The organism is Brevundimonas sp. SORGH_AS_0993 (assembly GCF_030818545.1).
Classification (GTDB): Bacteria; Pseudomonadota; Alphaproteobacteria; order Caulobacterales; family Caulobacteraceae; genus Brevundimonas.
This window is the reverse complement of the sequence record NZ_JAUTAH010000001.1, coordinates 2,361,534-2,472,651: the sequence shown is the minus strand read 5'-3', so window position 1 is coordinate 2,472,651 and position 111,118 is coordinate 2,361,534. Positions and strand designations below refer to the sequence as shown.

The window sequence follows — 111,118 nt, the reverse complement described above, 5'->3', positions numbered from 1 at the left end:
ATAGGTGCGCGGCTCGTTGACGAAGGCCGTCAGGTTGTTGAAGTCGATGGCCCCGATCACGTTCGCCTCGTCGGTGAGGTTGCGGACATAGGCCGCCGCTTCCAGACCGCGGCTCTGGTCGCGCCAGCCGGCCCGCAGCCCGCCCTCGAAGTGCGTGCCCTGCATGAACTCGACCGATTCGTAGAGGAACAGGTTGAAGGTCTTCTGCATGACCCAGTCAGTCGAGGCGAACAGCTCGGTGTCGGCGCCCAGCGGCCGGACGTAGTTCAGCGTCAGGTTGGCGGTGTATTCCGGCGCCTGCGGGAAGGGGTTGCCGTCGACGGCGGCGCGACGGGTCGTCCCCACCATGACGATCGGATCGGTGACGGTGCAGTTGGAGCCGCAGACTGCGACCAGCAGATCCTTGTCCTTGATCTCGGTGTGGTTCCACGCGCCCCCGGCCGCCAGGCTGAAGCCCGCGCCCAGATAGACGTCGCCGTCCAGCTCCAGTCCGTAACCCTCGCCCTTCTTGGCGTTGATCAGGCGGTTGGTGTTGTCGGCGCCGCCGATGGCGGTGAACTGCATGTCGCTGACTTCATAGGCGTAGGCGGTGGCGTTGAAGCGCGCGCGACCGCCCATCATCCGCGCCTTCAGCCCGGTTTCGTAGGACATGACGGTCTCGGAGTTCGCCGTGGTCAGGACCGGCAGATTGCGCCCCTGGATCGACGGGCCGCGATACCCCTTGGCCACCCGCGCGAACAGATTGAGGTCGTCGTTGACGGTGTAGAGGGCGCTGACGTCCCAGCTGACCTGCTGGTCGCCCACCGACACGGCGCCCGTGTCGCCGGCGCCGTTCCCCAGCAGGATCTGACCGTTGTAGCGGCGGCTGTCGTCGGTGTAGCGGACGCCCGCCGTCAGCTTCAGGGCCTCGGTCAGCTTGTAGCTGCCCTGGCCGAACACCGACCACGACTCCGACTTCTGCACGATGTCGGTCGCCCGCGTCGGCCTCGGATCGCCCACGCCGTTGAACGTGCCGCTGACCAGGTTGAACCGTTCGTCCCAGTAGAAGGCGCCGACCTGCCAACCGACGCGGCCTTCGCCGTTCGAGGCCAGCCGCAGTTCATAGGTGTTTTGCAGCAGGTCGCTGGACAGGGTGCCGGTCTCGGAGTTGAAGGGCGTCTTGTAGGAGGCGGTCGCCGGCGCCGAGGCCACGCCGCCGTCGATGTCGCCGTCGCCCTGTGACCAGCCCTGATAGGAACCGACGATGCCGGTCAGGGTTGCGGGTCCGAAATCATAGGCGACCTTCAGCGACTGGGACGTGGTCTTCTGCTTCTGGAAGTTGTTGCGGCCGCCGTCGTAATAGACGGTGTCGCGGTCGAAGTTGTCGTTCAGCTTGTTGGAGCCCTTGGTCAGGGCGTTGGCGCGGTTCATCGTGCCCGTGCCGTCATAGTCGCGCGCCTGCAGCGTCAACAGGGTCGACAGGCGATCGGTCGGGGTCCAGGCGACATGGACGCGCGCGGCCAGGTCGTCGAAACCGCCCAGATCGTCCTTGTCCGGATTGGCGAAGGCGGGATTGTAAGCGTTGTTCACCCAGTCGTCGCGGTGGTTCCACAGAAGGGCGGCGCGCACCTGAAGCGTGTCCGACGCCGGCAGGGTGACGGCCGCCTCGGCCCGCGTCGAACCCAGGTTGCCATAGGTCAAAGAGCCGAAGCCGGTGAAATCGTCCGACGGCTTGACGGTGTCGATCTTGACCACGCCGGCCGGGGTGTTGCGACCGAACAGGGTGCCTTGCGGTCCGCGCAGCACTTCCAGTTGCTGGACGTCGAACAGGGGGAAGCCCTTCAGATAGACACTTTCCAGAACCACGTCGTCCAGCACCACCGACACCGGCTGAGAGGCGGTGAAGTCGAAGTCCACATTGCCCAGGCCGCGAATGTAGAAACGCGGGGCGTAGCGGCCGTTCGAGCTTTCGACCTGAAGGCTGGGCACGCGGCCCGACAGCGACAGAACGTCGGCGCCGCCGGCCGCGATGTCCTTCAGGGTTTCGGTGTTCAGGGCGGTGACGGCGAAGGGCACGTCGCGGATGTTCTCGCTGCGGCGCTGGGCGGTGACGACGATATCGTCCACGCCGGCCGGTTCGGCGGCGGCGTCCGTCGTCTGGGCGAGAACCGAGCCGGCGCTCAGCAGAGCGATGCCGCTGACGGTGGCGGCCAGGAGGGCGTGGCGAAGCATGGCGGGATGTCCTTTGACGAAAAGGGGGAGGCGTTGTGGCGCGACGCCGTAAAGCCTTGCGACCAAGGCCGCCAGCAAAGAGCGCGCACGTTTCTTGAAGGTTTGAAGACGCGGCCACAGCGGCGTGACAATCGGCCCTCGGGCGGCCTGGGAAGAGGGCGCCGGCGTTGCGCCGAAAGGGCCGAAATGCGAGATTGGACAGTCGCGTGCGTCTTCTCCGCCCTACCTCCGCCCAGTGTCTGGATCGCGTATGCCTGTCGTCCCGCTGTCACGTCGCCGGCTTCTTCAGTTCGCCGGGGCGATGGCGCTGACGCCAGGGCTGACCAGCCTGCGACGGACGAATGTGGTCGGCCGCGTGCTGGCCGTGTCGGACATGCATTCCGCCTATGAGCGCACCGCCCAGCTTCTGGCCGCCTTCGAGACCGAGGTGCGCGCCAACCGCGTCCCCCATGTCATCGCCGTCAACGGCGACATCTTCGAACAGGGCAATGTCGTCGCCCTGCGGTCGGGCGGCGTGGTGGACTGGGCCTTCCTGGCGGCCCTGCCGAAGATTGCGCCGACGGTGTTCAATCTGGGCAATCACGACAACGACCTGACCCCGGATCTGGCCGAGGTCGTCGCCCGGCTGAAGGCCCTTGGCGTTCACGTCGTCACCACCATCGGCGACACCCGCACGGGCGCCGGCTACGCCGCACCCCACGCCGCCTTGCCGTTCGGCCGAGGGTCGCTGCGGGTCGTGGGCATGGCGACCAATTCGCTGAACACCTATCCCAAGGCGTCGCGCGCGCAGTTGGCCGTTCCCCCCGCCGCCGACTGGGCCGCGGCCCATCTGGCCGATCATCTGGCCGACCACCTGGCCAGCGCCGATCGGATCATGGTCATGAGCCACGCCGGCGTCGCCGCCGACCGGGACATCCTGCCCCTGCTGCCCGACGGCGGCCTGATGATCGGCGGCCACAATCATCTGCTGTTCCAGCATCGCCAGGGGCGCAGCGTCTATGTTCACACCGGGTCCTGGACCCGCGCCTATACGGTGGCGGAGTTTCTTTCGGACGGCTCGGTCCAGGCCCAGTCCCGCGCCATCGACCTCGACGCCCCCGCCACGCCGGCCCTGGCCGAATTGGTCGCCGCGACCCTGGCGGCCAATCTGACCGCAGAGGAACGCACCCGCCTGGGGATCAGCCCGCGCGCCCTGTCGCTGGGCGACACCGGACGGCGGATCGCGGCCGGCTTGGCCCAGGCGGCCGGGGCCGACGCCGGTTTCATGGGCCACACCACCCTGGGCACGGGCGTCCCCGCCGGGCCGGTCAGTCGTTACGTCTTCGATTCCATCGTTCGCTTCGACGGCAAGCTGATGGTCGCCACGGTCTCGCGCACCCAGTTCGACGGCTTCATGGCTCGCGCCAATCAGGATCGCCCGATGCCCCTGGCCGACCGCAGCGGCGACTTCCTCTACGCCTCCGCCGCCTCGCCGACTGCCGATCCGGTCCGGATCGCCACCACGGACTGGTGCGCGACCAATCAGCGGGAATATTTCGGAACCACGGACCTGGCTTTCGAGCCCGCTTCGGATCTGAGGGTGAAAGCCGTCGCCGCCCAAGCCCTTTGGAACGCCTAGTGTCCTGAAGGGGAGGTTCGACCGCACAGGCGGCTTGACAGGCGGCATGGAGAATGGCGACCCCGGCAGGACTCCAACCTGCGACCTCGGCTTTAGGAAAGCCTTGCTCTATGCAGCTGAGCTACGGGGCCACGCAGGGGTGCAGTAGCGGTTCGCGGGCGAGGACGGAAGATGTCGCCGCGCAGTTCGTGAAAAACCTCGTCCTGCAGCATCGCGCAAGACCGCTCTTGTGGTTAAGAGATGTTAAGATACAATATTTTGCGGTGAACAAATCACGAATTGGTCCATGTCGATGATTCGGTCCCGATTCGTTTCGCCGATGTTCCGCGCCGCCGCCCTTGCCGTTAACGGTTCAGCTTGCTGCGGCCGCGCTTGCCCTGGCCGGGTTTCGACGCCACCTTGAAGGCGTCATGAGCGACCGGTCCGCAGGCCTGCCCCCATCGCGCGTCACGGCGGTTCTGGGGCCCACCAACACCGGCAAGACCCATCTGGCGGTCGAGCGGATGCTGGGTCATGCGTCCGGCATGATCGGCCTGCCGCTGCGGCTCCTGGCGCGCGAGATCTACGAGCGGATCGTCAAACGGCGCGGGGCCGCCGCCGTCGCCCTGATCACCGGCGAGGAGAAGATCGTCCCGCCGCGCGCCCACTATTTCGTCTGCACGGTCGAGGCCATGCCGATGGAGCGGTCGGTCGAGTTCCTGGCCGTGGACGAAATCCAGCTGGTCGCCGACCCCGAGCGCGGCCACGTCTTCACCCAGCGGCTGCTGCACGCGCGCGGCCGGTTCGAGACCATGTTCCTTGGCGCGGGGACCATGGAGCCGCTGATCCGCCGCCTGATCCCGGACGTGGAGATCGTGACGCGGGATCGGCTGTCCACCCTGTCCTACGCAGGGTCCAAGAAGCTGACCCGCCTGCCGCGACGCAGCGCCATCGTCGCCTTCTCGACCGAGCGGGTCTATGCGATCGCCGAACTGATCCGCCGTCAGAGGGGCGGGGCGGCGGTGGTCATGGGCTCGCTCAGTCCGCGCACCCGCAACGCCCAGGTCGCCCTGTATCAGTCGGGCGAGGTCGATTTCCTGGTCGCCACCGACGCCATCGGCATGGGGCTGAACATGGATGTGGACCATGTCGCCTTCGCGGGCCTTCGGAAGTTCGACGGGCGCCGGACCCGCTGGCTGCACGCCCATGAGATCGGCCAGATCGCCGGGCGGGCGGGCCGGCATCTGCGCGACGGCACCTTCGGCGTCACGGCCGAGGCCGAGGACCTGGACCCCGATCTGGTCGAGCAGGTGGTCGAGCATCGGTTCGATCCGATCGAGGCGGCGGAATGGAGAAACGCACGGCTGGATTTCGACACCCTGCCCGATCTGTTGCGCTCGCTGACGGTGACGCCCCAGCGGTCGGGCCTCAGCCTGACGGCGGAGGCGCTGGACGAGACCCTGCTGCGGCGTCTGATCAAGGACGAGGAGATCGCGCGCGTGGGGCGCTCGCGCGGGGCGGTCATGCGCCTGTGGGAGGCCTGCCAGCTGCCGGACTTCCAGAAGACGACGCTGGATGAACACGCCCGCCTGGCCAAGGACGTCTTCCACGCCCTGACCGGCAAACGGGGTCGGCTGACCGACGATTGGATGGCGCCGCGCTTCGCCTTCGTGGACCGCGACGACGGCCAGATCGACCAGCTGTCGGCGCGGTTGTCGGCGGTGCGGACCCTGTCCTACATCGCCAACCGGCCCGACTGGGTCCATGACGCCAAGGGCTGGCGCGACAAGACCCGCGCGCTGGAGGACCGGCTGTCCGACGTGCTGCACGACCGGCTGACCGCCCGCTTCGTGGACCGACGCACCACCGCCCTGATGCGGGCCCTGAACGTGCGCGAGGATACGTTTGCCGGCGTCGCCGAAGACGGCGAGGTGACGGTCGAGGGCCAGGTGGTCGGCCAGTTGGAGGGGGTGCGCTTCCAGATGGAGAAGGGATCGTCCGCGCTGGAGGACCGGACCCTGCGTCAGGCCGCGGTGCGGGCCGTGACGCCCGAAATCAACCGCCGCCTGGGTCGGCTGGCGGCCGAGAGCGACGAGGGATTCGCCGTCCTGCCCGACGGCGCGGTGCTGTGGCGCGGCGTCCTGACGGCCCAGGTCCAGGCCACGCCCCAGGGCGCCGACCCCTTCGCCCCCGCCGTGCGGCTTCTGGGCGATCTGGGTCCGACGCCGGCGCGTGAACGGGCGCAGCGGCGGATCGAGGCCTGGCTGGCGGCCGAGGCCGGGCGAGCGCTGCGCGATCTGCGCCGCCTGCGTCAGGCGGTGGAGTCAGGGACGTTGAAGGGCCTGCCGCGCGGCGTCGCCTTCCGCCTGATCGAGGCGGGCGGCCTGATCGACCGGCGCGACGTGGAACGCGATCTAGCGGCCCTCAGCCAGGCCGAACGCCGCACCTTGAGACGCTTCGCTATCCGCGTCGGCGTCCATTCCGTCTGGCTGCCCGGCCTGCAAAAGCCCCGCGCGCGCCAGTTCGCCCAGGCCTTCGTCGGCGCGCCCCTGATCGCGGCGACGCCCGACCTGATCCCCGCGCCGCCCGCACCGCCCTCGCCGCGCCTGCTGTCGGCGCTGGGCCTGCGTCTTGCGGGGCGGTGGCTGGCGCCGGTCGAGACGCTGGAGAAAATGGCCGAACGGCGCGCCGCCAACCACGGCCGGCTGTCCGACGAGGCTCTGGCCGATCTGGGCTGGCGCGCCGATCAGGCCAAACAGATCATCGCCGCCCTGAAGACCGAACGCGCCCGCCAGCCGGACAAGCCGGGCGCCGCGCCCAAGATCGTCAAGGATTCACCTTTCGCGGCGCTGGCGGCCCTGACCGAGGCGCCTGCGGCCCGCGCCAAACGCCGCCGCCCGCGCAGAAAGGCGAAGGCTTGAGCGAAGACGCCTGCCGCATCGACATCTGGCTGTGGCGCGCGCGGTTCGTGAAGACGCGGGGGCTGGCGGCCGGTCTGGTCGAACGCGGCGCGGTGCGGCTGACCCGTCACGGGCGCGAGACGCGGCTGGACAAGCCCAGCCGCTGCGTCCACGTCGGCGACGCGCTGACCTTCGTGCTGAACGCTCAGGTCACGACCTTGCGGGTCGAGGCGATGGGCGAAAGGCGCGGGCCCGCCGAAGAGGCCCGCGCGCTCTATTCGCTCATTTCTGGATGACGAACTCGCCTTCGATGTGCAGCTTCACCTCGTCCGAGACGGCCGGCAGGGCGTAGTCGATGCCGAAGTCCGAGCGTTTGATCGTCGCTTCCCCGTCGAAGCCGGCCTTGTAGGCGCCCATGACGGTTCCGGCGGCGTTGAACTCGACCTCGATCGTCACCGGCTTGGTCACGCCCTTCAGCGTCAGATCGCCCACCACGGTCGCCTCGTTGGCGTCATCGGCATCGACCGTGACCGAACGCGAGACGAAGGTCGCAGTCGGATATTTGGCGGTGTCGAAGAAGTCGGCCGTCTGCAGGTGCGCCTTCAGCTGGTCGTCGTTCGGCGCCACGTCGGTCAGCGGGATGGTGGCGGTCAGGGTCGAGGCGGAGGGGTTGGCCGGGTCCAGCTTCAGCTGCGCCTTCACGTTCACGAACTGGCCCGTGTAGGTCGATAGGCCGAAGTGATTGACCGACCAGGTGATCTTGCCGTGGCCGGAATCCAGGTCGTAGTTCCCGGCGGTGACTTCGGCCGGGTTCTTGGTCAGGGCGGCCTGGGCGACCACGGCGCCGCCGGCGGCGAGGCTGAGGGCCAGGGCGCCGACGAGGGCGTATTTGGCGACGGCGTATTTCATGAAGGGAGAGCGCATGGGGAAAGTCCTGTCGAAGGGATGATATGCAATCAATACAGTTGCGATTGGGCCCGACCTTTGTCAAGGCGACGCTCAGGGCGACCGTCACGGCGATCGGGCCGGCTTGAGAACCGCTCTCGCCTTAAGCCCCGCTGTTGACAGTTGGTTGCGCGGCCGCCATGTCGCAGGCCTCCCGCCCACAGACCGACGCCCGCTCTTCGCCCCATGACCTACATCGTCACCGACGCCTGCGTGAAATGTAAGTTCATGGACTGCGTCGAGGTCTGTCCGGTGGACTGCTTCTACGAGGGCGAGAACTTCCTGGTCATCGCCCCGGACGAATGCATCGACTGCGGCGTGTGCGAGCCGGAATGTCCCGTCGACGCCATCGTGCCCGACACCGAGGACGAGCCCGACGGCAAATGGCTGCAGATCAACGCCGAATACGCCAAGGTCTGGCCCAACATCACCGTCAAGGGCACGCCACCCGCCGACCGCGAACAGTACGAGCGCGAAACCGGCAAGTACGAGAAATACTTCAGCCCCAAGCCGGGCAAGGGGGCCTAGCCTCCACGCCCGCTTTGCGCGGGCCTTGTCGTATTTCCTTCATCGGCCTGTGGACGTTTTGAAATTCCGCAGATTTGTGATAGGTTCCGTTTCATTGGATCGGGCGGTCCGCGAAATCTTCGCGCCGCCCGTGTTTGCGACAGACTCCCGCCCATAGACGGGATCGGCCAGAGGTTTGGTGATCCGTTTCCGCATTTGACGCCTGACATCATCGCATCCGACGGCTCAATCCGGCGGTGGTGATCCTGTTTGCGTTCGACGCGCCTTCGCTTCGCCGATCCCCAGCCGGGAAAGGACGAATATGACGAGCAAGACTGGTCTGGAGTTCAAGGTTGGCGACGCGGTCGTCTATCCGGCGCACGGCGTCGGCAAGGTGGCGGCGATCGAGACCCAGGAAGTCGCGGGCATGTCGCTGGAGGTCTATGTCGTGACCTTCGATCACGAGAAGATGACCCTGCGCGTCCCGACCAAGAAGGCCGTGACGGCCGGCCTGCGCTCGCTGGCCGCCGACGACGTCGTGACCAAGGCCCTGACCACCCTGAAGGGCCGCGCCCGCATCAAGCGCACCATGTGGTCGCGTCGCGCCCAGGAATATGAAGCCAAGATCAACTCGGGCGACCTGATCTCCATCGCCGAAGTGGTCCGCGACCTGCACCGCGCCGACACCCAGCCGGAACAGTCCTATTCCGAGCGTCAGCTCTATGAATCGGCCCTGGACCGCATGGCCCGCGAAGTCGCCGCCGCCAACAAGATCGACAAGGACGCGGCCGTCGAACTGCTCGCCAAGTCGCTCAGCGCCAAGAAGCCGGTCCCGACCGCCGAAGCCGCCTAAGGCTTTCGACATCGGACAAAGAAAAGGCCCCGGAGTGATCCGGGGCCTTTTTGTTTGCGGCTTCAGATCTGGGCCAGGCCGCCGTCGACGAACAGTTCGACCCCGTTGACGTAACCTGCGGCGTCCGAGGCCAGAAAGCTCACGACGGCGGCGATGTCCTGGGGCTCGCCGATCCGGCCGGCCGGCGCGGCTTCCGCCGCCCAGGCCTCGAAACCTGTGATCGACCCGTCCGCCTGTCCTTGCAGCCGCTGCACGAGTGGGGTGCGGACCGGCCCCGGGCTCAGGGTGTTCACACGAATGCGGCGCGCCCTGAGATCATTGGCCCAGGACCGCGCGAACGACCGAACCGCCGCCTTGGAGGCGTTATAGACGGACAGGTCGGCCATGCCCTTGATGCTGACGATCGAGCCGATGAGGATGACCGAGGCGCCGTCCGCCAGCAGGGGCGCCAGCGTCTGAACCGTAAAGAAGACCCCGCGCACATTCAGATCGAAGGTCCGATCAAAGGCGGCGACGTCCGTCTGGCCGAAGACCGTCGTTTCAGCCGTGCCTGCGTTGGCGACCAGAACGTCCAGCGTCACGCCCTCGGCTTTCAGCCTGGCCGAAAGCGCCTCGATGGCCGCCGGATCGGACACATCCGTCGCTATGGCCTCAAGGCGCGGGTCCTGCTCGACCGCCGCCGCCAGTCTTTGCGCGGATCGCCCGGTCACGAAGACCCTATAGCCCTGGTCCGCCAGGGCCGTGGCCGAAGCCAGTCCGATGCCCGTCGTGCCGCCCGTCACCAGGGCCGCCTTGTTCAGATCGCTCATTCTCGATTTCCATTCCTGATGTTCGGTTGTTCAATAATACCGAACATTGGAAGACTGTCGAGAGACGTGCTAGACGAAGGCATGGTCAATTTCGTCCACCCGCCGGCCGAGAGCCTGCAACTGCACCACGTCCTGTCGGCCCTGGCCGATCCGGTGCGTCTGAACATTGTCCAGGTCCTGCATGCGACACAGGGCGGGCTCAACTGCACCGCCGCCACCGCCCCATTCGGCCAGGTGCCCAAGTCGACCCTGAGCCACCATTTCCGCGTCCTGCGCGAAAGCGGCCTTGTGCAGACGACCAAGCGCGGCGTGGAGAACATCAACACCTTGCGCTGGGACGATCTGGAGCGCCGCTTCCCCGGCCTGCTGTCGCAGATCCTGCAGCTTGCGCCGCGTTAGAGCGACGGCCGCCCTCAGAAATACTCGGCGTTGGCCGGGCACTGGGCGGCGAGGCGACGTGCGGTGATGCTGGCGGGGATATAAGGGGTGCCGCGCACCAGCTGGGCGCCGCCGCGGAAGCTGAAGCTGGTTGGCGTATAGGTTCCGTTCAGCCGCACGGCGATGCGCCGGCCCTTGCGGTCCTGACAGGTCCCTTCGAAGCGCGCATTGCCGTTCCCGACCACGCGCGTGGGATAGGTGCAGCGCCATTTGTTGGTCGACAGGCCGCCGAAGAAGCGGTTGATCTCGCTGGGGCGCACGCATTTCTGCTCGGTGTCGCGCTGGCCCGCCGCGCTGGTGGCGTATTCCCAATAGCCGGGCAGGACCTCGCTCTGGGCCGCCGTCTGGGCCGGCGTCTGGGCGGGGGCCAGAGCCGGAGCGGCCAGCAGCAGCCCCCCGGCGAGGACGGGCGCAAGGCCAGCCAAACTGCGTCGGGGCAGGCGGTCGATCAGGGGCGGACGGGACATGGCGGACTTCTGTTCAGCTGGGATGGTCATCATATGGTCCATAGGGCGCGTCATTTGAATGACGCCTGAACGGGCCGGTTCCCCGCCGGCCAGAGCGGCCCGAGTCGCGGCGGCGCCAAGACTCGGCTTGACGCCTGCGTCGCTGATCCCTTATACGGCCCCCTCTCGCGCGGGACACCCTCCCGCGCGCACTCGTTTCATGCGTTCGCGCCTCGTATCGGGTCGAACGCCGCACCTTAAGGATCTGACGATGTCGCGTCGTTGCGAACTCACCGGTATCGGCCCGATGGTCGGCCACAGCGTGAGCCACTCGAACATCAAGACCAAGCGCCGCTTCCTGCCGTCGCTGAAGACGGTCAAGGTCACGTCCGACGCCCTGGGCCAGACCTTCAGCCTGCGGATCTCGAACGCCGCCCTGCGCACCCTGGACTACAAGGGCGGCCTGGACGCCTTCATCGTCAAGGCCCGCGACGAGCAGCTGTCGATCGCCGCCCAGCGCATCAAGCGTCAGGTCCGCGCCAAGCTGGCCGAACAGGCCGCCGCCTAAGTCCGGCGACGAAAACCGATCTGGAAGGGGCCGGCGGCGACGCCGGCCTTTTTCTTTGCCCGAACGCCGACCCGAAACGCCGAAAATCCCCATCGCGGCGAACGCGGGGGCAACGGCCTGGGACGGCGGCGCAAAAGAAAACGGGCGTGGATCGCATCCACGCCCGTTTCCCGTTTCTTGACCTAGAGGAGCTTGAGGTCCACCGCCGAGGTCTTGCCGCGCTGGCTTTCCAGCTCGTATTCGACCTTGGCGTTCTCATCCAGGCCCTGAAGGCCGGCCTTCTGAACGGCGGTGACGTGAACGAACACGTCGGAACCGCCGCTGTCGGGCTGGATGAAACCATAGCCCTTGGTGGGGTTGAACCACTTGACCGTACCGGTCGCCATGTCTGCGTCTCCGTAAACGCGCTTTTCCAGGCGGATCTCCCTTGGGAGGACCCGACAATCCATCTGGACAGCTCGTTCAGTGAAGGAGCGAGACGCGGGTTTGGACCCCACGCAAAATCCGGATTGCGCCGATGTTGTCACCCGCCTTTTCCGGTCGGTCAACAGCAAAGCGAATCGCGCCCGGCTCCAACACCGTTAACGACAGACCCCGCCAGAGGCCGCGTCCAGGTGCAGATGGTCCTTGTGCGCGGCATTGTATTCCGGGCTCAGCACGTTGGCGAACAGGCCGCACGCGCCTGTCTTCAGCGCCCTCAGAAAGCCCGCGCCCTGAGCCCCCGCCGGCCCCTGTCCGTCCCAGTCCTGCAGCACCCGCACGCGCCGGCCGTCCGCCAGCGTCACGCCCGCAACGTCCAGCGCATTGGCCCGCGCGTGTTCGCTGGGCCGCGCCGTCCGGTCCTGAGAGCCATAGATCCGGCGGCAGGCATAGGTCCCATAGCTGTCGACCCGCGCCGGCGCCGATCCCAGGGCTTGCGCCGCCGGGCGCAGCACCTGACGGTCCCACACCGCATAGCGCAGGGCCATCGGACACTGCATCGTCAGGCCGGCGGGACGGAGCGGCGTCACATCGCCCCCGGCGATCCGCACCGCGCCGCGCACCACGCAAAAGCCCCCGTCGTTCCGATCAGTCGCCCGCGCGACCTGGACGCCGGCCTTCTCCAGCACGGCCATGCAGGCCAGGGTTCGCTCGGCGACCGCCTGGGGGGAGGCGTTCCGCTCCAGGTCGAAGGCGGCGATCTTCAAGCCCGTCGCCCGCCCCACCGGCTGGTCCAGATTCAGCGGCTTCCACGGCAGGTCCTGCGGCGGGGCCAGGGCGTTCAGCAGACCGAACAGGGCGCAGGCCATCAGCCCCGCCTCCGACAGCACAGTCCAGACCTCGGCCAGTTCGCGCTTCATGAGCCCTCGGCGCGGGACCAGGTGCGGCCCCGCTGGCGAACGCTGCACGGGGCCGCTTGTTCAAATCGGGCGGCGGCCGTGTTCCGGTTCGGCGGTCGCAGACCCAGAACGATCCGCCCCTCGGGCGCCGCCCGGCGATAGGATGGTCGCCGGCACGGCGCCGCTTGTCCACGCGCCCTTCACCCGTCACCATGGGCCCCATGGGAAAGAAATCCGACGCCTACGAAGCCGAGCTTGCCGACCTGCAGCTGGCCATGGTCCAGACCCAGGCCTGGATGATCGAACACGGGTCGCGCGTCGTCGTCGTGCTGGAAGGGCGCGACACGGCGGGCAAGGACGGCGCCATCAAGCGGCTGACCGAATACATGTCCCCGCGCCAGACCCGCGTGGTCGCCCTGCCCAAGCCCAGCGACCGGGAAACCAGCCAATGGTATTTCCAGCGTTACGTCCCCCACCTGCCGGCGGCGGGCGAGACGGTCATCTTCAACCGCTCCTGGTACAACCGCGCGGGGGTGGAGCCGGTGATGGGCTATTGCACGCCCGAACAGTACGCCCAGTTCATGACCGACGCCCCCCGGTTCGAGCGGATGCTGACCGACGACGGGATCTTTCTGATCAAGATCTGGCTGGACATCTCGCGCCCGGAACAGGCCCGGCGGCTGAAGGAACGCCGCGTCGATCCGCTGAAAAAGTTCAAGCTGTCGTCCCTGGACGCCGAGGCGGAGGCCCGCTTCGACGCCTATTCCGACGCCCGCGACCGGATGCTGGACGAAACCGACCGCGCCTTCGCCCCCTGGACCGTCATCGCCACCGACGACAAGAAGACCGCGCGCCTCAACCTGTTGCGCCACATCCTGCGCACCCTGGACCACACCGACGCCAGGATCGAAAAGCCGGATTCCGACGTCGTCCTGACCGCCGAGAAGGCCAGGGGCCGGCTGGCGCGGTAGGTTTCCGTCTCGCTGTCGCCCCCCCCGCCGTCGCCTGCCGGTCCCGACGCCCTGATCGCGCCTCTTCGGGCCCTGCCCCGCATCTGCGCGATTGACAATGCGGGCGAGCGTGCCGACACTTCAGGCCGTCGAAATGGCTGGCTTGGTCTGGGTAGGCCCAAGCCCTTCCTTCTGGAAGCTCTGTTCTCGGTCGATCACCGAGTGTCCCGACAGTCCCGCGCCCCTGGGCGCTTCATGGGTCTGTTCGGGAGCCTGACATGTCTCGCTCCTTCTGCTGATCCGATCGAAGGAACGACCATGTCTATCACCGGCCCCATTCTCGTTTTCCTCGCCAACGGCGTCCAGGGCGGCGCCGTCGTCCAGGCGGCTTTGCGGCGCGGCCATCCTGTCCGCCGTCTCGTGCGCAGGCCGCAAGGCTCAGACCCTGTCGGAACAGAGACAGTCCTCGGGGATCTCGACGATCCTCGAAGCCTTGCCGTGGCCTGCGCCGGGGTCGCCCACCTGGTCCTGCAGGTCCCGACGGGAGACGCTGCGGAAATGGCCCGGCGCGCCCAGTCGGTCGTCGATGCGGCCAGACAGGCGGGTGTGCGAAGCCTCGTCCTGAAACTGGCCAGCGCCAGCCGACCCGCACCCTGCGCCGAGCCCAGCTTCATCGCCAACGCGGCCGTGGAGGCCGTGGTTCGGGCGGCGGGCCTTCCGTGCGCCGTCCTGCGACCGACGATGTATCTGGACAATCTGCTCAAGCCCTCCGTGACGGCCGACATTGTGCGGCACGGCGTCTTTTCGCCTCCGATCGCGGCCGAACAGCGGATCGCCTGGACCTGCGCCGACGACTGCGCCGAAGCGGCGATACGCCTGCTGGAACGGGGGGCCTACGGCGGCGACCATTGCATCGCCGGGCCGGTGTCGGCGACAGGACCCGAGTTGGCGGCGACCGTCGCCAAGGCGATCGGAAAGCCGGTCGCCTATCACGCCCAGCTCATCGAGCGGTTCGAAGCCGAAGTGGACGCTGCGATGGGCCAGGGCGCGGGACGTCGGATCGCGTCGAAGTTCAGATATTTCGCAGAACGCCCCCAGGAGGCCGACGACATCCTGGCCCGCCCCTTCCAGCCGACGTCCGCATTGGCCGGCTTCACGCCTACGCCGATCGAAGACTGGATCGGCCGACACGCCGCTAGGTTTCGTTGATCGTCGCCCGCCGACGACACCGCTTCATCCTGCGCCCCTGGGCCGCGTCGCCCCCGTCATTCCGAGACGCCCCGGAACGACGGGGCCCGTCTGCTATGCCGACCGGGCGGATGTCGCACGGCCGGGCGCCGACACCTGTTTGGTTTCAATCGCTTAGGACGATCGCAGATGTTTCCGGTCGCCTGGGTGCGTCGGCGTGCCATCCTTCGGAGACGGCTTCTCCTCCCCCACCAGCCCCGGACAACCGGACTCTTCGGACTCTTTGGACTCATCGGACTCTGTTTTTACGCCGGCCGGTCCGAATCCGACGCGGCAGGTGACGAACGGCCCCGGAGGCCCTACCTAGCGACCATGACCGTTCACGCCGCACCGCCCCCCATCCTCGACGCCGCCGGCGTCGATGCCGACGAAGCCCTGTCCATCCTGAAGGCGGCCCTGACCGGCGCCGACGACGGCGAACTGTTCCTGGAACGGTCGGAGAGCGAAAGCCTGGTGTTCGACGACGGGCGGCTGAAGTCCGCCGCCTATGACGCGACCGAAGGCTTCGGCCTGCGGGTCGTGGCGGGCGAGACCGCCGGTTACGCCCACGCCAATGAAATCTCCGCCGGCGCCCTGCGCCGCGCCGGCGACAGCGCGGCCCTGGCCAAGCAGGGCCACGCCGCCGTCGTCGCCGAGGGGCCGCGCGCCACCAATCAGAAGCTTTACGACGAGGTCGATCCCCTGGCCGCCCCGGCCTTCTCCGACAAGATCGCCCTGCTGGCCGAGATCGACGCCTGGGCGCGGGCGCGCGATCCGCGCGTGGTCCAGGTGTCCGCCTCCCTGATCGGGGAACGCCGCGCCATCGAGATCCTGCGCGCCGACGAGCGGGCGGTGCGCGACATCCGCCGCCCCCTGGTCCGGCTGAACGTCTCCATCACCGTCGAGCAGAACGGCAAGCGCGAGAGCGCCTCTTCCGGCGCCGGCGGACGTGCGGGTTTCGAAGCCTGGGTCGCCCCCGACCGCTGGCAGGCCCAGGTGGACGAGGCCCTGCGCCAGGCCCTGGTCAATCTGGACGCCGTCGACTGCCCGGCCGGAGAGATGGACGTGGTCCTGGGCGCCGGCTGGCCCGGCGTTCTGCTGCACGAGGCCATCGGTCACGGCTTCGAGGGCGACTTTCACCGCAAGGGCTCGTCGGTCTTCAACGGCATGATGGGCCAGCGGGTGGCGGCGCCCGGCGTCACCGTGGTCGACGACGGCTCCATCGCCGGCCGTCGCGGCTCTCTGTCCGTCGATGATGAGGGCACCCCGACCTCGCGCACCGTGCTGATCGAGGACGGGATCATGGTCGGCTTGATGCACGACCGGCTGTCGGCGCGTCAGATGGGCGTGGCCGCCACCGGCAACGGCCGGCGCCAGTCCTTCGCCCATATGCCCATGCCGCGCATGACCAACACCTTCATGGAGGGCGGCAAGGACAGCCGCGCCGACATGATCGCCAATACCAAGCGCGGCCTCTACGCGGCCAATTTCTCGGGCGGCCAGGTGGACATCACCAACGGCAAGTTCGTCTTCCAGTGCAACGAGGCCTATCTGATCGAGGACGGGGTCATCACCGCCCCCGTGCGCGGCGCCACATTGATCGGCGACGGCGCCACGGCCCTGACCAAGATTCAGATGATCGGCGACGACTTCGCCTTCGATCCCGGCGTCGGCGTCTGCGGCAAGGCCGGACAGGGCGTTCCCGTCGGCATCGGCCAGCCCAGCCTCAAGATCGGCGGCCTGACGGTCGGCGGCACGGCGGTCTGAGAGGTGCGGAACCGGATCGCGCGACCGTGAGTTTCCCCGCCACACTGGAGAGGAGACACCCCATGTCCACCGAACGCACGGTCGAACATCCCGACGGCCGCATCGAGCGCATCACCGAAAACGCCAACCCCACCGTGGTCGAGCGCCGCGGCGGCGGCGGCATGGGCGCCGTCGTCGCCCTGATCATCGGGGTCCTGGCCATCGTGGTGGTCGGCTACTTCCTGATGAACATGAACCGCAGCGAAGCCGTCGAATCCAACGCCATCGCCGGTGCGGCCGAAAGCGTCGGCGCCGCCGCCGACAATATCGGCCAGGCCGCCCGCGACGCCGTCCCCCCGGCTCAGTCGGCCCCCGCCAACTAAGGCTGAGGGCGCGGGCGGATCCCTCGTGGCCGCCCGCGCCGACGCCAATACAAAATCACATATTAAAGTATAGAAATATTCATTACACGACCGTAATAATATCTACTGAATATGATGTCATGAAATTCCTGTAATGATGTCGTCGATTTAATCCACCTTGCCGCCTTGTAACTGGAGATCAAGACTGCGGGGCGGCACTTCTCCTCTCGACAACTCGAGGGGAAATCGATGACCAAGACCTTTCTTATGGCCGGCACGGCCCTGTTCCTGACCGCAGGCGCGGCCCTTGCGGGCGAGGCGCCGCAGGTCGCCCAGGCGCCGGTTCCGACCGGCCCCGCAGGCCAGGCGCCCCTGGCCGATGCGGCCCAGCGCGGCGTACTCGTCTTCACGCCCGACTTCTTCACGGCCCAGCGCCCCAGCACCGCCCTGGACATGGTCAACCGCGTCCCCGGCTTCTCGGTCGACGACGGGTCCGGGGCGCGCGGGTTCGAGGGCGCGGTCGGCAATGTGCTGATCAACAACAACCGCCCCGCCTCCAAGAACGACCCGGGCTCCAACGTCCTGAACCGCACCCCGGCCAGCCAGGTCGAGCGCATCGAACTGATCCGCGGCGGCGCGCCCGGCATCGACATGCAGGGCTTCTCGGTGGTGGTGAACGTCATCCTGAAGAAGGAGACCACCCGCCAGTCGGTCCTGACCTGGAGCACGATCCAGTTCGAAGGCGTGGGGCACGACCTGTACGGCGGCAGCTATCAGTTCACGTCCCGCAATGGCGACCGGAGCTGGGGTGTGACCCTGTCCGACGGCACAAGCATGAGCGATTCCAACGGGCCGGGCCGCACCGTTCGCCGCAACGCCGCCGGCGCCGTCATCCGCGACGAGCGGACCGCGCAGGACGGCTATGGCGGCGGCAATGCGATCCGGGGGACCTACGCCGGCCCGCTGGCGGGCGGCAAGATCGACCTGACGGCCCGCTATGGGATCAACGACTGGAACGGCTCCAACACCAGCCGCTCGGCCGTCGCCTTCCGCGACAGCCGCGACAATCAGGATTCCAAGGGCGGCGAGTTCGGCGCCGCCTGGACCCGCGCCCTCGGCCCGCGCTTCAACCTGGAGACCCGGCTGATGCACGAGTTCGGCAGCTGGGACGGCCTGTCGCTGTACAATGTCCGCCTCGACGGCGTCGCCGCGCCCGAGCAGCGGTTCGCCTATTCCGGCGACAACTCCGAGACCATCCTGCGCGCCCTGGTCCGTCAGGAATGGTCGCCCAAGCTGACGGTCGAGACGGGCGCCGAGATCGCCTACAACATGCGCCAGACCGACCAGGCCTATAGCGAGGGCGGCGTCGCCATCCCCCTGCCCAGCGCCTCGGTCAAGGTCGAGGAAACGCGCGGCGAGGCCTTTTCCAAGGGCACCTGGCGGCTGCGCCCCGAACTGACGCTGGAGGCCGGCCTGCGGCTGGAGACCTCCACCATCGGCCAGTCGGGCGACGCCAATCAGGAGAAGAGCTTCTTCTTCGCCAAGCCCCGCTTCCTGGCCACCTGGACGCCGCGCCCCAACAACCAGCTTCGCCTGCGGTTCGAGCGCGAGGTCGGCCAGCTCGACTTCTCCGACTTCGCCGCCTCGGCCGACCTCAGCTCGGAGAACGTCTATGGCGGCAACGTCAATCTGGTGCCCGAGCAGCGCTGGATCTCGGAACTGGCCTATGAGCGGCGCTTCTGGGGCGAGGGCGTCGTCTCCATCGGCTATCGCCACGATCAGATCGTGGACGCCATCGACCGCATCCCCCTGGCCGCCGGCCTATCGGCGGTGGGCAACATCGGCGATGGCACTCTGGACCAGCTGTCATTGAACGTCACCGTGCCCCTGACCAGGCTGGGCGTGCCGGGCGCGCGCTTCTCCTTCAAGAACGACTGGAACAAGACCTCGGTCACGGACCCGACGACCGGCCAGGCGCGTCCCATCTCGGGCGTGCGGCCGACCCAGGCCAATGTCGGCTTCGAACAGGACATCGCCAGCTGGAAGCTGCAGTGGGGAGTCAACTGGATACCGCATCTGGGCCAGGGCAACTATTCGCCGGACCAGGTGTCCAGGTGGCGGGGCGCGAACTATTTCGAGACCTTCGTTGAGTACAAGCCCAGCGCGACCCTGTCGCTGCGCGCCCAGGTGAATGTCTGGAACGACTTCACCCAGACCCGCACCGTCTTCGCCGACCGTCAGACCCGCGCCGTCGCCTTCACCGAGGACAGCGAGGTCGATCCGCGCACCTTCGTCTCGGTCCGGGTCCGCAAGACCTTCTGATCGCGATCTCGGGCCAAGAAAAAGGGCGGCGTCCGCATGGACGCCGCCCTTCTGTCTGGTCGATCCGTCTTCTGGATCAGCCGACGGTGGAGGTGCGCGGGGCGGCGACGTTGCCGTCTTCCTGACCGCGATCGCTCAGCGCCGGACCGGGATGGTCGCCGCCGCTGTTGGCCCCATGCGACCAGCCCTTGATGACGAAGCTGATCGCGATGAAGGCCACGCCGATGCCCATGCCCCACAGGCCCAGAAGCTTGAACACCTCCAGCGAGGTCTGAAGCGCCAGACCGGGGTTCAGCACCTGGCCGCCCACTGTTTCCGTCCCCGCCAGGCCGGCGATCCAGCCGCCGACATATTGGGCGATGGAGCTGGCCAGGAACCAGACGGCCATCATGAAGCTGACCACCTTGGCCATCGACAGTTTGGTGATCTCCGACAGGCCCACCGGCGACAGGAACAGCTCGCCCGTCGTGTGGAACAGATAGAGCAGACCCAGCAACAGAAGCGGCATCTGGAAGGCTGAGTTGGCCATTCCGGCGCCCCACACCACCACCATGAAGCCCAGCCCGACCTGCAGCAGGCCCAGTCCGAACTTCATCGTCGGATTGGGGTCCAGGTTGCGTTTGGCCAGGAAGGCCCACAGCGCCGCCATGATCGGCGCGAAGATCAGGATGAAGCCGGCGTTGAACGACTGGGTCTGGGCGGCCGTGATGGTCGCGTCGACCCACAGGCCGCTGGGCGTGATGCCCGCCGCCGCCAGCTGCGCCGGCGTCCCGACCGTAACGCCCAGGAACTGGAAGGCGTGCGGCGTGATGGAGAGGTCCACGTTCCGGTCGGCGAACAGGTTCAGCGAGGTGCCGGCCTGTTCGAACAGGGTGAAGAAGACCACCGAGCCGAAGATCAGCACCAGGGCCAGCATCATCCGTTCCCGCTGGGCCTTGCTCTCGCACACCTTGACGATGACGTAGAGGATGAACAGCAGCGACGCCACGGTCGCGGCGCCCAGCACCCAGCCTACCAGGGCGTTGCGCTGAACCATGAACCAGACCACGCCGACGCCCAGGATGCTGGCCAGATAGATCGACCATTCGCGGTTGATCGGGCCCAGCACCGGCTTCTTCAGATCGGCCTCGGCCGGAGGTTCGCCCTTGCCCTGCAACAGGGGCTTGCCCAGCACGAACACGACCCAGCCCAGGGCCATGCCGACGCCGGCCAGGCCGAAGCCCGCCCACCAGCCGACCGTCTGGCCCAGAAGGCCGCAAAGCACCGCCGCCCAGAAGGCCCCCAGATTGATGCCGTAATAATAGAGGGTGAAGCCGGAATCCCGGCGCGGATCGCCCTGCGGATACAGTTGGCCGACGATGGTGGAGATGTTCGGCTTCAGGAAGCCGACCCCCATGATGATCAGCGACACCGCCAGGTAGAAGACGTTCACGCCCGCCATGTCGCGGGTCGTCTCGATCTTGTATTCGGCGGTCGGGATCACGGCCGGCAGGGCCGAGGTCGCCGGCAAGCCCTGGATGGCCAGGCCGTTCTCGGCGGGTTCGAACTTGTATTTGTGGCCGTCGATGACGATGGCGACGTCACGCGCCGCGCCGCGCCCTTCGGCGTCGATCTGATAGGTCTGGCCCGCATAGGTCAGAGTTTCCGTCGCGGGACGTCCCTCGAAGGCCATCATGCCGTGACCGGCCACCAGCAGCAGGGCGCCGAAGGCCACGGCCTTGCGCGTGCCGATGAAACGGTCGGCCATGATGCCGCCCAGCAGCGGCAGCAGATAGACCAGCGAGGTGTAGGAGCCATAGGTCGAGCCCGCCATGGCGTCGTCGAACAGGAAATGCTGCGTCAGAAAGAAGATCAGGATGCCGCGCATGCCATAGTAGGAGAACCGCTCCCACATCTCGGCGAAGAACAGAATTATGAGCCCTTTCGGGTGGTTCTTCAGAATCTGAAGCAGCACGGGAACGCCCGTGGCGAGGGTGATGACCACCCCCAGAAGAATGACGATATTCATGCCTACCCTTTGTCATCGGGACCGTTCCGGTCCTCGGTCGCATTGAGAGGAGGCGAACGCGCGCCTCCCCGCCCCCGTGGCGAAGGAGTGAAAAGACCACCGGGTCCGTAGGTTTACAAGCGCTAACGGAGCGTGACCGACGGTCGCGGGCGGGCACACGATCAATTTACCACCCAGGGATGTATCGATTGGCGCAATGCCTGCAATAGAGAGGGCCGCCCTCGCAGGGCGTGTTCATTATGGGATTTCGACCCTTGCCCTTGCGACCGATCCGCCGATCCGACCACGAAGGGCTGAACCGGCTCCACCGCGCGGTGGGCTGGCCCGAGCGTTCGCCGGCGGGGTGGCGCTGGCTGGAGGACAATCCCGCACGCCAGGATCTGGACGCGCCGATGGGCTGGGTCGTCGCGGACGAGCAGGATCGGCCGGCCGCCATGCTGGGCAATTTCGTGCAGCGGTTCCGCCTGGGATCGCGCCGCCTGCACGCAGCCACCGGCTTCTCCATCATCGTGCCGCCCGAACGCAAGGGCGCCAGCCGGGGCCTGATCCGCGCCCTCATGGCCCAGCCGAGGCTGTTCGCCCGCTACACCTTCAACGCCAACCCCCGTTCGGCGCCGCTTTACAAGCTGTTCGGCCTGAGCCCCTGGCCCGACAAGACCCACCATCTGAAACTGTCGTGGATCGTCGATCCCATGGCCTGCGCCCAGGGCCGGGCCCTGCGTCATCTGCTGGGGCGCATCTCGGCCGAGACGGCCGCCCGCCTGGGCGAGCGGCTGATGAACCGGCGCCTGTTCCACCCGGAACCGATGCGTCTGCCCGCCGACATCACGCCCCTGCGGGATTTTTCGGACAGCTCTCCTTACGACGCCTTCTGGCGCGCCCTGACCCAGGAAGACCGGCTGCTGGCGGACCGCAGCCCGGAGGTTCTGCGCTGGCGTCTGGCCGATCCGGACCTGACGATCCCGCCCCTCCTTCTGGCGTGCGTTCAGGGCGGGCGGATCGTCGGCGTGGCCCAGGCCCTGATGACCAAGACCAGCCTGATCGAGCCGCCCTGCCTGGACATCCTGGACCTGGTCGCCCTGAAAGACGCGCCCGACGCCGTGGCTCGGCTGACGCGCGGCCTGATCGACAATGCGCGAAGCCTGGGCGCGGCCAAGGTGCGGTTGCAGACGGTGACGCCGGACCTGCTCGACGCCCTGGGCGAACTGGGCGTGCAGGCGCGACGCGAGGGCGGCTGGGGGCACTGTCACGCCCTCATCGACGATCCGGCCCTGGCCGCCGCCTGGGCCCCGACGCCGTTCGACGGCGACTACGGCGTCTGCGCTCGCACCCCGCCGCTGCCGCGCGTCCTGCGCGCCCGACTTCGGGCCGCGACGCCCGCCGGCCAGGTCTCCAAGGCTTAGAAAAAGCTTGGAAAGAGCCTCAGCCCTTGGGGCGGGTCTTCAGTTCGTCGCGGATTTCGATCAGCAACTGTTCGGTCGCGGTCGGGGCCGCGGGCGCCGGATCGGGCTGGGCCGCCTGCTGACGGCGCAGCTTGTTGATCAGCTTCACCATCACGAAGATGACGAAGGCCACGATCACGAATTGGATCAGCACATTGATGAAGGCGCCGTATTCGATCACGGCGGGCGCTCCGGTCGGGTTGGTCGGATTGACCGGCAGAGTGATCTTCAGGTCCGAGAAGTTGATCCCGCCGATCAGCCAGCCGATGGGCGGCATGACGACCTGATCGACCAGGCTGGTGACGATCTTGCCGAACGCCCCGCCGATGATGACGCCGACGGCTAGGTCGACGACATTGCCCTTGACCGCGAATTCACGAAATTCGGACAGCAAACTCATGACGGGCCTCGGTCTTTGAATCGAAAAATCGGGAAGCTCAGGCGTCGCCCGAGGCGTTCAGCCGCTCGCGCAGCTCCTTGCCGCTCTTGAAGAAGGGCACGGCCTTGGCCGGCACCTCGACGGTCTCGCCCGTGCGCGGATTGCGGCCCGCGCGGGCCGGGCGCGACCGCACCGAAAAGGCGCCGAACCCGCGCAGCTCGACCCGGCCGCCCTCGGCCAGGGCGCCGGTCATCTTGCCCAGGATGGCGTTCACCAGCCGCTCGACCTCGGCATGGGTCAGGTGCGTGTTCTCGGCCGCCAGTTTCTCGATCAGTTCGGACTTGATCATCGGGCCCCTCTTGTTCCGCGTCCGACCGGCGAAGCCTCGCGCCGCCGTCGTCGGAAGGCGGCACCCTAACGCCCGGCGCACGCATGAAAAAGCCCCCATCGACGCGCGAAAGCCCCCTTGCGGCGCATTTTCGGGCGCAGGAAGCAAGAAAAAGGGCGGCGGGATGACCCGCCGCCCTTCAACAGCCTGCCCTTGCGGGCGCAGCCTTTACTCCTTGGAACCGGCGTTCTTCAGCGCGGCGCCCAGGATGTCGCCCAGCGAAGCGCCCGAGTCGGACGATCCGAACTGTTCGATGGCTTCCTGTTCGTCCTTCATTTCCAGCGCCTTGATCGACACCGAGACGCGGCGCGAGGCCTTGTCCACGGCGGTGATCATGGCGTCGACGCGATCGCCGACGGCGAAGCGTTCCGGACGTTGCTCGTTACGATCGCGCGACAGGTCCGACTTGCGGATGAAGGCCGTGACCGGCGCGTCGTCCTCGCCGAACTTGACCTCGATGCCGCCCGACTCGATCGAGGAGACGGTGACGGTGATCTGCTGGCCGCGACGGTAGGTGTCGCCCTCGCCGATCGGATCGCCGCCCAGTTGCTTGATGCCCAGCGATACGCGCTCCTTCTCGACATCGACGTCCAGGACCTTGGCCTTGACCATCTCGCCCTTGCGGTAGCGCTGGATGGCTTCCTCGCCCGAGACCGACCAGTCCAGGTCGGACAGGTGGACCATGCCGTCGATGTCGTTGTCCAGGCCGATGAACAGACCGAACTCGGTGGCGTTCTTGACCTCGCCCTCGACCGTCGAGCCGATCGGGTGGTTGGCGACGAAGGCGTCCCACGGATTGTCCTGCGCCTGCTTCAGGCCCAGCGAGATACGACGCTTGGAGGCGTCGACGTCCAGGACGACCACGTCCACTTCCTGCGAGGTGGAGACGATCTTGCCCGGATGGACGTTCTTCTTGGTCCAGGACATTTCCGAGACGTGCACCAGACCCTCGACACCGGCTTCCAGCTCCACGAAGGCGCCGTAGTCGGTGATGTTGGTGATGCGGCCCGTGTATTTGGCGCCGACCGGGTACTTGGCTTCCACGCCGTCCCACGGGTCCGACTGCAGTTGCTTCATGCCCAGCGAGATACGCTGGGTGTCCGGGTTGATCTTGACGATCTGGACCTTGACGGTGTCGCCGACGGCCAGAACCTGCGACGGGTGCGAGACGCGCTTCCACGACATGTCGGTGACGTGCAGCAGGCCGTCGATGCCGCCCAGATCGACGAAGGCGCCGTAGTCGGTGATGTTCTTGACGACGCCTTCGCGGATTTCGCCCTCTTGCAGCTGGCCGACCAGCTCGGTGCGCTGTTCGGCGCGAGCTTCTTCCAGGATGGCGCGACGCGAGACGACGATGTTGCCGCGCGGACGGTCCATCTTCAGGATGGCGAAGGGCTGTTCCTTGCCCATCAGGGGGCCGACGTCGCGGACCGGACGGATATCGACTTGCGAGCCGGGCAGGAAGGCCGAGGCGCCGCCCAGATCGACGGTGAAGCCGCCCTTGACGCGGCCGACGATGGCGCCGTTGACCGGCTGGCCTTCGGCGAACACGACTTCCAGACGGGTCCAGGCTTCTTCGCGGCGCGCCTTGTCGCGGCTGATGACGGCTTCGCCCAGGGCGTTTTCGACGCGCTCCAGGTAAACCTCGACGTTGTCGCCGACCTTGGGCAGCTTGGCGTCTTCGCCTTGGCCGAACTCGCGCATGGCGATGCGGCCTTCGGTCTTCAGACCGACATCGATGATGACGATGTCTTTTTCGATGCCGACGACGCGGCCGTGAACGACCTGGCCTTCGCCGAAGTCGCGGCCCGACAGTTGTTCGTCGAGCAGGGCGGCGAAATCGTCGCGGGTAGGATTGAGGGTGTCAGTCATGGAGCTGAGAAGCGTCCTGTAGGGGCTAAGGGCGCGCGACCGTAGGGCCCCGCGCGCGGTGGATGTCAGGAAGGGTAGTCGGTCGTCAGATGCGAGGCCGGATCGACCAGAACGCCCGCGGAAGCCGAGGGTGGGCGCGTTGGATTTGCGAGGACCAGCCTAAAGGCCGTGTTTCGCGCGCGCCGCCTCGACGATACGGCGGGCCGCATCGAAGGCGGCCTCTATACCCATGTCGGTCGTGTCCAGCAAGACCGCGTCTTGCGCCTGGACCATGGGCGCCGATCCGCGGCCGGCGTCCCGCTCGTCGCGCCGCTGGATGTCGGCCAGCATGTCTTCGAAGGCGATGTCGATGCCGCGCGCGGTCAACTGTTTCCAGCGGCGCCTGGCGCGGACCTGCGGCGTGGCGGTGACGAACAGTTTGGCCGGGGCGCCGGGGGCGATCACCGTGCCGATGTCGCGCCCATCCAGCACCGCCCCGCCCGTCTGGGCCGCGAACGCCTGCTGCAGGTCCAGAAGCGCCGCCCGCACGCCGGCAAAGCCTGCGACGCGGCTGGCCGCCTCGCCCGCCTCCCCCGTCGTCAGGCGCGGATCGTCCGACAGGCCCGCCGGCTCCAGCCCCCGCGCCGCGGCCGTCGCCGCCGCCTCGTCGTCCAGCGACCCGCCGTCCTGCAACACCTTCAGCCCCACCGCCCGATAAAGCAGTCCCGTGTCCAGATGCGGCAGGCCATAGGCCGTCGCCAGACGCGCGGCGATGGTCCCCTTGCCCGAGGCGGCCGGTCCATCGACGGCGATGATCAGGCTCATCCGATCCGCCCGCCCAGCCGGTTCATCAGTTCGACGAAGCCGGGGAAGCTGGTCGCGATCATGCCGGGCTCGTCGACCGAGACGGGTTGATCGGCGGCCAGGCCCAACACCAGATGGCTCATGGCGATGCGGTGGTCGTGGGCGGTGTGGACGGTCGCCCCCCCCTTGACCGGGCCGCCCGTGACGATGAAGCCCTCCGGCTCCTCCTCCACCTGGACCCCGCAGGCGCGCAGGCCCTCGACCATCAGGGAAATCCGGTCGCTTTCCTTGACCCGCATCTCGCCCACGCCGCGCATGACGGTGACGCCGTCCGCAAAGGCCGCCGTCGCCGCCAGGATCGGATATTCGTCGATCATGGAGGCCGCGCGCGCTTCGGGCACGACGACGCCCTTCAGCCGGGAGAAGCGGGCGGTGACGTCGCCTACGTCCTCGCCGCCCGCCTGGCGCCGGTTGGCGACGGTCAGATCGGCCCCCATCTCGACCCAGGTGTCGAACAGGCCGGTCCGCAGAGGGTTCAGCATCACCCCCTCGACCGTCACCTCGGACCCCGGCGCGATCAGGCCGGCGGCCAGCGGAAAGGCGGCCGAGGACGGATCGCCCGGCACGGCGACGAAGGTTCCGGTCAGCGGCTGACCGCCCTTCAGCGTCACCTTCCAGCCTTCGCCGACCGCCTCGACCCCGACCTCGGCGCCGAAGGCGCGCAGCATCCGCTCGGTATGGTCGCGGCTCTTCTCCGGCTCGAGCACCGAGGTCACGCCCTCGGCGTTCAGCCCGGCCAACAGAATGGCCGATTTGACCTGGGCCGAGGCCACGGTCTGCACATAGTCGATGGCCTTCAGCGCCCCCCCGGTCAGGGCGCCCCCGGTCAAGGTCAGGGGCAGCCGATCCTCGGCCGCCAGCCAGCCGAAGCGCGCCCCCATCTGGGCCAGCGGCGCCGTGACCCGCTTCATCGGCCGCTTTCTCAGCGAGCCGTCGCCGTCGAAGGTGGCCGTCAGGGAATAGCCGGCCGCCGCCCCCATCAGCAGGCGCACCCCGGTCCCGGCGTTGCCGCAGTCGATCACGGACAGGGGCGTCTCGAACCCGCCTGCGCCTTCGATCCGCCACCGGCCCTCGCCGGTTCGCTGGACCTTGGCGCCGAAGGCCTGGACCGCGCGGGCGGTGGCCAGGACGTCGTCGCCCTCCAGCAGGCCCTCGACCTCGGTGACGCCCGCGGCCATGCCGCCCAGGATCATCGACCGATGCGACATGGATTTGTCGCCGGGCGCGCGCACGGTTCCGGCGAGCGAGGCGGAGCGGTGGGCGGTCAGTCGAGAGGTCATCTTGGCCCGCTTCAGGCTGGAGGATGGACAGGCGCGCGGGCGTCGCGTGAAGATCGCTTTTGACAGCGGCCCTAAGGGGTGGCAAGGGACCGCCCCGAATTCAACCCGTTGAAAGCATCCCACCGTGGCCAATCCCGAACTGGGCGCCAAACAGGTCTGCCCGAACTGCCAGGCGAAATTCTACGACCTGAACCGCCGTCCCGCCCACTGCCCCAAATGCGGCACGGACTTCGATCCCGAAGAGGCGCTGAAGCTGCGCAGCCGCCGCGCCCGCCCCGGCTATCCGTCCGACGACGAGGACACCGAGGACCAGGTCAAGGACAAGTCGGCCGACGCCGAGGAAGACGAGGACGAGGAAGTCCGCGCCCCGGAGATCGACGAGGAAGGCCATGAGCCGATCCTGACGCCGGACGACGATGACGACGACGCCCCGGCCGACGCTTCGGAAGAGGCCGGCATGGGCGCCACCGACGGCGACGACGATCTGCTGGCCGACGATGACGACGACTCCGTCCCTTTCATCGAGGACGAGGACGACGACTCTCTGGAAGACGAGATCGCCAAGCCGTCGCGCGACGACGACTGATCTTTTCTGGATGCGCCTACCGCGCCTTGCGCTGCCTGAGGCGCGGTAGGCGACAGTCTTTGTGATTGAAAAGGCTGTCGATTTTCGCCCTTGGAAGCGGGGTGAAAATAAATCTCGAAACAGGCTTGATCGCAGAAAATGCCTGACATAGTTTCCGCCGCCTCGCCGGGGGCCATCGCAAGATGAACCGGCGGACCAGACCGCAAGGTCCGGGGCTTTAGCTCAGTTGGTAGAGCGCTTGCATGGCATGCAAGAGGTCAGCGGTTCGACTCCGCTAAGCTCCACCAAGTTTTCAAGGGGTTAGCAGCTCGCTGCTAACCCCTTTTGCTTTCCGGGTAGCACATGGGTAGCAAACAACGTTCTTTGAAATCGATCTGACTGCACTTCGTTTCGATTCGCGTCAGGACGTTTCACGAGATTGCGGCGGTCACTGCAGAGCTTCGATCACTCCGCGCCGAACATGCCGCGCCCTAGGCGTCGGTCACACGCCGAATCGGTCACTTTCGTCACGATTCGTCGGCAGTCTCTTTGGAAGGCTTGAGCCTCAGGGCGTGCGTTCGAGGCCGACGCGCATTCCGCGATACGAACCAAAACAGCCTCACGACCTCAGAGTTGAGGCCTGAAGCTCGCAGGTCCTCGACTACCGCCGCCCGTCTGGCGGCCGTAGCCCCCGAACAGTCGCGTCCGTCACGGTCTCGACCTATGCCCTCTACGACTTCATGGCCGAAAAACGATCCGCCCTGACAGCGTGGGATGAATTGGTTGCAACCCTGATCGCTTCCCCCACTCCTTCCCAGGCCCCCGCCGCCTTCGACGACGCGGCCGGGCACGGGGCGTGGCCGCGGGGGCCAGAGCCAGACCTTCGACAAGCGCGCTGAACAGATCGGCTTGAGCATCTATGGAGCGGATGTTCGACCTGAAGGCCGCCCCAGACGCTTGATCGACCCGGCTTGCGCCAAGCCGTCAGAACCCGAACTCGCTCTCACCAGGAGAGACGGCCTTCGCGTCTCCGACCCGCCAACCCCGCCTTCTCAGGCTCTGAGCTCAACACACTCGCGGGCGATAGGGGGAGGTCCTGGCCGTGAGCCTCCGAACCTCGCCGCTCTGGATTGCTCAGCCCCGAACCGCACTGACGGACTCGCGGAGGTCGTGGCCTGTGGCGTTCCAAGAACTGGAGCCCTAAGCCATCGTTGCGCACGGTCGAAAGGTCTTCCCGGCCGCGCCCCTGGATGCGGCTCGCGCCCGCCAGATCGGCGTGCAACCCGTACAGGATGCTCGGCCAGATCAGAGCAGGTCGTAAGCCGTTTCAAGAAGTTTCAGTCTACGGGGCAAGACGGCCTTGATCGCGTCGTAGGCTTCCGGGTGGAAATCATCAGGCATGTCCGTGAGCGCCCTGTCCGGTGCGGTCTCGGCATGAGCGCGGATCTCGTCCACCACCTTGCGCATCGCCGTCGGCCCCAAGCCCGCGACCTTGCCGCTCTGGATGAAGTGACGTCCCAGGACATCGTCGACCCGGTAGTGCGGCGAAGCCCCCGCCGACATGGCCAGGCGGAAGCTATTATGAGGAATCTGCTTCGCATCGAACGCGGGCTGCGCCGTCAGCACGTCATAGAAGGGCGTGAGCTCGAACCGCCCGCCCGGGCGCAGGAACAGGCTGAAGTTCTTGGCGTGGCCGTCGGTCGCGCCGGTCAGCCAGAACAGGATCTGGCTGCTGAAGAAGGCCAGACGGTCACGGGCCGGATCATCAGCTTCCTGAAGGCGATCGAGAATATTCCTCATCCCCGGGCCTCCGTGGTCCTGGTATTTCCGGCTCGAGGGGATGGACAACGCCTGACACAGGTCTTCCTGGGGAAGGCGAAGCAGTCGACCGTCTGATCGCCACGCCCTGTCAAACCGTTCCACGACGAGAACCCTTCGCTCCCCGAAGGTCGCGATCTCCGTCTTCGCCGTTTCAAGACCGAAGGCGCGCATCAGGGCGAGGCAATAATGCTCGTTGTCGACACTGTGGGTGAGATCCACCTCGCCCGACGCCGTCGGTATCCGCCCAAGCTGGGGCTTCAGGATGTGGGTTGTCGGCGTCGCGCCGATGGGTCGCTTCCATCGTCCGTCATGAAACAGCAGCGCTGTCTTCTCCTGCGCCCCGGCGATGGAGATGCGGAAGCCTTCCTCTGGATCGACTCCAAGCGGGGCGTGGGCCAGGTTCGCGAGCAATCTCTCGATCTCGTCTTCGCCAATGGGCTCCGCCTGGATCGCGCCCGAGACATCGACCTCCAATCCGTCGGGGAGGAACTGCATGGCGCCGACGCAGTCCCGGCCGATTTCCTGCAGGAGGCTGTAGGTGTCGGCGCCCCGCGCCCCGGTCGTCCGGGCGACCTGCCTGCGGACCGCCGGACTGTCGGGCAAGAGATTGTCGAAGACCGCGTTGACCGCTTCGCCCCGATAGGCGGCCTGCTGCAGAGGAAGGGATAGGGAAATCGGGAAGGCCTGCGGCCACTCCACCCAGTCCCGGGCGTACTGGAAGAAGACGGCGCCGTCGGCCGCCTTCTCAAGGCGACCGACCTCACGGCCATTGATCAGGATAGTCAGCGGCGCATGGGCCCGACGACGCCCCATCAGAAGATGTCCGCTATATCGGCCGTAGAACTGCGTGTCCGCGGCGTGAGCGTCATCTCCAGATCAAGCGCCGCCAACAGATCGCAGATCGAGGCGATCCGGGATCCCGGCGCGCCGCTTTCGATCTTGGAGACCATTTCTTGTCGCGTGCCGGCGAGGTCCGCCAACTCGGACTGGCTCAGTCCCCTGGCTTTCCGCTGTCGCTGAATGAGATTACCCAGCTGACGGGGTGAGCGCGCGAGCGGTTCCATATCGCCTCTCCTATGCGATATTCGACATAAACCCGCCTTATGCGATCTTCAACATAAAAGTGAAGTATGCGCTTTTCCGCATAAAGTCGATTGACAGGGCGGAGGCCCACCCGGTCCTGCGTAATCGACGGAAAGCCGTCCTACCATCCCGGGACTGGGACCGACGGCTCGCAGCCTTGCCTGCGGACGGCGTCGCCTTCCGATCATGTCCCGAAGTCGAACGCGATCTGATCCGGCGATACGCTCGTGCGACGCGACCGGGACACCGGCTTCGCCGGCAGCGGCTTCGAAGCCCGCGGAGGTGGTTCGGAAACGACGTCGGCGACGGGCTTCAGGCCAGGGCGCCTCTATGCCAGCTTCGGATTGACGGCAGGCCGGAAGGTCCGCGACGCCTTCCACCGGTCCAGATCGCTCTGCCACCATCCGAACCTGCCGGTCGACACCCGCACCGGCGGCGGAAAATCTCCCGCCTTCTGCATCCGCCAGGCCGTCGTCCGGCTGAGACCGGTGATGTCCTTGACCCGCGGCCAGTACAGGAGGCGGTCGCTCGGTCCTCCGGCGCGCGGGGTCGGGACCGCCTCGTCGTCCCGGATCAGCCGATCCATGACACCGCCTCGTCCGCCCGATGCGCGAACACATCTGCGAGGAGATGCGCATCCCGGGCGGCGTCCACCGGATCGCGCTGCTCCCAGGCGAGGATCACCGCCTTCAGCGCGAAGCTGACGGTCGGATTCGCCAGCAGATCCGCAACGGTGAGCGCGCGACGGGCGGGCCGGCTCATCGCCGCCTCGCGGCGGGGGGAGCCGACGCCCGAAGGTCGGTGATCTGAGACCCGGCCCAGGTCTTGAGCACTTCGGTCGGATAGAACGGCTTGCCGCGGACATGCAGACAGGGCGGGCCGTTTCCGCCCATCGACCACAGCCGCGCGAGCGTGCCCGGTTTCAGATGGATGCCGTACTGTTCCAGAAAGACGGAGGCCTGGGACCGGGTCAGGAGCGGCCCGGACGCCAGGGGTGCGGCAGGGTCGGGGGTGGGCGATCCGGCGGTCATGGGTCGCTCCGCGGCGGACGGCAGTCCCTGGCGGTCCGGGCGCGCCGACCGACCGTGAGCGCCAGATAACAATCGACGACCGCCGACACATAGGCCTGGGTCTCCGAGAGATCGGGAACCCGTCCCAGACCCGCCACGCGCGCGGGGCCGGCGTTATAGGCGGCGAGGGCCAGCCTCAGATCCCCGAAACGGAGCATCTGACGCGCGAGATAGGCCGCCCCGCCCCGGAGGTTCTGCCGGGGGTCGAACCGGTCGCCGACGCCCAGTTCAGCCGCCGTGCCCAGCATCAGCTGGGTCAGCCCGCCCGCCCCGGCCGGCGACCGGGCCCGGGACTCGTAGCCGCTTTCGACGATCACCACCGCATGAAGCAGCTTGGGATCCAGGGCGTGCAGGGCCGCCGCCTCGTCGATCATCGCGGCGAAGGGCTGGTCGAGGTCGGGCAGCCGAGGGGTCGCCTCCTCGTCCGGACCGACCAGCGTCGCGGCGGGCGGAGATCGGCCGAACAGGTCGCCGCCCGCCGCCCTCCAGTCCACAGCCGCCCGCGGAGCCTGGGCCGAGGCGACGCCGCCGAGCGCGCCGAGGGCCAGCCAGACCGCGACGACGGCCCGGCGAGAGTCGATCACCATGTCAGGACCTCCCAGAAGACCCCCTCAAGCCGATCCGCCCGGACCGGCCCGAAATAGCGGCTGTCGAAACTCGCGGCGGTGTCGCCCAGGAGGAAGACCTCGCCCGCATCGAGGCGGCGGCAGTCCGCGCGACGCCCTGCCGATCCCGGGATCGAACCCGCACCACCCGCCCCGGCGCGGCCAGGCGATCCCCGACGCGGCAGACCCGCTCGCCCGCCGTCGCGGCGACCCTTTTGATCAGCAGCACCTCGGGCGGCAGACCCAGGCGCCCGAGATAGGCCCTGACCGAGGTCGGTTGAGGCAGGGCCACGACGGCCCCGCGCTGCGGCGCCGCGCCGATCGCCCGCACATAGAGCCCCTTGGGCAGGCTCGCGCTCTCGTTCACCAGGGCGGCGGCCAGGAGATCGAAGGTCGTGTCCGATTCGCGACGGAAGGCGTCCAGCGCCGTGCGCCAGTCCGCGCCCTTGCGCGACAGCCCGTCGAAGAGCCAGCGCTCGAGCGCGCGGGTCTCGTCCGCCGGCGGCAGCCAGGTCAGGGCGAGGCGGAAGTCGGTCTCGAACGCCGGCTCGCGGGTCTCGAAACGGCCGCGGCGTTCCGCGTCCATCAGCCAGGCCACGTCGAGGTCGAAGCCGCTTTCGTGATAGGGCGCCGCCTCCCGGCGGCGGGCTTCCATGTGCAGGCACCACCCCGTACCCAGCCGCCTGAGCGCATTGTTCAGGCGCGCCTGTACCGCCATCAGCTCGTCCTCGGTCGAGGATTCGAGATCGGGGCCGTGGAACCGGAAGCCGGTCGTGAAGGAGCCGTCCTTGTTGAGAACCACGCCCGGCGCCGCCAGGGCGGCCCAGGGCAGATGGTCCGCGAGAACGGCCGGACGGCGACGCTGCTCTTCCAGGAACCGCATGGTCAGACGTCCAGATGGCCGGGCAGCGCCAGATGACGCCGCAGGACATCGAAGAAGCGCCGATCGCTGCGCGCGGCCCACAGGCCGATGGCGTGGGCGGCCGCCCACCACAGCAGGCCGAGCCACCAGATCCGGAGCGCCAGGCCCAGCACCATGGCGATCGTGCCCATTGCGATGGCGTACGCCCGCGGCATGCCGGCCATCAGGACCGGATCGGTCAGGGCCTGGGCGACAGGCAGCTCCCAGCCGTCGGGATGCGGCTCCATCACCCGATCTCCGCGCCGCCGGCGAAACCGAAGAAGTCGAGGAAGAAGGTCGAGGCCGCGAAGGCGATGGACAGGCCGAACATGATGCCGAGGCCGCGACGCATCGACGAGCCGTTCTCGCTCATCGCGATTCCGGCGCCGAAGACGACGACCGCCACGACGGCGGCGGCCTGGACCACCGGCCCGGTTATGGACTGGACGACCTGCTGGAGCGGGCCTTCCCAAGGCATGCCGGACCCACCGGCAAAAGCAGGCCCGGCGATCAGCAGGCCGCACGAAATCGTCGCGCCGATAAGGCGGCTCCTAAGTATCCCACGCATGATTTGCTTCCTGTGTTCAACGCGTCTCAGCGCGATGCATCACATCGCAAGCAAATATATCCACAGTCCATCAACACATGCCGTGATTATTTATAAGCGGGTTAGATGCAATTCTTGAGAAAGTCATTTCAACTCTTCAGATGGATTCGCCGTGACTTGCAGTTCGCCTTCTGAACTTGCTTCAAGGCGACTTTCGAAGACTTGCCTTAAAGGCCCGCCCACCCTGGTTTCTCGCAGGATCGCCACAGTCTCATTGCGAGCGACGGCAATCACACCGTCGACCCAAGCCGACGTCCTGGTGAGATCGCCGCCTCGGCAACTGCATCGCGGACCCAGGTCCCGGCAAGCCCCGGCCTGATCGCCAAGACGCCTTTTGCAGGTCCATCGCCACCCTCCCGCTTCCGGATTGCACTCCGGAAAGCGGAACGTCGACCGGGCGAACCCGCCAGAAATCTTACCGATCGGGATGTTTTCAAAGTATCGTGCAGGACAGACACCCGATCTTACCGATCGGGAAGATATGCCTTGAATACACGACATTCCCGAACTATCTTACCGATCGGGAAGAACACATGATCACCACCGCTCACGATCTCGGCCTGCAAATCGCCGAAGCCCGCAAGGCGCTCAGGCTGACCCAACGCGATCTCGCCCTGGCGATCGGAACAGGAGAGCGTTTCATCGTGGATCTGGAAGGCGGCAAGGCCACGGCGCAGCTGGGCAAGGCGCTCGCTGCCGCCAAGGCCGTCGGGTTGCGGCTCGAAAACACGGCGAAGCGCGCCTGATGCCCACGCTGTATTACGCCGAGACCCCGATCGCCGAGATCGACGCCACGCCTCAAGGCCTGACCTTGACCTATCAGGATACCTGGCGCGAGGCGGCGAACGCCTTTCCGGCCTCGCTCTCCATGCCGCTCGACCGCGCCGACTGGCCGCCCGAGGTCGCGATGCCCTGGGTCATGAACCTCCTGCCCGAAGGCGAGCCCATGCGCGCCATGCAGCGCGCGCTCGGCGTCGCCCAGGAGGACATCCTCGGCCTGATCTCGGCGACCGGGGGGGATCTGGCGGGCGCCCTGCGTGTCGGCGGACCGCGCGTCGCCCCGGGTGACTATCGTCGGATCGAGAGCGAGGCCGATCTGGAGCGGATCATCACCGACCTGCCGCGCAAACCCTTCCTCGCCGGCGAGGAGGGCGTGACCATGAGTCTGGCCGGCGCCCAGGACAAGCTCCCCGTGGCGCGCATCAGCGACGCCCTCGCCGTGCCGATGAACGGCGCGCCCTCGACCCACATCCTCAAGCCGGACAATCCGCGCCTTCCCGGCAGCGTCCAGAGTGAGGCGCTCTGCATGGTGCTGGCCGATCGTTGCCGCCTGCAAGTCGCCCCGGTCACCACCGGTCGGGCCGGCCAGCGGAGCTATCTCCTCGTCGAGCGCTATGATCGGCAGCGCCAAGACGGACAGACCGTTCGCCTGCATCAGGAAGATTTCTGCCAGGCTCTCGGACTGCCGCCTGGCGCCAAATACGAACGCAGCCAGGTCGGTGTTCCGGGCGTGTCGCTCGCTGCCATGTTCACCCTGGTCAGAGACCATATGACTGCGGTGGACATCACCCGGCTTCTGGACGCCGTGATCTTCAACATCGCCGTCGGCAACGTCGATTCCCACGCCAAGAACTATTCGATCCTTCTGTCGTCGGACGCGCCGCGACTGGCGCCCCTCTATGATCTGATGTCAGGCCTGTCCTGGGACGGCATTACGCAAAACCACGCCCAGGCCGTGGGCGGCCAGGTCCGGGGCCGCCACATCCAGGCGCGGCACTGGCGGCGGATGGCTGAAGCCTGCGCACTGGCGCCTGCGGCGACAGTGCGCAGGGTGGTCGCCCTGACCGACCGGATCCAGCGCGAACTTGAAGGGGCTGTCGAAGCGGTCCGCGCCATGCCCGCCGGTCCGGGCGCGCATCTGGAAGGGCTGGCGCAAGACATCCTCGCAAGGGCGGCGCTCGTCGGCCGCAATGCCCGGCGAGACGACGACGCCGAAGAGGATGAGGGTCCCGCCAACCGGGGCGAGGCCTTCCCGTCATCACTCTAGCCGACAAGACTATATGCGGGCCTGATCACCGCATGTTCTGCGGCGATTAGATCGGCTAATCGCCGCGCCCGATGGCCGACACCTTATAGTCGCCGTCTTCAAATCCCTCCACGGCGAGGATGGCCTCGACCTCTCGGCCGCTAGAAGTTCTACGGATCTGGACGATGACGTCCACGGCCTGTCCGATGGCCCGCGTCGGGACGACGGCGGCGACCTCCGAAACCAGATCCTCGATCCGCCGCAGAGCGTCCCCGGCCGAGTTCGCATGGATCGTCGACAGCCCGCCGGGATGACCGGTATTCCAGCTCTTGAGGGTTTCCAGCGCCGCGGCGCCGTCGCGCATTTCGCCGACGACGATCCGGTCGGGCCGCATCCGCAGGGCGTCCCGGACCAGATCCGCCACGCCGATCGGTCGGGGCGAACGCCGCGTCAGCACCGACACCGTATCCCAGGCGGAACACTGTAGCTCCGGCGTGTCCTCGATCATGAACACCCGATCCCCTGCAAAGGCGGGTTCGGCCAACAGGGCATTGGCGAGCGTCGTCTTGCCGGACCCCGTACCGCCCGAGATCAGGATATTGCGTCGCGCGACCACGGCGGCCTTCAGGCCGGAGGCCTGGTCCTCGGTCATCACGCCGTCGCGCACATAGTCTTCCAGTCTCCAGACAGAGGCGGGACGTTTGCGGATGGAAAAGGCCGGCGCGAGAGCGACGGGCGGCACGAGGCCCTGAAACCGCTCGCCGCTACCGGGAAGAACGCCTGCGAGGCGTGGGTCTTCGCGGACCACGGGTTCTCCGACGTAGTCCGCGACAAGACGTATGACCCGTTCACGCGCATCGCTCGCGAGCACCTCGCCGGTGTCCTCTCGCCCGGATCCAATCCGGTCCAGGATGATACGGCCATCCGGATTGGCCAAGATCTCAACGACATCGGTCGCCACGAGCGCCGACAGAATGGTGTCGCCGAGCGCATGGCGCAGCGCCTGAAGTTTCCGCTCCGCGACGATGGGATGGGCGCTCATCTCAGACCGCCGCGCCAAAGGACCGGGGCTCCTCCGCGACCGTCTCTTCCGGATCCCTGTGGCCTCGTCCCGCAACGATACGCGCCGCCGTCGCATCCAGGAGGGTCTCGATCCGGCGATCGACAGCCGCCTGGACGGTCGGATCCTGATCCACGATGGCGTCGGGAAGGCGCAGGAAGAAGGCGCGCGCGACTTCGATGAGGAGTTCCTGAACGATCTGCAGGTCTCTCGCCGAGGACCGCATATGCCCCTTCAGGGACTGCTCCAGCAAAAGAAGCCGATCGTCCGGGTCGGCATGAGAGCTCTTCTGCAGACCGCGCGCGATGGCGCGTCCGGCCGCCTGGCTCAGCGGCATCCGTCCGGCCCGGGCCTCCCGGTTCAGACCGGTCACCACCTTCGGATCGTTGAGATAGACCTGAACCCGGCAGGTCGGAGCGGCGCGTCTAGTCATGGGGGAGTCCTTGCAGGTGATCCAGGGCCGCCTTCTCGGCCGCCATCGCCTCGGCCACGCGGCTGTAGGCCTCAGCGACGCGGGCCACCGTCTTCTTGTCGTCCATGGCGGCAGCCACCTCCTTGAAGAGAGGAAGGCCGGCCTGTGCATCCTCACCCAGGCTGCGGCGGCCCGCCCAGGGATGCGGGGACCGCCCTGGCGCATCGACACCCGACGCCTGATCGTGCGGAGCCTCATCGGCGCGATCACGAAACGGCCGAACCTTGTCGTAGAGAAGCTTGGCGGTCTTCAGGGGCCGCCGGCCCGTCGAAGACCAGTTGCTGGTCATCCGGGAGGGCGCGGATCTCACCCGGCTCCATCAGAGGCCGTTCGATCTCGGAGCGCGACACCGTGCTGCGCCCCACCGGCCAGACCGGCCGGAGAACTCGGCTCCTGCGCGCTTCCGCCACCGTCCCCGTGAGTTTGGAGACCTTGTCCTGGGTCAGGGGATCGAGCGCCGAAAAAGAGGTGAAGACGGCGCAGTTGTCGAGGATGGTGTTGTTGACCCCGTAGGTCTCCACGATGTCGTTCAATGACTGGGCCACGAACATCACCTTGACCCCATAGCCACTCAGGAGCCGCAGCGATTTCTCGAAGAAGCTGACCCGCCCGAGCAGAGGAAACTCGTCCATCAGCATCAGCAATCGATGCTGTTTGGAGCGGCCGGCGGCATCCTCGCTTTCGTGAACCGTGAGCGCCTGGGCGGCGGCATAGAAGAACAGGCGCACCAGAGGCCGCAGTGCGGCGGCGTCCGCCGGCGCGACCTGGACGTAGAGCGACATCGGCGACTTCGCACATATCAGATCGCCAAGGCTGAAGTCCGACACCGATAGCGCCCGCTCGACATCGTCGCCCGCAAGCCATTTGAGATAGGAGCGCGCGGTGCCCTGGACCGAGGTCCGGAACCGGTCATGCATCGCCGCATAGCCTTTCACGGCGGTGAGGATGAACGGATGGGGCTCGGGCTCACCGTCCGGTCCCGGACGATGCAGGGTGCGGCTCATGACCTCGGCCGCATCGTTCAGATCAGCCAACAGCTCGCGCACCGTCACCAGGGTCTTGTCGGCGTCTTCGGCTGTGTAGAGGACATGCAGGATGGCGGCTTCTAGGATCTCGGACGCCGCCTTGTCCCAGATCGCCTCATCGTCGCGTGCGCCACCGGGATCGGAGAGGATCGCCACCAGTCTCTGGAACTGAGCCAGCTCCCCCGGTCCCGGCCGGATTTCCGCCAGGGGATTCCAGCACGCCGAGGCCGGGTCCCGGGGATCGAAATACAGGGCATGGGAAAACCGGCCCCGCCATCCCCCTGTGACCCGCCACAGTTCCTTTTTGGGGTCGTGAACTAGGGTCCGTACCCAATTGAGTTGATTGATCTGCTGTGATTCAAGCTTCTGAGGAGGCTTTGACATGGCGGATCACTTTTGGCTCTCGGACGCCCAGTGGGCGGTGATCGAGCCGCACATGCCCAAGGTCTACACGGGCAAGCGCCGGGTGGATGATCGTCGGGTGATCTCGGGGATCGTGCATCGGCTGCGCGAGGGCTGTCCCTGGCGGGCGCTTCCGGATGTCTATGGGCCGTACACAACGGTGTTCAATCGCTATAACCGCTGGAGCAAGCGGGGCCTGTGGCAGCGGATCCTGACGGCGCTGAACGCAGAGGCCGATCCGCCGGTCGTGGCGATGATCGACTCGACCTCGGTCAAGGCGCACCGCTCGGCGGCGGGCGCAAAAGGGGGGGCGCGTTCCAGGCCATAGGCCGTTCGCGCGGCGGCCGCACCACCAAGGTCCATCTGCTGGTGGATGAGGCCGGGCGGCCCCGTGTGCTCCAGCTCTCGCCCGGCCAGGCGTCCGACATCGTCGCGGCCCCCGACCTGATCCTCGCCGCCCGACCCAGCCAGAGCCTGTTGGCCGACCGCGCCTAGACCGCGACGCCCTGCGCCGCCTGCTCAGCGAACGCGGCACGACCCCGGTGATCCCCAACACGATCAACCGCGTGAACCGACACCCCTTCGACCCCGCCGCCTACAAGCTCCGCAACGACGTCGAACGCGCCTTCTGCCGCCTCAAGGACTTCCGCGCCGTCGCCACCCGATACGACAAGACCGCCAGAAACTATCTCGCCGGGCTCTGCCTCGTCGCCGCCATCACCCTATGGACCAAATGAGTCCGGACCCTAGGGGCCGCGCCCACCGACCACCCTCGGGGTCGGTGCATGGACCTTGATCGGGGACGTTCACCACCGACGGGACGCTTCGCTGAAACGCGTCGCACCTGACGAGCTCCACCATCGTCACCTCCAGGCGTCGCAGGACGCCTGGAGGGACGGCCACCTTCCGCACATCGTCCGTCCGTCCCAGTCGTCACTCCGCCTTCAACTGTTCGACAAAGAACGCTGAATCATAGGCTGCGACAGGCCGATCAGCCTGACCGAACCCGGCAGTCGAAAGCGATCCCCCCGGAACCGCTCGGTCAGCCGAGACAGGACCCGGCCCCAGATCTCACCTCTATCGGGCCAACGCCGAGGGAAGGTAAATTACTCGCATTTACGCTGACAACCAGGCTTGTGGCCGCCGCATGGCGGCGGCTCAGAAGACCGTCACCACCCATATTTGAGCCCGATCAAGCCGCCATGGCTGGAGCTGGCGTCGCCCAGCATGCCGCGATAGCCCAGGTTCAGCATCAGCCGGTCGGTCAGCGACCATTCCGCGCCGAGGTCAAGGTTCAGAGCGTTCCGCGACCAGCCGTCCATCGGGACAAGATAAACCGGGCTGGCCGCCCAGTCGGCATAGCGGACGCCCTGGGTCTCGACGTCCTCCAGTTCGTGCGACCACTCCATACGCGCGGTGGGTCGCAGGACGCCGAACCGGCGGCTTTCGAGGGTCCACCGCCATGACGCGCCCAGATTGACCGACAAGCCGCTCTGATCCAGCGCATCCCAGGTCAGGGCCGACAGGCCGCCGCTGGTTTCTGTGAAGCCGTCCAGCGCGATGTCGCGGCCTTCCATGCGGACATAGAGGTCGGCTGAAAGACCCTGACGGCGCACGGTCCGCCCGATGGAAGCCGAGGCGAAGCGCACCACGCCCGAGCGTTCACCGTCGGCATAGCCATTCGCCTGGCCCAGCAGGCCCACGACCCAGCGGCGGCTGTCGATGTCGAGGCTGGACATACCCATCACGCCATCGACGAACCAGCCGTCGGCAGGTCGCCAACTGGCGTAGAGGGCGCCGGTCACGGCCTTGCCATTGGAGGTCGAGCCGTTGTCGCCGATCCGCGTCTTGTCCTCGCCGTAACCCAGACCGCCGCCCACGATCAGATGATCATCCAGGCGAAAGTCGACGCCTGCCGTCACCCCCTGCGTGGCGAACCGGCTGTCGCGCAGACCCTGAGCATCCTGACGGCCCCAATCGACCGAACCCGAGGTCCAGACCCCTACCGATCGACTGTCTTCGGTCGCCCGCTGCCCGGTCGGGGGCGCGTTCGGCTGGCCGGCCTGGTTCAGCGTCTGCTCGGCGGGCCGGGCGCGGTTGGACCCGAAATCCAATCCCAGCATGTCGCGGTCGCGATCATCGCCCAGGCCCCCGGGATCCAGCCGTCGATCCTGACCCAGCTGGCGCCGCAGAGCGACGCGGGGATCGCGGTCTTCCCGTCCGCCGAGACCGCCGACGTTCAGGCTCAGACCGTTGCGCGAATCGTTCGAGCCGTCCCGCAGGCTTTCCAGACGGCGCCGAAAATTATCGACCTGGGCGCTGGAGAACCGGCGCGCAGCGGTGATCTGGCCCGCCGCCATGCCTCGGACGTCCGGATCCAACGAAGGGTCCGGGCGTGCAGCGACCGTCACCGTCAGGGTTCCCATCGAGGTTCCGTTGACGTTGGTCAGGGTGAAGCCGACGACCGCCTGCCCCGAGAACGTCCCTTGCGGCGTGAACGTCAGATCGTAGGTTCCCCCCGTTCCGACGATCGCCGCCGAACCGGCTGCGGTCGGTGAGATCGAAACCGCCGCCGCGCCAGTGAAGGGGTCGCCGGCCGCATTGCTGATGCGGACCGTGACCGGACGGCCTTGGATGGTATCGGCGACCAGCGCCTGGGACGCGGGAATCTGACCGACCGTCAGGTCGAGCCGACCCGCCGCCGAAGACCCGAACGGCAGGTCGATGACATAGTCCAGCGAGGTTGTTCCGCCGTTGGCGACACCCGGCGTGAACACGATGTTCAACCCCTGGACCGTCGCCGTGCCGAAAGCCGGCTGGCGGGTGATCTGCAACGCCTGGAACGGACCGCCGATCAGGGTCGCGGTGGGCGACACGGTCAGGGTTCCGCTGGAAGCGATGCTGCCCGAAAGGTCCGGCGCCTTGCCCGCCACCAGGAAGGTGAAGGTCGCCGGCGCGGAGTCCCCGCCGGGACCGAAGGCCACGACCGTCACCGTTTCGGTCCCGATGAAGTTGGCGTCGGGCGTGTAAGCCAGTTGGAAGGTCGACGCAGTCTGAGGTCCGGCCGCCTGCGCCCCAACCGATTGGGACGTGGTCGTAGCGACGGACGCGGTGATCGCGGAGGAGCCGAAGCGAGCGTTCGCCGTGATGCGATAGCCATCGATCACGCCCTGGGTCCATGCGCTCAGATCGACTGAAATCGTGGCGGATCCCCCGCCGCTGGCAGACGGAACGACGACGGCAGGCGCAGGCGTGATGGCGGGCGCAGGCGGCGTGGCGACCGTCAGCGAAACGGTGGAGGTCGAGGAGGTTCCTCCGGGGCCGGTGGCCGTGAAGCTGAAGCTGTCGGGGCCGAAATAGTCCGCAGCCGGTCGGTAGGTCGCCACAGCGGCGGCGAAGTTGACCGTGCCATGGGCGGGCGCGGCCGCCACTTCGACCTGATCGTAGACCCCGCTTATCGATCCAGACAGATCGATCGCGACGCCGGAACTCGCGAAAGGCACGGTCACGCCCGACCGATCAGCCGTGACCGGCGCCGGCGGAGCGCCCACCGCTATGTTGGCCGTGGCTGGCGCCGAGGCGCCGTCGCCGTTGCTCGCCGTATAGGTGAAGCTGTCGGCGCCGAAGTAGCCCGCGGCGGGCGTGTAGAGAAAGCCCTTCCCGCTGACCGACACGACGCCATGGGCCGGACCGGCGGCCACGGCGACGCTGTCGACCGTTCCGCCTGAGAGATTGGCCATGATCGGGTTGTTGGTCGAGCCGTAGCCGACCGACGCCGAGACATCGCCCACGACCGGCGGGTTCGGCGCGGCGATGCTCCAGGCATAGGCCTGGATCGCTGAAAACGGACCCGAGCCACCCGATGAATCGGTCGCCGTGATGCTGAAGTTGAAGAGACCGCCCTGCCCCGGCGTGCCGCTGATCACGCCGGCGGACGACAGGCTGATACCGGCCGGCAGAACGCCTGCCGAGATCACGAAGGCGTAGGGACCTGTCCCGCCGGACGCCGAAAGCTGCTGACTGAAGGGTGTTCCCACCTGACCGCCCGCCAATGTGGTCGGCATGACCGTGATCTTCGCCGCCCCGACCATCAGCGCATAGGCGCGACTGGCGCTGAACGGCGCGCCGCTTCCGGTCGAGTTGTCGGTCGCGGTGATTGTGACGCTGAAACTTCCTCCCGCCGTCGGGGTCCCGGAGAGCACGCCGTTCGTCGCCAAGGTCACGCCGGCCGGCAGGGCGCCCGCCGTAACGGCATAGCTGTAGGGCGCGACGCCGCCTGTGGCGGTGACGCTTTGGCTATAGGCGGCTCCCACGCTGGCGTTCGGCAAGCCGTTGGGCGTCAGGGCGATGGTGGGGGCATCGACCGTCAGGGTCAGGGCCCGACTGGCGCTGAACGGCCCAGTCCCTCCCGACGAATCCATCGCCGTGACGGTGAAATCGAAATTGCCGCCTTGCGTCGGCGAACCGCTAAGCATTCCAGCCGAAGACAGGCTGACGCCGGCCGGCAACGTCCCCGCCGTTACGCCGAACCTATAGGGCCCCACGCCGCCGCTGGCCGTCAGGGTCTGACCATAGGCGACGGAAACCTTCGCTGCGGGAAGGACGGCGGTGCTGATCGTGACGGTCGGGGCGCTGATGAAGAGCGTATAGGCCCGAGCGCCGGCATAAGGGGCCAAAGCCCCGGTCGTCGCATCCGTCGCAGTTACGGTAAAGTTGAAAGCCCCCGATGCCGTGGGCGTGCCGGAAAGCGCGCCGGCGGACGACAGGGACAGGCCCGCCGGCAGGGCGCCCGCGCTGACCGCATAGGCATAGGGCGATGTTCCGCCGGTCGCGCTGAAGGTCTGGCTGTAGGCGACGCCAGGCGCGCCGGCCGGCAGGGTGGTCGGCGTAATGACGATCGTCGGCGCCGCGATGACGATCGAATAGGCCCGACTGATCGAGACAGCAGCGTTGTCCGTCACCTTCGCGGCGAAGTGGAAGGCGCCCTGGGCCGTCGGCGTTCCGCTGATCGCGCCGGTCGTAGCATTGAGGGTCAGGCCGGCGGGAAGCGCGCCCTCCGAGATCGTATAGAGGTACGGGGTCACGCCGCCCGTGGAATTCAATGTCTGTCCGTAAGCGGCCCCGGCCTGTCCGTCGGGCAGACTGAGGGGAGATAGCGTCAGCGGAGGCGCATTGACCTTGAGGGAATAGGCCTGCGAGCCGTTGTAGGGACCCGCTCCCGTCGAACTGTCCGTTGCGGTGATCGTGAAGTTGAAACTGCCGCGCGCCGTGGGCGTCCCCGACAGCACGCCGTTGGACGCCAGCGTGATGCCGGGTGGCAAGGCGCCGGTCACGGTGTAACGGTAAGGCGTCGTGCCGCCGCTGGCCGTCAAGGTCTGACTGTAGGCCGCGCCCACGTCGCCCGTAGGCAAGGATGCCGGCCCAACTGCGATCGTCGCGTCGACGACCGTCAGCGAATAGGCGCGGCTGCCGGAAAAGGGACCGCCAGCCGCCGACGAACCATCGGTCGCTTTCACGGTGAAGGTGAAGTTTCCGCCGGACGTCGGCGTGCCGCTGAGTACGCCTGTGGAAGACAAGTTCAGACCAGCCGGCAAGGCGCCGTCCGTCAAAGCGAAGCGGTAGTCAGCCGTGCCGCCGCTGGCGATGATCGTCTGGCTGTAGGAGACGCCGACCTTGGCGCTCGACAAGGTGGTCGGGGCGATGGTGATGGTGATGGTCGGCGCGGCGACGGTCAGCGTCGCCACGTTGCTGGCTGTGGTCCCGCCTGCATTGCTGAACACGGCGCGGAACCGCTTGCCGTCGTCACCCATCGTCGTCGCAGGCGACGTATAGACAGTCGAGGTCGCGCCGGCGATGTCGGCCCAGCTGGCGCCGCCATCGAACGATTCCTGCCATTGAACGGTCGACGCCCCCGATGCTTGAGCGGCGAAGGTCGCCTTCGCGCCCGCCGTCACCAACTGGCTTGAGGGCTGGGCCAGCACAGTCGGCGCGGCCGGGGTGACGGTGACGGTGACGGTCGCCGGCGCCGATTGCAGCGCGCCGGGCCCGGTTCCGTTTGTCGTGGTGAAGGTGAAGCTGGTCGTGCCGCTGTAACCGGACGCCGGTGTGAAGGTGACGTTGGGCCCGGTCCCCGAGACGCTGCCCGCACCGCCTGTCGGCTGCGTATAGGCGTAGCTGGCGGCGTCCGTTCCCTGGAGCGTGATGGTCCGCGCCGTCTGATAGGCCGTCGTCACGGTCTGGCCAGTGGCCGTGGGCGGCGTGATGTAGGTGTAGCCCCGGCTAAGTGTGGCCATGCCCCCTGGCGTCGTGACCCGGACATCGCCGGAACCCGCTGCGCCCGCCGGCGTCGTCGCTGTGATCTGGGTGTCGTTGACGATGGTGACGCCCGTGGCGGCTCCGGCGCCTATGCCGACGACAGTCGCGCCTGTGAGTCCCCAGCCGCCGATCGTAATCGATTGACCGCCGGCGGTCGTTCCCTGAGCTGGCGAGACCGACGTGACGGTCGGGCGCGCGACATAGGTGAACCGATCCGCCGACGAGGTCGCGCTGGTCCCGCCAGGAGTCGTAACAGTGACATCCACAACGCCCGTACCGGACGGAGCCGTCGCCGTGATCTGGGTATCGCTGTCCACGGTATAGGCTGCGACGGCCGTTCCAAACCTTACGGTCCCCGTCCCTGCGGCGGACGCGAAGCCGGTCCCCGCGAGCGTCACGATCGTTCCGCCGTTACGCGGCCCTGCTGTCGGTGAGATCGCGGTCACGGTTGGCGCAGCGACGTAGGTATATGTGCTCGCGGCTGACGTCGCGCTGACGCCGGCGGCGTTCGTCACGGTCACATCGACCACGCCCGCCGGCAGTGCGGGCGCCACCGCCACGATTTCTGTGTTGCTGTTCACCACGTATCCCGTGGCCTGCGCCGAACCGAACCTTACTCCCGACGGGCCCGAAACATTGGAAAAACCCATCCCCCGGATCGCGATGCTGGTCCCCCCTGCGGTGGGCCCCTGGGGGGGTGTGATCTGCGTAACAGTCGGCGCGATGTCGTCGTTCCGGATCGTCAGGGTTCCTTGCCCCCTGGCGATCGTGGCGTTGGTCGCGCCGCTCAGATTGACGAAAAAGGTCTCATCGGCCTCCGCCCGAAGGTCGCCGTTGATGAACACAGCGATTTGCTTGAACCTGTCTCCGGGCAAAAAAGTCAGGGTGCCGCTCGTCGCTGCATAATCGCCGTCGGCGACGGTCGCGGTCCCGTCCGCCGTGGTGAAATCGACCGAGATCGGGGTGTCGCTCGCTCGGGACAGGGACACGGTGGGGAAGAAGGCAGTCGTGCCGCTATTGCCTTCCGATTGAGCGAAGTCGTTGATGGAAATCGTGACCGGCGGCGGCGAACAGCTCAGCGTAAACTCGACATGGCTGTTCCAGGACGACGAAGGTCCCTTCGTGCGACCGGGCCCGCTTGCCAGGCTGGCGATGAAGGTGTCAGTCGAGGGAGGAGAGTTCCGTGTCCAGTCGACCGTGATCGATCCACTGCCCCTTTCCGCCGTCGAGTCCGTGACGCCTTGCTCAGAACTTGAATTGGTCTGGGAGTACTTAACGGAGACATAGGCGCCCCGGGTGTTTCCGGACCAGGCATAGGTAATGGTCTCTCCCTGGGCGAACCGCTGGTCCGTAGGGTATTTGACCTTGGTCGTTTCATTGCCTGCCGCGTCGACGACGAAGGGTCCCGAGAATCCGGAAACCGCCTGGCACGCACCCGACTGCGCTAGAACCCCGGATGGAACAGCGACCGCCGCGAGAGCGAGGATGACGCACGACAGCGCACGCGCTGACGGAGCGGCGGTCCTCGCCAGCGCCCGCCCGAGCGCTGAGGACAGCGTCCCTATGGCCGTCCGGGGTGGGCGCGCATTGCGTCTCGGCGCCGCCTCGGAGGCGCGGTTCAACCTGTTCGACATCCGACTGCCCCCGATCCGCTCCCCCCGATCCGGCAGGCAAGTACATCGGTCGTCTCCTGCTGTTGTAGGTCATTGACCTACAGCGGCCGCGTGCGACGCGCTAAGAGCATGTCTCCGAAGTCGGGGAGAACCGATGCACAAGCCGGCCCGCGTCTTGATCGTGGACGACCACCCCGTCGTGCTGTTCGGCCTCCAGCTATTGCTGAGGGATCATCCGCGCTACTGCGTCTGCGGCGAAGCCTCGAACGCGGACGACGCCCGGCGTCTGGCGGAAGAGTTGCGGCCGCACGTCATGGTCACGGATCTGGTGATGGGCGGTCGGGACGGCCATCACCTGATCGAGGACGTCGTCGCCGCCTCGCCGGGAACGCGGATCGTGGTGTACTCCAGCCAGGAGGAGACGGTGCATGCGCGTGAGGCCCTGCGGTCCGGCGCCCGCGCCTATGTGTCGAAAACAGAGGGGCTGGAGACCGTCGAGCGCGCCATCGTCGCCGTCCTGGCCGGCCTCGTCTATCTGCGTCCAGGCGTGCCGGCTCCCTGGCGTGTCTCCGACGAGGCGGCGACAAGGCCGGCGATCGACGATCTGTCGCCCCGGGAACAACAGGTCCTGACCCTGATGGGGCGGGGCCTCGACCTCCAGTCGCTGGCGCGCGAACTCTCCCTCAGCGTCAAGACCATCGGCACTTATCGCGAGCGGCTCAAGATCAAGCTCGGTCTCGACAGCGTGCGGTCGCTGGAGCGCCTCGCCGCGGCCCGCCTTCCGGAGAACACGGATGGCTGAGACCGATCAGGGGTTGGCGTCACGGCTGCGTCATCGCTGGGACTTCGAGGCCGACCCGGAGGCGTCCGAACCCTTCGAAAGCGCGGCGGTCCAGATCAACCTCCGCCGGATCGACCTCGCCGTCATCGTCAGCCTCGCGAACAGCGGCATCCAGATCTATCTGGGCCTGACCAGCGTGATGACCGTCGACAGCTGGCTGGCGGTCGGTTCCCTTCCCGTCCTTCTGGGCTTCGGCTTGGCGGCCGCACAGGTTCGCCACGGCCGTGGGGCCAGGCTGCGGCGCGCGCTTCCGGTTCTGCTTGCGATCTTCAGCCTGGGTCTGGCGCAGGCGGCGGTGTCGGTGATCGCCCACGATGGCCGGCTCACCAACGGCTATCCTTTGATCGTGCTGGCTGTCGCCCTCGTCTTCGTCTTCCCCCCCAGAACCCTGATGACGATCCTGGGCGTCGGCCTGGTCGGTTACGTCTTCGTCGTGCTGCGAATGCCGGTTGTCCCCTGGGAGAAGGCGGTGGCGGTGCTGACGGCGCTGATCTGCACCGCCGTGGCGACCGCTTCGGGCCTGCTGATCTACAGTGCGCGCCGCCGGGACCACGACCAGAGGGCTGTGATCTGGCGACAGAACCAGCGTCTGATAGCGCGCGACCGGGAACTGGACGACCTGATGGCCATCACCGCTCATGATCTGCGCAGCCCCTTGCTTGGGCTGCGCAACCTTATGACGCTGGCGACCGACCGGTCGCCGGACGACGCGGCGCTCCTCCTGCAGGTGATGACGGAATCCCGCCGTAGCGTGGAGGCCATGCTGAGCTTGATCGGCCGTCTTCTGGACGATCATCAGGCGGACCGAGGCGCCAGATCCCTGGCGGTGATCGATCTGCACGAACAGGCCTGCGAAGCCTTGGCGCGGGTCGGTCCTCTGGCGAAGGGCGCCGAGGTCGAGCTGTCCTTGCGGGCGGACGCTTCCCCCATCCTGGCGTTGGGTGAGCCGGGCGCTCTGGCCCAGATCCTCGACAATCTGCTGACCAACGCGATTCAGGCGTCATCCCCCGGCGACAGGATCGTCGTGTCCTGCCAGGACGAGCACGGCCGCACCGTCCTCGCGGTCGAGGATCAGGGGCCGGGGGTGCGTGAGCAGGACCGCCCCCACATCTTCCGCAAATTCTGGCGCGCCCCATCCGCAAGCGAGCGAAATCCGGGGGGGGCGGGGCTGGGCCTGTTCATCGTCCGCACCCTCTGTGAGCGTATAGGCGCCGAGGTCCGCTATGCGCCCGCTCCCCTATCGGGAGCCCGGTTCGAAATCCGCTTCGCACCGCATCCGCCCTCTGAGGGGTCGCCGCCTGTCCCGCCCGAACAACCCCGCCCCGTTCCACACCGCCGCCTTCGACCAGACTGAAACTTCGAAGATTCCGATCCACCACCTCCGTCGCCCCGATCAACGGCGCGCGGACCAACACAAGGACACTCCCATGCCAGACACACAGAGAAACACCGCGGTCGTGCAACGTCTGTACGCCGGCTTCGCCACGGGGGATCTCGAAGCGGTTCTCGCCGACATGGCCCCGGACATCCAATGGACGGAGGCGGAAGGCTATCCCTACGCCGGCCTCTACTCAGGCCCCGACGCAATCGTGCAAGGGGTGTTCGCCCGGCTCGCCACCGAGTGGGAGGGCTATCGGGCGGAACCCGACGCCTATGTCGCGCAAGGCGACAGGGTCGTCGCTCTCGGCCATTACAGCGGCCGCTACCTCAAGACCGGCAAGGCGTTTCGCGCACCGTTTGCACATGTGTGGACCCTGCTCGACGGCAAGCTGGTTCGGTTTGTCCAGTACACCGACACCGCAGTGGTCATGAAAGCGCTGGAATGAGGCGACGCCCCTGAAGGCCCAGCGGGCGGGTCGGAGCGACCAAATCGCGCCTCCGGCCCGCACGGGTCAATGGAAAGATCGGCTACGAGACCGGCCCTTGGGGCGCTTGCATCTACGGCAAGAACCTCTTCGACGCGCATTATCTGAGCGACGACCGCACCCAGACAAACCAGGCCGTCCTGGGCGACCCGAGGATCGTGGGGCTGATGCTTCAGGCGCGCTGGTGAGCCCCGAGGCGATCACGGCGTCCGTCCCCCTCATCGCCGGGGGGATCCGGCGGGGCGCGGCTGCTGCGCCGGGCCTGGGGCGGCTTCGTCGGGGGCCTGACCGGCGTGGCCCTGCCGGTGGCCTTGGCCGCCTCGGCCCTGGTCGTCCTGGCCTTGACCTCCGCGCCCGCCACAGCGCTTCTTCCGGCCTCACCTCTGCTTGTGTGGGGACTGGTCACGGGCGCGACCCTGGGCCTTTCCGTCTGAGTCCAGCCGGCGCGGCTGTCGCGGGGCCTGCGTCTAGCGTCCGCAGGCGCCCTGGGCCTGGTCGTGTTGACGCATCTCGTCCGCTATGGCGCCGCTATGCAGACCCTGCCGCCTGGGCCATGAACGGCGCCTTTATCGCCATAGCGGCCCTTCTGGCCTGGACGGTCCTCAAGCCCAAGCCTCGCAGGTCTGCCCAGGCCGCATAGTCGGCTTCCGTCTTCCAAAGGGGCGCGTCCGGCGCGCGATCATTCGCCGGGTCGTTTTCGGAACGTCGTTATTGAGCGGGTTTGACGCCTCCCCCGCGCCTGTCGATCTCACACCCTGTTCAGAAGGTTCTCCAGCCATTCCTGCCGCCCGGAGCGCGGCTGCGGAGACAGGTCGCGGGCGATCGCCAGGTCGGCGATCGTGGCCAGGCTGGCCGCGTCGCTGTGGATCGCGCGGCCGAGTTCGCCGTCCCAGTCGGCGTAGCGTTCGCGTTTGAACGCATCGATGCGGCCGTCCTCGATGATCGCGGCGGCGTTCAGCAGCGCCCTGGCGACGGTGTCGATCCCGCCGATGTGGCCGTGGAACATGTCGACCGCATCGACCGACTGACGGCGCACCTTGGCGTCGAAGTTGAACCCGCCGGTGGAGAAGCCGCCCGCGCGGAGGATTTCGAGCATCGCGCGGGTCATCTCCTCGACCGAATTGGGGAATTGGTCGGTGTCCCAGCCGTTCTGATAATCGCCGCGGTTGGCGTCGATCGAGCCGAAGACGCCCAGCGCCCCGGCGGTGGCGATCTCGTGTTCGAAGCTGTGGCTGGCCAGGGTCGCGTGGTTCGCCTCGATGTTGACGCGAACCTCGTTTTCCAGGCCGTAGCGCTTGAGGAAGCCGTACACCGTCGCGGTGTCGAAGTCATATTGGTGCTTCGTCGGCTCGAACGGCTTCGGCTCGATCAGGATCGTGCCGGAGAAGCCGATCCGGTGCTTGTGGTCGACGACCAGGCTCAGGAAGCGCCCGAGATTGTCCAGTTCGCGCTTCATGTCGGTGTTGGTCAGGGTCTCATAGCCCTCGCGACCGCCCCACAGCACATAGTTCGCGCCGCCCAGCCGGTGGGTCGCCTCCAGCGCGGCGCGGACCTGCATCGCCCCCCAGGCGAAGACTTCCGGATCGGGATTGGTCGCCGCCCCGGCGGCGTATCGCGGGTCGGAGAAGAGGTTGGCCGTGCCCCAAAGCAGCTTGACGCCGCTCTCGGCCTGCAACGCTTCCAGATGGTCGACCGCCTCGCCGAAATGGCGGGCGTGTTCGGCCACCGTCCCGAATGGCGCGGAAACATCGACGTCGTGAAAGCAGTAATAGGGAACGTCGAGCTTGCGGACGAAGTCGAAGGCCGCCTGCCGCTTCGCCGCGGCCGCCTCGACGGCGTCGCCGCTCGCCGCCCAGGGGCGACGGAAGGTTCCCGCGCCGAACACGTCGCTGCCCGTCCAGCAGAAGTTGTGCCACATGCAGACCGCGAAACGCAGATGTTCGGCCATGGTCTTGCCAAGGACGACGCGATCCTTGTCGTACCAGCGATAGGCCAGGTCGTCGTCGCTCTCCGGCCCCTTGTACACGATGGGGGAAACGTCACCGAAGTAGGTCGTGGTCATGACGGTCAGAGGCCTTTCTAATACTGTGAAACGGGCGCGTAGGCGCTTTGGAACTGCTGCTTCTTGTCGGACAACCGGCGGACCAGTGCGGCGTCCGGTTCAATGACGTGACGCACAGGGGGCGCCGTGCAGATCGCGGCCGGATCCCCCCCGTCGACGGCGAGTTGCGCCAATCGCGCGGCGCCCAGGGCCGGACCGACCTCCCCGCCGTGCAGATAGGTGAGCGGCGTCTCCAGCGTGGCGGCGATGATCCGCCCCCAATAAAGAGATCGCGCGCCGCCGCCGATCACCCGCAACGCTTCGATCCGGGTCCCCGTCTCGGTCAGGGCCTTCAGTCCGTCGGCCAGGGCGAAGGCGACGCCTTCCAGCACCGCCTGCGCCAACCGTCCGGCGTCCGTGTCGTGATCGAGCCCGAGAAACGCGCCGCGCACCGAAGGATCGTTGTGCGGCGTGCGCTCGCCGGACAGATAGGGAAGAAAGATTTCCGGACCGCAACACGGCCCGGCCGCTTCCGCGCGCGCGAACAACTCGGCCGCGTCGCTCGCGCCGGTGATGCGTGCGACCCAATCGATGCAGGACGCCGCGGACAAGTGGACCGACATCTGGTGCCACAGATCGGGCAAGGCGTGACAGAAGGCGTGAACGCCGCGCGAGGGATTGGCGCGTAGCGTATCGGTGGCGACGAAGATGACGCCCGAGGTGCCGAGCGACAGCAACGCATCGCCGTCGCCCACGACACCGACGCCTACCGCGCCGGCGGCGTTGTCGCCGCCCCCCGCCGCGACCACGACGGACTCCAGACCCCAGGCGCTCGCGACCTCGGCCCGCAGACGCCCGGACGCGCCCGTTCCCTCGAACAGACGCGGCATGTGGCCTTCGTTCAATCCGCAGGCGTCGAGGATCGTCTCGCTCCAGCGCCGGCGGGCGACGTCCAGCCACAACGTCCCCGCGCTGTCGGAAAGATCGGACGCCTTTTCGCCGGTCATTCTCAGCCGGACATAGTCTTTCGGCAGCAGCACGGTCCGCACGGCGGAGAAGATGTCGGGTTCATGGTCACGAACCCACAGCAGCTTCGGCGCGGTGAAACCCGGCATCGCCCGGTTGCCGGTGATCGTCGCAAGATCCGGCGCCAGGGCTTCCAGCGCCGCGCATTGCGGCCCGCTGCGCCCGTCGTTCCACAGGATGGCCGGACGCAGCGGACGGTCGTCCGCCCCCAGCAGGGTGGCGCCGTGCATCTGCCCGGCGAGGCCGATGCCGCGGACACCCCGCCGCAGCGCCGGGTCGATCGCCAGCACCGCCTCATGGGTGGCGCGCCACCAGGCGTCCGGGTCCTGTTCGGACCAGAACGCCCGGGGGCGCTGAACCGTCAGCGCCCCCACGCCCTCCCCCAGCACAGTCCCGGATGGATCCATGACGATGGCCTTGACGCCAGACGTCCCGATATCGATGCCGAGGAACATGCCAGGATCAGATCGATCAGAAGAAGCCGCGGACGGCGAAAGCGATCGTCCGGCTACGCTGGATGAACGAGCGGAACATGTCCGGATCGACGATGTAATCGCGACGATCCGCACGGGTGAGATTGGTGCCCGTGATGCTGAGCTCCAGATTTTCGACCGGACGATAGGAGAGGCTGGCGTTGAGCTGGCCATATCCCTTGGTGAAGGTCGGCTGCGCGGCGCGATCGTTGCCCCCGCCGAGCGCCTGGAAGTAGCTCGACCGATAGGCGTAGGCGACGCGGGCCGCGAACGGTCCCTTCTCGTAATAGGCGACCGCATTGGCGTTGTGCTTCGACGCCCCCGGGAAGCCGTAGGAGGTGGTCGAGGCTGCGTTGTCGACGGTGATCTTCGAGTCGATAAAGGTGTAGTTCGCCTCCATGCCGAACCCGTCCCAAGGCGCCGGCAGGAAGCTGAACGGCTGGTTCAACCCCACTTCGGCGCCATAGACCCGGCCATCCGATGCGTTGACCGGCTGGGTCACGTCCAGACGGGTCGCACCCTGAGCCGGAATGGTGGTGTTGAGCGTCACCGTGCGCAGGATGAAGTCGTCGACCTTCTTGTGGAAGCCCCCGAGGTACAGCGCACCGCCGCCGCTGGTGTAATACTCCAGCGTCAGATCGAACTGCCACGCCGTCAGCGGCTTCAGCTTCGTATTGCCGAGCGTCGCGGAGCCGCGCTGGCTGGGATCGACGCGCGGATCGTTGGGATCGTAATAGCTGACTGCGTTGCGCGGCGCCGTGTCCTCGTATTCCGGACGCGACATGACGCGAGACACGCCCAGGCGGACATGCAGCGGTTCTCTGGGATTGAGGTCGAGGTTGGCGGAAGGAAGGAATTCCCAGTAGCGATTCGTGTCGCTGGTCGGCGTCAGCGTCTGGCTAAGCGTCGCGTTCAGTCCGTTGAGGACCGTCGTGCTCTGCGCCGACTGCGAGGTCAGATCGGTGTAAACCGCCCGGACACCCACGTTGCCCTTGACCGGCATGCTGCCCCACGCGCCGTTTCCGTCGGCCTGCACATACAATGCGGTCGTCTTTTCATGCGCGGTGACGGCGAAGGATGCGTCTTCCTTGTCGATCGCCGCATCACGCAGCGCAGGCACCAGATTGGCCGCCGCCTGATAATCGAGGAACGGGATCGGAACTCCGAAGTTGAAGCGCGACAGGAAATCGGCGCCCTGGCCGTTGAAGACGACACTGGGCATCTGCTGCGAAATGGCGGTGGTGAAGCCGGTGGACGCATCCGGAGCCGGCACGAACAGCGAGGTGCTGCGCAACCGGATGGTCGTGTCCTGGTATCGCACGCCGCCCTTCAGCACGACATCCGGCGTCAGATCGTAGGCGACGTCGCCGCGAAGCGCATGGGCATGCGAACGGTTGAAGTATTTACGTCCGAAGAAACCGTTGAAGACGCCGCCCGGAGGGGTGACGACATTGGTCAGGCCCGTGATCGTCGGCACCATCGGAACACCGTCATACTGGACGTTGCGGTTCGGCGCGCTGGTGCCGCCGAAGAACAGCCGCAGATCCTGGTCGTAGCGGCCTTCGGAGTAGCCATAGTCGACGCTCGCACGGATGCGGTCGCCGGTATATTTGACGTTGCCGCCGAGGATGGTCGCATACTGGTCGTTGAACAGCTTCAGCGGCTGCGGATCCAGCGTGACGCCCGGACCGACGCCGCCGGCGTACACCAGCTTCGACGTATCCAGCGCAAGAAGCCGCCCGTCGCGGACCGTGTAGCCGCCGGGGAGGGCAACGCCGTCATAGACGCTGTTGGCGCTGTTGAACTGGAGATCGTTGGTGGGGCGATACTGCTGGTTCAGATACTTGGAATAGGTGCCCTCGACGTTGATTTCCCACCGGTCGTTCGGCTTGAACTGAAGGCCGCTGCTGAACGCCAGACGGTTGATCTCGCCGTCGTTTTTCGAGGCCGTAATGCGCGACGGCACCAGCACGCCGCGCTCCACGCGGTCGACGCGGCCGTCGGCGTTGTCGTCGAACGACAGGTCGCGCGTGGCGAAGCGCGAGAACAGTTCCGAACTGGAGGTGTCGCCGCGAGACCATAGGCCGGCGAGATAGACGCCCAGCGTTTCGTCCAGCAACTTGGCGCCAATGACGCCGCTGATCCGCGGGATGAAGTTCTCCGTCTGGTCGTCATAGTCGGCGCGGACGGTCAGGCTGCCGAACGACGCGCCGCCGCCGGGAGCGCGATAGTCGAGCGGCTTCAGCGTCTGGACGTCGATCTCGCCGGCGATGCCGCTTTCGACCAGGTCGGCGGTCGGCGTCTTGTACACCAGCATGCCCGAGATGACCTCGGTCGGCAGCACGTCGAGATTGACCTGGCGCAGGGAGTTGATGCCCTCGTTGCCGCCGGTCAGCGGAACGCGGCCGTTGATCGTGACTTGCGTGTAGCCCGGGCCGAGGCCGCGAATGGATGCGCGATCGCCCGCGGTGCCGCTGTCGTTGCGTTCAATTTGAACGCCCGGCACGCGCTGCAAGACATCGGCGATGTTGACGTCGCTGAAGCGGCCCAGATCCTGGCTGGTGACGGCCTCGACGACGGACGCGGCCTCGCGCTTGACCGACACCGCGCGCGCCGCAGAGGCGCGGTAGCCGGTGACGACGATATCCCCGACATTGACGGCCTGTGTGGCATCGGTGCTCGGCGAGGCGGGCGGCGGCGTAGTCGTCGCGGCGTCAGCCTGCGCGCAGGCCATCGACGCCTGCATGAGAGATATCGCACCCACGGTGCACAGGCACATGATCCTGGTGGTCTTCATTCATTCCCTCCGCTGTTTTTGCGATCGGTCTTCTCGCCGCCGCTGGCTGCGGTGATGCCGCCACGCGATATTTCATGCAAGCAAAAAAGTCGTGACTTTGCCTCTTTTGATATATCAACGCTCTTGTCTCTTTGAATTCTAAAGACAATTCCGCCTAATCAAATCATTATCAAACCAAGGGCGGCCCGTTCCGGCCCCGGGCGACGCCTTGAAAATAGGCGAAATGGGCGAATTCAATGCCAATTTATCGACTTGCAGCCGGAACAGTTCTCTGAAATACAAATCTGAAATATCAGATAACAAGTGGGATGGATTATAATGAGGATAACGGCATATCGGATCGCCCGTTTTCATTATCCTCGCGATCGGCCGGTCGGCGACTCGCAGGTGCATACGACCGAAATCCATGTGGCCGCGATCGAGCTGATCGACTCGGCGGGACATGTCGGCCTCGGCTTCGCGCAGTCCTTGTTCAACGTGCTTCCCGACGAGCGGGAGATCGAGCGGATCTTCCTCGAACAGGCATGGCCCGCCCTCGACGGTCAGGAGCCGGCGGCGCTCGCGCTCGCGGTGCGGAGATCGCGCGGCGGCAATGTGCGCCGCATGTCGCTGCCGTTCGAGGAGGCCATCCAGCAGGCGGTCTGGGATCTGTTCGCCCAGCAGCAGGGCCTGCCGCTGTGGCGGATGCTGGGCGCCGAACGCTCCAGCGTCCCCGTCTATGCGAGCGGGCTGGACTTCCACCTGTCGGATCACGCCTTTGTCGAACTGTTCGGCAACGCTGCGGAAGCCGGCTATCGCGGCTTCAAGATCAAGGTCGGCCATCCCGACCTCGATCGCGACGTTCACCGATTGAACCTGTTGCGCAAGGCGGTGGGCCAGGATCGCCCGGTGATGGTCGATCCCAACGAGGCGTGGACCGTCGGACAGGCGATCGACGCGCTGCAGACATTCGAGCGCGCGGGGCACCGCATCTACTGGGTCGAGGATCCCGTCACCCGCGACGATGTCGCCGGGCTGAAGCTGATCCGGCAGACGGGCATCACCCGGGTCAACGCCGGCGAATATCTCGACCTGTCGGGCAAGCGGCGACTGCTCGAACAGCAGGCATGCGACATGCTGAACGTCCACGCGCAGATCGGCGACGTCATGCGCGCGGGCTGGCTCGCCAGCGAGCACAATATCGAGGTGACTTTGGGCAACAGCTTCCTGGAGATCGGCGTCAACATGGCGCTGGCGCTGCCGGGCGTGCGATGGCTGGAATACAGTTTCCAGAACTTCGACCATCTGGTGGAGGAGACGTTCCCGATCCGCGACGGCATGATCTTCGGCAGCGACGCGCCGGGACACGGACTGCGGTTGAGCCGGACGGCGCAGGAGGACTGCCGCCGCCTGTCCGAGGCGGTGGCGGCATGAGCGGGCTCAAATCACTCGCGCCGCAAAAGACAGCGGCCGGCCGGCGCGACTGGCGGCTGATCGTGTCGTTGGGCGTCGTCTTCTTCGTTCTGCTGACCCTCTACGCCGCCGTTCTGGGCGTGCTTCTGCCTAACCAGATCCAGGATATCTCGCCCGACACCAAGGCCAAGACGCTCGGCGTGGTGTTCGCCATCACCTCCGTCTTCAGCACGCTGGCGACACCCTTGGCCGGCGCCTTCTCGGACCGGACGCGGAGTCGGTTCGGTCGGCGCACGCCGTGGATCGTCATCGGCGCCGTGATCGGCGGCTGCGCCATCATCCTGGTTCCTTACGGATCGGGCATCGTCGCGGTGACGGCCCTGTGGGTCGTGGCGACGATCAGCCTCAATTCCATGCAGCCGGCGATCACCACCATCATCGCCGACCGGTTTGTGGCGGAGGAGCGCGGCTTCGTGTCGGGCGTGGTCGGCGCGGCGATGACGGCCGGGATTTCCGCCGGCGCCATCTACGGCGGGCTGCTCGCCCATGATCTGCGGCTCGCCTACGGTCTTTTGGGCGGCGCGATCATCCTCGCCTGCCTGTTCTTCGTGGCGCTGAACCCGGAACCGCGCAAGGCGCTGCCGCCGGCCTCGTCGTTCCACCTCGGCGCCTTCCTGCGCTCCTTCTGGATCGACCCGCGCAAGCATCCCGATTTCGCCTGGGCCTTCCTTGGCCGGTTCACGATCTACATGGGCTATCAGGCGATCGTCACCTATCTGCTCTACATCCTTCAGGACCACATCGGGTTCAGCCAGAGCGACGCGAACGCCACCATCGCGCGCTTGTCGTCGGTGACGTTCGTGGCGCTGGTCATCTCGGGCGTCGCCTCCGGATGGCTGTCGGATCGCTGGCAGCGCCGCAAGCCGCTGGTCTTCGTCGCCGGGATCATCATGGGGCTGGCGGTTCTCGCCCCGTTGGTGCAGCCCAACATCCACGGCATGTTCGCCTATGCCGTGCTGATCGGACTGGGTTACGGCGCCTTCATGTCGGTCGATCTGGCCTTGATGACGCAGGTGCTGCCGGCCAGCGAAGGCGACGACGACACCGGCAAGGATCTCGGCATCCTGACTACTGCGGTCAATGTTCCGCAGATCATCAGCCCGGTGCTCGCCGCGACGCTGTTGGGCGCGACCGGCAACGATTATCCGCTGCTGTTCGTCATCGCGGGGGCGTTCGTGCTGGCCGGCGCGTGTCTCGTGCTGCCGATCCGGTCGGTGCGATGAGCATCGGTTCAGCCTTCTCTGATGAGGTTTTGCGGTTGAACCATCCTGGTGATAAGGCCATTTCGGTTGACTATGCCCCGTTCGAAAATCAGCACAGCGTCGGCGAGCGATCCCCCTGGCGGCGAGAAATCCGCCGGCGAGCGGGGCGCGGGGCCGCTGCTGGCCGAAAAGGCCTATCGTGCGATCCTTCAAGGGCTGTTCGACAGGACCATCCCGGTCGGCGCCGAATTGTCGCAGAACGAGCTGATGCGATTGCTCGGCCTCACCATCCAGCCGTTGCGCGATGCGTTGCGAACGCTGGAGACGGAAGGGCTGGTCATGATCCATGCCCGATCCTGCATCCAGTTCGTCAAGGCGGATCTGGAACTGTCGCGGTCGACCTACCAGTTTCGCTCGCTGATCGAACGGGCGGGCGCGCGGACCTTCGCCGAGCGGGGCGATGCGGCGGAGATCGCGGAAATGATCGCGGCCCATCGCAGCCTGATCGCCGATCTGGAACGTCACGACCTGGGGCCGGCCGAGGAGGATCGGCTGGGATTGCTGGAGGAGCAGTTGCATGGCGCGCTGATCTCGTCCTTGCGCAACCCGCTGATCGAAATGACCGCGCGGCGGCTGAAGAACTATGTGACGCTCGTGCGGCTCGATCGGCTGGTGACGCGACCCTTGGCGCTGCGGACGCTCCGCGAGCATCTCGACATTCTGGAAGCGTGCGCGAACCGCGATGCGGACGCGGCGGAAGCGGCGCTCGCCGTCCATTTCCAGCAGGCCCTGCAACGGATTCTCGGCATGGCGTGACGCCATGCAGGTGATCGACGCGCACCATCACCTATGGGCGCTCGATACGCCTGGGCACCAGTGGCCGACCGTTGCGGAACCGTCGATCCACCGTGATTTCGCCATGGACGACCTGATCGCCGCCGCTGGCGACGTCCGGCTGGCCGCCGGCGTTCTGGTCCAGTCGCAGCCGACCGACGCCGACACCGACTGGATGCTGGCCGTGGCGGAGACGAGCCCTGTCGTCGGCGCCGTCGTCGGATGGGTCGATCTCGCGTCGCCGCAGGCGCCGGACAGGATCGCCACGCTCGCGGCCGCGCCCAAACTGCGCGGGTTGCGACCGATGCTGCAGTCCATCGCCGACACCGACTGGCTGCTCGACCCGGCGCTGGTGCCTGCGATCGAGGCGATGCGGCGACATGGCCTGCGCTTCGATGCGCTCGCGCAGCCCCGGCATCTGCCGATGCTGGCCAGATTCATGGATCGCTGGCCGGATCTTCCGGTCGTGATCGACCATGCGGCGAAACCCTTCATCGCCCAGGGCCTGGTCGATCCGTGGCGGGCGCAGATCGCCGCCCTCGCGGATCGCGGCGCATGGTGCAAGCTGTCGGGGCTGCGCACCGAACAGCCGGCCGGCGCTCCGGCGGACCCGTTGCGCCCTTATGTCGACCATCTGCTCGCCTGCTTCGGCGATCGGTTGATGTGGGGCAGCGACTGGCCGGTGCTGCGTCTGTCGGGGGACGATTTCACGCAATGGATGGCGGACGCAGACCGGCTTGCCGGCCTGCACGGCGCCGCTCGGGATCGCCTCTTTCGCGGCGCGGCGGCCGCATTCTACGGCATGAAGGACTGAGCGATGCGAACGCAACGGGTGGTCCGCATCATGGACCTCGCCACCGACGCCGCGGCGATCGCGGCCTATGACGAGGCGCACCGCGCGGGCCGCACGCCGGTCGCGGTCGTGGAGGCGCAGCATCGTCACGGGATCGTCGAGATGGAGATATTCCGGGCCGGCCACCGCTTGGTCATGATCCTGACGCTGGCCGAGGATTTCGATGCGGAGGGCCTGCAGCGGATCGAGCGCGAGCATCCCGAACTCATCGCATGGCAGGCCCGCATGGCCGAGCTTCAACGGGCCCCATTCGCCGATGGCGAACCCTGGCCGGTGGCGCATCGCGTCTTCCGGCAGAGCGATCATCTATCGAACAAGGACAGGATATGAACAGACTGGCGGGCAAGCGCGCCCTCGTAACCGGGGCGGCGCAGGGAATCGGCCGCGCGACGGCGGATATGTTCCTGCGCGAAGGCGCGGAGGTGATCGCGCTGGACGTGCAGGCGGAGGCGCTGGCGACGCTGGCGGGATGCCGAACGAAGGTCGTCGACCTGCTCGACGCGGCGGCGGTCGACGCATTGGGTGCGGAGATCGGGACGATCGACGTGCTGGTCAATTGCGCCGGCTATGTCGACGCCGGCGACCTGCTCTCGACCGGAGAGCGGGGCTATCGCCTGTCGTTCGACCTGAACGTCGACGCCGCCATGCGGATGATCCGCACCTTCCTGCCCGGCATGATCGCCGCGGGCGGCGGATCGATCGTCAATGTCGCGTCGGTCGCGGGGACGATGATCGGCGTTCCCAACCGCTTCGCCTATTGCGTTTCCAAGGGCGCGCTGGGCGGCCTGACGCGATCGGTCGCGGTGGACTATGTGGGACAGGGCATCCGCTGCAACGCGATCTGCCCCGGCACCGTGCAGTCGCCGTCGCTGGACCAGCGGCTCGCCGCGACCGGCGACGCCGAGGCCGCCCGCGCCGCCTTCATCTCGCGTCAGCCGATGGGCCGGATCGGCTCCGCCGAGGAGATCGCCGCCCTGGCCCTGTATCTCGCATCCGACGAAAGCGGCTATGTCACCGGTAGCCTGATGGCGATCGACGGCGGCTGGACCATGGCCTGAGCCGCCCGATGACGATCATCGCATCCCTGGACGATTTCCGCATCGCCGCGCGCCGACGGCTGCCGCGTTTCCTGTTCGACTATGCCGACGGCGGCGCCTTTTCGGAGATCACCTGCCGCCGCAACGTCGACGACCTGCACGCGACGGTGCTGCGTCAGCGCGTGTTGCAGGACGTGGCGTCCATCGACCTCCGCACGACGCTGTTCGGCCACGAACAGCCGCTGCCGGTGGCCCTGGGGCCGGTCGGCATCGCCGGCATGTTCCGTCGGCGCGGCGAAACCCAGGCGGCGCGGGGCGCGCATAGGCACGGCGTGCCCTTCACGCTGTCGACCGTCGGCATCTGCGGAATGACGGAATTGCGCGCGGCGGCGTCGGACGGGCCGTTGTGGTTCCAGCTCTATGTCATCCGTGACCGCGGCTTCATGCGGGACCTGCTCGCACGGGCGAAAGAGGCGGGCGCGCAGGCGCTGGTCTTCACGGTCGACATGCCGACGCCCGGCATCCGCTACCGCGACGCCCATTCCGGCATGTCGGGGCCGGGGGCCGGGGTAAAGCGCCTCATGCAGGCGATGGGCAAGCCCGGCTGGGCCTGGGACGTCGGCGTGCACGGGCGTCCGCACCGGCTCGGCAATCTGGAGCCTGTATTGGGCGCCGCCAGCGGATTGAACGACTACATGGGCTGGTTGGGAGCGAATTTCGATCCCGGCATTCGCTGGAAGGACCTCGACTGGCTGCGCGCCGAATGGGACGGGCCGCTTGTCATCAAGGGCGTCCTCGACCCCGAAGACGCCCGCGCCGCCGCCGATTACGGGGCGGACGGGATCGTCGTGTCGAACCATGGCGGGCGACAGCTCGACGGCGCGATGTCGACCGCCGCCGCCCTGCCCCGCATCGCCGCGGCGGTCGGCGATCGGCTGACTGTGCTGGCCGATTCCGGCGTCCGATCCGGCCTCGACGTCGTCCGCCTTCTGGCGCTGGGAGCCAAGGGCGTACTGCTCGGCCGGGCGTGGCTGTGGGCGCTCGCCGCCGAAGGCGAAGACGGGGTGGCGCGCATGCTCTCCATTCTCGCGCGCGAAATGGAAGTCGTCATGACGCTGACCGGCGTCAACGCCGTCTCCGCCATAGATCACCGCCTCCTCGCCGAGGTTTCCAACCCTTTTCCGACAAAGGAACAACCATGAAACTCTGCCGCTTCGGCGCGCCCGGTCATGAGAAGCCTGGCCTGATCGACGCCGCCGGCCGCATCCGCGACCTGTCCGGCCATGTCGCCGACATCGACCCCGCCGCAATCTCGGCCCAAGGGCTGCGTCGCCTGGCCGCGCTTTCCCCCGACGACCTGCCGCTGGTCGAGGCGGGGGTCCGCTACGGCCCGCCAATCGCCGGCACGCGCAAATTCATCGCGATCGGCCTGAACTATGCCGACCACGCCGCCGAATCTAACCTGCCGATCCCAGAGGAGCCGGTCGTGTTCAACAAATGGGTGAATTGCATCCAGGGTCCGAACGACCCGGTCGTCATTCCGCGCGGATCGAAGAAGACCGACTGGGAGGTCGAACTGGGCATCGTCATCGGCGCGGCGGCGCACGACGTCGCGGTGGACAGGGCGCTGGATCACGTCGCCGGCTATCTGGTCGTCAACGACGTGTCGGAACGCGAATGGCAGGCCGAACGCGGACCGACCTGGGACAAGGGCAAGGGCTTCCCGACCTTTGGGCCCATCGGCCCGTGGCTGGTCACGGCCGACGAGGTCGGGGATCCGCAGGCGCTGTCGATGTGGCTCGACGTCAACGGCCAGCGGATGCAGACCGGCAGCACCGCGACCATGATCTTCCCGGTCGCCGAGATCGTCGCCTATTGTTCGCAGTTCATGGCGCTGGAGCCCGGCGACATCATCACGACGGGCACGCCGCCGGGCGTCGGCCTGGGACAGAAGCCGGAGCCCTGGTATCTCAAGCCGGGCGATGTGGTTACGCTGGGGATCGACGGCCTGGGCGAGCAGCGCCAGGACTTCGTCGCGGCGGCGAACGGCTGAACGGGACCGACGCGATGACCCTTCCCACCCGCCCGCTGGGGCAGACAGAGTTGCGGCTGACCGAACTGGGCTTCGGCGCGGCGTCGCTTGGCAACCTCAACCGGCGCATCGACGATGCCACCGGACGGGCCGCGATCGACGATGCGATCGCGGCAGGAATTCGCTTCGTCGACACCGCCCCCTTCTACGGACGGGGGCTGAGCGAACGGCGCGTCGGCGATGCGCTGCGGGAAGCGGATCGTGGGGTCGTCCTGTCCACCAAGGTCGGACGCCTGCTGACGCCCGATGCCTCGGCGACAGCGCAGGAGGCGCGCGACGGCTTTCTCTCGCCGATGCCGTTCCGGGTCGAGTACGACTATAGCCGCGACGGCATCCTGCGCGCCTTCGAAGCGAGCCTGCACCGCCTCGGGCTGGACCGGATCGACATGGTGTTCGTCCACGACATCGGCCGGAAGGTGCTGGGCGACGCGCACGATCGCCACTGGGCCGAACTGACGACGGGCGGCGGGTTCGCCGCGCTGGAGTCGTTGCGCGACCAGGGAGCGATAGCCGCCTTCGGACTGGGCGTGAACGAAGTCGAGGTCTGCCTCGACGCGATCCGCGTCGCGCCGGTCGACGTGCTGCTGCTCGCCAATCGATACACGCTGCTCGAACAGACGCCGCTCGACGAACTGTTTCCGCTGTGCGCGCAGCGTCAGGTCTCGGTCGTCGCCGGCGCGCCCTATAACAGCGGCATCCTGGCGACCGGGACGCGCGGGGGCGGCGCGCCCTTTTACGATTACGGCCCCGCGCCCGACGCGGTCGTCGCGCGGGTGCGGCGGATCGAAGCCGTTGCCGACGACTGGCAAGTACCGCTGGCGGCCGCCGCGCTGCAATTCCCGCTCGCTCATCCCTGCGTCGCCAGCGTCCTGCCCGGCATCGGTGATCCGCGAAGGCTGGCCCAGACGCTGGACCTGTACCGTCACCCGATACCCGAGGGCTTCTGGCAGGCGCTGGTGGCGGAGGGCCTGCTGCGAAGCGACGCCCCCGTGCCGACGACGCGCGACGAGGCGGTTCGGGCATGACCGCCGCGCATCCCTCCATCCGCGTGACGCGCCGGCTGCCGGCGAAGGTCGAAGGCGTGCTGGCCGAGCGGCTGGGCGCACGGCTGAACCCGGACGATGCGCCGCTTGATCGCTACGAACTGGCCGACGCCATGCGAAACGCCGATATCCTGGTGCCGACGATCACCGACCGGATCGACGCGGAGCTGCTGAAGGCGCCCGGCAATCGGGTGCGGCTGATCGCCAACTACGGCGCCGGCGTCGACCACATCGACCTGGTCGCGGCGCGCGCCGCCGGGATCGCCGTCACCAACACGCCCGACGCCCTGACCGAGGCGACGGCGGAACTGGCCATCCTCTTGATGCTGATGGCGGCGCGCCGCGCGGGCGAGGGCGAACGCGAGGTGCGCGCCGGAGCCTGGACAGGCTGGCGTCCCACCCACCTGATCGGAAACGGACTGCACGGCCGCGTCCTCGCGCTGGTCGGCTTCGGCCGCATCGCGCAAGCCACGGCCGCGAAGGCGCGGGGGCTGGGCATGACGATCCGCTATGTCAGTCGCTCGCCGGTCGATCCGGCGGTGCGGGCGCGGCTGGCCGCGGAACCGGCCGACACGCTCGTCGATCTGGTCCGCGACGCCGACGTGGTGTCGCTGCATACGCCCGGCGGCGCGGCGACGCGCCACATGATCGACCGAAACCTGCTGCGGGCGATGCAGCCCCACGCGGTGCTGGTCAACACGGCGCGCGGGTCGGTGATCGACGAGGCCGCACTCGTGGAAGCGCTCGACGCCGGGTGGATCGGGGCTGCCGCCCTGGATGTCTATGCGGAAGAGCCGGCGGTGCATCCCGGATTGCTTGCCCATCCGCGCTCGGTCCTGCTGCCGCATCTGGGCAGCGCCACGATCGAGGCGCGGGTTGCGATGGGAATGCAGGCCATCGCCAATATCGACGCCTTCCTGTCCGGCAAGGCGCTGCCCAACCATGTCGCCTGACGACCGTTTGATCGCCGCGATCCAGGCGGCGGCGCAGCAGCGCCCCGACCGTCCGCTGGTGGTGGGAATTTGCGGCGCGCAGGGCAGCGGAAAATCGACGCTGGCGGCCCGCCTCGCCCAGCGTCTGGACCGGGCCGCCACGCTCTCGCTCGACGATCTCTACCTCACCCGGGCGGAACGCGAGCGACTGGCCCGGGATGTCCATCCGCTGCTGCGCACACGCGGGGCGCCGGGCACCCACGACATCGACCTGGGCCTGTCCGTGATGGCCGCGCTGGATCGCGGCGCCACGGTTCATCTGCCCCGCTTCGACAAGGCGACCGACGACCGGCGGCCGGAATCGTCATGGCCGACGGCGCCGGCGAACGCCGGCGTCTTGCTGTTCGAGGGATGGTGCGTCGGCGCGCGGCCGCAGGACGACGAGGCCCTGGTCCAGCCGGTCAATACGCTGGAGCGGCAAGAGGACCGCGACGGGGTATGGCGACGGTATGTAAACGCCATGCTGGCCGGGCCTTACCGCGCCCTGTTCGAGCGGATCGACCTCCTCGTCCTCCTCGCCGCACCCGGCTGGAACGTCGTGTACGACTGGCGGCTCGAACAGGAAGAGGCGTTGCGCCACAGCGGCGCGCCCGGCGACGCGATCATGACCGCAGCCGAAGTCGGCCGGTTCATCAGCCATTACGAGCGCGTGACACGTCACATATTGGCGGAAATGCCGCAGAGAGCGGATATCGTCATGGCTCTGGACGCCCATCGGCATTGCCTGTCGATCGACCGGCCCTGACCGCATCCGTCCCCTTTCAGCTCTGGGGGCTGAGCCTAAGGCGGTCGCCTTGTCAGCGTGACCTCGACAATGGCGGAGCGTTCCACGTCACGACCTCGACACAGCGATGCGGGCTTCCCGTATAGCGATCACTCAAGCAATCGCTCATAGCCAAACGAAGCGCATCCTCCACGCCTGCATCAGAGGACTTGAAAAACCAGTTGTGGACCTCGTCCGTGTCGTCATCAACCAGATATTCAACCACTATGGCAGTGGGCCTTTGCCCGCCAGTCAGTCTAATGAGGCACTTCTTGTCTTTTGCGACCTTTTCGCACTCGCGCAGTGCATCTTCTTGCGCATCGATGTCCGTATGCTCGGAGAATCCTACGCCCCACTCCTTTCCGGAATCCGTCGCGGCAAAGGCTGAGTGCATATAAGGAATGTACGGGCTAAAGCGAAAAGGTCCTTGAGCCGAGTTCTGTGGTTGAGATTGCTGTTGCTGGTATCCCAGTCTATTTTGTTCAGCCTGAAACTGTTGTTGTTGCTGTTGTTGAACTCTGTCCTGGCCCAGCGCATGGGTGCTTAACGCCGCGCAACCGACCGCGATCAAAACAAGACCGGCTTTCATCGATAGCCTCCTTAACAAAATCAAGACTCGACACCAGGCGCGACGACGAGATTCAGCAGACGTCTCAAAGCAAGACCATCGCATGGTATCCGCCAAGCGATTCATTCGGCAAGGAGGGCGCGAACCGTGCCGTGGGCGGCGCGCCTGTTGGTACGGCGTCTGGCCGTCGATGGCGGTATTGACCACCAGCTAGGGCTTCGTGCGTGAAGAAGCCACGCCGACCTTCGGTCGTCTGCTCGCCCCTGACGCGCGCCGAGTTCAGAACGCCTTGCTGATCTCTACGAACCAGAATCGGCCACGCGGATTGTGCAGGCTGGAGTAGAAACCGAACAGTTGGTTGGCCAGCGGCGGCGCCTTGTCCTCCAGATTGTTGACACCGACACGGAAGGACGTTCCCGACAACGGCCCGGCCTCGACCGCATAGCGGACAGCCGTGTTGACCGTCGTCCAGGACCCAACCGGATAGTTGAGGGCCGAGGTGTCATAAAGCCCGGACAGGCTCACTGTGCTTAGCGAGGCCAGCCAAGGCCCGGAGGTCCAGAGCGCCGTGGCGGACGCGCGCGTGCGCGGGTTGCCGTTGAGCCGGATTTGCGAACCGCCAGACGCCGTCGACAGCCCGGCCGCGACCAGGGCCGCCGCCTCCGGAGAGGGCGCCTGGTAGAATTTGTCGAAGACGGACAGGTCCGCGTTCAGGCGGAAGTCCCCCCACCGCTCGGTTGGCCAGAGATAGGTGACGGCGATGTCGGTCGCCTCGACCGTGCGGGTATTGAGGTTCTGGAAGATCGCCTGAACGGACGTCACCTGATTGGCGGCGTTTCGCGTGACCAGGGGATTGGACGCCCCCCGCTCCAGACGCTGGATCGCGTCCAGATTGATCTGATCCTGGGTGCTCAGGATTCCGACCAACCCCGTCTGTTCGATCCGCCACCGGTCGACCGTCACGGTCAGGTTCTTGAGCGGAGTCAGGACAACGCCGGCCGTCAGGGTCTTGCTGTCTTCCGCCTTCAGCTGGTCGTTGCCGGAGCGCACCTCGCTGACGTCGGCCCGGAAGCCGGCGCAGGCCGACCGATTGATGGCTGCGATCGTGGTCGCCCCCTGGGCCAGGGCGCAGCGATAGAGGTCGGTCTGATTCTGCTGCACCCGGGTCGCGGGCGCGGCATTGATCTGTTCCAGATTGGGCGCCCGGAAGGCTTCGGAATAGGCGGCCCTCAACTTCAGGGCGTCCGTCACGGCCCAGTTGACGGCGATCTTGGGCTTGAGGACGGCGTCTCCCGTGTCGGAATAGCGTTCAAGCCGCGCGGCGCCTTGCAGTTCGAAGCTTTTCACCAAGGGCACACCGTCTTCGGGACGCACGATCCCGGCGCGAAGCTCCGCATAGGCCGAGACGACGTTGCGGTCGCCGTGCGTGTCGAGGGTCTGGCTGGTTCCCACCACGTCGCTGGTCCGCCCGCCCGACGGCGTGACATAGGCGACGGAGCCGTTCACCCGAGGATCCCGATAGTCGTCGTAGCTTTCGTACCGCCACTCGGCGCCTGCCGCCACGCCGATGTCGCGGCCGAACAGGGCGAAGGCCGTGGGATTGGACAGTTCCGCAGTCAGCAGCCCGAGCTTTGTGACACTGCGCCGCGTCACGTCGATCCGCAGGGGGTCCGTGACCGAAGCCGGATTCCAACTGCTGTCGCCCACGCGCGGCGCGCCCAGATCGCCGCCGTTAAAGGGATTATAGGCGGTATTGGGATTGCTGCTCGACAGAGCGGCCTGAAGGGCGGTGTTGCTGACGCGGTTGTGTTCGGTGTCGGTCGTGCGCGCGCGGCTCCAGACGCCGCTGGTTTCCCAGCGCCAATCGCCCACGCGCCCCTTGAGGCCCAGCACGCCTCGGTACTGCTGATTGTCGACGTCGAAGTTGCGGTCGCCGACATCCAGAATATTGTAGCCCACGAGCGTCACATCCTGGGCGGGTCCGGTATAGCCCGCCAGGCGTCCGGGCCCGGAACCGAAGGGATTGAAGGGGTTGTCGCGCGACACCACCAGGGTGGCGTCGTTGAGCAGCGTGCTGCCGCCCCGCCCGGCCCAGGCGCTGGCCTGATAGTAGAGCAGATCCCCGAACAGAGACACGTCGGACGTCAGGTCGTGGGCCAGCGTGGCCATAACGCTGCCGCGCGAGGTGCGCGGAATCATCGTCCGCGCCCGACCTTCATCCGTCCTGAGCGCGGAGGGCAGCGTGGCGCTGCCGCCGTTCAGACAGACACCGGCCGGGGACAGGTTGGCGCGCGACCCGCTCAGCGCGCAGGGTTGGACGAAGAAGGTCGTGAACACCGCCCCCAGACCCGTGATCGGCGTCGAGACCCGCCCGGTCGCCCAGGGCGATTGACTCTGTGTGCGATTGAAATAGCCGGCGTAGGCGCTGTCGACGCGGTCGCTCAAGTCGTCCGTCGCGGCATAGGATCGGTCCGTTGCGGGCATGTCCGTGTTGTGGAAGACCTCGCCGAAGACGGCCACATGGGTGCGGTCGCCGTTGAGACGGGTTCCGACCTTGAAGGTCACGCTGTCCTCGGCGAAATTCGTCCCCTCCGAAAACCCGTACCGCCCCGTGACCTGGGCGCCCTCATAGTGACGATCGATGACGAAGTTGATCACGCCCGCCGTGGCGTCCGATCCATAAAGCGCGCTCGCCCCGTCGCGCAGAACCTCGACACGGCGCAGGGCGGAGGTCGGAATGGCGTTCAGATTGACGATCTGAACCGGAATGGCGCCGTTTTCCTGCTGGCTGGTCGGATGCATGACCATACGGCGCCCATCGAGCAGGACGAGCGTGTTGCCGCTGCCCAGGCCGCGCAGATTGGCGGACGCCACGTCCCCGCGCGCGTTGTTGGGCCCCTGCACGCCGCTGTTGAACGCCTGTGCGCCGCTCTGAGCCAGCCGGCCGACCAATTCGCCGGCGCTGGCCACGCCCTGGGCTTCGAGCTGCTCCTGACCCAGCACCGTCACCGGCGAGGCGCCGACGGGATCAGCGCCGACGATCTTGCTGCCCACTACGACCACTTCATCCACGGTCGCGGCCTCTTGCACGGGCGCCAAGGCTTCGGAAGCCGCCGCCGTCTCCGCCGATGCGGACGTCGGCGCGACGGCAGGCGTGATAACCAGGGCCCGCCCGGCGACCTGCGCCTTGAGGCCGGACCCGCCGAGAAGCTGGGTCAGGGCGCGTTCGATCTCGTATCGTCCCTTGAGACTTCCGGCGCGCTTGTCCGCCACCAGGGCGGGATCGAAGAGAACTTCCCGGCCCGCTTGCCGGGCGAACTGGGTCAAGGCGCCGGCGAGCGGTTGGGCCGGAATGTCGAACGCCGCCTGGGCGCGCTCGGCGACGGCAGGCGTGACGATAAGAGTGCTGGCCAGGCCAGCGAGCGCAAAGGCGCGTGCGTCGAACGTCATCTGTCGATCCCCCGAAAACAATGACAAGCGAAAGAAAGACGCCGTTCGCTGGATGCTCCTCATCCCGACCGTGAATTATTTTCGTGTTTTTTGCGCTCGATACGGACCGATCCCTCGGCCCGCACCACGCGGACGGGTTGGCTCAAGGGCAGGGCCCGCAGAAAGTCGGAACTCTCTCCGACATCGAACACTCCGCTGATCCGCAGGCGTTCAAGGTTCGGCTCGGCCACCAGAATGGGCGTCTTGCGATAGCGGTTGATCTCGGCCACCGCCTCCCCCAGCGTGACGCCGTCGAAGGTCAGACGCCCTTCGCGCCAGTCGCCCGCAACCGGGCCGCCGCGCTGGAGGACGAGACCGCTGGCCTTCAAGTCGGCGCTCTGCCCCGCCGTCACGGCCGCCAGAGCCGTGGATTGGGCGTCGGACAGTTTGATCCGCCCTTCCGACACGGCCACGCGGAGCCGTCCAGGATCCAGACGGACGTTGAACGAGGTGCCCACGGCCGTGACCTGGTGGTCGGCCGCCGTGACGACGAAGGGCCGATCCGGGTTTCGGGCGACATCGAACCAGGCTTCGCCCGCGATCAGGCGCAGGCCGCGACGCCGGGGGCGATAGTCCACCGCCAGCACGGTCGCGGTGTTCAGCGTCGCCTGGGACCCGTCGGCCAGGGTGACGACCGCCCGTTCGCCCACCCCGGTCCGATAGACCTGCACTTCCGGGGGCGGCGGGACCAGCCGCGAGGCGCCGAACATAACGATCCCGCTCAGGGTCAGCAGCAAGGCGGCGGCGACGGCCCACCGGGCGGGCGCCCCCCACAGGCGTCGCCCTGGAGCGCCATGCGCCTGCAGCGCGGCCTGGCGCATCTCGCATATGGCGCTGTCCGCCGCCACGGCGTCGGCGGCGTCCCAGGTCCGGGCCACTTCATCCAGCGCCGCCCGGCGCGCCGGATCCGCCGCCAGCCATGTCTCCAGACGCTGCGCCTCAAGACGCGACAAAGGCCCTGCGACTCTCTTGAGATGCCAGACGGCGGCCTGATCAAGGGCGTCTGCGCTAGGTTCGATGGATTTCATCGCTCATCTCTCAGACGGGTCAGATGAGCCAGCGCCCGCATCATGTGCTTCTCGACGGCGCTGACCGACAGACCGAGCCGCCCCGCGATCTCCCTGTAGGTGAGATCCTCGTACCGATTGAGCACGAAGACGAAACGGGTTTTCTCGGGCAGTTCCAGCAGCCCGCGAACGACTGTGTCGATCTCTTCTCGCGCCAGATAGATGCGTTCAGGCGACCGATCGTCCAGGGTCGCCGTCCATGGCTCGACCGCCCCCAGTTGCGGTATGCGTCGCCCTTCGCGGCGAAAGGTGTCGGCCAGCACACTGTTGGCGATGGCGAACACATAGCCTTCCCAATTGCCCACCGCCTCCGCCTCGGTGCGGCGCGTAAGGCGAAGAAAGACCTCCTGAACCAGGTCCTCCACATCCGCGCCACGGCGCACCCGGGCGCCGAAATAGCGCGCGAGCGGGCCGCCGAGCCGACGGGCCAGATCGTCGATGTCAGCCGGCTGGGCCACGGCCTTCGGTCCGAAAACAGGCATGCGCTTGAATGACGCCGTCGGGCGTGACCTCCTCACATCCTTCGCGGATTCTTTTTGCCGAGCCGACAAAAGCGTGGCGGGCGGGGTCTGTGTTCGGGTCGCCTCGGGTCGTCAGGCCGGATAGGCCGCCTTGGCCTTTTGCCGCCAGGCGTGCAGCAGGGGCTCGGTATAGCCGTTCGGCTGGACGACCCCGTCGAACACCAGGGCGCGGGCGGCCTGGAAGGCCAGGTTGGCGTCGGGGCCCGTGTCGGGGCCGGCGTCGGGGTCGGGCGCCATGGGTTGATACAGGGGATCGCCCGCGTTCTGGGCGTCCACCTTGGCCGCCATCCGCAGCAGGGCCGCCTCGACCTGATCGGCGGTGCAGACGCCGTGCAGAAGCCAGTTGGCCATGTGCTGCGAACTGATCCTCAGCGTCGCCCGATCCTCCATGAGCCCGATGTCGTGGATGTCGGGCACCTTGGAACAGCCGACTCCCTGGTCGATCCAGCGCACAACGTAGCCCAACAAGCCCTGGGCGTTGTTGTCCAGTTCGGCCGCCACCTCGGCCTCGGACCAGTTGACGCGGTTCGCCAAGGGCGGGGTCAGCAGATCGTCCAGCCCCGGCGTCGGCCGCGCCGCCACCTCGGCCTGAACCGCAAATACGTCCACGGCGTGATAGTGCAGGGCGTGCAGGGTCGCCGCCGTCGGCGAGGGCGTCCAGGCGGTGTTGGCGCCGGTCTTCGGATGGCCGATCTTCTGCTCCAGCATGTCGGCCATCCGGTCGGGTGCGGCCCACATCCCCTTTCCGATCTGAGCCCGGCCGGACAGGCCGCATTTCAGACCGATGGCGACGTTCCTGGCCTCATAGGCGGCGATCCAGGCGGTGGACTTGATGTCGGCTTTTCTGACCACCGGCCCGGCCTGCATGGCGGTGTGGATCTCGTCGCCGGTCCGATCCAGGAATCCGGTGTTGATGAAGACGATCCGGTCCTTCACCGCGTGAATACAGGCCGCCAGATTGGCCGAGGTGCGCCGTTCCTCGTCCATCACCCCGACCTTGATCGTGTGGCGCGCCAGGCCCAGCAGGTCCTCCACCGCATCGAACAGCCGGTCGGTGAAGGCGGCCTCTTGCGGGCCGTGCATCTTGGGTTTGACGATATAGACGGAACCCGTCGCGCTGTTGCCGAATCCGCCCCCCTCCCGGCTTTTCAGACCCTTGAGGTCGTAAAGGGCGATCAGGCTGGTCACGACGGCGTCCAGGATACCCTCGGGCGCCTGCGATCCGTCCGCCAGGCGGATGGCCGGCGTGGTCATCAGATGGCCGACGTTGCGCACGAACAGCAGAGACCGCCCCTTCAGCGTCACCGGCGACCCGTTCGCCCCGGTCCAGGTCCGATCCGGCTCAAGCGCGCGTGTCAGGGTCTTGCCGCCCTTCTGGAAGCTTGCCGACAGGTCGCCCTTCATCAGGCCCAACCAGTTGCGATAGGCGGCGACCTTGTCGGCGGCGTCCACGGCCGCGACCGAATCCTCCAGATCGACGATGGTGGACAAGGCCGATTCCAGAACCACGTCCGCCTGGCCAGACAAGTCCTCGCGCCCGACCGGATGGGTCCGGTCGATCACCAGTTCTATATGAAGGCCGTTGTTCTTCAGAAGAATGGACGTGGGCGCCGCCGCCTCGCCCGCGAAACCGACGAACTGGGCCGGATCCTTCAGGGCCGGCGAGAGGGCGCCGTCGATCACCGACCAGCCGGCCACATCCGCATGGGATCCTTCCGCCAGGGGCGCGGCCTGATCCAGAAAGGCCTTGGCCCGGGCCACGACGCGCGCGCCGCGCGCGGGATCATAGCCGCCGCCCTTCGGCGGATCGCCCAGGGCGTCGGTGCCGTAGAGGGCGTCATACAGACTGCCCCAGCGCGCATTGGCGGCATTCAGCAGAAAGCGGGCGTTCAGCACGGGCACGACCAGTTGCGGCCCGGCCATTTGGGCGATCTCCTCGTCCACTCCGGTCGTGCCGACCGTGAACGGCGCCGGTTCCTCGACCAGATAGCCGATCTCGCGCAGGAAGGCGGTCGAGGCGGCCGTGTCATAGGGCTGGCCCCTGCGGGCGCGATGCCAGTCGTCGATCCGGGCCTGCATCCGGTCGCGCGTAGCCAGAAGGGCGCGGTTCTCGGGCGCGAACCGTTCGAACAGGGCCGCCGTCCCGGACCAGAAGGCCGGCGCCGCCAGCCGCAGCCCCGGAAGCACCTCCCCTTCGATCAGGGCGATCAGTTCGCCCGCGACCTTCAGCCCGGCGCGATCTTGATGGGTCGTCATGGCGGCCTTTCCGGACCCGAAGCCGGGTCCCTGTAACAATGCGTGATCAGCTAAGCCAAGGCCGCGTCCGTTCGCAAGGGTCACGTTGCGTCATCTACCCCTCTTTTCGCAAACCGGCGCAGGGGGCGGCTTGCGGCGGCGCGATCCGGCGTCATGATCGCGCCATGACGCACCGCCGCCTCCTCACGCGATCCGTGGCCCGATCCCTGATGCTGCATGGTCCGATCGTGGCGGCCGTCCTGCTGACGCTGATCACCGTCCTGTTCGCCCCTCTCTCGGGCGACTGGCTGAACCGGATCGCCATCGGCTGGGACGTGGGGGCCGCGACCTTCATCCTGGCGACGCTGTGGCGCATGGCCCGCGCCCAGGATGTGAACGCCATCCGCCGTCGCGCCGCCGCCCTGGACCAGGCAGGTCGCCTGATCCTGCCCCTCAGCCTGATGGCGGCCGTCGCCAGCATCGTGGTGGTGATCGGCGAGGCGGTGCGCGGCCAGGGCGCGCCGGTCGTCGAGGGTCTGCTGTCCCTGCTGACGGTCGGCTTGTCCTGGACCTTCGTTCACCTGCTGTTTGCGGTCCACTACGCCCACGACTTCTATCGTCCCGGCGACGGGAGAAAGGACCACGGCGGCCTGATCTTTCCGGGCGAGAGCCAGCCCGACTACTGGGACTTCCTGCATTTTTCGCTGATCATCGGCGTGGCGTCCCAGACCGCCGACGTGCAGATCGCCGACCGCCGGATGCGCCGCCTGTCCAGCATCCACAGCCTGACGGCCTTCACCTTCAATACGGTGATCCTGGCCCTGACGGTCAATCTGATGGTCGGACTGCTGGGCAAGGGATGAACGAACCGGCCGGCCAGTGAGGATTGCTTAACCGCGTCCGTGAACGGGACTGCAAGCGCCGGCGCCTAATGTGGGCTCAAGGACGACATCGCGTCCACCGTTGAGTTCCTCGCCCATGCTGTTTCTCCTGAACGACGTCGTGTTCGACCTGGACGAGGCCTGCCCGGTCACGCCCGCCGATGCGCGCCGGTTCGAAAAGCTGGACTTCGACTATGTGCTGGAGCTGGGCTGCGAACTGTTCGCCGAAGACCCGTTGATGCACCGCAACGATCCCGAGCGGGCGCGCCGCCTGGCGTGGCTGATCGCTGACCGCAGCCCGGAAGTGAACGCGGCCCTGTTCGCCGCCCCCGCCGCCGCCTGCGATCCCGACCTGGTCGAGCCGCGTTTCTGCGCCCTGCCCGCCGCGGTCATTCACCAGCTTCAGGCCAAGGGCCGTCGCCTCAACGCCGTCGCCGCCGACCGCGCCGTCTGGAACCGCCTGGCCGCCTGACAGGCGGCCGCCGGTCCTGCTTTACATCACCCCGTTGAAGACGACGTGCACCAGCGTCGCCACGGCGATGATGAAGCCGAAACCGATCACGAGGCCCAACGCCGGATGCAACGGCCGCCCGTCGCGGCGCGTGTGGGCGACACGGTCCTGAGGATGGATCACAGCCATCGTTCGTTTCCTTTCCCTGTGGTCTCCCGGTCGCCCTGAGGATCCAGGTCGCCGGGGCCGGCGTCGGGCTCTGACGGCCCGATCGTCTCGACGACGGCAGCATGACTCCAATAGCCCCTCATGGCGAGGGGTTATTTGATCCGCGCAAAATCGTGACTTTGGCGGCGGTCCGGGGTAGTCGCGCGGCCCGAGGATCGAAAACATGTCCAGCCTGACCCTGCCCGAAGAGGCGGCGCGCCGCCGCACCTTCGCCATCATCGCCCACCCGGATGCGGGCAAGACGACCCTGACCGAGCATATCCTGCTGGCGGGCGGCGCCATTCGCGCGGCCGGGGCCGTGCGGGCGCGGGGCGAAAACCGACGCACGCGCTCGGACTGGATGAAGATCGAGAAGGAGCGCGGCATCTCGGTCAGCGCCTCGGTCATGACGTTCGAACACGACGGCAAGATGTTCAACCTGCTCGATACGCCGGGGCACGAGGATTTCTCCGAAGACACCTATCGCACCCTGACCGCCGCCGACTGCGCCATCATGGTGCTGGACGCCGCCAAGGGGATCGAGCCCCAGACACTGAAGCTGTTCGAGGTGTGCCGCCTGCGCGACATTCCGATCATCACCTTCATCAACAAGCTTGACCGCGAGGCCCAGGACCCGATGGCCCTCCTGGACGACATCGCCTCGCGCCTGCAGCTGGACCCGGCGCCGATCTGGTGGCCGGCCGAGAGCGGCAGTCGTCTGCGCGGCATGGTCGAGGTCGGGACCGGCCGGTTCCAGCCCTACGCGCGCAAGGTCGCCGGATCGGATGAGGACCCGGATCACCCGGCCGCCCTGCCGCTGGATCAGGCGGCGCAGTATTTCGAGGCGGGCGAGCAGGACGCCCTGGCCGAGTCTGTCGAACTGGTCGAGGGCGGCTATCCGGCCTTCGACCGTCAGGCCTTTCTGGAGGGGCATCTGACGCCCGTGCTGTGGGGCTCGGCCCTGCGCCACTTCGGCATCGACGAACTGCTGAAGGCCATCGGCGACTGGGCCCCTGCGCCTAAGGTCATGAAGGCCAGGAAGGAATCACCGCCCGAGACCCGCAACGCCCCCGCGCCCGTCGAGACCGTGGTCGAGCCGGGTGCCGACGAAGTCACCGGCTTCGTCTTCAAGGTCCAGGCCAATATGGACCCCAACCACCGCGACCGGATCGCCATGTTCCGCATGGCAAGCGGCGCCTTCAAGCGCGGCATGAAGCTGAAGGTGCAGAACACGGGCAAGTCCCTGTCGGTGAACGCCCCTATCATGTTCTTCGCCTCGGACCGGGAACTGGCCGACGACGCCTTCGCCGGCGACGTGATCGGCATTCCGAACCACGGAGTGCTGCGCGTCGGCGACAGTCTGTCGGAGAGCGGCGTGGTGCGGTTCGCCGGCCTGCCGAACTTCGCGCCGGAAATCCTGCAACGGGTGCGGGTCAAGGATCCGCTGAAGGCCAAGCACCTGAAGAAGGCGCTGGAAGGTCTGGCCGAGGAGGGCGTGACCCAGTTGTTCCGGCCCGAGATCGGGGCGGACTTCATCGTCGGCGCGGTGGGCCAGTTGCAGTTCGAGGTCATGGCCGACCGCCTGGGCGAGGAATACGGGCTGGACGTCGTGTTCGAACCCAGCCCCTACGCCGAGGCCCGCTGGATCGGGGGAGAGGCCGCCGATCTGGAGGACTTCATGGGAAAATACCGCCCCCAGATGGCCCGCGACATCGACCAGGCCCCCGTCTTCCTGGCCAAGTCGAGCTGGGAGACCGGCTATGTCGGCGAACGTTTCCCCAGGATCGCCTTCACCAAGACCAAGGAGCGCGGCTGACGTCGCCGTGCCGCCTTCCCTTGGCCGCGCGACGGCGCCATGGTTGGCGAAGGTCGGGCGCAGAGGCGCCAGAGAGACGATGATCGCACTGTTCACCCTGTCCAGCCTGGCTTTGGCGCTGCAGGCCGCGCCCAGCGTCGGCCTGACCTCCTATGAGGAGGCGGTGCGTTGCGCGGGCCTGACCCAGGCGGCGTCCGAGTTGGAGGGCGGCGAGAGCCGTCAGGGGCGCGCCCTCTATGACGCGGCCCTGTACTGGTCGCTGGCGGCGATGCAGGCCGGGAGCGCCTCGGGCCGTTCGTCCCAGGCCGCAGAGGCCGATCAGACCCGCGCCCGCATCGCCGCCGTCCGCCAGTTCAGCGCCGACGCCCGCGCCGCGCGCGCCGCGCTTCAGGCCTGTCGGCGCCGGACGCCCAATCTGGGATGACCGCCCCGACCTGACGAATCTGTCGATAAGGCCAAGTCGAACCGACGCAGCGGCGCTGCGTTTGCAAGGCGAATGCGAGGGGACGCCGGCCGTCCCGAAGCGGGATGAAAAGGTTCAGGGCATGTTCGAATTCGGCCGTGATCTTCGCAAACTCTTCGCCCAGGCGCGGGAGAGCGAGGACCTGGGCTGGCTCGAACTGATCGGCGTCGATCTTCTGGCCGCCGAGGCCCGGCGCGAGGCCACGGACGCCGGCCGCGTCTCCTGCGCCCGTCCCTTCGACACCGAAGTGCGCGCCGCCGCCCTGTGGCGCGAACACGCCCGACGCAGCGGCGCGGTCGACAGTCTGGACCGCGCGGATCGCTGCGCCCACAGCCTGATCCGCAACGCCCAGGGCGACGACCAGGCGGCCCGCGCCGCCGGCGCCGGCGCCCTGGCCCTGATGCTGCGGTTCGACCTGTGCGGCGACCCGGCTCATCTGGACCGCGCCCTGGCGGTCGTGGCGACGGCCGGTCGTCCACGGCGGTCCAGAACCGTCGCCGAGCTGGCGGCGACCCACGCCCGACTGACGGCGCGCCAGGCCCGTCTGGCCGACGATCCCAGGGCGATGATGGACGCCGCCGCCCTGATGGACGCGGCCCAGCACGGGCTGGGGCCAGAGGATGTGGACCTGCGGCTGGAGCGCGCCGCCTTCGCGCTGGAGGCCGGGGTGATCCAACGGGACAGCCGCTTGCTGGACCACGCCGGGCGCGATCTGGGCGTTCTGGTCGAGGGGACCTCGCCCGATCATCGCCCCCTGACCCGCGCGCGCGCGCTGGCCCTGTGCGGCGCCGGCCTGTCCGCCCTGGCGGCCCTGGCCGACCACGCCGAGGCCCAGGACCAGGGCCGCGCCATGTTCGACGCCGCAGCCGACCAGTTCAGCCCCGATCATAGTCCGCTGGACTGGGTCGCTATCCAGGTGCTGCGATCCGGAAGCGACGCCCTGCCGTTGATGGTGCTGAACCAGGCGGAGATGCTGACCCAGGGCCAGGGGTCGATCCTGGGCGCCCTGGCGCGCGAACGCCGTCTGGCGCGAGAGATCGACCTGGCCGAAGCCCTTGGCGATCTCGCCGGTCTGGATGTGCTGGAAGACCGGATTCACCGCCGCCTGCCGACCGCCGGCCCGCTGGACTGGGCCGCCGATCAGATCGGCCTGGCGGGCGTCGCCCTGGCGCGGCGGCGCCTGGGAGGCCCCGAACCCCGCCGTCTGAACCTGATCCTGACCGAGGCCGCCCTGACCGCCCGCGAACTGGGCGTGCCCGCCCTGGCCGAGCGGGCGGGCCGGATGCTGCTGAAGGCAGTCTGACGGACGGCCTAAACCGCCGGAAACTCGGCCCTCAGGGCCTCCACGAAACTCCGCACCTTGGCGGTCGGGCGCCGTGTGGCGGGATACAGGACATGCATCGGCCGCACCGGCCCCTCGTAGTCGGGAAGGACATGAACGAGGCGTCCTGCGGCGATCTCCGCCGTCATCACGCTTTCGGGACCTAGCGTCACGCCATACCCCTCGAGGGCGGCATGCAGCAGCGCCTTCCAGTCGTTGCTGCGAATGCGCCCCGCGGCCTTGACGGTCTCCGTGCGTTCAGCCCGCGAGAACGTCCACTGGCAGGGTATGGAAGGCGACCAGTAGGCGTAGGCCAGACAGTCGTGCCGCTCCAGATCCTTAGGCGTTTGCGGCGTTCCCCGCCGCGCCAGATAGTCGGGCGAGGCGCAGGCGATTAGGCGATAGGGCGCCAGCGGATGCGCCACGAGGCCGGCCTCGCTCACCGCTCCGATCCGGATCAGCAGATCGAAACCGTCTTCCAGCGGATCGACGAAACGGTCGTTCAGGGTCAAATCGATCTGCACCTCTGGATGCCGAGCCAGATACCGGGTGATGAAGGGCGCAAGGCGGAACGCGCCGAAGGTCATCGGGGCGTTCACCTTCAAGCATCCCCGCGGCTGGGACTGCATCTCCTGCGCCAGTGTCTCTGCGGCTTCGGCGTCGGCCAGGATCAGTTTGCAACGATCGTAGAAGGCCCTTCCCACATCGGTCAGGCTTTGACGGCGCGTGGTGCGGTGGATCAGGGCCGAGCCCAATCGATCCTCCAGAAAGACCACATGTTTCGCCACCATCTGCGGCGACATGCCCAAGGCTTCTGACACGGCGGCGAAAGAGCCGAGTTCGGCCGCCCTCACAAAGACGCCCATGCTCGTCAGTCGGTCCACAATTGCCTCGTTATAGTGGGGAGACTATTCCAATCATGGCGATTTATCGCACATTGATTGGGAATTACACCGTCTCTGGTCACAACGGAGATCGAGATGAAACTAGGTGTCATTGGAGCGGGCGTGGTGGGTCGCGCTGTGGGCGGCCTGGCTGTTCGAGCGGGTCACGAGGTCATGCTGAGCAACTCGCGGGGCCCCGAGACCTTGTTCAGCCTTCGTTACGGCCTGGGCTGTCAGGTGGGAACCGCAGAGGAGGCGGCCGCTTTCGGAGAGGTCGTCCTGATCGCCGTTCCCTTATCGGCCTACCGAAGCGTTCCTGTCGCGCCGCTGGCCGGCAAGATCGTGATCGACGCCAACAACTACTACCCGGAGCGCGACGGACGGATCTCGGCGTTGGACAGCGGCGAAGCCACGACCAGCGGCCTGTTGGCGGACCACCTGCCCGTGTCGAGGATCGTCAAGGCGTTCAACGCCGTCACCATGCATGATCTTGAACGGGATGGGCGTCCGACCGGCTCGGACGGTCGCCGCGCCCTGCCCCTGTCGGGCGACGATGCCCCGGCCAAGGCCGTCGTCGCGGGCCTCTACGATCAGTTCGGCTTCGACGCTCTGGACGCAGGCGCCCTGAACGAGGGTTGGCGCTTCGAACGCGGGACGCCCGCCTACTGCACCCCGTTCACGCTCAGCGAATTGGAGGCCGTTCTGGCGAAGACGCGGCGCGCGTGAAGCTCGACCCTGTCGCCGCCTCAGCCGCCCATGGCGACGAAGGCGCCGTTGCGGAGGCCAGGCTTGCCATAGGCCATGCGCTGGCCGTCCTCGGCCAGCATCCGCCCTCCGGCCGCCTCCAGAACCGCCTGGCCGGCGGCGGTGTCCCATTCCGAGGTCGGGCCGGTGCGGGGATAGGCGTCGAACCGCCCCTCGGCGATCAGGCAGAATTTCAGAGAGGGAATCCGTGCCCTGCCAGTGGGCGCAGCCGTGGCGGGCGGCCAGGCGCGCCGCCTCCTCGTCGCTGATGCTGTGGCTCAACAGGGCCATCCCCTCGGCCGGCCGGTCGCGCACGCGGATCGGCCGCCACTCTTCGCCCGCATGGGCCTCTCCGGCCTGCAGGGCGCCGAACTGTCGTCGGAAGGCGCCGCCGTCGGGACGGTCGCTGCGCCAGGTCGTCGCCGTGGCCGGCGCCGTGACCACGCCCGCCACCGGATAACCGGCGTGGATCAGGGCGATGTTGACGGTGAAAGCCTCGCCTCCGCGCACGAAGCCGCGCGTGCCGTCCAGCGGATCGATCAGCCAGAACCAGTCCTGGACCGCGCCTGGGACGCCGTCGGCGGCGACCGCCTCTTCCGCCACCGTCTGAACGCCGGGATACAGGGCCTCCAGCCGCTTCAGGATCAGGGCCTCCGCGGCGCGGTCGGCCTGGGTCACGGGGCTGTCGTCGGACTTGGTCTCCACCGCCGTATCGACCCGCCAGTAGGGCAGGATCAAGCGCGCGGCCTCTTCGGCGATGTCTGCGATGGCCAGGGTCAGGGCGCCGGACTTCAGCTCCTGGGCCAGACGGTCGGTGTCAGGGGTCTTCATCGGCCGCTCGATAGACCATCGCGGCGGTTCCATGAACCGGCAAATCACGTCAGGTTCGCCTGAGACACGAACTGTGACCCCAGCGCGCCAGCTACCATGATCTCGACCGACGCCGCCCCTGCCGCCCCGCTCGACCTGCCGACCGACGATCTTCTGGCCGCCGATCCGCCCGTCGCCGATCTGCCGGTTGAGGGCGCGGAACTGGCCGCCTTCATCGCCGGCAAGCTGTGCCACGATTTCATCAGCCCCTCGGGCGCCATCGTCTCGGGGCTGGATCTGATGAAGGACCCTTCGGCCCAGGACATGCGCGACGACGCCCTGGCCCTGATCGAGCAGAGCGCTCGGAAGATGGTCGCCCTGGTGCATTTCGCCCCGCGTCGCCTTCGGCGCGGCGACCACCAGCGAACGCTTCACCGCGCGCGAGCTTCAGGATCTGGTCGTGGGCATGACCGCGGGGGGGCGGGCCACGCTGGACTGGCGCATCCGTGAGCAGGAGTTCTCCAAGCCCCAGGCCCGCGCCCTGGTGAACCTGGCCTATCTGACGGTCGGCGCCCTGCCGATGGGCGGAAACGCCGTGATTCAGGCGCGCATCGAGCAAAACTGTCTGGTGCTGGACGGCGTCGCCGACGGCGCCCGCGCCCGGCTGAAGCCGGAAGCCGTCGTCGGGCTGAAGGGCGAGCGCCTGACCGACGGCCTGGCGGGCCAGTGGATCCAGCCCTACTGGCTGTGGCTGACGGCGACCCAGGCCGGCGGAACGCTGGACCTGTCGGTCGAGGAGGGCCGGATTGTCCTGACGGCGGCCCTGCCCGCCTGACCTCGTTTCCCAACGACTCGTTAACTGGGGTCTGGGATAGTAAAAGAGCCTGCGCCGGCGAAGAACGGCCTTGCCGACAGGGAGCCGAAGTTGGATTTCAGAACCTGCCTGATCGTCGACGACAGCCGGATCATCCGCAAGGTGGCGCGTCGCATCGTCGAGGGCCTGGGCTATGAGGTCGACGAGGCGGCCGACGGCGCCGAGGCTCTGTCCTACTGCACGGGCGTCATGCCCGACGTGCTTCTGATCGACTGGAACATGCCGGTGATGGACGGCCTCAGCTTTCTGCGGCGTCTGCGCGCCCTGCCCGACGGCCAGCGGCCCAAGGTCTTGTTCTGCACCATCGAAACGCGGCCCGACCGGATCGCCGAAGCCCTGGCCGCCGGCGCCGACGACTATGTGATGAAGCCCTTCGACGGGGAAATCCTGCAGTCCAAGCTGGTGGAGGTCGGAGCGATCGCCGCATGACGCCGGAAGACTTCGACAAGCTGCAGGTTCTGATGTCCACTCGCGCCGGCTATCGGCTGAAGCGGGACCGGATTCACCTGGCCGAGCATCGGCTGGGCCCGATCGCGCGCCGCGAAGGCTACGCCAATGTCGAGGCCCTGCTGGCCGGTCTGTGGGCCAATCCGGTGGCGTCTCTGGGCTGGGCGGTGATCGAGGCCCTGCTGAACGCCGAAACCTGGTTCCGACGCGACCGCGCGCCCTTCGACGTCTTCGAGAACGAGTTGCTGCCGGCCCTCGGTCGCGTGCGGCCCGACGGGATCGTGCGGGTCTGGTCGGCGGGCTGCTCCACCGGCCAGGAGGCCTGGTCCATCGCCATGTGCGGCCTGGAGACGCGCACCCAGCTTCATCTTGTCGCCACCGACCTGTCCCAGCGCGCCATCGAAAAGGCGCGCTCGGGCCTCTATACCGGCTTCGAGATTCAGCGCGGACTGAAGGCGCGGACCATGTTGCGCTGGTTCGAGCCGATGGAGGACCAGTGGATCGTCAAGGCGGAACTGGCTGACGCGGTACGGTTCGGCCGCGCCAATCTGCTGGACGAGCCGGCGGACGACGCCCGGTTCGACGTCATCTTCTGCCGCAACGTCCTGAGCGACATGGAACCGTCGCGCCGCGCGCGCGTGCTGGACGGACTGGAGCGGCGTCTGGTCGACGACGGCTGCCTGTTCCTGGGCGCGGACGAACGGCTGGAGAACGACACCGTCGCCTTCCGCGCCGTCAGCGGCCGCCAGGGTCTCTATGTGAAGACGCCCGCCAGCCTGCGCCGGGCCGCCTGACGGGCGCGGGGCGGCGTGATCACGCCGCGTGCAGCTCCTGCTTCACCCGTTCCGCCAGGGTCTTGATGTCCAGCGGCTTGGGCAGGAAGGACACGCCCGTCTCGTCCTGCAACAGGTCCGAGAAGTCGCTTTCGGCATAGCCCGAGATGAACATCACCGGGGCGTCGCCCAGATAGGGCCGGGCCTTCTTCAGCAGCGACGGCCCGTCCAGCCCCGGCATGATGACGTCGGAGATCAGCATGTCGATCTGGCCCGCGTGCTCCTCGGCCAGAAGCAGCGCCTCCTCTCCGTCGGCGGCCTCGATCACCTCGTAGCCGCGCTGGCGCAGCAGGCGGGCGGCGATGCCGCGCACGGCGTCCTCGTCCTCGACGAACAGGATGCGGCCGGCGCCGGACAGGTCGCGCGGCGCCTTGGCCTTGACCTCGACCGGCTGGACCTCGGCCAGTTCCGCCTCGCCCGCCGCCGGCAGGAAGAGGCGGAAGGCCGCGCCGGCTCCGTCGATATTGCTGACCGACACATGGCCGCCCGCCTGCTGGGCGATGCCATAGACGGTGGCCAGGCCCATGCCCGTCCCCTCGTTCACCGCCTTGGTCGTAAAGAAGGGCTCGAAAATCTTGTCCAGCAGTTCGGACGGCACGCCGGGGCCGGTGTCCGACACCTCGATCAGGGCGACCTCGTCGGTGGAGGCGTCGACCCAGCCCAGGCCCCGCGCCTCCTCGGCGGTCAGACGGCGAGTGGTGATGGTCACGACCCCGGCGCCGGGTTCGACCACGCCGCGCATGGCGTCGCGGGCGTTGACGGCCAGATTCATCACCGCCGTCTCCAGCTGAGACTTGTCGGCCAGGACCACCGGCAGGTCGCGGCCGTAGTCGGTCTCCAGCCGCACGTCCTCGCGCAGCAGGCGGCGCAGCAGGATGGCGAACTCGCCCACCAATTCGCCCAGGTCCAGCCGCTCGCGCCGCACGGTCGACTTGCGCGAGAAGGCCAGCAGCTTGCGCACCAGGTCCGCCGCCCGGATCGCCGTCTGGCGGATTTCGTTCAACCCCTCGTAGGACGGGTCGCCGACCGGGTGGCGTTCCAGAAGGCCCGACAGCTGAAGCTGGATCGCCGTCAGCAGATTGTTGAAGTCGTGCGCCACGCCCCCGGCCAGCTGGCCCACCGCCTGCATCTTCTGGGCCTGGGAAAGCTGCAGCTCCATCGACTTCTGGGACGAGACGTCGAACAGCCAGATGCGGCGGTTGTCGCCCTCGGCCGCCACATAGAGATGCAGCACCTTGTCGGGAAAGGCCCGCGCCACCAGTTCGATCGGCCCGGAAGAGCCCGCCGCCAGCTTGGTCCGCGCCTCGGCCACGCCCGCCGGATCGAACAGATGGCCGAAGGCCGCGTCGCGCGCCGCCGCCGGTCCGGTCAGGACGGCCAGGGCCGGATTGGCCTCTTCCGCCCGGCCGGCGAACAGGTCGTCGCCGGCGATCACGGCCGAACCGAAGGGCGCGCCGGCGGCCATGGCGCGCGCCTCTCCGGTGGAGGCCGCCACCGTCTGGATCGCGACGACCGGCAGGGGCAGCACCGCCTCTGGCGCGGCGCGCATCAGGAACCGCCCCTCGCCAGCGCGGCCGATCACCACCTCGACCTCGCGCGATCCGATCTGGACGATGGCGTGGCCGGGGTGGCCCTGTCGCGCCTGGGCGAAGGCCATGTAGAGGGCCTGGGCCGACTTGCCGCGCGGCAGGGCCACGGTCGCGCCGTTCGCTTCGGCCCAGGCGGCGTTGAAGGCCAGGACCTGGCCCGAATCCCACACCAGGGCCGCCGGCTCGGCCATGGCGTCCAGCAGGTCGATGGCGGCGTCGGTGGACGGCCCCGCGCGGCCCGCGTTTCGAAAGCCGAACAGACCGATCAGGGCGATCAGGGCCACGGTCAGGATCAGCACCATCCCCGGCGCCGAGGTCGGATTGGCGCGAAAGGCCGGATAGGCCAGGGCCGCGACCACGGCCGCCACGCCGAACGCCATCAGGGCCGACGACAGATCGAACGAAGGGCGTCGGGTGGACGTCATGCGGCCTCGCGAATCAGTGGGCTGATCATACGCTCAAATCCTGACCGGGCCTTACCGGCGACGCCGGGACTGGAAAACGAAGCCGATGATCTTGGCGGCGGCGTCGAAATGTTCGCGCGGAATGATCTCGTCCACCTCCACCGTCGCATAGAGGGCGCGGGCCAGGGGCACGTTCTCGACGATGGGCACGCCGTGCTGGGTCGCCACCTCCCGGATGCGCAGGGCCAGGGCGTCCACCCCCTTGGCCACGCAGACCGGCGCCCCGTCGCCCTGGTCCGGCTCGTAGCGCAGGGCCACCGAATAGTGGGTCGGGTTGGTCACGATGACCGTGGCCTTGGGCACATTGGCCATCATCCGCTGGCGGCTGCGCTGCATGCGGATCTGCTTCAGCTTGGCCTTGACGTGCGGATCGCCCTCGGACTGTTTGAAGTCCTCCTTCAGCTCTTCCTTGGTCATCCGCATCCGTTTGGCGAAGCGCAGCTTCTGCCACAGGTAGTCCGCCCCCGCCGTCGCGCCCAGCAGGATGATCGCCGCCACGAACAAAGAGATCGACATGTCCCGCGCCAGGGGCAGGATGGCCATCGGGCTGACGGCGGCCAGGTTCTCGAACTCGCGCGCATGGGGTTTCAGCACCATCCAGCAGACCACGCAGACGGCGATCAGCTTGAGGAACGTCTTCAGGAACTGCACCAGGCCGTCGGGACCGAAGATGCGCTTGAAGCCCTGCAGAGGACTGACCGACGACCATTTGGGCTTCAGCTTGTCGGCGGTGAAGATCAGACCCGACTGGGCCAGGTTGCCCCCGGCCCCGCCCAGGATGGTGGCCAGCATGACCGCCCCCAGGAAGGGCGCCACGGCCCAGACCGCCCGCATCATGATCTGATTGCCCGCGCCCGAGTTCAGCACCCCCAGCATCTGATGCGGCTCGGCGATGAAGGGCAGCATCCGTTCGGCGATGGACGAGGCGAACCAGCCGCCCCCCATCAGTATGACCGCCGCGGCCCCGGCCAACGACAGGACCTGGGCGACATCCGCCGACTTGGCGACATCGCCCTTCTTGCGCGCCTCCTCGAGTTTTCGAGGGGTTGCGGCCTCTGTCTTCGACTCGGGATCGGCGCCTTCAGCCACCGACGCCTCCCCCCGAACCGCCCAGGACGAAATATTCGGCCAGACGGCGGTAGCGGTCGATGAAAACCGTCCCCAGCGCGCCCAGGCTCAGGGCGAAGATCGACAGCCCCAGGATGACGCTCAGGGGCGCAGCGGCGAAATAGACCTGGAACGACGGCATGACCCGCGCCACCAGGCCCGAGGCGACATTGAACACCAGGGCGAAGACCAGGACCGGCGCCGACAACTGCACCCCCAGAAGGAAGCTCTGACCCAGGGTCCGCACCGCCATGTCTGTGAAATCCGCCATCATCAGCGGCTTGGCCGGAGCGATCAGCTGGTAGGAGCCGACCAGCCCGCCGATGAACAGATGATGGGTGTTGGTGGCGAACAGCAGGGTCACGCCCAACAGGGTCAGGAAGGCGGCGATGGTCGTGCCCGGCTGGGCCTGCATCGGATTGGCGGTCTGCGCGAAGCTGAGCGTGGTCTGCAGCGAAATGATCTCGCCCGCCGTGATCAGGGCCATCATGAACATCCGCAGCAAGAGGCCGATCATCAGCCCGACCACCGCCTCGCGGATGATCCAGCCGACCATGACGCCCAGGCTGTCGGGCAGGGGCGGCAGGGCGGTCCGCACAACGGGCCACAGCGCCAGGGTGATCAGCAGCGCCAGCGACAGCCGCACGCGCGGCGGCACATAGGCTTCGCCGATGCCGGGGATCAGCATCAGGATCGTCCCGATCCGGGCGAAGATCAGCCCGCCGGCCCAGACCTGATCGGCGGTGGCGTAAGCCTCCACTACATCCCCGCGATACGGGCCGCGATCTGACGCATGAAGCCGCCCAGCAGCGCCCCCATCAACGGCAGGAAGACGATCAGGCTGATGAAGATGGCGATGATCTTGGGCGCATAGATCAGGGTCTGCTCCTGAATCTGCGTCAGGGCCTGGAACAGGCCGATCACCACGCCGACCACCAGGCCCACGATCAGGACCGGCAGGCACAGCTGGATCGTCAGCCAGATGGCGTCGCGCCCGACATCCAGAACTTCCGCGCCGTTCATCGGCCCACGCTCCCCAAAAACACCGGGCAGAAAATGCCGGGGCCATGGTTAACAGGCTGCTAACCCTGCGCCCTTTGCGGTCTGATCGGTCGCCGGGGACGTAAACAGGCGCCTGTCCCTCTCCCATTCCATCGACCGCCCCGCTATGAAGCCCGCCATGACCGATACCCGCGCCTCCAAAGTCACCCAGGCCGACGCCGAAGCCGCCGTCCGCACCCTGATCGAATGGGCCGGCGACAATCCCGACCGGGAGGGCCTGCTGGAAACCCCGTCGCGGGTGGCCAAGAGCTATCGGGAACTGTTCCAGGGCTATGAGGTCGATCCCCTGTCCTATCTGGAGAAGACCTTCGAGGAGACCGGCGGCTACGACCAGCTGGTGGTGCTGAAGGACATCCGCTTCGTCAGCTTCTGCGAACACCATATGCTGCCCGTGGTGGGTAAGGCGCACGTCGCCTATCTGCCGACCGACCGGGTCGTGGGCATTTCCAAGCTTGCGCGCGTGGTGCGCGGTTTCGCGCGGCGCCTGCAGATTCAGGAAAAGATGACCTCCGAGATCGCCGAGGCGATCCAGACCGTCCTGCGCCCGCACGGCGTCGGCGTGGTCATCGAGGCCGAACACAGCTGCATGACCCTGCGCGGCGTCAATGCGCCCGGCGCCAGCCTGTCGACCAGCCACCTGATCGGCGTGGTGCGCGACGACCCCCGCACGCGCGAGGAATTCTTGCGCCTGGTCCGGGGCTGACAATCGACGGCCCGTCTCTTGCGGGCCAAGGGTGCAAGGAGGCGTTCTCATGCCCTGGACCCTGATTTCGACCCGGAATGAGACAGTCCGCATCGCGCGCGGCGGCTGGCTGGACGCGCTGCGTTTCATCGTGGCCTTCCTGATCATCCTGCATCACTTCCAGGCGGCCGGGCCCGAGCCGCTGGCGCATCTGATCAATCCGATCTTCGAGCGCGGCGGCTTTCTACTGACCAATTTCTTCCTGATCGACAGCGGCTATGTGCTGATGCGGGTCTATGGGGCGGCGCTGGACAAGGGCCGGATGTCGCCGACCGACTTCTTTCTGAAGCGGTTCCTGCGCGTCACGCCCGCCCATCTGATCATGGGCCTGTCGCTGGTCGCCTTGGTGGCGATCGGAACGGCGGTCGGCTTCGCCCCGCGCAATCCCGAATGGTTCCGCTGGGACCAGTTGCCGGCCCAGTTGCTGCTGGTCCAGTCTTACGGCGTTTACGGCGGCCTGGGCTGGAACGCCCCCACCTGGTCCATCTCGGCCCTGATCGGCTGCTATCTGTGCTTTCCCTGGATCATCCGCGGCCTGATGCGGCTGGGGCCGTGGGCGGCCCTGGTCACGGGCGTCGGGGTGTATCTCGTGGCCAATCAGCTATGCTGGAGCCTTCTGGACTATCCCGTCTATCAGATGCCGATGGGCTATGGCTTCATTCGCGCCCTGCCCCTGTTCTTCCTGGGGATGTGCCTGGCCTGGTTCGCCCAGAAGGTCTGGATTGCGCCGCGCCTGGCCGGCTGGGCGGGGGCGCTGGCCGCCGCCGGCTTCTTCGCCCTGGAACTGCACGACAAACACGCGCTGGCCGCCCTGGCGCTGATCTCGGTGATCATCCTGGCCGCCGGCGCCGTGCCCGTGAAACGCCCCTCCAAACTGGTCGAGACGGCGGCCATGGTCTCCTTCTCCATGTTCATCACCAATGAGGTGGTGCGCATCGCCTGGTTCGGCGTGATCAACGTCGTCGTCGCAAGACTGGCCCTGCCCACGACCGTTCAGTGGGGCCTGTGGGGCCTGGGCGTCATGGCGGCGGTCGCCTTCGCCTTCGTCTTCCACTTCGCCGTCGACAATCCGCTTCAGACCCGCATCCGCGCCTGGTTGAAACGGCGGGGCGGTCGCGCGGACGCGCCGACCCTGCAACCTGTCGTCTCCATCGACGGCTAGGTCCCTGCGCCCATCGGCCTTTTCCCCTGCCTGGCGTTTTTCCTTGCGGCGCGGACGTTAACCTTTCATTAACCCTCTCCCCAAAGTCGGGGTCGAGGTAAGAATGTTTGACAGCCTGGCCGCCGTCGGCCTTTCCAACCCGGCTGCGCCTGTCGGCGCGCCCGTCGCATCCCCAACCTCAGGGCTGGTCTCGGGGCCGATCTTGGGTCCGGTCGGGGCTCCCTCCGCGCCCGGCGCCCGACGGTGGACGCCCCGCTATCGACGCGGCGCCGCCTCCCTCCTGTGCAAGCGCGCGCTGGACCTTGCGGTCGCGGGCCTGGTGCTTCTGGCCCTCTGGCCGGCCCTGATCCTGATCGCCCTGGCGATCCTCCTGGAAACGCCCGGCCCGATCCTTTTCCGCCAGCGCCGCACGGGCAAGGACGGCCGCGTCTTCCTCATCCTGAAGTTCCGCACCATGACGGTGACGGAGGACGGCGACGCCATCCGCCACTGCTTTCGCCGCGACCCGCGCGTCACCCGCGTGGGCGCCTTTCTGCGAGCCTCCAGCCTGGATGAACTGCCCCAGTTGATCAATGTGCTGAAGGGCGAGATGTCCCTGGTCGGGCCGCGCCCTCACGCCGTGGCGCACGATCGACACTATGGCGCCCTCCTGCCCGACTACGGCGCGCGCTTCGCCGTCCTGCCGGGCTTGACGGGCCTGGCCCAGGCCTCGGGCCTGCACGGCGAGATTCAGCAGCTCGGCTGCATGGCCCGCCGGGTCCAGGCCGACGCCGCCTACGCCGCCGGCTGGTCGTTCCGCGACGACCTGATCCTGTTGTGGCGCACCGTGCCCGTCCTGCTGGACCGTCTGGCCGCCGCGTGATCTCCGCCTGACCGCCGGACAGGTTTCGGCGTCGGAACCGCTTGATCTGACAGCGTCTTGCTGCCTTGATCCCGGCGTCGCAAAGCCGCGATGCAGGAGACCCCTCGCGTGTCCGAACCCGAACTCTATCCCGTTCCGGCCGATCTCGCCGCCCGGGCGCACATGGACTGCCAAGCCTATGAGGCCGCGCGGGTCGCCGCCCGCGAAACCCCCGACGCCTTCTGGGCCGCGCAGGCCGAGCGTCTGGACTGGATCACCCCCCCGACCAAGATCAAGGACGTCTCCTTCAGGAAGGCGGATTTCCGCATTCGCTGGTTCGAGGACGGGGTGCTGAACGTCGCCGCCAACTGCATCGACCGTCACCTGCCGGACCGCAAGGACGAAACGGCGATCATCTGGGAAGGCGACGATCCCGCCGACAGCCGCCGCATCACCTATGGCGAACTGCACGCCGAGGTGTGCCGCATGGCCAATGTGCTGAAGGCGCACGGAGCCAAAAAGGGCGACCGGATCACCCTGTATCTGCCGATGATCCCCGAGGCCGCCTACGCCATGCTGGCCTGCGCCCGGATCGGGGCCGTCCATTCGGTTGTCTTCGGCGGCTTTTCGCCCGACAGCCTGTGCGGCCGGATCGAGGACTGCGGCTCCAACCTGGTCATCACCGCCGACGAGGGCCTGCGCGGCGGCAAGCATGTGCCTTTGAAGGCCAATGTCGACGAGGCGCTGAAGAAGGTGAAGGTCGATACGGTCCTGGTCGTGCGCCGCACCGGCCGCGACGTGCCTATGACCGAGGGGCGCGACTTCGACTACGGCCTGGAGGCCGCCAAGGTCGACGCCGACTGCCCGCCCGAGCCGATGAACGCCGAGGACCCGCTGTTCATCCTCTACACCTCCGGCTCGACCGGAAAGCCCAAGGGGGTGCTGCACACCACCGGCGGATACCTGTTCTGGGCCGCCTGGACGCACGAGATCGTCTTCGACTATCGCCCCGGCGAGGTCTTCTGGTGCACCGCCGACGTGGGCTGGGTCACGGGCCACTCCTACCTGGTCTATGGGCCGCTGGCGAACGCGGCGACGACCCTGATGTTCGAGGGCGTGCCCAACTATCCCGACGCCGGCCGGTTCTGGCAGGTGGTGGACAAGCACAAGGTCGAAATCTTCTATACCGCCCCCACGGCCCTGCGCGCCCTGATGCGCGAGGGCGATGCGCCGGTGAAGGCCGCCTCGCGCGCCTCCCTTCGCCTGCTGGGCACGGTGGGCGAGCCGATCAACCCCGAGGCGTGGCGCTGGTATCACGACGTAGTCGGCGACGGACGCTGCCCGATCGTGGACACCTGGTGGCAGACCGAGACGGGCGGCCATCTGATCACCCCCCTGCCCGGGGCCACCGACCTGAAGCCCGGATCGGCCACCCTGCCCCTGCCCGGCGTCGAGCTTCAGATCGTGGACGCCGAGGGCCGGGAACTGACCGGCGCCGTGTCCGGCAATCTGTGCATCACCGACAGCTGGCCCGGCCAGATGCGGACCGTCTATGGCGACGACCAGCGCTTCTTCGACACCTATTTCTCGACCTATCCGGGCCGGTATTTCACCGGCGACGGCTGCCGCCGGGACGAGGACGGCTATTACTGGATCACCGGCCGGGTGGACGACGTCATCAACGTCTCGGGCCACCGCATGGGCACCGCCGAGATCGAAAGCGCCCTCGTTCTGCACGACGACGTGGCCGAGGCGGCCGTGGTCGGCTTTCCCCACGACATCAAGGGCCAGGGCATCTACGCCTATGTCACCCTGAACAAGGGGGTCGAACCGACCGAGGATCTGCGCAAGGCCCTGGTCGCCCATGTCCGCCAGGAAATCGGCCCCATCGCCGCGCCCGACGTGATTCAATGGGCGCCGGGCCTGCCCAAGACCCGGTCGGGCAAGATCATGCGTCGCATCCTGCGCAAGATCGCCGAGAACGAGATCGCCTCGCTGGGCGACACATCGACCCTGGCCGATCCGTCGGTGGTGGACGATCTGGTCAAGAACCGCGCGGGGGCTTGACGCGGGCGTTCACACAGGGATTCAGCAAGGGGTTCAACAGGGGGGCCTAGGGGCCTATCAGGAGCGGTCCCGACGCCGACCGAGCCGTTCCATGCCCCGCTTCCTGTCCCGCCTGCCGATCGACCGCTATCTGCTGGCCCTGATCGGCATGGTCGTCCTGGCGGCCCTGCTTCCCGCCAGGGGACAGGCGGCCGAGGTTCTGGACTGGGTGGTCAAGGCGGCCATCGCCCTGCTTTTCTTCCTGTACGGGGCGCGGATGTCGCCGGCCGCCATCGGCGCGGGCCTGCTGCACTGGCGGCTTCAGGGCACGGTCTTCCTGTCGACCTTCCTGCTGTTTCCCCTGCTGGGGCTGGGGCTGGTCTTTCTGATGCGGGGATCACTGCAGCCCGATCTGCTGACGGGGATGCTGTATCTGTGCCTGCTGCCGTCCACGGTGCAGTCGTCCATCGCCTTCACATCCATCGCGCGCGGCAATGTCGCCGGCGCCTTGACCAGCGCCAGCCTGTCGAACCTGCTGGGCGTCATCGTCACCCCGCTTCTGGTCGCCCTGCTGATCGGCGGCGCAAATGGCGGCATCCATCTGCAGTCCATTTTCGACATCGCTCTGCAGATCCTGGCCCCCTTCGCCGTGGGCCAACTGTGTCGACCCCTGCTGAAGGACGGGCTGGGCCGTCACGCCAAACTGACCGGCCTGGTGGACCGCGGCTCCATCCTGCTGATCGTCTACGCCGCCTTCAGCGAGGGGGTCGTCGCCGGCGTCTGGTCCCAGGTCGCGCCGCTGGATCTGGCCAAGGTGATCGGCCTGAACATCGCCCTGCTGGCGGTCGTGCTGACCCTGACCCTGGCGGCGGGCCGGGTCCTGCGCTTCGATCAGGCGGACCGGATCGTCATCCTGTTCTGCGGTTCGAAGAAGAGCATGGCCACCGGCATCCCGATGGCCGGCATCCTGTTCGCCGGGCACGCCGTGCCGCTGATCGTCCTGCCGGTCATGCTATTCCACCAGATCCAGCTATTCGCCTGCACGATCATCGCCCAGCGCTACGCCCGCCAGGCCGAAGCCGAGGCCCTGGAGTCGCCCCTGACGCCCTAACCGGCCGTCGTCAGGGTCTTTTCCGCCGCCTGAACGGCCACCCCGCCCGCCCGGTTGGCGGCGCCCAAAAGGGCCTTCAGCGAGGCGGTCGCCACATCCGGGTCGATGGCCACGCCGAACACCGTGGCGCCGTCCGGCGTCCGGCATTCGACATAGGCCGCCGCCTGGGCCGCGCCGCCATGGCCGATGGCGTGTTCGTGATAGTCGGCGATGTCCAGATCCAGCCCGCAATCCTCGCGCAGGGCGTCCAGGGCGCTGGACAGGAAGCCGTTGCCCCGCCCCGTGATGCGCCGCTCCTGGCCGTTCAGGCGGATGCGCCCGCTGAATCGCCGCTCGCGCCCCGGCGCCGAACGCCCTTCCTCATAGTCGATCAGGGCGAAGGGCCCGTTGTCCCCGCCCGGCGCATAGACGCCGTCGAACACGGTCCAGATGTCCTCGGCCGTCAGTTCGCGCCCGGCCGCGTCGGCATAGGCCTGGACGTGGCGGCTGAAATCGGCCTGCATCCGCTTGGGCAGTTTCAGCCCCTTGTCCTGCTCCAGCACCCAGGCGAATCCGCCCTTGCCCGACTGGGAGTTGACGCGGATCACCGCCTCGTAGGACCGGCCCAGGTCGGCCGGGTCGATAGGCAGATAGGGCACGTTCCAGATCTGGTCGTTGCGCTGGGCCTGGGCGGCGAAGCCCTTCTTGATCGCGTCCTGGTGGCTGCCGGAAAAGGCGGTGAAGACCAGTTCCCCGGCATAGGGATGACGCGGGTGGACCGGCAGGGCGTTGCAATGCTCCACCGTCTGGATCACCCCGTCCATGTCCGAGAAGTCCAGCCCCGGATCGACGCCCTGGGTGTAGAGATTCAGCGCCAGCGTCACCAGATCGACGTTGCCGGTGCGTTCGCCATTGCCGAACAGGCAGCCCTCGACCCGGTCGGCGCCGGCCATGACCGACAGTTCCGCCGCCGCAACGCCCGTGCCCCGGTCATTATGCGGATGGACCGAGACGATGACGCGGTCGCGGCGTGAGATGTGGCGGCAGAACCATTCCACCTGGTCGGCATAGACGTTCGGCGTCGCCGCCTCGACCGTGGCCGGCAGGTTGATGATCAGCGGCTTGTCCGGCGTCGGCTCGATCACGTCCATCACCGCCTCGCAGACCTCCAGGCTGAAATCCAGCTCGGCGGTGGAGAAGGTTTCGGGACTGTATTCGAAGCGCCAGGCGGTGTCGGGGCGGCGTTCCGCCTGCTCGCGCATCCGGCTCATGCCCTCGACCGCGATGGCCTTCACCTGCGGGCGGTCCATGCCGAAGACGATCTGGCGCCAGGCCGGCGACACGGCGTTGTACATATGGACCACGGCGGTCCGCGCGCCCTCCAGGCTCTCGAACGAGCGGGCGATCAGGTCGGCCCGCGCCTGGGTCAGCACCTGCACCGTCACATCGTCCGGCACGGCGCCCGAGCGGACCAGGCCGCTGATGAAGTCGAACTCGGTCGCCCCGGCCGAGGGGAAGCCGATCTCGATCTCCTTCAGGCCGATCTTCACCAGAAGGTCGAAGAAGCGCTGCTTCTTCTCGGCGTTCATCGGGTCGATCAGGGCCTGGTTGCCGTCGCGCATGTCGGTCGACAGCCAGCGCGGCGCCCTGTCGATGGTCCGGCTCGGCCACTGACGGTCCGGCAGGTCCACGATCGGAAAGGGGCGATATTTGATGGAGGGGTCGCGCAGCACCGTGCGTCTCCTGAACGTCTTGCGATCTTCAAAGGGGGTTACGACAGCGTGTTCCGCCGCCGGGCAGCCGTCAGTCCCGGCGGCAGCCGATAAGTCGCAGACCCGCGCACGAAAGGGCGCAGAGCGAACAGGCCAGAAGCGAGGCGAAAGAATTTACCACGCCCCAGCCTATCAAGGATCGTCTGGAGACACAATCCACCCATAATGGGCGATCTGCGGAACAAGGCGACCGACTGGAGCGGGCAGCGGGAATCGAACCCGCACGAGCAGCTTGGGAAGCTGCCAGGCTACCACTACATCATGCCCGCATCGGGTCGGTCGGGGGCGGCGTGGAGACGGCCCTCGCCCGAACCCTTAGCCGGGCCTCGGCGCCGGCTCAAGCGCGATGCGCCTTATTGAACCGCTTCGACGTCCACGCCGCGCGCCTTCAACTGGGCCTGGACGCTGTCGTCGCCCGCCAGATGTCCGGCCCCAACGGCGATGAAGACCGTGCCCGAGCCTTGAAGCAGGGTCTGAATCTGGTTCGCCCAGTCGGTGTTCCGATCCACCAGCAGCGCCTTGTACAGGGCGGGCGCGGCGTCTTTCATATCCTCGACCATGACCCGGTCGATGGCGGCCACATCGCCCTTGGCCCAGGCAGAGACCATCTCGTCCAGCTTGGTCGCGGCGTTCTCGTAATCCTTCAGCGTCTCGCGCAGGAAGGACAGTTGCACGTCGTCGGGCAGGTCGGCCAGAATGCCGATCTGCTTATCGAGGGTCTCGAAACCGTGGATCGGCTTGCCGGCCGTCTCGGCCCGCGCCTTCAGGACCAGTTCGACGCCGGACTTGGGATCGTAGCCGGCCTTGACCAGAGGCGCGACAGACAGGCTGAGCGCGGCCAGCCAGGGCCGCATCGGCTGAAGCTGGGCGGCGGAGGCGCCCATGGCCTGGGCAGCCGCGTCCAGTTCGGCGTTTTCTTCCGGCGTCAGGCGGCTGGACAGGGGCGTCTCGGGCGACAGGCCGTGCTGCTGGATCAGCGGCATGATGGCGGCCTGGTCGTCGGGGTTGCTGATCTCGAACCAGATCTCCGAGGCGCTGTCGAACGCGGCCTTGACGCGCGGGCTTTCCCACCCGGTCGTCGGGCGCAGCACATGGACCGAGCCGAACAGATACAGGGTCGAATCCGCATCCTTGACCACCCACAGGGCCGGACCCTGGCCCTCGATGGCGGGGGCGGCGACGGGCGCGGCCGGCTGGGCCTGCGCCAGGGCGTCCACGGGCGCGCCGGCGACGGCGACGAACAGGGCCAGACCGCCGACGACGCCGGCGGCGCCCTGAGCGACGGTGAAGGCCGAGGTCTTGAGCAGGCGAACGAAGGTCATGTCGGGGTCCTTGTTTGAACGGGAAGCGGCGATCAGCGCGGCGCGCCGGACTATTCGGAGAAGATGGATTCGATGGGCTGGCCGAAGACGCGGGCGATCTTGAAGGCCAGCGGCAGGGAGGGGTCGTAACGGCCGGTCTCCAGCGCGTTGACGGTCTGGCGCGACACGCCGAGCTGTTCGGCCAGCCGCGCCTGGCTCCAGTCCCGTTCGGCGCGCAGGACCTTGAGGCGGTTGTTCATGGTTCAGCCCCGCATCCGCGCCAGCCACCACCACACCCAGACGACGGTGTAGCCGATCAGCATGGGGGCGATCATCAAGGCGGCGCCGGCGGACAGATAGTCGATGGGCGCACCGCCCGAGCCGATCTCACGCGCGATGATGTCGCGCCACGGCCCGGCCGAGGACAGGATCAGGCCGACGCCGCTGACGCACATGCCCGCCGTACCGCCCCAGTACCAGGCCGCCTTGTGCGCCTCACGCGCGGCCTCGTCGATCACGCGCATCCATTCGGCACCGATCCACAGGGCGCCGGCCATGATGGCGGCGGCGAAGACTGCGGTCACGATCAGTTCGCCCATCTCGGGCGCGATCCATCGCGAACTGGAGGCGTAGCCGACCGCGATGCCGCTGAGGAAGGCGAACAGCAGGCCGCCGCAGAACGTGATCACCGTCGCCTTGATTACCGGCCGCCACTTGCGCATCAGTCAACACCCCTTGTCCTATTGACAAGTTACATTGACATTCCTGCTCGGGCGCTGTCAAGCGCCCTTTCCACACCGAGACTTTTTATTCGACCTTGGCGGCGGCGATCAGTTCGGGGCGGGCGATGGCCCGGGGCGCCGTTTCAACCGGCGTCAGATCCGGCAAAGCCTTGCCCTCGTGATCGACCTGCAGGTCCTCGAACCGGCGGGCGGACACCATCACCTGGCTCTCGAGCGAGCCGACGAACTGATTGTACTTGCCGACGGCCGCATCCAGCGCCCGCCCGACAGCCGAGGCATGCCCGCCCATGACCGACAGCCGCTTGTAGAGTTCGCGACCCAGGGCGGCGACCTTGTCGGCATTGGCCGCCTGCTCTTCCGCCCGCCAGCCATAGGCCACGGCCTTGCACAGGGCGAACAGGGTCGAGGGCGTGACGATGACGACGCGCGAGGCCATGGCCTGGGTCATCAGGTCCGGCTCGTGGTCCAGAGCCGTGACCAGGAAGGCGTCGCCGGGCACGAACAGGACGACGAAGTCCGGGCTGGGCTTGAACTGGTCCTGATAGGCCTTGGACGACAGCTGACGCACATGGGTCTTCAGGCTGGCGGCGGTGCGCAGACCCACGGACCGGGCGCGGGCCTCCTCGTCGCCCTCCCCGTCATCGAAGGCCAGCGGGACCTTGGCGTCGATCACGAACATGCCGCCGCCGGGCAGGCGGACGATGAAGTCGGGCCGGTTCTGACGCCCCTCGTCGTCGGCGCTGGAGGTTTGTTCGGTGAAGTCGAACCGCCCGGCCATGCCGGCGGCCTCCAGCACGTTGCGGCACGTCTGTTCGCCCCAGCGCCCGCGCCGGCCGGTGTTGCCGCGCAGGGCTTCGGTCAGCTTGCGCGCCTCGTCGCGCGTGGCCGAAGACGCCGCCATCAGGGCCGCCAGCTGTTCGCGCAGGCCGCCCGTCTCCTCGGCCCGCGTCTTTTCCAGGGCCGCGACATGCTCCTGGAACCTGGTCAAGGTGTCGGCGACGGGCTTCAGCTGGGCGGCCATCCGCTCGCGCGCCAGCAGGTCCTGGGCGCGGAAGGTCTCGGTTGCGCGGCTGACCATCTGGTCGGCCACCACCTGGGCCGACTGGGCCGCCTGGGCGCGCAGCAGTTCGCCCAGAGTGGCGCGGCTTTCCTCCACCAGGTCGAGGCGCGCCTCGGCCGCCGCCAGTTCGCCGCGCGTCCGCTGCCAGCCCATGAAGGCCCACAGGAAGCCGCCCCCCAGGGCCAGGGCGAGAACGGCGAGAAGCGGCGCGATCATGTTCATGCTCCGTTCCTAGCGGGAGTCGCCCGCGATGAGAAGCCGACCCGCCGCCTGCGCGTCGGATCAGGAACGTCGCCGTTCGAATGACGTTGGCCTGTCAGCCCATTGCACGAAGGACGACGCCATGACCCCGGAACAACCCCACCGCCACGACAAGGTCGCCGATGCGGTGCACGACGGTCGCCCGGTGGACCCCGAACTGGTGCGCAGCGGCCGCAAGAACCCGCGCATCCTGGCGATCCTGGCCGTATCGACCCTGGCTGCGGCCGTCCTGCTGCTGGGGCTGTGGATTCTGACCAACGGGGTCTTCCAGTCGCAGAACGCCGAAACCGGCCCCGAAGCCGCCGCCGCCCAAACCCAGACTTTCGCGGGCGAAAGCCAGACGCCGCCCGCCGCCGACGCCCCGACGGACGAAACGGGCCGCGCCGTCCCTACCCCCACCGGCGAAGCCCCCAACGTCAACGCACCGACGGCGCCGTCGAACTAAGACCGGATCACGCCGGGCGGCGCGCCCGCAGCGCCTGGACGATGGTGCCGTCGTCCAGCCAGTCCAGTTCGCCGCCCACCGGCACGCCGCGCGCCAGGGAGGTGACTTGAACCTCCGGCCCGGCGATCCGCTCGGCGACATAGTGGGCTGTGGTCTGGCCGTCGACGGTGGCCGGCAGGGCCAGGACGACCTCGCGCACCCCGCCCCCCTTCACCCGTCCGACCAGTTCGGCGATCCGCAGATGTTCGGGGCCCACCCCGTCCAGGGCCGACAGCAGGCCGCCCAGAACGTGATACTTGCCGCGAAAGGCGCCCGACCGCTCCATGGCCCACAGGGCCCCGGCCTCTTCCACCACGCAGATCAGGCCGTTGTCGCGCGCGCCGTCCGAACAGATGGCGCAGGGGTCGCGCGTGTCCGGCGCGCCGCAGACCGAGCAGGACACCACCTTCTCGGCCGTCTCGGCCAGGGACGCCGCCAGGGGGACCAGCAACTGCTCGCGGCGTTTCAGCAGGGCCAGGGCCGCCCGGCGGGCCGAGCGCGGCCCCAGCCCCGGCAACTTGGCCAGCAGGGAGATCAGCCGTTCGATCTCCGGCCCGGCGGAGGCGGCCATCAGAACAGTTTCGGCATTCCGGGAATGTTCATTCCCGCCATCGGCCCGGCCGCTTCGCGCATCAGGGCGTTGTTCTGTTCATCCAGCTTGCGCTTGGCGTCGGCGTGGGCGGCCACGATCAGATCGGCCAGGATTTCGCCCTCGCCGGGCCTCAGCAGGCTGTCGTCGATCCGGATGGCCGTGATCTCGCCAGGCCCCTTCAGGGACACGGAAACCAAGCCGCCGCCCGAGGAGCCCTCGGCGACGGTTTCAGCCATCCGGGCCTGGGCCTCCTGCAGCTTCTGCTGCATCGCCTGGGCCTGCTGCATCAGTTGGGTCAGATCTTTCATGGCCCCTAGATAGGGCGATAACGACCGATGCGACAGGGGGTTCGGCCGCGGATAGCAGCATCGGAAACGGCGAGGCGACGCATTGGCCCTTGCGGCGGCCGCGCAAGGCTTTAATCAGTACCTGATCACGTTGCAATTCCAATCCGAAAGGCAGCCCATGGCCCATGGCGCCCCCACTCGACGCGACGCCCCGCTGTCGGACGCCGCCCTGTCGCAGTTGTTCACCGACGCGCGAACGCGCAACGCCTGGACCGACCGTCCTGTCGCCCCGGAGCTGCTGCGACGGCTCTACGAGTTGACCAGGTTCGGCCCCACGGCGGTCAACAGCACGCCCGCCCGTTTCGTCTTCGTCACCTCGCCCGAAGCCAAGGCGCGTCTGCTCCCGCTGATGAGCGCGGGCAATCGGGACAAGACGCGACAGGCGCCGGTGACGCTGATCCTGGCGCAGGACATGGACTTCCACGACCATTTGAAGACCCTGTTCCCCCATACGCCGGGCGCTGCGGCCTGGTTCGCCGACGAGGCCCTCCGCCGCGAAACCGCCTTCCGCAACGCCTCGCTTCAGGGCGGCTATCTGACCATCGCCGCCCGCGCCCTGGGCCTGGACGTCGGGCCGATGTCCGGCTTCGACGCGGCGGGGGTGAAGGCCGAGTTCTTCCCCGACAGCAATGTCGAGCCGAACTACATCCTGAACCTGGGCTATGGGTCGGACGAAAACCTGTTTCCCCGCTTGCCCCGTCTGTCGTTCGACGAGGCGGCGCAGATCGTCTGAGCCGGCGTCCATTCGGCGAAAAACAAAGAAGGGCGGCCCGTCGGGGCCGCCCTTTTATCGTCTCGACCTCGACGCCGCGATCAGTGGTTCGCGGGCGCCGGGCTGGTGGCGGCCGGCGGAGCGGCTGGCGTCGCCTGGGTCGTGGCGGGGGCCGCGGCGCCCCCGGCGGCCGGCGCCGCGCCGGTCGCTTCGGTCGCCGCAGCGCCTTCGGTGACGGGCGCTTCCCCGCCGGCGGCGGGCGCCGCGCCCGGCTGACGCGCGGGATCGGGCGCGGGGATGGCGTAGCCGGAAGCGCCCTGGGTCCGCAGCCAGGCGATCAGATTGATGCGCGTCTGGGCGTCGCGGATGCCGGCGAACGACATCTTGGTTCCCGGAACATATTTCGCCGGGGCGGTGATGAAGCTGTTCAGGGCGTCATAGGTCCAGGTCGGAACCTCGCCCTTGTGCTTGGTCATGGCGTCCGAATAGGCGAAGCCGGGCCGGTGCTCGACCGGGCCGCCGACCACGCCCCACAGGTTCGGTCCGATCTTGTCGGCGCCGCCCTGATGACCGTCATGGCAGGCCTGGCAGCGCGCGAAGGCGGCTTCCCCCGCGGCCAGATCGGCCGTCGGCAGCACCGTGCCCCAATCCGGCGGCAGCTCGGCCGTCTCGCCGCCCGCCGCCTCTTCCGGCGCATCGACGAAATAGCCCATCTTCTTCGGAGGTTCGGAATGATAGATCAGGCCCGACGCCTGCTGGACCACCAGGATGACGAACGCTGTCCCCAGGCCCGCGCCGAAAATCTTGTTCCACTTCAGATCGCCGCTCATGCCCCTGGTCTGCTCCCTGTGCCGCGCCGGGTCCCCGCGTGAACACGCCCCGGACATTCTCTTGCGTCGGCGTGTCTGGCACGGTAGCGCGACCTTCGCAACCGCGCCCGCGCACGAGGGACCGTCGCCGGAGGTCAGGGAAGTCGATGAATCCTTTGATAATGATACCTGCTCGCATGGCGGCGACCCGCCTGCCGAACAAGCCCCTTGCCGACATCGGCGGCCTGCCCATGATCGTGCGCGCCTATCGCCAGGCCGAGCAGTCGGGCCTGCCCGTCGTGGTCGCGGCCGGCGACCCTGAAATCGTCGAGGCGGTGGAGGCGGCCGGCGGCCGCGCCGTCCTGACTGATCCCGCCCTGCCCTCGGGCTCCGATCGCATCCGCGCCGCCGTGGACGCCATCGATCCGGAGGGTGATTTCGACGCCGTCATCAACGTCCAGGGGGACATGCCCTTCGCCAGTCCGGGCCTGGCCACGGCCTGCGCCGCCGTCCTGCACGGCGAACCCGCCTGCGACATCGCCACCCTGGTCGCGGCCGAGGCCGACGTCTCAGACCGAACCAACCCCGACGTGGTCAAGGCGGTGCTTGCGCTGGGAGAGGCCGAGCGCCAGGGTCGCGCCCTCTATTTCACCCGCTCGACCCTGTATGGCGATGCGCCGATCTGGCGGCACATCGGCGTCTACGGCTATCGCCGCGACGCCCTGAACCGCTTCTGCGCCGCGCCGCAATCGCCGCTGGAGCGCCGCGAAAAGCTGGAACAGCTGCGCGCCCTGGAAATGGGGATGCAGATCTGGGCCGCCGCCATCGACACGGCGCCGATTTCGGTCGACAATCCGGCGGACCTGGAGGCCGCGCGCCGGATCGCCGCCGGTTAGAGCCTGATTCAGGAGCCCGATCAGGCTTTCTTGACGAACTCGGTCCGCAGCACCAGGCCGCGCACCTTCTCGACATTGGCCTCGATCTCGTCGGGATCGCCGGTCAGGCGGATGTTCTTGACCAGGGTTCCGCGCTTCAGCGTCACTCCGCCCGATCCCTTGACCTTAAGGTCCTTGATCAGGGTCACGCTGTCGCCGTCGGCCAGGGTGTTGCCGTTGGAATCTTTGGTCACGTCTTCGGTCATGGCCAAGCTTCTAACCTTCCCCCTCCTCCCCATGCAATGGGGAGGAGGACCGCAAAGCGGTGGAGGGCTTTTGAAGCCCCGCCGACAGCGGCGGTACGGGTACGAAACCCCTCCGTCACGGCGCTGAAGAAGCGCCGCGCCTCCTCCCCGCCGAGCGGGGAAGAGACACTAATCCGGCACCTTCTCTTCCAACTCGTCCAGCCAGACCCGCGCATTGCCGTCCGAAGGCGCGCGCCAGTCGCCGCGCGGCGACAGGGACCCGCCCGTCACCACCTTGGGTCCGTTCGGCAGGGCCGACCGCTTGAACTGGGCGGTCTGGAAGAAGCGCACCAGGAACTTGCGCAACCAGCCCTTGATGGTCGCCAGGTCGTAGTCGACCTTCTCCCCTTCGGGCGTGTTCGCCGGCCAGTCGCCCGCGCCCGCGTCGCCCCAGGCTTGATGCGCCAGGAAGGCGACCTTGGACGGCTTCAGGCCGAAACGGCTGAGGTAGAACAGGAAGAAGTCGTTCAACGCATAGGGGCCGACCGTCCCCTCGGTCGATTGGATCACGCCGTCCCTGGCCGGGACCAATTCGGGTGAAATCTCCGTATCCAGAATGGCGTGCAGCGTCGGCGTCGCCTCGCCCCCCACCAGTTCTCGCTCCGCCACCCAGCGGATCAGGTGGCGGATCAGTGTCTTCGCCACCCCGCCGTTGACGTTGTAGTGGCTCATATGGTCGCCGACGCCATAGGTGGCCCAGCCCAGCGCCAGTTCCGACAGGTCCCCGGTCCCCAGGACGAACGCCTTGTTCTGGTTCGCCAGCCGGAACAGATAGTCGGTCCGCAAGCCCGCCTGCACGTTCTCGAAGGTGATGTCGTGGACCGGCTGGCCGTCGGCGTAGGGGTGGCCGATGTCCCTGAACATCTGTTCGGCGGCGGGGCGAATGTCGATCTCGGCGCCCGTGACGCCCAGCGCGGTCATCAGGGCCCAGGCGTTGGATTTCGTCCCTTCCGAGGTCGCAAACCCCGGCATGGTGAAGCCCAGGATATGGGTGCGCGGCAGCCCCAGCCGGTCGAAGGCGCGGCACGCGACCAGCAGGGCCTGGGTCGAATCCAGCCCGCCCGACACCCCTATGACCAACGACTTCGCCCCCGTCGCCGTCATCCGACGCATCAGCCCCTGCACCTGGATGTTGAACGCCTCGAAACAGTCCTGATCCAGCCGCCCGGCGTCGTCAGGCACGAAGGGGAACCGATCCAGCGGTCGGATCAGTTCGCTGGCCTCATGGTCCTGTCGCGCCATGAAGGGCACGACCGTCGCCGCCTCGCCCTCGTTTCTCGCGCATTCGGCGAAGGTGCCGTTCCGCAGGCGGTCCAGCCCGATCCGGTCCACGTCCACGTCAGCGATCGTCAGATGGCTGTCGGTCGCGAACCGCTCGCCCTCGGCCAGCTTGGACCCCAGTTCGTGGATCGTCGCCTGACCGTCCCAAGCGAGGTCGGTGGTGCTCTCGCCCCAGCCCGAGGCGGCGAAGACATAGGCCGACAGGGTGCGCGCTGACTGGCTGGCGCTCAGCATCGCCCGCTCGTCCGCCTTGCCGATGACGATGTTGGACGCCGACAGGTTCAGCAGGATGCGCGCGCCTGCCAGGGCCGCGCGGGTCGAGGGGGGCAGCGGCGCCCAATAGTCCTCGCAGATCTCCGCCGCGAAGACGAAGCCGGGCCGGTTGACCGCCTCGAACACCAGGCCGGGCGCGAAATCCACCGTCTCGCCGTTCAGCCGGATCACGTCCTCGGTCCGCGCCGGCGCCGGGGCGAACCAGCGTTTTTCGTAATATTCCCGGTAGTTGGGCAGATAGGTCTTGGGAACCACGCCCAGCACCTGGCCCCCGCCCAGCACCACGGCGCAGTTGAACAGGGAGTCCCCCTGCCTCAGCGGCGCCCCGATCACGGCGACCAGCCCCGAGTCCTCGGTCGCCCCAGCCAGAACCGCGATCTGCCGTTCCACCTCGTCCAGCAGGGCCGCCTGCATGTGCAGGTCGTCGATCGCATAGGCCGACAACGACAGCTCGGGAAAGACCATCAGGTCCACGCCCTGCTCCCCGGCCTGGCGGACCAGGTCCAGATGCCCGGCCGCATTGGCCTTGGGATCGCCGACATGCACCACCGGACTGGCCGTCGCCACGCGCACGAAGCCGTGCGTCTTGGGCGAGAAGAAGGGGTGGCTCTCGGTCATCGCATCGTCCGCATCACCCGGCGCGCGCCGGTCGACCTTCTATAGCGGTGAATGGCGTGGAGCGGGAATGGTTCGGGAAGCGGACGCGGCGAAGTTCGGCAAGGGGTGGGAAGGCGACGTTGGCTCAGCGGCAGCAGCAGTGCACAATGACCATATGAACAGCGCATCTGGTCACAGAGGTCTTCGAACTAACGTAACTGCCTTGGCTGTTGCGATCCTTGCGTTGGCCGTTGTGATCGAGGCGACCGCCGGCTTTCGGCTAGGAGAAGTGCAGGGCAGCATCGCAGAACTGGGCGTTGCCATAGCGATGATCGCGGCCAGCGTGTTGATTTTCGCCCAGTTTGGACGATCCCGACGGCTTCTCTCCGCCTTGGCCGCTTTCGGCTCTGTGGTGATACTTTGGGCTGTGAATGCTGCATTCAGCACTTCGCTCGACGTGGCACATGGCGGAGCCTACCGGTGGAGTGGAACTCGCGTCATGGTGCTTACGCTGTTCGTCGGCCCCATCATTGGCTTTGTAGCCGCGATATTGACGTTCGGATTCTCTCACCTGTCTGCGTTTAACTCAGCAGCCCCAAAGCGGTAGCGGAAGAAGTCCGCTTTGGGTCGGAAGGCGAAGTTGGCTTTTCGGCGGGCTGCGGACACCGTGGACTCCACGCCCTCAGGCGCAACCAGCCCCATCCCGGCCCCGTCGCCAAATTCGCCTCCCACGCCCCAAGAATTTCAACCGCTTGATGCGCCACAGCCGCAATCGATGCGGCGCCGCTTCCGCCTGGGTTAGACTGACCCGCCCGACGGACCAGCGGCGACGAAAGGCGCGAAATCGGACTAATCGGACTAATCGGACTGTTCGGACTCCGTTTTTCAAGTCCGATCCGGAACCCTTCGCCGGGCCGGGGCGGTTCGCCCTGGTCCGCCTCCACGCGAATGCGGATGACGTCCGCCCTCGCCGCCGCTAAAGCCATTGCATGACCGATACGCCGAAAAAGGGCTGGTTCCAGCGCCTGTCGCAGGGGCTGTCCCGCTCGTCCAAGCAGATGACCGACCAGGTCGTCGCCACCTTCGTCAAGGAGCCCCTGTCCGAGGCGTCGCTGGAGCAGCTGGAGGAGCATCTGCTGGAAAGCGATCTCGGCCCGGCCGCCTCCGCCCGCATCGTCGAGCGGTTTCGCGGCCTGAAGTTCGGCAAGGACGCGCCCGAGCGCGAGGTCAAGGAGGCCCTGGCCGAGGCCGTCGCCGCCGAACTGTCGCCGCGCCAGGCGACCTTCGATCCGCTGAACGGCCCCAAACCCTATGTCGTCCTGTTCGTCGGGGTGAACGGCTCGGGCAAGACCACGACCCTGGGCAAGATCGCCGCCGACCTGACCGGCAAGGGCGCCAGGGTGATGATCGTCGCCGGCGACACCTTCCGCGCCGCCGCCCGCGAACAGCTGAAGGTCTGGGCCGACCGCGCCGGCGCCCATTTCGAAAGCCGCCGCGACGGCGCCGACGCGGCCGGCCTGGCCTTCGACGCCTATCAAAAGGCCAAGGCCGAAGGGTTCGACGTCGTTTTGATCGACACGGCCGGCCGGTTGCAGAACAAGTCCGCCCTGATGGACGAATTGCTCAAGATCGTGCGGGTGCTGAAGAAGGTCGACCCCGAGGCGCCGCACGACACCCTGCTGGTGCTGGACGCCACCGTGGGCAGGAACGCCCTGGCCCAGGAACAGATCTTCGGCCGCACCGCCTTCGTCACCGGCGTGGTGATGACCAAGCTGGACGGCACGGCGCGCGGCGGCGTGCTGGTGCCCGTGGCCCAGGCGTCCGACGCCCCCCTGATGCTGATCGGCGTGGGCGAGGGGGTGGAGGACCTGCAACCATTCGACGCCCGCGCCTTCTCGCGCTCCCTGGTGGGACTGGAGGACTGACATGACCCAACCGCCCGCACGCCAAGCCTCCGGCATTCGCCAGGCCGTCGATTTCGGCGCCCTTCTGGCCTTCATGGCCGCCTATGGGGTCAATCGCCTCGCGCGCGGCCTGGACGGGCAGGAGGCCCTGGTCCAGGCGACCTGGGTGCTGGTCGGCGCGTCCCTGATCGCGCTGATCGTCGGCTATGGGGTTGAACGGCGGCTGGCGCCGCTGCCCCTGCTGACCGGCGGCTTCGCCCTGATCTTCGGCGTCCTGACCATCCTGTTCCACGACCCGGACCTGCTGAAGATCAAGCTGTCGATCCAGAACGGCCTTCTGGCCGTGGTGCTGCTCGGCTCCCTGCCGCTGCGCCGCTATCCGTTCAAATATCTGCTGGGCGAGGCGCTCCGCATCACCGACGCGGGCTGGCGCGGTCTCACCCTGCGCTACGGCCTCTATTTCGCGGCCGTCTGCATCGTCAATGAAGTGATCTGGCGCACCCAGTCGGACGACACATGGGTGGCCTTCCGCGGCGGCCTGTGGATCGCCTCGGCCGTCTTCGGCGTCTGGCAGGTCTTCTTCATCATGAAGCATCTGATCAAGGACGACGACCCCGCGCCCGTCTCGCCCGACACCGGCCTCTGATCGGGTCGTCTCCAGGGCAAGTGTCGCAGAACGGACATGCATTCCGCGTCAAATCTTAAAGCGCCGATGGTACGCCTTCGGACGAAACTCAGGCGAGGCGCTTCATGGTGAAGACGGACGGAAAAGGCGGGCCCAAGCCCGGCAAGACGGCGCGGCGCGTCGGCCCCTTGGGCGCTTCGCCCAGCCATCTGATGCACCGCGCCCTTCAACTGGCGCAGGACATCTACGCTGAGGAATGCGGCGCCGACGGCCTGACCCAACGCCAGTTCGCCGTGCTGGAGGCCGCCTCGCTGAAGGCCGGCCTGACCCAGACCGAACTGGTGCGGATGACCGGCATCGACCGCTCGACCCTCGCCGATCTGGTCACGCGCATGACGGCCAAGGGGCTGTTGGAGCGGGAACGCTCGACCCTGGACGCTCGCGCCAAGGCCGTGCGCCTGTCACCCGAGGGCGCCGCCCGGCTGGAAGCCGCCCGCCCCCGAGTGGAGGCGGCCGACAAGCGTATCCTGGCCCTGTTGCCCAAGGGTCAGCGGGAGATCTTCCTGGCCCAGTTGGCCGAGCTGGCCGCCGCCGCCGACGCCGCGCCCGACGCCGCCAAGGCCCAGGCCAAGGCCGAGAAGAAGGCGCTGAAACTGGCCGAGAAAGAGATCAAGAAGGCCGAAAAGGCCGCCAAGAAGGCCGACCGTCCCGCCAAGACCAAACGCCCCAAACTGAAGGTCGTCGGCGTCTAGGCGCCGCCCGCGACGGCGCAGCCTGCAACGGCAACGAACTCTTAACCCCGCAAATATACAACCTTGGCGAGTAGTTTGCGAGGTTGCATCATGGTGCGCCGCCCCTTCTCTCGTTCGCCGCGCCCCCGGCGCCACGAGGTTCGACCCTCTCCGCCCCCGCGCGAGGGCGCTGCGGCCGTGGAGTTCGCCCTGGTGGGGCCCATTCTGGTGGCGCTGCTGATCGGCATCGTCGTCTATGGCGGCTGGTTCCTGATGGCCCAGTCGGTTCAGTCCCTGGCGTCCGAGGGGGCGCGGGCGGCGGTCGGGGGACTGGACGCGGTCGAGCGGGAGCGTCTGGCCCGCGCCGAAGTCGCCGAGGCCGTTAAGGGCCTGCCGCTTGACGCCGCCAACACCCGTGTCCGCGTGGTCGAGGACGCAGGCAGGCTGCGGCTGGTGGTGATCTATGACGCCAGCCGCCACCCGCTGATGCTGCTGGGCGAGGTGATCCCCCGCCCGCCCGCCGTCATCGAACGCTCGGCCGTCATCCGCGTGGGAGACGACTGATGCGGCGCGGCCCGAAGGCCCGGCTGGTCGCTTACATGGCCGCCTGGCGAGGCGACCGGCGCGGGGCGGTCGCGGTCACGGCGGCGGCGGCCAGCGCCCTGCTGTGCGTGGCGACCGCCGTGACCATCGACCTGGGCGTCCTGACGCTGCACACGCGCAAGCTTCAGGGGGCGACGGACCTGGCGGCCCTGTCGGCGGCGCGCGATCTGGCCCAGGCCGACGCGCGGGCGCTGGAAACGGTCCGGGCCAATATGGCCCCGGAAACGCCGGCCGAGGTGACGACGACGCTGGGCGTCTATACGCCGGATCGGGCCCTGGAGCGCGACCGGCGGTTCGTCGCCGGAGGCGCGACGCCCAACGCCGTGCGGGTCGAGGCGACCAGCCCCGCCCCCCTGTTCTTCAGCCGCCTGTTGCTGGGACGCGAGCGCCTGCTGGTGTCGCGCCGCGCCACGGCGGCGGCGGCCGAGACGCCCAAGGCGATGTTCAGCCTGGGCTCGCGGCTGGCGGCCCTGGACGGCGGCCTGGCCAACCAGTTGCTGAGCGGCCTTACGGGCAGTCAGGTGTCGCTGAAGCTGATGGACTATCAGCGGCTGGTCGATCTCGACGTCAATCTGCTGGGCTTCACCGACGCCTTGGCCGCCGAACTGGCGCTTCAGGCAGGCGATTACGACCGCCTTCTGGACACGCGGCTGGACGCCGGGCGGACGCTGAAGGTGCTGGACCGCCTGTCCGGCGGACGCGATGGCGGGGCCCTGGGCAAGCTGACGGGCGCGGCGACGGGGCTGACGCTGCGGCTGGGCGATCTGATCGGCGTCGACGCCCAGGCGCCGGACGGGGTGCGCGAGGGGTTGGACGCCACGGTCTCGGCCCTGGACCTCGTCACGGCCCTGTTGGAAACGGCGGCGGGAGAGCGGCAGATCGCGCTGAACCTGGACGCGCCGGCCGGCCTTGCAGACCTGAACGCCAGCCTGGCGATCGGGGAGCGACCGAACCGTTCACCCTGGCTGACGGTCACGGCGAACGGCCAGCCGGTCATCCGCACGGCGCAGGCGCGGCTCTATCTGCGCGCACGCACGGCCCAGACCCTGTCGGGCCTGGCGCAGGTCGATCTGCCGATCCTGATCGAACTGGCCGGGTCGGAGGCGCGGCTGCAGCGGCTGAGCTGTCGCCCCGGCCGATCCGTGGAGATCGGCGTGCGTCCCGGCCTGGCCCGCGCCTTCGTCGGCGAGATCGACATCCGAAGACTGGGGGATTTCAAGACCGCACTGTCGCCGCGCCCGGCGACCCTGGTTTCAGTGCTGGGGCTTGGCGCCGTCACGGCCAGGGCCGACATCGAAGCGGCAGACACAGGGTTTCGGCCCCTGACCTTCGACGCGGCGGACATCGCCGGGCAGCGAACCCGCACGGCGACATCGCGCAACTTCGTTTCGGGCCTGGCGGTCAGCCTGCTGCAACGGCTGGAGGTCACGGCGGCGGGTTTGAACCTGGGCGGCCTCACCCGCGCCCTGGGTCAGCTTCTGACGCCGCTGGGGCCGGTGCTGGACGGCGCGATCACCCCGGTCCTGGATCTTCTGGGTCTGAAGTTCGGGCAGGCGGACGTGACGGTCCACGGCCTGTCGTGCCCGGCGGAAGGACGAACCCCGCCACGCCTGGTGGGCTGAGGCGGGGCGGTCGATCCTTTACGGCGGTCAGCCCTGAGCGGGGCGCAGACCGTCGGCCGAGGCTTGCTGGACGGCCGGGCGCTTCTGGCCGCCCGAAGCGATGATGCGGTCGATGCGGGCCTTCTCGGCGCGGAAGGCGGCCAGATCGGCGCCGGCCAGTTCGGTGCCTTCCTGGGTGCGGACGCCGGCCGGGTTGATCCGCTGGCCGCCGCGCCAGAT

Annotated in this window: 106 protein-coding genes, 3 tRNA genes and 3 pseudogenes (2 of these 112 only partly in view); 58 read left to right on the top strand and 54 right to left on the bottom strand. The window is 67.7% G+C overall.

The window, feature by feature from the left end:
• Nucleotides 1–2,211 carry the 5' portion of a TonB-dependent receptor gene (locus tag QE389_RS12245; protein WP_307367676.1) on the bottom strand. Its footprint begins 27 nt before the window's first position, so 2,211 of the gene's 2,238 nt are visible here — the first part of the coding sequence; the start codon lies at nucleotides 2,209–2,211; the stop codon falls past the left edge of the window.
• Between the two features lie 250 nt (nucleotides 2,212–2,461).
• Here QE389_RS12245 and QE389_RS12240 point away from each other — a divergent pair, with 250 nt between their 5' ends.
• Entirely contained in the window at nucleotides 2,462–3,829 is a 1,368-nt protein-coding gene (locus QE389_RS12240; protein WP_307367672.1) for a metallophosphoesterase, read from the top strand.
• A gap of 54 nt (nucleotides 3,830–3,883) precedes the next feature.
• On the opposite strand, the gene QE389_RS12235 is transcribed toward QE389_RS12240, so the two are convergent.
• Nucleotides 3,884–3,960, bottom strand: a tRNA-Arg gene (locus tag QE389_RS12235).
• Nucleotides 3,961–4,239: 279 nt separating this feature from the next.
• Here QE389_RS12235 and QE389_RS12230 point away from each other — a divergent pair.
• Nucleotides 4,240–6,729, top strand: a complete 2,490-nt coding sequence (locus QE389_RS12230; RefSeq protein ID WP_307367669.1) for a helicase-related protein — start codon at nucleotides 4,240–4,242, stop codon at nucleotides 6,727–6,729.
• The gene (locus QE389_RS12225; RefSeq protein WP_307367666.1) at nucleotides 6,726–7,004 is read left to right on the top strand and encodes an RNA-binding S4 domain-containing protein; all 279 of its coding nucleotides are present in this window, start codon (nucleotides 6,726–6,728) and stop codon (nucleotides 7,002–7,004) included. The genes QE389_RS12230 and QE389_RS12225 overlap by 4 nt, the downstream gene beginning before the upstream one ends.
• On the opposite strand, the gene QE389_RS12220 is transcribed toward QE389_RS12225, so the two are convergent.
• A complete protein-coding gene (locus QE389_RS12220; protein ID WP_307367662.1) occupies nucleotides 6,991–7,632 on the bottom strand; it encodes a YceI family protein in 642 nt (213 codons plus the stop codon). The genes QE389_RS12225 and QE389_RS12220 overlap by 14 nt on opposite strands.
• Before the next feature lie 207 nt (nucleotides 7,633–7,839).
• On the opposite strand from QE389_RS12220, the gene fdxA reads away from it, so the two are divergent.
• Nucleotides 7,840–8,181 (top strand): ferredoxin FdxA, encoded by a 342-nt coding sequence (gene fdxA / locus QE389_RS12215; protein WP_307367659.1) that lies wholly within the window; start codon nucleotides 7,840–7,842, stop codon nucleotides 8,179–8,181.
• A 301-nt stretch (nucleotides 8,182–8,482) separates the two neighbouring features.
• Entirely contained in the window at nucleotides 8,483–9,013 is a 531-nt protein-coding gene (locus tag QE389_RS12210; RefSeq protein ID WP_017505911.1) for a CarD family transcriptional regulator, read from the top strand.
• Between the two features lie 62 nt (nucleotides 9,014–9,075).
• Here the strand turns inward: QE389_RS12210 and QE389_RS12205 are convergent, their stop codons facing one another.
• Entirely contained in the window at nucleotides 9,076–9,822 is a 747-nt protein-coding gene (locus QE389_RS12205; RefSeq protein ID WP_307367656.1) for an SDR family NAD(P)-dependent oxidoreductase, read from the bottom strand.
• A gap of 81 nt (nucleotides 9,823–9,903) precedes the next feature.
• Here QE389_RS12205 and QE389_RS12200 point away from each other — a divergent pair, with 81 nt between their 5' ends.
• Nucleotides 9,904–10,221, top strand: coding sequence for a helix-turn-helix transcriptional regulator (locus QE389_RS12200; RefSeq protein WP_307367653.1), 318 nt, complete (start codon nucleotides 9,904–9,906; stop codon nucleotides 10,219–10,221).
• 14 nt (nucleotides 10,222–10,235) lie between these two features.
• Here QE389_RS12200 and QE389_RS12195 read toward each other — a convergent pair whose 3' ends face one another.
• Nucleotides 10,236–10,727 (bottom strand): DUF3617 family protein, encoded by a 492-nt coding sequence (locus tag QE389_RS12195; RefSeq protein ID WP_307367650.1) that lies wholly within the window; start codon nucleotides 10,725–10,727, stop codon nucleotides 10,236–10,238.
• Nucleotides 10,728–10,977: 250 nt separating this feature from the next.
• Between QE389_RS12195 and rpmB the strand changes: the two genes are divergently transcribed.
• Nucleotides 10,978–11,274 (top strand): 50S ribosomal protein L28, encoded by a 297-nt coding sequence (rpmB, locus tag QE389_RS12190; RefSeq protein ID WP_054764747.1) that lies wholly within the window; start codon nucleotides 10,978–10,980, stop codon nucleotides 11,272–11,274.
• A gap of 182 nt (nucleotides 11,275–11,456) precedes the next feature.
• On the opposite strand, the gene QE389_RS12185 is transcribed toward rpmB, so the two are convergent.
• Both QE389_RS12185 and QE389_RS12180 read right to left on the bottom strand, forming a co-directional pair.
• Nucleotides 11,457–11,660 carry a cold-shock protein gene (locus tag QE389_RS12185; protein ID WP_166620635.1) on the bottom strand — a complete coding sequence of 68 codons (204 nt, stop codon included), beginning with the start codon at nucleotides 11,658–11,660 and terminating at the stop codon, nucleotides 11,457–11,459.
• A 195-nt stretch (nucleotides 11,661–11,855) separates the two neighbouring features.
• Complete coding sequence (locus tag QE389_RS12180; RefSeq protein WP_307367644.1) at nucleotides 11,856–12,614, bottom strand: extensin family protein; 759 nt, start codon at nucleotides 12,612–12,614, stop codon at nucleotides 11,856–11,858.
• 200 nt (nucleotides 12,615–12,814) lie between these two features.
• Between QE389_RS12180 and ppk2 the strand changes: the two genes are divergently transcribed.
• From ppk2 to QE389_RS12155, 5 genes are all read left to right on the top strand, one after another.
• Nucleotides 12,815–13,564: a polyphosphate kinase 2 gene (ppk2, locus tag QE389_RS12175; RefSeq protein ID WP_307367642.1), complete on the top strand. Its 750-nt coding sequence runs from the start codon at nucleotides 12,815–12,817 to the stop codon at nucleotides 13,562–13,564.
• A 234-nt stretch (nucleotides 13,565–13,798) separates the two neighbouring features.
• Complete coding sequence (locus tag QE389_RS12170; RefSeq protein ID WP_307367640.1) at nucleotides 13,799–14,752, top strand: SDR family oxidoreductase; 954 nt, start codon at nucleotides 13,799–13,801, stop codon at nucleotides 14,750–14,752.
• 351 nt (nucleotides 14,753–15,103) lie between these two features.
• Entirely contained in the window at nucleotides 15,104–16,537 is a 1,434-nt protein-coding gene (gene tldD, locus QE389_RS12165) for a metalloprotease TldD (protein WP_307367638.1), read from the top strand.
• Nucleotides 16,538–16,599: 62 nt separating this feature from the next.
• A complete protein-coding gene (locus QE389_RS12160; protein WP_307367636.1) occupies nucleotides 16,600–16,899 on the top strand; it encodes a hypothetical protein in 300 nt (99 codons plus the stop codon).
• Between the two features lie 228 nt (nucleotides 16,900–17,127).
• Nucleotides 17,128–19,200 carry a TonB-dependent siderophore receptor gene (locus QE389_RS12155; RefSeq protein ID WP_307367634.1) on the top strand — a complete coding sequence of 691 codons (2,073 nt, stop codon included), beginning with the start codon at nucleotides 17,128–17,130 and terminating at the stop codon, nucleotides 19,198–19,200.
• Nucleotides 19,201–19,276: 76 nt separating this feature from the next.
• Here the strand turns inward: QE389_RS12155 and QE389_RS12150 are convergent, their stop codons facing one another.
• Nucleotides 19,277–21,208 carry a peptide MFS transporter gene (locus QE389_RS12150; protein ID WP_307367632.1) on the bottom strand — a complete coding sequence of 644 codons (1,932 nt, stop codon included), beginning with the start codon at nucleotides 21,206–21,208 and terminating at the stop codon, nucleotides 19,277–19,279.
• A gap of 254 nt (nucleotides 21,209–21,462) precedes the next feature.
• On the opposite strand from QE389_RS12150, the gene QE389_RS12145 reads away from it, so the two are divergent.
• On the top strand, nucleotides 21,463–22,611 hold the full coding sequence (locus QE389_RS12145; RefSeq protein WP_307367630.1) for an N-acetyltransferase: 1,149 nt from the start codon (nucleotides 21,463–21,465) through the stop codon (nucleotides 22,609–22,611).
• A gap of 19 nt (nucleotides 22,612–22,630) precedes the next feature.
• Here the strand turns inward: QE389_RS12145 and mscL are convergent, their stop codons facing one another.
• From mscL to aroA, 5 genes are all read right to left on the bottom strand, one after another.
• Nucleotides 22,631–23,050 carry a large-conductance mechanosensitive channel protein MscL gene (mscL, locus tag QE389_RS12140; protein WP_307367628.1) on the bottom strand — a complete coding sequence of 140 codons (420 nt, stop codon included), beginning with the start codon at nucleotides 23,048–23,050 and terminating at the stop codon, nucleotides 22,631–22,633.
• Between the two features lie 37 nt (nucleotides 23,051–23,087).
• A complete protein-coding gene (locus QE389_RS12135; RefSeq protein WP_307367626.1) occupies nucleotides 23,088–23,378 on the bottom strand; it encodes an integration host factor subunit beta in 291 nt (96 codons plus the stop codon).
• A 207-nt stretch (nucleotides 23,379–23,585) separates the two neighbouring features.
• Entirely contained in the window at nucleotides 23,586–25,289 is a 1,704-nt protein-coding gene (rpsA, locus tag QE389_RS12130) for a 30S ribosomal protein S1 (RefSeq protein ID WP_307367624.1), read from the bottom strand.
• Between the two features lie 159 nt (nucleotides 25,290–25,448).
• Nucleotides 25,449–26,093 (bottom strand): (d)CMP kinase, encoded by a 645-nt coding sequence (gene cmk, locus QE389_RS12125; RefSeq protein WP_307367622.1) that lies wholly within the window; start codon nucleotides 26,091–26,093, stop codon nucleotides 25,449–25,451.
• Entirely contained in the window at nucleotides 26,090–27,412 is a 1,323-nt protein-coding gene (aroA, locus tag QE389_RS12120) for a 3-phosphoshikimate 1-carboxyvinyltransferase (protein ID WP_307367621.1), read from the bottom strand. The genes cmk and aroA overlap by 4 nt, the downstream gene beginning before the upstream one ends.
• A gap of 124 nt (nucleotides 27,413–27,536) precedes the next feature.
• On the opposite strand from aroA, the gene QE389_RS12115 reads away from it, so the two are divergent.
• Together QE389_RS12115 and QE389_RS12110 are read left to right on the top strand one after the other, a co-directional pair.
• Entirely contained in the window at nucleotides 27,537–27,998 is a 462-nt protein-coding gene (locus QE389_RS12115) for a TIGR02300 family protein (RefSeq protein WP_307367619.1), read from the top strand.
• 211 nt (nucleotides 27,999–28,209) lie between these two features.
• Nucleotides 28,210–28,285, top strand: a tRNA-Ala gene (locus QE389_RS12110).
• A 997-nt stretch (nucleotides 28,286–29,282) separates the two neighbouring features.
• On the opposite strand, the gene QE389_RS12105 is transcribed toward QE389_RS12110, so the two are convergent.
• From QE389_RS12105 to QE389_RS12060, 10 genes and pseudogenes are all read right to left on the bottom strand, one after another.
• Nucleotides 29,283–30,611, bottom strand: coding sequence for a type II toxin-antitoxin system HipA family toxin (locus QE389_RS12105; RefSeq protein ID WP_307367617.1), 1,329 nt, complete (start codon nucleotides 30,609–30,611; stop codon nucleotides 29,283–29,285).
• Nucleotides 30,611–30,862: a helix-turn-helix domain-containing protein gene (locus tag QE389_RS12100; RefSeq protein ID WP_307367615.1), complete on the bottom strand. Its 252-nt coding sequence runs from the start codon at nucleotides 30,860–30,862 to the stop codon at nucleotides 30,611–30,613. Before QE389_RS12100 ends, QE389_RS12105 begins: the two co-directional genes overlap by 1 nt.
• Before the next feature lie 347 nt (nucleotides 30,863–31,209).
• On the bottom strand, nucleotides 31,210–31,467 hold the full coding sequence (locus tag QE389_RS12095; RefSeq protein WP_307367613.1) for an AlpA family transcriptional regulator: 258 nt from the start codon (nucleotides 31,465–31,467) through the stop codon (nucleotides 31,210–31,212).
• Entirely contained in the window at nucleotides 31,455–31,643 is a 189-nt protein-coding gene (locus QE389_RS12090) for a hypothetical protein (protein ID WP_307367611.1), read from the bottom strand. Before QE389_RS12090 ends, QE389_RS12095 begins: the two co-directional genes overlap by 13 nt.
• A complete protein-coding gene (locus QE389_RS12085) occupies nucleotides 31,640–31,912 on the bottom strand; it encodes a hypothetical protein (RefSeq protein WP_307367610.1) in 273 nt (90 codons plus the stop codon). Before QE389_RS12085 ends, QE389_RS12090 begins: the two co-directional genes overlap by 4 nt.
• Nucleotides 31,909–32,538 (bottom strand): lytic transglycosylase domain-containing protein, encoded by a 630-nt coding sequence (locus tag QE389_RS12080; RefSeq protein WP_307367608.1) that lies wholly within the window; start codon nucleotides 32,536–32,538, stop codon nucleotides 31,909–31,911. The genes QE389_RS12085 and QE389_RS12080 overlap by 4 nt, the downstream gene beginning before the upstream one ends.
• The gene (locus tag QE389_RS12075; protein WP_307369075.1) at nucleotides 32,532–32,627 is read right to left on the bottom strand and encodes a hypothetical protein; all 96 of its coding nucleotides are present in this window, start codon (nucleotides 32,625–32,627) and stop codon (nucleotides 32,532–32,534) included. The genes QE389_RS12080 and QE389_RS12075 overlap by 7 nt, the downstream gene beginning before the upstream one ends.
• A gap of 122 nt (nucleotides 32,628–32,749) precedes the next feature.
• Nucleotides 32,750–33,142: pseudogene (locus tag QE389_RS12070) on the bottom strand (hypothetical protein); the annotation flags it as partial.
• 299 nt (nucleotides 33,143–33,441) lie between these two features.
• Nucleotides 33,442–33,705 (bottom strand): VirB3 family type IV secretion system protein, encoded by a 264-nt coding sequence (locus QE389_RS12065; RefSeq protein ID WP_307369072.1) that lies wholly within the window; start codon nucleotides 33,703–33,705, stop codon nucleotides 33,442–33,444.
• Entirely contained in the window at nucleotides 33,705–34,025 is a 321-nt protein-coding gene (locus QE389_RS12060) for a TrbC/VirB2 family protein (RefSeq protein WP_307367606.1), read from the bottom strand. The genes QE389_RS12065 and QE389_RS12060 overlap by 1 nt, the downstream gene beginning before the upstream one ends.
• 572 nt (nucleotides 34,026–34,597) lie before the next feature.
• Between QE389_RS12060 and QE389_RS12055 the strand changes: the two genes are divergently transcribed.
• Entirely contained in the window at nucleotides 34,598–34,810 is a 213-nt protein-coding gene (locus QE389_RS12055) for a helix-turn-helix domain-containing protein (RefSeq protein ID WP_307367604.1), read from the top strand.
• On the top strand, nucleotides 34,810–36,111 hold the full coding sequence (locus tag QE389_RS12050; protein WP_307367603.1) for a type II toxin-antitoxin system HipA family toxin: 1,302 nt from the start codon (nucleotides 34,810–34,812) through the stop codon (nucleotides 36,109–36,111). Before QE389_RS12055 ends, QE389_RS12050 begins: the two co-directional genes overlap by 1 nt.
• Nucleotides 36,112–36,166: 55 nt before the next feature.
• Here the strand turns inward: QE389_RS12050 and trbB are convergent, their stop codons facing one another.
• From trbB to QE389_RS12035, 3 genes are all read right to left on the bottom strand, one after another.
• Nucleotides 36,167–37,132 (bottom strand): P-type conjugative transfer ATPase TrbB, encoded by a 966-nt coding sequence (gene trbB, locus QE389_RS12045; RefSeq protein WP_373458350.1) that lies wholly within the window; start codon nucleotides 37,130–37,132, stop codon nucleotides 36,167–36,169.
• A gap of 1 nt (nucleotide 37,133) precedes the next feature.
• Nucleotides 37,134–37,583 (bottom strand): hypothetical protein, encoded by a 450-nt coding sequence (locus tag QE389_RS12040; RefSeq protein ID WP_307367599.1) that lies wholly within the window; start codon nucleotides 37,581–37,583, stop codon nucleotides 37,134–37,136.
• Between the two features lie 245 nt (nucleotides 37,584–37,828).
• Nucleotides 37,829–39,031 carry a type IV secretory system conjugative DNA transfer family protein gene (locus QE389_RS12035; protein ID WP_307367597.1) on the bottom strand — a complete coding sequence of 401 codons (1,203 nt, stop codon included), beginning with the start codon at nucleotides 39,029–39,031 and terminating at the stop codon, nucleotides 37,829–37,831.
• Here QE389_RS12035 and QE389_RS12030 point away from each other — a divergent pair.
• Nucleotides 39,030–39,786 (top strand): annotated as a pseudogene (locus QE389_RS12030) (IS5 family transposase). The gene QE389_RS12035 and the pseudogene QE389_RS12030 sit on opposite strands and share 2 nt — an antisense overlap.
• Before the next feature lie 432 nt (nucleotides 39,787–40,218).
• On the opposite strand, the gene QE389_RS12025 reads toward QE389_RS12030, so the two are convergent.
• Nucleotides 40,219–46,353, bottom strand: coding sequence for a putative Ig domain-containing protein (locus tag QE389_RS12025; RefSeq protein ID WP_373458313.1), 6,135 nt, complete (start codon nucleotides 46,351–46,353; stop codon nucleotides 40,219–40,221).
• 55 nt (nucleotides 46,354–46,408) lie between these two features.
• On the opposite strand from QE389_RS12025, the gene QE389_RS12020 reads away from it, so the two are divergent.
• From QE389_RS12020 to QE389_RS12000, 5 genes are all read left to right on the top strand, one after another.
• Nucleotides 46,409–46,651 (top strand): hypothetical protein, encoded by a 243-nt coding sequence (locus tag QE389_RS12020; protein WP_307369127.1) that lies wholly within the window; start codon nucleotides 46,409–46,411, stop codon nucleotides 46,649–46,651.
• A gap of 480 nt (nucleotides 46,652–47,131) precedes the next feature.
• Nucleotides 47,132–47,779, top strand: coding sequence for a response regulator transcription factor (locus QE389_RS12015; protein WP_307367595.1), 648 nt, complete (start codon nucleotides 47,132–47,134; stop codon nucleotides 47,777–47,779).
• Nucleotides 47,772–49,172, top strand: coding sequence for a sensor histidine kinase KdpD (locus QE389_RS12010; RefSeq protein WP_307367593.1), 1,401 nt, complete (start codon nucleotides 47,772–47,774; stop codon nucleotides 49,170–49,172). Before QE389_RS12015 ends, QE389_RS12010 begins: the two co-directional genes overlap by 8 nt.
• A gap of 73 nt (nucleotides 49,173–49,245) precedes the next feature.
• Complete coding sequence (locus QE389_RS12005) at nucleotides 49,246–49,644, top strand: nuclear transport factor 2 family protein (protein WP_307367591.1); 399 nt, start codon at nucleotides 49,246–49,248, stop codon at nucleotides 49,642–49,644.
• A gap of 332 nt (nucleotides 49,645–49,976) precedes the next feature.
• Nucleotides 49,977–50,117 carry a hypothetical protein gene (locus tag QE389_RS12000; RefSeq protein WP_307367589.1) on the top strand — a complete coding sequence of 47 codons (141 nt, stop codon included), beginning with the start codon at nucleotides 49,977–49,979 and terminating at the stop codon, nucleotides 50,115–50,117.
• 314 nt (nucleotides 50,118–50,431) lie between these two features.
• Here the strand turns inward: QE389_RS12000 and xylA are convergent, their stop codons facing one another.
• From xylA to QE389_RS11985, 3 genes are read right to left on the bottom strand one after another with little or no spacing between them, the layout of a single operon-like run.
• The gene (xylA, locus tag QE389_RS11995) at nucleotides 50,432–51,745 is read right to left on the bottom strand and encodes a xylose isomerase (RefSeq protein ID WP_307367587.1); all 1,314 of its coding nucleotides are present in this window, start codon (nucleotides 51,743–51,745) and stop codon (nucleotides 50,432–50,434) included.
• Nucleotides 51,746–51,762: 17 nt separating this feature from the next.
• Nucleotides 51,763–53,205: a xylulokinase gene (xylB, locus tag QE389_RS11990; RefSeq protein ID WP_307367585.1), complete on the bottom strand. Its 1,443-nt coding sequence runs from the start codon at nucleotides 53,203–53,205 to the stop codon at nucleotides 51,763–51,765.
• A 16-nt stretch (nucleotides 53,206–53,221) separates the two neighbouring features.
• Nucleotides 53,222–56,020, bottom strand: a complete 2,799-nt coding sequence (locus QE389_RS11985; protein ID WP_307367583.1) for a TonB-dependent receptor — start codon at nucleotides 56,018–56,020, stop codon at nucleotides 53,222–53,224.
• A gap of 387 nt (nucleotides 56,021–56,407) precedes the next feature.
• Here QE389_RS11985 and QE389_RS11980 point away from each other — a divergent pair, with 387 nt between their 5' ends.
• The 11 genes from QE389_RS11980 (at nucleotide 56,408) to QE389_RS11930 (ending at nucleotide 66,270) form a co-directional block, all read left to right on the top strand.
• Nucleotides 56,408–57,433, top strand: coding sequence for a mandelate racemase/muconate lactonizing enzyme family protein (locus tag QE389_RS11980; RefSeq protein ID WP_307367582.1), 1,026 nt, complete (start codon nucleotides 56,408–56,410; stop codon nucleotides 57,431–57,433).
• Entirely contained in the window at nucleotides 57,430–58,695 is a 1,266-nt protein-coding gene (locus tag QE389_RS11975; RefSeq protein WP_307367580.1) for an MFS transporter, read from the top strand. The genes QE389_RS11980 and QE389_RS11975 overlap by 4 nt, the downstream gene beginning before the upstream one ends.
• A gap of 72 nt (nucleotides 58,696–58,767) precedes the next feature.
• The gene (locus QE389_RS11970; protein WP_307367578.1) at nucleotides 58,768–59,490 is read left to right on the top strand and encodes a GntR family transcriptional regulator; all 723 of its coding nucleotides are present in this window, start codon (nucleotides 58,768–58,770) and stop codon (nucleotides 59,488–59,490) included.
• Between the two features lie 4 nt (nucleotides 59,491–59,494).
• Nucleotides 59,495–60,322: an amidohydrolase gene (locus tag QE389_RS11965; RefSeq protein WP_307367577.1), complete on the top strand. Its 828-nt coding sequence runs from the start codon at nucleotides 59,495–59,497 to the stop codon at nucleotides 60,320–60,322.
• A gap of 3 nt (nucleotides 60,323–60,325) precedes the next feature.
• Nucleotides 60,326–60,691, top strand: a complete 366-nt coding sequence (locus tag QE389_RS11960; protein ID WP_307367575.1) for an L-rhamnose mutarotase — start codon at nucleotides 60,326–60,328, stop codon at nucleotides 60,689–60,691.
• The gene (locus tag QE389_RS11955) at nucleotides 60,688–61,419 is read left to right on the top strand and encodes an SDR family oxidoreductase (protein WP_307367572.1); all 732 of its coding nucleotides are present in this window, start codon (nucleotides 60,688–60,690) and stop codon (nucleotides 61,417–61,419) included. The genes QE389_RS11960 and QE389_RS11955 overlap by 4 nt, the downstream gene beginning before the upstream one ends.
• Before the next feature lie 8 nt (nucleotides 61,420–61,427).
• Nucleotides 61,428–62,600 (top strand): FMN-dependent L-lactate dehydrogenase LldD, encoded by a 1,173-nt coding sequence (gene lldD / locus QE389_RS11950; protein WP_307367570.1) that lies wholly within the window; start codon nucleotides 61,428–61,430, stop codon nucleotides 62,598–62,600.
• Nucleotides 62,597–63,451, top strand: a complete 855-nt coding sequence (locus QE389_RS11945) for a fumarylacetoacetate hydrolase family protein (protein ID WP_307367568.1) — start codon at nucleotides 62,597–62,599, stop codon at nucleotides 63,449–63,451. The genes lldD and QE389_RS11945 overlap by 4 nt, the downstream gene beginning before the upstream one ends.
• Nucleotides 63,452–63,465: 14 nt before the next feature.
• Nucleotides 63,466–64,515 carry an aldo/keto reductase gene (locus QE389_RS11940; RefSeq protein ID WP_307367567.1) on the top strand — a complete coding sequence of 350 codons (1,050 nt, stop codon included), beginning with the start codon at nucleotides 63,466–63,468 and terminating at the stop codon, nucleotides 64,513–64,515.
• Entirely contained in the window at nucleotides 64,512–65,486 is a 975-nt protein-coding gene (locus QE389_RS11935; protein WP_307367565.1) for a D-glycerate dehydrogenase, read from the top strand. The genes QE389_RS11940 and QE389_RS11935 overlap by 4 nt, the downstream gene beginning before the upstream one ends.
• A 7-nt stretch (nucleotides 65,487–65,493) precedes the next feature.
• Nucleotides 65,494–66,270: an AAA family ATPase gene (locus QE389_RS11930; protein WP_307367563.1), complete on the top strand. Its 777-nt coding sequence runs from the start codon at nucleotides 65,494–65,496 to the stop codon at nucleotides 66,268–66,270.
• Nucleotides 66,271–66,322: 52 nt separating this feature from the next.
• Here the strand turns inward: QE389_RS11930 and QE389_RS11925 are convergent, their stop codons facing one another.
• From QE389_RS11925 to QE389_RS11905, 5 genes are all read right to left on the bottom strand, one after another.
• Nucleotides 66,323–66,877 carry a hypothetical protein gene (locus QE389_RS11925; RefSeq protein WP_307367561.1) on the bottom strand — a complete coding sequence of 185 codons (555 nt, stop codon included), beginning with the start codon at nucleotides 66,875–66,877 and terminating at the stop codon, nucleotides 66,323–66,325.
• A gap of 258 nt (nucleotides 66,878–67,135) precedes the next feature.
• Nucleotides 67,136–70,306, bottom strand: a complete 3,171-nt coding sequence (locus tag QE389_RS11920) for a TonB-dependent receptor (protein ID WP_307367559.1) — start codon at nucleotides 70,304–70,306, stop codon at nucleotides 67,136–67,138.
• A gap of 59 nt (nucleotides 70,307–70,365) precedes the next feature.
• A complete protein-coding gene (locus QE389_RS11915; RefSeq protein ID WP_373458312.1) occupies nucleotides 70,366–71,373 on the bottom strand; it encodes a FecR domain-containing protein in 1,008 nt (335 codons plus the stop codon).
• Nucleotides 71,370–71,870: an RNA polymerase sigma factor gene (locus QE389_RS11910; RefSeq protein ID WP_307367555.1), complete on the bottom strand. Its 501-nt coding sequence runs from the start codon at nucleotides 71,868–71,870 to the stop codon at nucleotides 71,370–71,372. The genes QE389_RS11915 and QE389_RS11910 overlap by 4 nt, the downstream gene beginning before the upstream one ends.
• Nucleotides 71,871–72,005: 135 nt before the next feature.
• Nucleotides 72,006–74,189, bottom strand: a complete 2,184-nt coding sequence (locus QE389_RS11905; RefSeq protein ID WP_307367553.1) for a malate synthase G — start codon at nucleotides 74,187–74,189, stop codon at nucleotides 72,006–72,008.
• 164 nt (nucleotides 74,190–74,353) lie between these two features.
• On the opposite strand from QE389_RS11905, the gene QE389_RS11900 reads away from it, so the two are divergent.
• Nucleotides 74,354–75,031, top strand: a complete 678-nt coding sequence (locus QE389_RS11900; protein ID WP_307367551.1) for a DUF1345 domain-containing protein — start codon at nucleotides 74,354–74,356, stop codon at nucleotides 75,029–75,031.
• 115 nt (nucleotides 75,032–75,146) lie between these two features.
• Nucleotides 75,147–75,521 carry a hypothetical protein gene (locus QE389_RS11895; RefSeq protein ID WP_307367549.1) on the top strand — a complete coding sequence of 125 codons (375 nt, stop codon included), beginning with the start codon at nucleotides 75,147–75,149 and terminating at the stop codon, nucleotides 75,519–75,521.
• A 21-nt stretch (nucleotides 75,522–75,542) separates the two neighbouring features.
• On the opposite strand, the gene QE389_RS11890 is transcribed toward QE389_RS11895, so the two are convergent.
• Complete coding sequence (locus QE389_RS11890) at nucleotides 75,543–75,689, bottom strand: hypothetical protein (RefSeq protein WP_307367547.1); 147 nt, start codon at nucleotides 75,687–75,689, stop codon at nucleotides 75,543–75,545.
• 202 nt (nucleotides 75,690–75,891) lie between these two features.
• On the opposite strand from QE389_RS11890, the gene QE389_RS11885 reads away from it, so the two are divergent.
• The 3 genes from QE389_RS11885 to QE389_RS11875 all read left to right on the top strand — a co-directional run bounded on the left by QE389_RS11885 (nucleotide 75,892) and on the right by QE389_RS11875 (nucleotide 79,289).
• Nucleotides 75,892–77,523 (top strand): peptide chain release factor 3, encoded by a 1,632-nt coding sequence (locus QE389_RS11885; protein WP_307367545.1) that lies wholly within the window; start codon nucleotides 75,892–75,894, stop codon nucleotides 77,521–77,523.
• Between the two features lie 79 nt (nucleotides 77,524–77,602).
• Nucleotides 77,603–77,947 carry a hypothetical protein gene (locus tag QE389_RS11880; RefSeq protein ID WP_307367543.1) on the top strand — a complete coding sequence of 115 codons (345 nt, stop codon included), beginning with the start codon at nucleotides 77,603–77,605 and terminating at the stop codon, nucleotides 77,945–77,947.
• 121 nt (nucleotides 77,948–78,068) lie between these two features.
• Entirely contained in the window at nucleotides 78,069–79,289 is a 1,221-nt protein-coding gene (locus QE389_RS11875; RefSeq protein WP_307367541.1) for a hypothetical protein, read from the top strand.
• Between the two features lie 8 nt (nucleotides 79,290–79,297).
• On the opposite strand, the gene QE389_RS11870 is transcribed toward QE389_RS11875, so the two are convergent.
• Nucleotides 79,298–80,191 carry a LysR family transcriptional regulator gene (locus tag QE389_RS11870; protein ID WP_307367539.1) on the bottom strand — a complete coding sequence of 298 codons (894 nt, stop codon included), beginning with the start codon at nucleotides 80,189–80,191 and terminating at the stop codon, nucleotides 79,298–79,300.
• A 96-nt stretch (nucleotides 80,192–80,287) separates the two neighbouring features.
• On the opposite strand from QE389_RS11870, the gene QE389_RS11865 reads away from it, so the two are divergent.
• Nucleotides 80,288–80,917, top strand: coding sequence for an NADPH-dependent F420 reductase (locus QE389_RS11865; RefSeq protein ID WP_307367537.1), 630 nt, complete (start codon nucleotides 80,288–80,290; stop codon nucleotides 80,915–80,917).
• 20 nt (nucleotides 80,918–80,937) lie between these two features.
• Here QE389_RS11865 and cysQ read toward each other — a convergent pair.
• Nucleotides 80,938–81,766 (bottom strand): annotated as a pseudogene (cysQ, locus tag QE389_RS11860) (3'(2'),5'-bisphosphate nucleotidase CysQ).
• Between the two features lie 96 nt (nucleotides 81,767–81,862).
• Between cysQ and QE389_RS11855 the strand changes: the two are divergent.
• From QE389_RS11855 to QE389_RS11840, 4 genes are all read left to right on the top strand, one after another.
• Entirely contained in the window at nucleotides 81,863–82,255 is a 393-nt protein-coding gene (locus QE389_RS11855; protein WP_307367535.1) for a hypothetical protein, read from the top strand.
• Complete coding sequence (locus QE389_RS11850; protein ID WP_307369066.1) at nucleotides 82,212–82,580, top strand: histidine phosphotransferase family protein; 369 nt, start codon at nucleotides 82,212–82,214, stop codon at nucleotides 82,578–82,580. Before QE389_RS11855 ends, QE389_RS11850 begins: the two co-directional genes overlap by 44 nt.
• A gap of 90 nt (nucleotides 82,581–82,670) precedes the next feature.
• Nucleotides 82,671–83,048: a response regulator gene (locus QE389_RS11845; protein WP_307367533.1), complete on the top strand. Its 378-nt coding sequence runs from the start codon at nucleotides 82,671–82,673 to the stop codon at nucleotides 83,046–83,048.
• Complete coding sequence (locus QE389_RS11840; RefSeq protein WP_307367530.1) at nucleotides 83,045–83,860, top strand: protein-glutamate O-methyltransferase CheR; 816 nt, start codon at nucleotides 83,045–83,047, stop codon at nucleotides 83,858–83,860. The genes QE389_RS11845 and QE389_RS11840 overlap by 4 nt, the downstream gene beginning before the upstream one ends.
• Nucleotides 83,861–83,879: 19 nt before the next feature.
• Here QE389_RS11840 and cckA read toward each other — a convergent pair whose 3' ends face one another.
• Genes cckA through fliQ form a run of 4 tightly spaced genes read right to left on the bottom strand, consistent with a single transcriptional unit; the run spans nucleotide 83,880 to nucleotide 88,082 of the window.
• Entirely contained in the window at nucleotides 83,880–85,913 is a 2,034-nt protein-coding gene (gene cckA / locus QE389_RS11835) for a cell cycle histidine kinase CckA (RefSeq protein WP_307367529.1), read from the bottom strand.
• Between the two features lie 51 nt (nucleotides 85,914–85,964).
• Nucleotides 85,965–87,041 (bottom strand): flagellar biosynthesis protein FlhB, encoded by a 1,077-nt coding sequence (gene flhB / locus QE389_RS11830; RefSeq protein WP_307367528.1) that lies wholly within the window; start codon nucleotides 87,039–87,041, stop codon nucleotides 85,965–85,967.
• Nucleotides 87,034–87,819, bottom strand: a complete 786-nt coding sequence (gene fliR / locus QE389_RS11825; protein ID WP_307367527.1) for a flagellar biosynthetic protein FliR — start codon at nucleotides 87,817–87,819, stop codon at nucleotides 87,034–87,036. The genes flhB and fliR overlap by 8 nt, the downstream gene beginning before the upstream one ends.
• Nucleotides 87,819–88,082, bottom strand: coding sequence for a flagellar biosynthesis protein FliQ (fliQ, locus tag QE389_RS11820; protein ID WP_307367526.1), 264 nt, complete (start codon nucleotides 88,080–88,082; stop codon nucleotides 87,819–87,821). Before fliQ ends, fliR begins: the two co-directional genes overlap by 1 nt.
• A gap of 157 nt (nucleotides 88,083–88,239) precedes the next feature.
• Between fliQ and folE the strand changes: the two genes are divergently transcribed.
• The 5 genes from folE (at nucleotide 88,240) to QE389_RS11795 (ending at nucleotide 94,023) form a co-directional block, all read left to right on the top strand.
• Complete coding sequence (gene folE, locus QE389_RS11815) at nucleotides 88,240–88,824, top strand: GTP cyclohydrolase I FolE (protein ID WP_307367525.1); 585 nt, start codon at nucleotides 88,240–88,242, stop codon at nucleotides 88,822–88,824.
• Between the two features lie 49 nt (nucleotides 88,825–88,873).
• On the top strand, nucleotides 88,874–90,025 hold the full coding sequence (locus tag QE389_RS11810) for an acyltransferase (protein ID WP_307367523.1): 1,152 nt from the start codon (nucleotides 88,874–88,876) through the stop codon (nucleotides 90,023–90,025).
• Between the two features lie 103 nt (nucleotides 90,026–90,128).
• Nucleotides 90,129–90,887, top strand: a complete 759-nt coding sequence (locus QE389_RS11805) for a sugar transferase (RefSeq protein ID WP_307367521.1) — start codon at nucleotides 90,129–90,131, stop codon at nucleotides 90,885–90,887.
• A gap of 90 nt (nucleotides 90,888–90,977) precedes the next feature.
• The gene (acs, locus tag QE389_RS11800; protein ID WP_307367519.1) at nucleotides 90,978–92,933 is read left to right on the top strand and encodes an acetate--CoA ligase; all 1,956 of its coding nucleotides are present in this window, start codon (nucleotides 90,978–90,980) and stop codon (nucleotides 92,931–92,933) included.
• Between the two features lie 91 nt (nucleotides 92,934–93,024).
• Nucleotides 93,025–94,023, top strand: a complete 999-nt coding sequence (locus QE389_RS11795) for a bile acid:sodium symporter family protein (RefSeq protein ID WP_307367517.1) — start codon at nucleotides 93,025–93,027, stop codon at nucleotides 94,021–94,023.
• Here the strand turns inward: QE389_RS11795 and leuA are convergent.
• From leuA to QE389_RS11765, 6 genes are all read right to left on the bottom strand, one after another.
• The gene (leuA, locus tag QE389_RS11790; RefSeq protein ID WP_307367515.1) at nucleotides 94,020–95,735 is read right to left on the bottom strand and encodes a 2-isopropylmalate synthase; all 1,716 of its coding nucleotides are present in this window, start codon (nucleotides 95,733–95,735) and stop codon (nucleotides 94,020–94,022) included. The two genes, QE389_RS11795 and leuA, sit on opposite strands and share 4 nt — an antisense overlap.
• A 234-nt stretch (nucleotides 95,736–95,969) precedes the next feature.
• Nucleotides 95,970–96,043, bottom strand: a tRNA-Gly gene (locus QE389_RS11785).
• A gap of 84 nt (nucleotides 96,044–96,127) precedes the next feature.
• Complete coding sequence (locus tag QE389_RS11780) at nucleotides 96,128–97,096, bottom strand: TraB/GumN family protein (RefSeq protein WP_307367513.1); 969 nt, start codon at nucleotides 97,094–97,096, stop codon at nucleotides 96,128–96,130.
• Between the two features lie 50 nt (nucleotides 97,097–97,146).
• A complete protein-coding gene (locus tag QE389_RS11775) occupies nucleotides 97,147–97,335 on the bottom strand; it encodes a helix-turn-helix transcriptional regulator (protein WP_307367511.1) in 189 nt (62 codons plus the stop codon).
• A 3-nt stretch (nucleotides 97,336–97,338) separates the two neighbouring features.
• A complete protein-coding gene (locus QE389_RS11770; protein WP_307367509.1) occupies nucleotides 97,339–97,797 on the bottom strand; it encodes a hypothetical protein in 459 nt (152 codons plus the stop codon).
• Between the two features lie 85 nt (nucleotides 97,798–97,882).
• On the bottom strand, nucleotides 97,883–99,100 hold the full coding sequence (locus tag QE389_RS11765; RefSeq protein WP_307367507.1) for a DNA recombination protein RmuC: 1,218 nt from the start codon (nucleotides 99,098–99,100) through the stop codon (nucleotides 97,883–97,885).
• A gap of 121 nt (nucleotides 99,101–99,221) precedes the next feature.
• On the opposite strand from QE389_RS11765, the gene QE389_RS11760 reads away from it, so the two are divergent.
• Nucleotides 99,222–99,584, top strand: coding sequence for a hypothetical protein (locus QE389_RS11760; protein ID WP_307367506.1), 363 nt, complete (start codon nucleotides 99,222–99,224; stop codon nucleotides 99,582–99,584).
• Nucleotides 99,585–99,591: 7 nt separating this feature from the next.
• Here the strand turns inward: QE389_RS11760 and recR are convergent, their stop codons facing one another.
• Nucleotides 99,592–100,194 (bottom strand): recombination mediator RecR, encoded by a 603-nt coding sequence (gene recR, locus QE389_RS11755; protein ID WP_307367504.1) that lies wholly within the window; start codon nucleotides 100,192–100,194, stop codon nucleotides 99,592–99,594.
• Nucleotides 100,194–100,523 carry a YbaB/EbfC family nucleoid-associated protein gene (locus QE389_RS11750; RefSeq protein ID WP_307367502.1) on the bottom strand — a complete coding sequence of 110 codons (330 nt, stop codon included), beginning with the start codon at nucleotides 100,521–100,523 and terminating at the stop codon, nucleotides 100,194–100,196. Before QE389_RS11750 ends, recR begins: the two co-directional genes overlap by 1 nt.
• Before the next feature lie 157 nt (nucleotides 100,524–100,680).
• Here QE389_RS11750 and QE389_RS11745 point away from each other — a divergent pair, with 157 nt between their 5' ends.
• Nucleotides 100,681–101,295: a malonic semialdehyde reductase gene (locus QE389_RS11745; RefSeq protein WP_307367500.1), complete on the top strand. Its 615-nt coding sequence runs from the start codon at nucleotides 100,681–100,683 to the stop codon at nucleotides 101,293–101,295.
• A gap of 80 nt (nucleotides 101,296–101,375) precedes the next feature.
• On the opposite strand, the gene QE389_RS11740 is transcribed toward QE389_RS11745, so the two are convergent.
• Entirely contained in the window at nucleotides 101,376–102,104 is a 729-nt protein-coding gene (locus tag QE389_RS11740; RefSeq protein ID WP_307367497.1) for a cytochrome c family protein, read from the bottom strand.
• A gap of 146 nt (nucleotides 102,105–102,250) precedes the next feature.
• On the opposite strand from QE389_RS11740, the gene QE389_RS11735 reads away from it, so the two are divergent.
• Nucleotides 102,251–102,979, top strand: coding sequence for a 3-deoxy-manno-octulosonate cytidylyltransferase (locus QE389_RS11735; RefSeq protein ID WP_307367495.1), 729 nt, complete (start codon nucleotides 102,251–102,253; stop codon nucleotides 102,977–102,979).
• 20 nt (nucleotides 102,980–102,999) lie between these two features.
• Here QE389_RS11735 and QE389_RS11730 read toward each other — a convergent pair whose 3' ends face one another.
• A complete protein-coding gene (locus QE389_RS11730) occupies nucleotides 103,000–103,224 on the bottom strand; it encodes an alkylphosphonate utilization protein (RefSeq protein WP_307367493.1) in 225 nt (74 codons plus the stop codon).
• Nucleotides 103,225–103,392: 168 nt separating this feature from the next.
• Nucleotides 103,393–105,435: an NAD(+) synthase gene (locus QE389_RS11725; RefSeq protein WP_307367491.1), complete on the bottom strand. Its 2,043-nt coding sequence runs from the start codon at nucleotides 105,433–105,435 to the stop codon at nucleotides 103,393–103,395.
• Here QE389_RS11725 and QE389_RS11720 point away from each other — a divergent pair.
• The 6 genes from QE389_RS11720 (at nucleotide 105,404) to QE389_RS11695 (ending at nucleotide 110,899) form a co-directional block, all read left to right on the top strand.
• Nucleotides 105,404–106,021, top strand: a complete 618-nt coding sequence (locus QE389_RS11720; RefSeq protein ID WP_307367489.1) for a hypothetical protein — start codon at nucleotides 105,404–105,406, stop codon at nucleotides 106,019–106,021. The genes QE389_RS11725 and QE389_RS11720 overlap by 32 nt on opposite strands.
• Nucleotides 106,022–106,403: 382 nt before the next feature.
• The gene (ftsY, locus tag QE389_RS11715; protein ID WP_307367487.1) at nucleotides 106,404–107,339 is read left to right on the top strand and encodes a signal recognition particle-docking protein FtsY; all 936 of its coding nucleotides are present in this window, start codon (nucleotides 106,404–106,406) and stop codon (nucleotides 107,337–107,339) included.
• Nucleotide 107,340: 1 nt separating this feature from the next.
• The gene (locus tag QE389_RS11710) at nucleotides 107,341–107,964 is read left to right on the top strand and encodes an inner membrane-spanning protein YciB (RefSeq protein ID WP_307367485.1); all 624 of its coding nucleotides are present in this window, start codon (nucleotides 107,341–107,343) and stop codon (nucleotides 107,962–107,964) included.
• Nucleotides 107,965–108,068: 104 nt separating this feature from the next.
• Complete coding sequence (locus QE389_RS11705) at nucleotides 108,069–108,695, top strand: MarR family winged helix-turn-helix transcriptional regulator (protein WP_307367483.1); 627 nt, start codon at nucleotides 108,069–108,071, stop codon at nucleotides 108,693–108,695.
• Between the two features lie 177 nt (nucleotides 108,696–108,872).
• Nucleotides 108,873–109,238, top strand: a complete 366-nt coding sequence (locus tag QE389_RS11700; protein ID WP_307367481.1) for a TadE/TadG family type IV pilus assembly protein — start codon at nucleotides 108,873–108,875, stop codon at nucleotides 109,236–109,238.
• Nucleotides 109,238–110,899 (top strand): TadG family pilus assembly protein, encoded by a 1,662-nt coding sequence (locus tag QE389_RS11695; RefSeq protein WP_307367479.1) that lies wholly within the window; start codon nucleotides 109,238–109,240, stop codon nucleotides 110,897–110,899. The genes QE389_RS11700 and QE389_RS11695 overlap by 1 nt, the downstream gene beginning before the upstream one ends.
• Nucleotides 110,900–110,926: 27 nt before the next feature.
• Here the strand turns inward: QE389_RS11695 and QE389_RS11690 are convergent, their stop codons facing one another.
• Nucleotides 110,927–111,118: the 3' end of a M23 family metallopeptidase gene (locus tag QE389_RS11690; RefSeq protein WP_307367477.1), read on the bottom strand. Its footprint extends 1,089 nt past the window's final position; only the last 192 of its 1,281 coding nucleotides appear in the window; its start codon lies off the right edge, out of view; the stop codon is at nucleotides 110,927–110,929.

Bases quoted from the DNA above. Each gene is read 5' to 3' on its own strand.
- QE389_RS12200 (WP_307367653.1), top strand. From the start codon at position 9,904: ATGGTCAATTTCGTCCACCCGCCGGCCGAGAGCCTGCAACTGCACCAC.
- QE389_RS11985 (WP_307367583.1), bottom strand. From the start codon at position 56,020: ATGAAGACCACCAGGATCATGTGCCTGTGCACCGTGGGTGCGATATCT.
- rpsA (WP_307367624.1), bottom strand. From the start codon at position 25,289: ATGACTGACACCCTCAATCCTACCCGCGACGATTTCGCCGCCCTGCTC.
- QE389_RS12100 (WP_307367615.1), bottom strand. From the start codon at position 30,862: ATGGAACCGCTCGCGCGCTCACCCCGTCAGCTGGGTAATCTCATTCAG.
- QE389_RS12085 (WP_307367610.1), bottom strand. From the start codon at position 31,912: ATGACCGCCGGATCGCCCACCCCCGACCCTGCCGCACCCCTGGCGTCC.
- tldD (WP_307367638.1), top strand. From the start codon at position 15,104: ATGACCGTTCACGCCGCACCGCCCCCCATCCTCGACGCCGCCGGCGTC.
- QE389_RS12060 (WP_307367606.1), bottom strand. From the start codon at position 34,025: ATGCGTGGGATACTTAGGAGCCGCCTTATCGGCGCGACGATTTCGTGC.
- QE389_RS12095 (WP_307367613.1), bottom strand. From the start codon at position 31,467: ATGGATCGGCTGATCCGGGACGACGAGGCGGTCCCGACCCCGCGCGCC.
- QE389_RS12170 (WP_307367640.1), top strand. From the start codon at position 13,799: ATGGGTCTGTTCGGGAGCCTGACATGTCTCGCTCCTTCTGCTGATCCG.
- QE389_RS11850 (WP_307369066.1), top strand. From the start codon at position 82,212: ATGACCGCGGGGGGGCGGGCCACGCTGGACTGGCGCATCCGTGAGCAG.
- QE389_RS11880 (WP_307367543.1), top strand. From the start codon at position 77,603: ATGATCGCACTGTTCACCCTGTCCAGCCTGGCTTTGGCGCTGCAGGCC.
- QE389_RS12065 (WP_307369072.1), bottom strand. From the start codon at position 33,705: ATGGAGCCGCATCCCGACGGCTGGGAGCTGCCTGTCGCCCAGGCCCTG.
- trbB (WP_373458350.1), bottom strand. From the start codon at position 37,132: ATGAGCGCCCATCCCATCGTCGCGGAGCGGAAACTTCAGGCGCTGCGC.
- QE389_RS12020 (WP_307369127.1), top strand. From the start codon at position 46,409: ATGGAAATCGTGACCGGCGGCGGCGAACAGCTCAGCGTAAACTCGACA.
- QE389_RS11725 (WP_307367491.1), bottom strand. From the start codon at position 105,435: ATGACCGAGAGCCACCCCTTCTTCTCGCCCAAGACGCACGGCTTCGTG.
- xylB (WP_307367585.1), bottom strand. From the start codon at position 53,205: ATGTTCCTCGGCATCGATATCGGGACGTCTGGCGTCAAGGCCATCGTC.
- aroA (WP_307367621.1), bottom strand. From the start codon at position 27,412: ATGACCTCTCGACTGACCGCCCACCGCTCCGCCTCGCTCGCCGGAACC.
- QE389_RS11885 (WP_307367545.1), top strand. From the start codon at position 75,892: ATGTCCAGCCTGACCCTGCCCGAAGAGGCGGCGCGCCGCCGCACCTTC.
- QE389_RS11890 (WP_307367547.1), bottom strand. From the start codon at position 75,689: ATGGCTGTGATCCATCCTCAGGACCGTGTCGCCCACACGCGCCGCGAC.
- recR (WP_307367504.1), bottom strand. From the start codon at position 100,194: ATGGCCGCCTCCGCCGGGCCGGAGATCGAACGGCTGATCTCCCTGCTG.
- QE389_RS12135 (WP_307367626.1), bottom strand. From the start codon at position 23,378: ATGATCAAGTCCGAACTGATCGAGAAACTGGCGGCCGAGAACACGCAC.
- QE389_RS11945 (WP_307367568.1), top strand. From the start codon at position 62,597: ATGAAACTCTGCCGCTTCGGCGCGCCCGGTCATGAGAAGCCTGGCCTG.
- QE389_RS11730 (WP_307367493.1), bottom strand. From the start codon at position 103,224: ATGACCGAAGACGTGACCAAAGATTCCAACGGCAACACCCTGGCCGAC.
- QE389_RS12180 (WP_307367644.1), bottom strand. From the start codon at position 12,614: ATGAAGCGCGAACTGGCCGAGGTCTGGACTGTGCTGTCGGAGGCGGGG.
- QE389_RS11740 (WP_307367497.1), bottom strand. From the start codon at position 102,104: ATGAGCGGCGATCTGAAGTGGAACAAGATTTTCGGCGCGGGCCTGGGG.
- QE389_RS12005 (WP_307367591.1), top strand. From the start codon at position 49,246: ATGCCAGACACACAGAGAAACACCGCGGTCGTGCAACGTCTGTACGCC.
- QE389_RS12160 (WP_307367636.1), top strand. From the start codon at position 16,600: ATGTCCACCGAACGCACGGTCGAACATCCCGACGGCCGCATCGAGCGC.
- QE389_RS11750 (WP_307367502.1), bottom strand. From the start codon at position 100,523: ATGAAAGATCTGACCCAACTGATGCAGCAGGCCCAGGCGATGCAGCAG.
- QE389_RS11900 (WP_307367551.1), top strand. From the start codon at position 74,354: ATGACGCACCGCCGCCTCCTCACGCGATCCGTGGCCCGATCCCTGATG.
- QE389_RS11975 (WP_307367580.1), top strand. From the start codon at position 57,430: ATGAGCGGGCTCAAATCACTCGCGCCGCAAAAGACAGCGGCCGGCCGG.
- QE389_RS12040 (WP_307367599.1), bottom strand. From the start codon at position 37,583: ATGACTAGACGCGCCGCTCCGACCTGCCGGGTTCAGGTCTATCTCAAC.
- cmk (WP_307367622.1), bottom strand. From the start codon at position 26,093: ATGAGCCTGATCATCGCCGTCGATGGACCGGCCGCCTCGGGCAAGGGG.
- QE389_RS11840 (WP_307367530.1), top strand. From the start codon at position 83,045: ATGACGCCGGAAGACTTCGACAAGCTGCAGGTTCTGATGTCCACTCGC.
- QE389_RS11695 (WP_307367479.1), top strand. From the start codon at position 109,238: ATGCGGCGCGGCCCGAAGGCCCGGCTGGTCGCTTACATGGCCGCCTGG.
- QE389_RS11710 (WP_307367485.1), top strand. From the start codon at position 107,341: ATGACCCAACCGCCCGCACGCCAAGCCTCCGGCATTCGCCAGGCCGTC.
- QE389_RS12220 (WP_307367662.1), bottom strand. From the start codon at position 7,632: ATGCGCTCTCCCTTCATGAAATACGCCGTCGCCAAATACGCCCTCGTC.
- QE389_RS12210 (WP_017505911.1), top strand. From the start codon at position 8,483: ATGACGAGCAAGACTGGTCTGGAGTTCAAGGTTGGCGACGCGGTCGTC.
- QE389_RS11875 (WP_307367541.1), top strand. From the start codon at position 78,069: ATGTTCGAATTCGGCCGTGATCTTCGCAAACTCTTCGCCCAGGCGCGG.
- QE389_RS12050 (WP_307367603.1), top strand. From the start codon at position 34,810: ATGCCCACGCTGTATTACGCCGAGACCCCGATCGCCGAGATCGACGCC.
- QE389_RS12015 (WP_307367595.1), top strand. From the start codon at position 47,132: ATGCACAAGCCGGCCCGCGTCTTGATCGTGGACGACCACCCCGTCGTG.
- QE389_RS12195 (WP_307367650.1), bottom strand. From the start codon at position 10,727: ATGTCCCGTCCGCCCCTGATCGACCGCCTGCCCCGACGCAGTTTGGCT.
- QE389_RS12090 (WP_307367611.1), bottom strand. From the start codon at position 31,643: ATGAGCCGGCCCGCCCGTCGCGCGCTCACCGTTGCGGATCTGCTGGCG.
- QE389_RS11805 (WP_307367521.1), top strand. From the start codon at position 90,129: ATGTTTGACAGCCTGGCCGCCGTCGGCCTTTCCAACCCGGCTGCGCCT.
- acs (WP_307367519.1), top strand. From the start codon at position 90,978: ATGCAGGAGACCCCTCGCGTGTCCGAACCCGAACTCTATCCCGTTCCG.
- QE389_RS12155 (WP_307367634.1), top strand. From the start codon at position 17,128: ATGACCAAGACCTTTCTTATGGCCGGCACGGCCCTGTTCCTGACCGCA.
- QE389_RS11925 (WP_307367561.1), bottom strand. From the start codon at position 66,877: ATGAAAGCCGGTCTTGTTTTGATCGCGGTCGGTTGCGCGGCGTTAAGC.
- QE389_RS12230 (WP_307367669.1), top strand. From the start codon at position 4,240: ATGAGCGACCGGTCCGCAGGCCTGCCCCCATCGCGCGTCACGGCGGTT.
- QE389_RS11780 (WP_307367513.1), bottom strand. From the start codon at position 97,096: ATGACCTTCGTTCGCCTGCTCAAGACCTCGGCCTTCACCGTCGCTCAG.
- QE389_RS11705 (WP_307367483.1), top strand. From the start codon at position 108,069: ATGGTGAAGACGGACGGAAAAGGCGGGCCCAAGCCCGGCAAGACGGCG.
- cckA (WP_307367529.1), bottom strand. From the start codon at position 85,913: ATGACGTCCACCCGACGCCCTTCGTTCGATCTGTCGTCGGCCCTGATG.
- QE389_RS11760 (WP_307367506.1), top strand. From the start codon at position 99,222: ATGACCCCGGAACAACCCCACCGCCACGACAAGGTCGCCGATGCGGTG.
- QE389_RS12010 (WP_307367593.1), top strand. From the start codon at position 47,772: ATGGCTGAGACCGATCAGGGGTTGGCGTCACGGCTGCGTCATCGCTGG.
- QE389_RS12035 (WP_307367597.1), bottom strand. From the start codon at position 39,031: ATGTCAAAGCCTCCTCAGAAGCTTGAATCACAGCAGATCAATCAACTC.
- QE389_RS11970 (WP_307367578.1), top strand. From the start codon at position 58,768: ATGCCCCGTTCGAAAATCAGCACAGCGTCGGCGAGCGATCCCCCTGGC.
- QE389_RS11745 (WP_307367500.1), top strand. From the start codon at position 100,681: ATGGCCCATGGCGCCCCCACTCGACGCGACGCCCCGCTGTCGGACGCC.
- lldD (WP_307367570.1), top strand. From the start codon at position 61,428: ATGACGATCATCGCATCCCTGGACGATTTCCGCATCGCCGCGCGCCGA.
- QE389_RS11940 (WP_307367567.1), top strand. From the start codon at position 63,466: ATGACCCTTCCCACCCGCCCGCTGGGGCAGACAGAGTTGCGGCTGACC.
- QE389_RS11855 (WP_307367535.1), top strand. From the start codon at position 81,863: ATGATCTCGACCGACGCCGCCCCTGCCGCCCCGCTCGACCTGCCGACC.
- QE389_RS11810 (WP_307367523.1), top strand. From the start codon at position 88,874: ATGCCCTGGACCCTGATTTCGACCCGGAATGAGACAGTCCGCATCGCG.
- QE389_RS12080 (WP_307367608.1), bottom strand. From the start codon at position 32,538: ATGGTGATCGACTCTCGCCGGGCCGTCGTCGCGGTCTGGCTGGCCCTC.
- fdxA (WP_307367659.1), top strand. From the start codon at position 7,840: ATGACCTACATCGTCACCGACGCCTGCGTGAAATGTAAGTTCATGGAC.
- QE389_RS11935 (WP_307367565.1), top strand. From the start codon at position 64,512: ATGACCGCCGCGCATCCCTCCATCCGCGTGACGCGCCGGCTGCCGGCG.
- QE389_RS12055 (WP_307367604.1), top strand. From the start codon at position 34,598: ATGATCACCACCGCTCACGATCTCGGCCTGCAAATCGCCGAAGCCCGC.
- ftsY (WP_307367487.1), top strand. From the start codon at position 106,404: ATGACCGATACGCCGAAAAAGGGCTGGTTCCAGCGCCTGTCGCAGGGG.
- ppk2 (WP_307367642.1), top strand. From the start codon at position 12,815: ATGGGAAAGAAATCCGACGCCTACGAAGCCGAGCTTGCCGACCTGCAG.
- QE389_RS11960 (WP_307367575.1), top strand. From the start codon at position 60,326: ATGCGAACGCAACGGGTGGTCCGCATCATGGACCTCGCCACCGACGCC.
- QE389_RS12150 (WP_307367632.1), bottom strand. From the start codon at position 21,208: ATGAATATCGTCATTCTTCTGGGGGTGGTCATCACCCTCGCCACGGGC.
- QE389_RS11905 (WP_307367553.1), bottom strand. From the start codon at position 74,189: ATGACGACCCATCAAGATCGCGCCGGGCTGAAGGTCGCGGGCGAACTG.
- QE389_RS12185 (WP_166620635.1), bottom strand. From the start codon at position 11,660: ATGGCGACCGGTACGGTCAAGTGGTTCAACCCCACCAAGGGCTATGGT.
- QE389_RS11865 (WP_307367537.1), top strand. From the start codon at position 80,288: ATGAAACTAGGTGTCATTGGAGCGGGCGTGGTGGGTCGCGCTGTGGGC.
- QE389_RS11795 (WP_307367517.1), top strand. From the start codon at position 93,025: ATGCCCCGCTTCCTGTCCCGCCTGCCGATCGACCGCTATCTGCTGGCC.
- QE389_RS11920 (WP_307367559.1), bottom strand. From the start codon at position 70,306: ATGACGTTCGACGCACGCGCCTTTGCGCTCGCTGGCCTGGCCAGCACT.
- mscL (WP_307367628.1), bottom strand. From the start codon at position 23,050: ATGAGTTTGCTGTCCGAATTTCGTGAATTCGCGGTCAAGGGCAATGTC.
- QE389_RS11915 (WP_373458312.1), bottom strand. From the start codon at position 71,373: ATGAAATCCATCGAACCTAGCGCAGACGCCCTTGATCAGGCCGCCGTC.
- QE389_RS11955 (WP_307367572.1), top strand. From the start codon at position 60,688: ATGAACAGACTGGCGGGCAAGCGCGCCCTCGTAACCGGGGCGGCGCAG.
- QE389_RS11765 (WP_307367507.1), bottom strand. From the start codon at position 99,100: ATGAACATGATCGCGCCGCTTCTCGCCGTTCTCGCCCTGGCCCTGGGG.
- QE389_RS11775 (WP_307367511.1), bottom strand. From the start codon at position 97,335: ATGAACAACCGCCTCAAGGTCCTGCGCGCCGAACGGGACTGGAGCCAG.
- folE (WP_307367525.1), top strand. From the start codon at position 88,240: ATGACCGATACCCGCGCCTCCAAAGTCACCCAGGCCGACGCCGAAGCC.
- QE389_RS11965 (WP_307367577.1), top strand. From the start codon at position 59,495: ATGCAGGTGATCGACGCGCACCATCACCTATGGGCGCTCGATACGCCT.
- fliQ (WP_307367526.1), bottom strand. From the start codon at position 88,082: ATGAACGGCGCGGAAGTTCTGGATGTCGGGCGCGACGCCATCTGGCTG.
- QE389_RS11735 (WP_307367495.1), top strand. From the start codon at position 102,251: ATGAATCCTTTGATAATGATACCTGCTCGCATGGCGGCGACCCGCCTG.
- xylA (WP_307367587.1), bottom strand. From the start codon at position 51,745: ATGACCACGACCTACTTCGGTGACGTTTCCCCCATCGTGTACAAGGGG.
- QE389_RS11895 (WP_307367549.1), top strand. From the start codon at position 75,147: ATGCTGTTTCTCCTGAACGACGTCGTGTTCGACCTGGACGAGGCCTGC.
- QE389_RS11770 (WP_307367509.1), bottom strand. From the start codon at position 97,797: ATGCGCAAGTGGCGGCCGGTAATCAAGGCGACGGTGATCACGTTCTGC.
- QE389_RS12105 (WP_307367617.1), bottom strand. From the start codon at position 30,611: ATGGGGCGTCGTCGGGCCCATGCGCCGCTGACTATCCTGATCAATGGC.
- QE389_RS12205 (WP_307367656.1), bottom strand. From the start codon at position 9,822: ATGAGCGATCTGAACAAGGCGGCCCTGGTGACGGGCGGCACGACGGGC.
- rpmB (WP_054764747.1), top strand. From the start codon at position 10,978: ATGTCGCGTCGTTGCGAACTCACCGGTATCGGCCCGATGGTCGGCCAC.
- QE389_RS12240 (WP_307367672.1), top strand. From the start codon at position 2,462: ATGCCTGTCGTCCCGCTGTCACGTCGCCGGCTTCTTCAGTTCGCCGGG.